Genomic DNA, 89249 nt, shown 5'->3' with positions numbered 1-89249 from the left:
GTCACGCCGCCCTTTCTCATGTCCTCGAACACGGAGCGCTCGAACTTCGAGATGTTCAGTCCGTCGATGATGATGCTGTCGTTGTGGAGGGTGCTCATCTGGGTGTGCTCCGCGTTGCCGGGTAGAGGGGAAAGACGAAGGTCTGACGCGCTTTGGAGCGCCTGATCGATTCCTTCGTCGTTGCGTCTATTCTTGACTTTCGCCCTGCCGGTCAATTTACGAATTCAGACGTGTTCTTTGCCTTTTCCGACATGCACGTCTGTTTTCGACAAGTGGCGAATTCGGATTGGGTGTAGCGCATGTATTCGTTCTTTCTGCTGCACTGCATCGGAACGATCGTGCGCTCAGGCAGTGCGCGGCTCGCGACACATGGCCCCGCCCTAGTGCGTACCCGCAGCAAAGCATGCACGGTGGCTTCCATGGCTCAGGGTTTAGCCTGATGGCATGGTAGTTGCACTCGAAACCAAAATTGAAGAAGTGGTAAAGCGCCGCGATTGACGGCGTCAAACATCAGATTCCAAGGAATCAGTTCTCACATGTCCTCCGATCGCACGGCGTCGCTGTCGCACTTCGCGTTCATGCCGCTTCCCAACTTCACGATGATCGCGTTCACGAATGCGGTTGAAGTCCTGCGCATGGCGAACTACCTGACAGGGCAGCCGCTCTATCGATGGTCGATCGTGAGTCCGGACGGCGGGCCCGTCACGGCGAGCAACGGGCTCTCCGTCGATACCGGTCCGGTGGACTGCGTGGGACAGCCCGACATCGTGTTCGTGGTCGGCGGCATCGACGTGCAGCGCTCGACGACGCCCGCGCATCTGTCGGCCTTGCGCCGCTTCGCACGCACGGGCAGCGTGCTCGGCTCGCTTTGCACCGGCACCTATGCCCTGGCGCGCGCGGGACTGCTCGCCGGCTATGCGTGCGCGATCCACTGGGAGAACATGTCGGCGCTCAAGGAAGAGTTTCCCGACACGCGCTTTCTCAAGGAGCTGTTCGTGATCGACCGCGATCGCGTGACGTGCACGGGCGGCGTCGCGCCGCTCGACATGATGCTGAATCTGATCGCCGCGCGCGTCGGCACGGCGCGGGTCACGCAGATTGCCGAGCAGTTCATCGTCGAGCATGTGCGGGATACGAGCGCACAGCAACGCATGCCTCTGGTGGCGCGTCTCGGGTCGGCGAACAAGTCGCTCTTCGAAGTCATCTCGCTGATGGAGAACAACATCGAGGAGCCGTTGTCGCGCGAAGAACTGGCGCGGCTCGCGGGCATGTCGCAACGGCAATTGCAGCGGCTATTCCGCGAGCACCTCGGCATGACGCCGACGCATTACTACCTGACCTTGCGTCTGCGGCGCGCGCGCGAGCTGCTGCTGCAGACCGACATGTCCATCATGCATATTACGATGGCGTGCGGCTTCCAGTCGGCGTGTCATTTCTCGAAAAGCTATCGCGATGCGTTCGGCACGGCGCCGACGCGCGAACGGCGCAAACAGGTGCCGTCGTTGTCTTCCGTCCCTGCGATGGTGGCCTGAGCCGCTCAGATCCTCAGGTGAAGGCGCGTTTCGCAGACTTCGCATCCGCCGACACGTTCCGTGCGGAACACGCCATCCAGCGCAAAGCCGAGTGCCTTATAAAAGCGCAGGCCGTGCGCGTTTTCTTCCAGCGCCCAGAGCGTCATTTCCCGATAGCCTTCGCTCGCCGCGGCGTTGATGGCCTCGTCGATCAACATCCTGCCTGCGCCCTTGCGCCAATGCGCCGGATCGACGTAGATGGCTTCGATTTCGGCGTCCGTGCTGCCTTTGTCGTGGTCGCGCGACGGTCCCCATGCGATCCAGCCCAGCAGGATGTCGTTGCGTTGCGCAAGCATCACACGTGGCGTGCCGCGTGCGATCAAGGCGGTCCATAGCGCGCGACGCTTCGCGATGGAGAGGGAATCGAGAAATTCGGCGGGAAACATCGAACGATAAGCGGCCTGCCAGGCCTTGACGTGGATGCGCGCGATCTCGGCGGCGTCATCGGGGCGCGCGAGGCGGACGGAAAGCGCGGTGCGGAGATAATCGGCCTTCATGCGTCAAGTATGACGCCGATTTTTGTTCGCAGGATGGCGTTTTTGGCTTGATTTCCGCTAGTTCAGGGGAATACGCCGTAGGTCTTGTGAAGGACGCGGCGCGCGTGATGAATGCGACCGCAACGAAGCTGCGCCTGTGCAAGTCTTCGCGCACGCCGCGCGATGCCGCCTCGACCCAGATGAACCAGCCACGCACGGCGCGCAAGCCGTGGAGCAAGACGTGATTAAAGCTTGCCGTGCCGGTGCGGATTGCTTCAAGCTGCCAAGACCCGTTCGCGGCGCAACCACGCGCCGGACTTGAAAGAATACGGCGGAATCCCGCGTGCGCTTTTTTACGGAAGCGTTAAACTCCGTCGCACGGCGATTTCTTGCGCGCAAAAGCCCCTCTCCGGGGCAATGCTAATAGACCAACAAACACGGCCAACTGCCCCCGCAGCAAAACAACCTCCGGGGGCGCTACCCTCAAGCCGCCTTCAACAACCCATGCGGATCGATGACGAATTTCCGCGGCGCACCGCCATCAAACTTGCGATAACCGTCCGGCGCTTCATCGAGCGACACGACCGTCACATTGACGATATCCGCAATCGGCAACCGGTCCCACAGAATCGCCTGCATCAGATTGCGGTTGTACTTCATGACCGGCGTCTGCCCGGTATGGAACGAGTGCGACTTCGCCCAGCCGAGGCCGAAGCGGATGCTCAGGCTGCCTTTCCTCGCGGCGGCGTCTACGGCGCCGGGATCGTCGGTCACGTAGAGACCCGGAATGCCGATTGCGCCCGCCGCCTTCGTGATCTCCATCAGCGAATTGAGCACCGTCGCGGGCGCTTCGTGGCCGCTGTCGCTGCCGTGGCCATGCGCCTCGAAGCCCACGCAATCCACCGCGCAGTCCACTTCCGGCTTGCCCAGAATCTGCTCGATCTGCTCGCCGAGCGTCGCGTCGTTCGACAGGTTGATCGTCTCGAAGCCCATCGCACGCGCGTGCGCAAGACGCTCCTCGTTAATGTCGCCGACGATCGTGCACGCCGCACCCAGCAGGCGCGCCGATGCCGCCGCCGCCATGCCGACCGGGCCCGCGCCCGCGATATACACCGTCGAGCCCGGCCCGACGCCCGCCATCACCGCGCCGTGATAACCCGTCGGAAGAATGTCGGAGAGGCAGGTGAGGTCGCGGATCTTCGACATCGCCTGGGCCTTGTCCGGAAAGTTCAGCAGATTGAAGTCCGCGTACGGAACCATCACGTATTCCGCCTGGCCGCCGATCCACCCGCCCATATCGACATAGCCGTACGCGCCGCCCGCGCGCGACGGATTCACGTTCAGGCACACGCCCGTGTGCTGCGCCTTGCAGGTCGGGCAACGGCCGCAAGCGACATTGAAGGGCACCGACACGAGATCGCCGACCGCGAGCGTCTCCACATCGCGCCCCACTTCGATGACTTCGCCCGTGATCTCGTGGCCGAGCACGAGACCGACCTGCGCAGTCGTCCGGCCGCGCACCATGTGCTGGTCCGAACCGCAAATATTGGTGCTGACTACTTTCAGAATGACGCCGTGGCCGATGTCGCGGCCGCGTGGATCCACCATTTTCGGATAGTCGATGGATTGCACCTCGACCTTGCCCTGCCCCAGATAAACGACGCCGCGATTGCTGCTCATTGATCGTCTCCATGATTCGTGGACGGCACGCGCGACGAGTCCGCCGCACTCCTTTGGCTCATCGTTGCCTCATCGCGCCCGTGAAACGAGGGTAGCGCTCTCGCGAAGCCGCGACTGTCACTCAATGCGACGCGCGTTTGACTGAAACCGACATCGCGCCCCGAAATCCTTTCGACCCGGTTTTTATTGATTGACCGTTCAAAATAAAAAACCTAGTATCGGCGCAACTCGTCTGCTACAGAACCGCCATGCCCAAGCTCGGAATGCGCGAGATCCGCCGCGCACAACTCATCGACGCCACGTTGCACACCATCGACCAGTCGGGGCTCGCGGGCGCGACGCTCGCCTCGGTCGCGCAGCGCGCGAGTACGTCGACGGGAATCGTCAGTCACTACTTCGGCGACAAGGATGGCCTGCTCGAAGCCACGATGCGTCATGTGCTGCGCTCGCTGTGGCAGGGCACGTCACGCCGCCGCAAGGCCGCGAAGCCCGATCCGCGCTCGAAGCTGCGCGCGGTCGTCGCCGCGAATTTCGACGTCGAACAGGTGAACGGGCCGGTCATGAAGACGTGGCTCGCCTTCTGGTCGGAGAGCATGCACAAGCCGGAGCTGCGGCGGCTGCAACGCGTGAACACCCGGCGTCTGAATTCGAATCTGTGCGCGGATTTCGCGCGAGCATTGCCGAAGCCGGCCGCGCGCCGTGCCGCGAGCGGCCTCGCCGCGCTGATCGACGGCCTGTGGCTGCGCGGCGCGCTCGCGGGCGAACCGTTCGATACGAAGGGCGCGCTGCGGCTCGCCTACGACTACATCGACCTCGTGCTGGAAGCGCGCGGTTGAGTCCATCACTTTTGAAGGAGCGCGACATGTCCGCATTCGGAGAGCAACGGCTTTATATCGGCGGCGAATACGTCGATGCGACGAGCGGCGAAACCTTCGACACGCTCGATCCCGCGACCGGCGAAACGCTCGCGCGCGTGCAGCAGGCGTCGCAGGCGGATATCGATCGCGCGGTGCGCTCGGCGAGTGAGGGCCAGCGCGAATGGGCCGCGATGACCGCGATGCAGCGCTCGCGCATCCTGCGCCGCGCGGTCGACCTGCTTCGCGCGCGCAACGACGAGCTCGCCGCGATCGAAACGCGCGATACCGGCAAGCCGATCGCCGAGACGCGCACGGTCGATATCGTCACGGGCGCGGATGTCATCGAGTATTACGCGGGGCTTGCGACGGCCATCGAAGGCGAGCAGATTCCGCTGCGCGAATCGTCGTTCGTCTATACGCGGCGCGAACCGCTCGGCGTGTGCGCGGGCATCGGCGCGTGGAATTACCCGATTCAGATCGCGTGCTGGAAGTCCGCGCCCGCGCTCGCCGCGGGCAACGCGATGATCTTCAAGCCGAGCGAAGTCACGCCGCTGACCGCGTTGAAGCTTGCCGAAATCTATACCGAAGCGGGCGTGCCCGCGGGCGTCTTCAACGTCGTGCAGGGCGATGGCCGGGTCGGTGCGATGCTCGCCGAACATGCCGGCATCGACAAGATTTCGTTCACGGGCGGCGTCGAAACGGGAAAGAAGGTGATGGCCCACGCGGGCGGCTCGACGCTCAAGGAAGTGACGATGGAACTGGGCGGCAAGTCGCCGCTCATCGTCTTCGACGATGCCAACCTCGAACGCGCCGCCGATATCGCGATGAGCGCGAACTTCTTCAGCTCGGGACAGGTGTGCACGAACGGCACGCGCGTGTTCGTGGCGCGCGGTGTCATGGATGAATTCGAAGCGCTGGTTCTGGCGCGCGTGAAGCGCATTCGCATCGGCGCACCCGATGATCCGGATACCAACTTCGGGCCGCTCGTGAGCGCAGCGCAATTGCGGAAGGTGCTCGGCTTCATCGAGAGCGGCAAGCGCGAAGGCGCGCGGCTCGTCGCGGGCGGTTCGCGCATGACCGATGGCATCTTCGCTTCCGGCCAGTATGTCGAGCCGACCGTCTTCGCCGATTGTCGCGACGACATGCGCATCGTGCGCGAGGAAATCTTCGGACCCGTGATGAGCATTCTCGCGTTCGATGACGAAAGCGAAGTCATCGCGCGCGCCAACGATACGGATTACGGTCTTGCGGCCGGTGTCGTGACGGAGAACCTGTCGCGCGCGCATCGCGTGATTCATCGGCTTCAGGCGGGCATTTGCTGGATCAATACGTGGGGTGAATCGCCGGCGGAAATGCCCGTGGGCGGCTACAAGCAATCGGGCATCGGGCGAGAGAACGGCATCGTCACGCTGCATGCCTATACGCGCATCAAGTCCGTGCAGGTCGAGCTCGGCCCCTATCAGCCCGTGTTTTAAGGAGTATTTGCGATGAGCGCGAAAGAATACGACTACATCATCGTCGGCGCGGGATCGGCGGGCAACGTGCTCGCGTCGCGCCTCACCGAAGACGAGGACGTGAGCGTGCTGCTGCTCGAAGCGGGCGGGCCGGACTATCGCTTCGACTTTCGCACGCAGATGCCCGCGGCGCTGGCATATCCGCTTCAGGGGCGGCGCTATAACTGGGCGTATGAAACCGAGCCCGAGCCGCATATGAACAACCGCCGCATGGAATGTGGGCGCGGCAAGGGGCTGGGCGGATCGTCGCTCATCAATGGCATGTGCTATATCCGCGGCAATGCGCTCGATTACGATAACTGGGCCGCGCAGCCGGGGCTCGATGACTGGAGCTATCTCGACTGCCTGCCGTATTTTCGGAAGGCGGAGACACGCGATATCGGTCCGAATGCGTATCACGGCGGCGATGGCCCCGTGCATGTGACGACGAGCAAGCCCGGCAACAATCCGCTTTTCGCCGCGATGGTCGAGGCCGGCGTGCAGGCGGGTTATCCGCGCACCGAGGATCTGAACGGTTATCAGCAAGAAGGTTTCGGCCCGATGGATCGCACTGTGACTGCGAACGGACGGCGTGCGAGCACGGCGCGCGGGTATCTGGATCGCGCGAAGCATCGCGCGAATCTCACGATCGTTACGCATGCAACCACCGACCGCGTGGTGTTCGCGGGCAAGCGTGCAATCGGCGTCGCGTATCTGCACGGCGGGCAGCGTGTCACGGCGCATGTGCGGCGCGAGGTGCTCGTGTGCAGCGGCGCGATTGCTTCGCCGCAATTGCTGCAACGCTCGGGCGTGGGGCGGCCGGCGTGGCTCAGGGAGCTGGAGATTCCCGTGGTGCACGATCTGCCGGGTGTCGGTGAGAACTTGCAGGATCACCTGGAGATGTACATGCAATACGAATGCAAGGAGCCTGTCTCCTTGTATCCGGCGTTGCAGTGGTGGAATCAGCCGGCGATCGGCCTCGAGTGGATGCTGAACGGCACGGGCATCGGCGCGAGCAATCAGTTCGAAGCGGGCGGGTTCATCCGCACACGCGACGACGACCCGTGGCCGAACATTCAGTATCACTTCTTGCCGGTGGCGATCAACTACAACGGATCGAATCCGATCAAGATGCACGGATTTCAGGCGCACGTCGGATCGATGCGCTCGCCGAGCCGCGGGCGCGTGAAGCTCAAGTCACGCGATCCGCATGCGCATCCGGGCATTCTTTTCAACTACATGGCCGATCCGCTCGACTGGCGCGAGTTCCGCGATGCGATTCGCATCACGCGGGAGATCATGCGTCAGCCTGCGCTCGCGCGGTATCGGGGGCGCGAGCTTCATCCTTCCGATGACCTGAAAAGCGATGCGGAACTCGATGCCTTCGTGAGAGCGAAGGCGGAGACGGCTTATCACCCTTCCTGTTCGTGCAAGATGGGCTACGACGATATGGCTGTCGTCGATGGGGAGGGACGCGTGCATGGGATGGAAGGATTGCGCGTCTTGGATGCGTCGATCATGCCGCAGATCACGACCGGGAATCTCAATGCGCCGACGATCATGTTGGCGGAGAAGATCGCGGATCGGATTCGGGGAAGGGAGGCGTTGGGGCGCGTGGCGACGCCTTATTTTGTGGCGGGGGGGAAGCGGGCGCGGGGGGAGGTGGGGGATGTTTCCGCATACGCGGAGGAATCTCGCTCTTGAGCGGGTCGGTCATGTCAACCTGGCTCTATCTCCGCACACGCGGAGGAACCTTTTCTGCGATCAAAGCCTCGGCATCGTCCTCAGGTCTATCTCCGCACACGCGGAGGAACCGTCTCGTCCGTGGCAGAGAAAGACGGTATCACGGGTCTATCTCCGCACACGCGGAGGAACCCGGCGCGACCCACGCACGCGTGACGCCCGGCACGGTCTATCTCCGCACACGCGGAGGAACCGCAATGTTGAGCGCGGTTAGGCGTTCGTAGAGCGGTCTATCTCCGCACACGCGGAGGAACCGGTGAAAAAGCCTCTCCCCTTCCGCTCCTCTGGGGTCTATCTCCGCACACGCGGAGGAACCCGCAGACGCAAGTTTTTGCCGGTCTGACGCAGAGGTCTATCTCCGCACACGCGGAGGAACCTGGGGGCTGATGACCGCGCTGGCCACGGTCCTGGGTCTATCTCCGCACACGCGGAGGAACCCGCGCCATCTCTCCACGCGCGCAAGTGCCTTTGGGTCTATCTCCGCACACGCGGAGGAACCTCTACCTCATAACCCCATGACCAGAAACGCAAAATCCCCCTTCTGATCCAATCTCAAACGCCGAATTTTCAAAGAACAATACGCGCACCTACGCCATCAACCGCCGCACGACATACATCCCATCGACATCGACAAGCTCTCGCGGCGGCGCACCGAGATGCGCGATCCCGATACCACCGACCGCATCCAGATCCCGCCAAACCATCACCACACTGCCTCGCGGCTCGTGTCCGTGCCAATCGGCAAGCACTGACCAGGTCCGTTCGCGCACGCCCTTGTTCATGCGCGGCGCGACATACACCCCCGCCGAGACATCCAGCATCACCGAGGCAAGAAATCCGCGAAACCGGTCCGCCACATCACGCGTCACTACCACGACCAGCGCCATCGTTCTCCTCCAGCTTCTCGTCCAGACGCAGCACTTGCTTCACGCGATCGATCATCGCGGGAATGACCGCCTTTTTGCGAAACACCCGCGCCGCCTCGCGCCGCACCAGACGGTCGATCGTCTGATCGTTTCGCCCGGCTTCCTTTACGGCGGCGAACGCTATCGAAAGCGTGATGTCATCGCGAAAAAGATCGGCGATATCGAGCACGAACGCTTGCCCCGAATCCTCGTGGATGAATCCGAGCTGCGGTATCGCAGCCAGCGCCTGCACAGCGATGGCGGCCGCCGCCTGCACCGCCGTCGCTGCATGATTGATCGCCTGATTCGGCAGATCGGTGGCTTCGGGATTCGCACGGTCATAACGACGCCCGTCCCAGTCGATGCCGAACTGCTGCGCCCGCAGCCGATAGATCGTCTTCACGCGCGCGCCTTCGATGCCGCGAAGCGTGTCGAGATCGCGATGCGGCAGCACTTCGCCCAGACGCAGCGCATACATGTGCCGCGCGACGCTCAAGCGCCGTCGCGGGCTGCCCCACAGTTCCGCTTGCCGGCGCGCGACGCTCGAACGGTCCGGCATCAACGGCGGCGCGGTGTAGGTACGCACTCCGTCGACGCCCACCGCCGCGAGCAGCGTCCCATGACGGGCGAGCAGACGCAGTGCGTCGTGCGTCACGCTGCTGCCCGGGCCGAGCAGAATCATCGACACCGACTGATGCGGAATCTGATCGACATATTTCCCGCTCGAAAAATGCAGGCATCCGTCGATCACGTTCAACTCACCGCGCTCGAGCCACACGAGACCGTGACGATCCACATGCGGAACGCGCGAAGTGTCGAGTCCGAGGCGACCCTTCAGCACGGGCGTGTTGCGCGACTCATGCCGATATCGACGCCGGCTTGAGCAGCAACATGCCGAACCCGAACGCACGATGACGCCCGACGCCGCGCATGAGCAGGCTTGCGAACGCGTCCGTATCCTCGACGCGAACGTGCCCGCTGAACGTGGCATCCGGACCGACGATGGTGTGCGGCTTGCGGCCTCCGTACCCCTGCTCGCTCGACTGTGTCCGGCGCAAGACCGGCGTGAGCTGAAAGCGCGTCATGCGCGCTTCGACCAGCTTCGCGGCGCGACTGGTCTCGAATTGCTCGGCGAGCCACTGTGCATAGACGGCCTCGCGCGGCAGGGGCTGCTGGTCCTCCATGCGCGCTTCGTCTTCGCGATACGCATCGCGCTCGCTCGCGTGCTTGCGATCATTCTCTACGTAACTGTTACGGCGCGTGGGCCGCACGCGGACCTCGAAACCCAGCACGCGGCCCGCGTCCCAGCGATGCGGAAACGCACGCACGCACAGGCCGGGACTTCGCGGCCCTGCGTCGAGACCCAGTGCGTCGGCGAGATCGGGCGCCGCGCACATCGCGGCCGCCTCGTGCGGTTGTTCAGCCTCGCTTTGCGTGTAGGCCAGCAGTCCCGCGCGCGCATCGCGATAGTAAAAAGGCTTCGGCGCGCGCTCACCGAACACGAGATGGAGCGCCGCATGCAATGCATAGCCGAGATCGCCGCCCGCCGGCAACCAGCCTTGCCGCGAGGCCCACAGCACGAGCTTGCGCGAATCGGGTTGGCAGTGCATCAAGTTGAAGACGGTCATACGGATCGTTCCGCCAAGTTCGATGAATTCGCTGCAGGCGTCACCCGTGTTGGGCCGCTCCCTTCGAGCACGCGCCGCCAGCCGCCGTGAACGCCAGTCTTCCAGTTGCGTTCGTCGCATACGTCCTGCCATCGCGACTGACGCGGCGTGCCCTCGCCTTCGGGCAATTGAACGCGGAACTCGGGCACGTCCGGCGCAGCGGTCTGTTGCAGCGCGTCGAGTATGTCGTCGGCATCGATGATGTCGATGAACACGCGCGTCATCGGCAGACAAGGCTTGCGGCCGATGAAAAGCGGACGCTTCGGCCGATCGAGCGCGGCCGCGATGTCATCGAGCGTCGGTTTCTCGTCCGCCGGTTCGAGCCGCATGGCGATGAGCGCGTCGAGATCCGCGTGATACTCGCGATGACGCAAATGCGGGCCCTCGTACGAGTCGCCCTGACGCGTCTCGGGCTCACGACGCGTCGTCCATGCCTCGTCGCGCTTGCCGAGCTGCGCTGTCTGAAAATCGACGAGCCGCGTGCCGCCGTCATCGAGCCGCGTGCCCATCACGATGCGCGCCTGCAACCGGTCGTGCGAAGCGAAGTCGCCGCGATCGTAACCGAGCGCATTGGCGATCAGGCCCGTCACCATCGACAGCGCGGGAAAGTCGCGGATCACGCCGTTGCTGTCGATCGTTTCGCCGCCGAACGACACGAGCGGTGCGCGCAAGCGCATCAGCAGATGTCGGGACATGTCACGCGCCCTCGACGATGCGGTTCTGAACCCACTTGCCGAGTTGATCGAGTGAGAGGCGTTGGGCCTTCGGCATCGGCGTCTCGTCATCGAGCGCGAGATACCGGCGATCGAGCGGCGCCCCATATGCCGCGTCGTGCTTGTCGATTTCCCGCGCGAGTTGCCTGATTGCGTGCTCGCGGATATTCGCGCCCTTCAGCTTCAGCGCCGTTTCGAAAGCGCCCGCGAGACTGCGCGGCTGCCAGTCACCCGTTTCGACGAGCATCAGGCTCGCGTGACCGAATGGCGCTGTCGAACCGCGCTTCGCGCCGGGACTGACGGTCGCGATCAGATGCAGCAGGTTGTTGACGACCCGTCCTGCCAGTTCGCGCCGCTCGGGATGCGCCGAAAAGCACTCCGCCATGCCGATACCTTCGAGATTCGCCACCAGTTGAGGCACATCCACGACGACATAACCATAGTAGAGACCGGACGCGAGTTCCGTGTCGAAGAGGCCTGCTGAGCCGCGTTCGCCGGTTTCGCGCAAGAGGTCGTCGACGACGGTGAAATAGTCGTTCTCCACCTGCGCTTCGTGCACGGTGAACGCGTGCGCGACATACACTGCGGCATCGCGCGACGCGAGGATATCCGACGTGACCATGCGACCGAAGAGCGCCGACTCGAGACCGCTGCCGTGCTTGAGCGCTTCGATGTTCGCCTTCTCCTCCTTGAGGAAGCCGGCGACCGCTGATGTCAAGGCCGCCTCCTCCTGGCATTCTCGCGCCAGCGTCGCGCAACGCTGCACGAGATAGTCGATTTCCGCCTTGCCGAGCAGAACGGCCTGCCCGGTTTCCAACGCATCCTTTCCCTTGAGCTTCTTTCCGCCCTTGTCGAGCAAGCCTGCATCGCGCAAGGCCTCGGCCGCGGTTTGAGCAAGGGCCTCGGGCACGTTCTGCCTGATCAGTTCGTCGCGGATCATCGTGAGCGTGATGCGCGAACGGACGGCCATCGGCACGCCGAGCGTCGCCAGCGAGTGGTGATCGTCGGCCGTGCGCCAGTGCCGTTTGAGACATTGCGATGAAATACGCGTGCGGATGGCATCGCCCATCGGAAGGCGTTTCGCGAGGCCGGAATCGTCACGGTTGAGAAGCGCGGCGGAGTAGCTTTGCAGCGTGTGAATCTGGATGAAGCGCGGGTGAGTCATGTTCGGTCCTTCGGTTGCTGATTGAGTAGGCGTTTGTCTGCGTGGCGGCGGTCACGGCTTCTTTGCGCCTTCGGGGCTGGCGCTGGCATGGTCATGGACGAACCGGATGCGCAGCGCTTCCGCCCAACGCTTTCCCTTGGAATGTTCCGCGCTTTCGTTCAGGACGAAGGTGCCCAGTTCGGCCCAGTTCGGCTCGACATTCCTGCTTTGCATCATGCGAAGAGCACGCTGCAGCAGTGGGAAAAACGCATCGCCACGCGCGTTGAAAAGCCGGGTGACGCGCGCATCTGACACGCCTGCGCGCCTCAACTGGAATCCGAATCGTGCGTTCGCCTTGCTCTCGCCATCCTTCGGCATGTGATGACCCGTCAGCGCGATGCCGTTCACGATCACGGCCCATCGCTTCCAGCCCTCGACGCTCAATTGTTCGCAATCCACTTTCGCACGCTGCAAAGCGCGCGTGAGGGCCGCAATCTGTTGCACCGTCAGCGACTCCGCATCCGGGTTGAGACGCTTGAGCGCGACATGGTCCGCCTTCAGCGCGCCTTCGCCTTGTCTTCCGGCTTCGATGAAACGGGCGAGCGTTTGTGCCTGATTGCTCGAGACGCGCCATGTTTGCGGCGCGACGCCTTCAATTTGAGTCATCTGAATCCCCTTCGAACGATTCGGATTGCGCGGCTTTACGCGCTTCATCGCGGTCTTTCAACACGCGAGCGATTCGATTCGGCGCTTTCTCTGAACGCAAGAAACCGTGAAAACGCGAAAGCGCCGCGCCTCGAGCGCGATAGACGCGTTCCGCGCTGCGCGGTCCCGCGACGAATGCTTGCTCCAGCACTGCGGCGGCGCGATCGACGATCGCAAGGAGCCATTGGTCGTGCTCACCGTCCCGGTCGTCGGCTTCGATCTCCTTGCCGAGATCGTCGAAGAATCGCTGGTCTTCGCCTTGCTCGAACGCGCTCGCAAACTTGCCCGCTTTGTTCTTGATCTCGTCGCTCACGTTCTGAGCGTCGTTGCCCAGGAGCGCACACAACGCGCCCCAAAGCGTCTTGCGGACATCGCTGATTGCCGTGATGCGCTCTTGTGCCACCTTGGCGACCTCATCGCTGCTTTGCCGCAGCATCAAGTCGCGCATCTTCGTCGTAATCGGAATGCGTCTTTCGTGATATCCCTCGGTCTTTCCCTTACCGCGCGCGATAGCTTGAGCGAGGATGACGAGGCCTTCTTTTGCATCGTCTTCCTGCACATTTTGCGTGATGGTCGGCTTGTATTCACTCGAGAACGCAAGCGCGCTCGCGAGTTTGTAATCGAAGCCTCTCGCCGTGATCGACAGCGCCTTGCCCTCGGCGGCCTCGATCGGCGTCCAGGCATCGCCCGTCTTGCCGCACCGTTCCTTCGCGGCGATGCGCGTGGTCTTGCTGGTCGTGGCGATGGCGGCGAACGTTTCGCCGTGCGCCTGAATACGCACGCGCCGGCACACTTCGATATAGAAGGGATCGAGTTGGTCGAAGGAAAGGCTGCTCGCGCCGTCCCAAGGCTGAAGCCACACGAGCGCGATGCCGTCTTTTTCCTTCAACTCGAACATCTCCACAATCTGGTTGCGATTGCGAAGCAGAAGCCGGACGTCACGCGCCCAGCGCTTCCCCCAGCGGCCGATCGGCACCACACCGAACGCCGGACGACTGGCGAAGCCGCCGTTCATGCGCGAAATGCCATAGTTGCCCGCACCAAGAAAGCCATCTTGTGTCTGCAGGCTGACGAGCGCGTAGATCCAGTCCTCGGCTTGTGCATGAGCCATGCGTTGGGCCTTGAGGTCGTGATTCTTCGATGTCACCAGCATGTCGAGCGCGTCGGGCGTTGCAAGGCACTTCTTCCACGTGCGCGATGCCCCACGCTCACACGGCGCCTGCAAGAAGGCTGGGCGATCGTCCGGTGCGACGAGCGAGAACGCCGCGCCGTCGCTATCGTCGGGCGTCAGGTGCAAGCAATGCCGTGCGCCATTCGCCGGCGGTTTCGAAGGGCGTATCGCGCTTCGCCGCATGAAGCGCGATCGCCGCAAGCTGCACGAGAAACGCATGCCACGGATGACGCTGATGCGGACGCAGCGCGGGAAAATCGCTCACCTCGTCATTGTTGAACGCGATCAGCAGTTCCGGCAGCGTCGCGTACCGTTCCTGTCGATTGCTGGTCCGGTAGCGGATCAGCGCTTGATCGAGCAAGCTGAATTGGATGTGCATGAATGGGCTCTAAACTTTGCGCGCGCCGATCTTCTCGATACCGAACCGGGTGTACGAATAGCGAGCGGCGCCCAAGGCAAATTCGAAACCTCCGTCGTGACGGACGATCGAATCCGGCTTCGCGTCTGCGTCGAGCCGGGGTGACAGCATGTGATGACGGATGGCGATCTGGCGCACCTCCGCGCCGAACGGCCCCGGCTCAGGCGGTTCGAACTCGACGAGACGGTCGGCCGCGCCAAGACGCGTGGCGATGTGCTCGTCGCCGTCAGGGAACCCGGCTTCATCGAAACGCGCGTCGTAGGAAAGCACATTGAGTCGCGCGGTTATTCGCTTGGCGCTCGTGCCGCCTTCGAGCTGTTGCGCAAGTTGCTCCCACGATGCGCCGAGTTCTTTTTGTATCGAATGCAGGCAATCGGGATGTGTCGCGCGCTCCACGAGGCTGCGGTTTTCGCGCGGAATCACGCGGCTCGGCTGCTCGCAGATCAGACGTCGCGTCGCTTCGATCATGCGCAAGTCGGGATAGACGCCGCCGCCGTCTTTCAGCGGGCCGAGGCCATTGCGCGGCACCTGAAGGCACGCTTCGAAGGAACCGCTCGCCGGTATGAGCACCCAAGCGCGCGCTTCTTCGAAACCCTTCGGCCGGCGATCCTCGCCTTTGCGTTCGTGCCGATGCAAGCGGCCGATGCGCTGCAACAGCACGTCCATCGGACAGATATCTGTAATGAGCATGTCCGCGTCGATATCGAGGCTTTGCTCGAGCGTCTGCGTGCCAACGACGATGCACGCCTGCATTGCCTCGCGCACCTTGCCGACGCGCTTTTCGACGCGCGCATCGAGACACGGCCTGTCCTGCCGGCTGAAGCGGCTGTGATGCAGCGTCGGGACGCCCTCGAGATCGAACAGCCATGCGCGATCGCCGGATGCGTCGACCAACGCTTCCACCGCCTTTTGTGTCGCGATTGCGGCCGGTACGGTGTTGCGGACGATCAATACGCGCGCGCCTTGCTTCGCGGCATCGAATGCGAGTTGGGCGATGCGCTCGTGATCGTCGATTGCGTCGAGTGTTTGCCAGTGGACCGTCTTCGATCTTCCGGAGCCGGGCAATCCTCGAACGGTTCCACCGTCCGTGAGCGCGGGGTACGGCGATCGCACGGCTTCTTCGATATCTGGCACAGCGACTTCCCCGCCCCCGCTCGCGATGCGCTGAAACCGCGCGCGCTGACCTGAACCGAGCGTGGCGGACAAAAGCAGCGCATGGCCGCCCGTGGCGACATGCGCCTTGAGGAGTTGCTCCAGCACTTGCGACATGTAGGCGTCGGACGCGTGCACTTCGTCGACGACGAGCAAGGACCGGCAAAGCGCCGCATGACGCAGATGCGCATGACGCACTTGCAGCGCCGCGAGCAACGCCTGATCGATCGTGCCGACGGCGATCGTCGCCGCGAGAAACCGCTTCGGCGACTCGGCGGCCCAGCGCTGGTGCGCCGTCGCATCGTCGGGATGATCGGCCCACAAGACCTGAAAGTCCGGCAAGGCGAATTTTTCATTGCCATCCGCGCTTTCGTAGCCCGGCAGGGCACGCACGACGACCGGCGCGTTCTTCGGCCAGAGACGCGCGACGAACTTGCGCACGCGCTCATAAACCTGAGCGGCGGCCACGCGCGTAGGCAGCGCGAAATACAGCGAATCGACCTTGCCGGCCTCGAAGAGCTTCGCGAAGCGCCACAGCGCGGCTTCGGTCTTGCCGCTACCGGTTTCCGATTCGAGGATGAGAAGCGGGCCGAGTTCTTCCTCTCCGAGCGCGCTTTGAACCGGGCGTGGCGCATCGACTTCGAAAGCGGACTGGAAAGAGAATCCTTCGCGAATCAGCTGCGCGCGCAGCGCCGAGGTTTCGAGTCCGATAGATGCAATCGCCTTCGATGCCCGATCGAGCGCGTCTTTCAGCGCGCGCGCGGAGCCTGGCGTGCCGTACTCGAAGAAGCGCAGATCGGAACCGAGCCAGTCGGCCAATTGCACGAGGCCCGCGAACAGATGAACGAACGCGGGCGTGGACGGGAGCGGCTCGCCGCCCGAGTCGAATGCCAGTGGAAAGTGCTGACGCAAGGCAGCGCCGATTTCCTTCAGCGCGATGGCAGGACTGTAGAGATCGCGACCGGCGGCATCGCGCACGGGCCGCCATATCAGCGGATCGATTCCCGATGGATCCTTGAGGGGACGACCGTGGTGGCCCAGGCTCGCCAGCAGAAGTTCATACACACCGCCGCCCCATGTCGATATCGCTTCGATGGGCAGTTCTGAAAGCGGTGCTCCACCGCAGTGGAACGCGTGGAGCGCCTCCACGCCGTGTCCTGCTTTCTGCGGCCATTCGCGCGGCGCGGGGCCTTTCCATCGTTTCGCCTGAAAGCCGCTATTGGCCTTTCCGAAGTCGTGCAGATAGGCAAGTGCTGTGAGCCGCTCGACATCCTGCTCGCTCAATGACCGACCGGCGCTGACGCTCAAGGCGTCGCGAATGCGCCCGCAATGCGCGATCGCCATGAAGCACGCCGCCACATCCAGCATGTGATCGCAAAGCGGATGGAAGAGCGAGTGCTCGTCTCCGTCTCTCGGCCGCTTGCCCCACGCGACGAAAGTATCGCTCTTGTTTGTCTCTGTTCGCATGCGCTCTCTGATCACGTGCGGTTGCCTCTATGTCACGCAGTGATCGTTTTTTGTTTTGGATGACTATCTTTTTACTTTTCGAGCGTAGGTAATTCCATACGAATCCGCCTAAATCGTGCGTGCGATCTGCATGCTGCATACGGCGGGGTCCTGCATGAGCGTGGCGCGGCAGTTCAGCGTTTCTATGTTTGACAGCCAGCGGGCCACTCGCCATACTCTCGGCCGGCTGGCCTGTTCGGAACATCGAATCGGTCGTTTGTTCTTTTAAATCATGAAAGTAAGTGGGAGAGGTTCCTCCGCGTGTGCGGAGATAGACCCTCACCGAGCCAGACTGAATGAGCGATACGACAGGTTCCTCCGCGTGTGCGGAGATAGACCTTTCCGACGCGTTGCCGAGAAAGCTCTTGTCCGGGTTCCTCCGCGTGTGCGGAGATAGACCGCAGAAGCATTGCTTGCTGACCTGCTCGGCGTAGGTTCCTCCGCGTGTGCGGAGATAGACCGCACAGGACCGCGTCATGGCGGCGGCATTCCAGGGTTCCTCCGCGTGTGCGGAGATAGACCCGACCGAGTTATCCACAGCCGCCACTTGCTTCAGGTTCCTCCGCGTGTGCGGAGATAGACCCGGGATCTCCGGTCACAGGTCTGGGAAGAGGTGGGTTCCTCCGCGTGTGCGGAGATAGACCCGTGGCGCCGCGCGGCACCGGAACCGTCGGCGGGGTTCCTCCGCGTGTGCGGAGATAGACCCTGGGGGGGCGGCTCTCCGCTGTGGCTTGGCTTGGTTCCTCCGCGTGTGCGGAGATAGACCCAGCGGTTTGTTGAGGCTCGACTGTTCCGGCGAGGTTCCTCCGCGTGTGCGGAGATAGACCCTGGAAAGGCGATATCGGCAGTCTGGACGAACTGGTTCCTCCGCATGTGCGGAGATAGACCCTCGGCATCCTTCGCGCACGCGCGGTAGAGGATGGTTCCTCCGCGTGTGCGGAGATAGACCATGCCCGCGTCGCGCTGCATTCTGGTGTGGTCGGGTTCCTCCGCGTGTGCGGAGATAGACCCGGAAGCAGCAGCCATATAGGCCGGCGTCATCGGTTCCTCCGCGTGTGCGGAGATAGACCCTCACCGCGGCGCTGGCGGATCGACTTGAGCATGGTTCCTCCGCGTGTGCGGAGATAGACCGTGAGGGAACGAGCACCGCACGTTCTTCGCCAGGGTTCCTCCGCGTGTGCGGAGATAGACCCGTGTCCAGCGTCATGTCCGCATAAGTGTTGTCGGTTCCTCCGCGTGTGCGGAGATAGACCCGTGGGATGGGTGGACATGGACATCATCACGCCGGTTCCTCCGCGTGTGCGGAGATAGACCCGGGCATTGGGCCGACCTCGAGTATCCGGTCGGGGTTCCTCCGCGTGTGCGGAGATAGACCCGGAAGGCAGCGTGAGCGTCTCTCTCGTCGCCCGGTTCCTCCGCGTGTGCGGAGATAGACCCCGGTGAGCGCACGCTCAACGAGCTCGACCTCGGGTTCCTCCGCGTGTGCGGAGAGAGACCTTGCTTCGCGATCTTTAGGGCCCCAGACAAATCGGTTCCTCCGCGTGTGCGGAGATAGACCGTCGATTCAGAACGGCACGAAGCTCTACACCCAGGTTCCTCCGCGTGTGCGGAGATAGACCCTTTTGCACTTTTTATTTTGTCACGTGCTCGACGGTTCCTCCGCGTGTGCGGAGATAGACCCGGACCTTGCGGGAATTTGCGCAGGAAATCGTCGGTTCCTCCGCGTGTGCGGAGATAGACCTTTTCCATGCCCGTGTTTTCGGCGGTCGCTACAGGTTCCTCCGCGTGTGCGGAGATAGACCCAGGTACTCGATCGGGTCAGCAGTCGCGTTGCTGGTTCCTCCGCGTGTGCGGAGATAGACCCGGCATATCAGTTAATCCCTTGCCATGCCCACGGGTTCCTCCGCGTGTGCGGAGATAGACCGTTGTCGCGAAAGGCGCAGAAGGCATTCTGCAGGGTTCCTCCGCGTGTGCGGAGATAGACCTTGGCCGAAGAACCGTGCACGCTCGACTACGACGGTTCCTCCGCGTGTGCGGAGATAGACCCGTAAGCTCCTTCTGATCCCATTCAGATTCCTTGGTTCCTCCGCGTGTGCGGAGATAGACCCATCCAGAACAGCATCACGAAACGCGTGCTCGAGGTTCCTCCGCGTGTGCGGAGATAGACCCTCACGCCCGAGACGCCCGCATCGCCCGACTTTGGTTCCTCCGCGTGTGCGGAGATAGACCCGCGGGCACGCGACGGTAATTCCGCTTCGAACAGGTTCCTCCGCGTGTGCGGAGACAGACCCGTGGACGGGAGTATCTCGGCCCTCTGTATCGCGGTTCCTCCGCGTGTGCGGAGATAGACCCTGAGGGCGAGTCCGGAGCGCTTAATGTGGTTCGGTTCCTCCGCGTGTGCGGAGATAGACCCGAGTTGCGGTCGCATCACACCCTTCGCATCGGGGTTCCTCCGCGTGTGCGGAGATAGACCCGGTTATGACGTGCTTGTGGGCGGCGGCCGCTTGGTTCCTCCGCGTGTGCGGAGATAGACCCGTCTACAAGGTTCCGAGCGGCCGATCGGCTGAGGTTCCTCCGCGTGTGCGGAGATAGACCCTATCCAGTCGCACCTCACCAGCACATCGCTGAGGTTCCTCCACGCGTGCGTAGATACACCGTTAATGCCGCCGCTCGCCAGCCTGAAGTCCGGAGGGTTCCTCCGCGTGCGCCGAGACACACCGCAACTTGCAACACCCAAATCCCATCACGCCCCCTCACCCTCAAAACGCCCCCGCGCCGCCGCCACAACGCGCATCACCGCCTCCGCACTCAATCGCGCCGCAATCCCCTTCACGTACTCATGATGCCGCGCCTCCAGCGGCGCATCGAGAAACTGCGCGTGCAGATATCGGATCAACGCGATCCTCCGATGCTTCAACGCAATGCTCCGCTCAAGCAACGCAAGCGCCGCGTCCGCATCACGCTTCTGGAACGTGCGCGCGGAAAGCCGCGCGGCGGCATCGCGCGACGCGTTCATCGCACGAACGTATGTTGCGCGCCGACGTTCATCCGCCACGCATCGAAATCCGCGCGCCGCCAGTCGAGTTCGAGACCGAGGCGCTTCGTGCCTTCCCGGATCTTCGGCTTGTGCAGCGAGAGCGTGAGCGCATCCAGCGCGGGCCATTGCTCGAACGACAGCGCCGCGATCTCCACCGCGAGCGTCTCGAGCAAGCGCGTATGCGTCTTCGTCTCGAGAAACGCGCTCACGCGATTGCACCACGCCTCGTAGTCGATCAACCCATCGTCCGATTCATGCGGCATCCCGCGATAGCACAGGCTCGCATCGATGCACACGGGTTGCGGCCCCTCATGCTCATGCTCGTACAGGCCGACGCGCGTCTTCACGATCAGTTCATCGACGACAACGCGCCAGCCCCGTCCACCTGCTTCGAGCGGCTCGAACGGCTTCATGAGAGCAGCGGCTCGGCGGCATCGAGCATGATCTTCACGAAGTAGTCCGCGAAGCTGCGGCGCACGATGATCTCGAAGCGATCGCCGCCCAGCGGCACGAGCGTCACTGAAGCCTTGAAATAATGGCTCTGCGCGCACTGTCCTTCGCCGAAGATCTTCGGATGCAGATCGAGCGGGCAGCCGCGCGAAAGCACTTCACGCGTCTTCGGGCCATCGATCTCGAGCACCGTATAACCGCTGCCGATATCCACCGCCGCCGAGAACTGGCCGACGAACGCCTCGCGCAGTTTCGCTTCGAGCGGTGCGGTGCGCGATGCGTCGTGCGCGGTATCCGAATGCACGAGCCATTCATCCGGGCCGAGCCACAGCATCGTGTAGCCGTTGGCGCGCGCAATGGTGTTCGCCTTCTCGGGCGGCACACAGCCGATCACGTTCTGCACCGCCCTGACGAAGGCCGGATCGCGCGTATCGCCGCGCACGTTCACGAGTTCGAGAAACGGCCGCTCGGTCAGGCGAAACTTCTTCGGCGAGCCGCTCTGATGCGCTTTCATCAACGCATCGGCGCCGACGAGCGGGGACTCCTGCCACACACCTTGCCCGCTCATGGCACGATCGACGACCGTGGCGGAAGCTTTGATTTCATTCAACATGCTGACGTGCTCCTTCGCTGTCGTAGAACACCGAACTGGTGATTTTCGCGTTGATCCGCTTGCCGTTCGCGAGCGGAATCATGACCGATTCGCCGATCTTTTCGAGGCCGCCCTTCACCACGGCCAATGCAATCGAGCGCTTCAAAATAGGGCTGTAATAGCTCGACGTGACGTGACCGAGCATCGGCGCGGTATCGCCGTGGAACGGACCCGCGACGATCTGCGCGCCCTCGGGCAGCACGAACGAAGGATCATCGGTCAGGAGGCCGACGAACTGCTTGCGCCCGGGCTTCGCCGTATCCGATCGCGTCAGCGAACGCTTGCCGATGAAGTCCTTCGACTTCGCGACCAACCCGCCCATGCCGAGGTCGTACGGCGTCATCGAACCGTCCGTATCCTGTCCGACGATGATGTAGCCCTTTTCCGCGCGCAGCACGTGCATCGTTTCCGTGCCGTACGGCGTGATGTCGAATTCCGCGCCCGCAAGCATGAGCGCTTCCCACACCGCGCGTCCGACGTTCGCCGGCACGTTCACCTCATAAGCGAGCTCGCCCGAGAAGCTGATGCGCATCACGCGCGCCGATGCGCCCGCGACCGTGCCATCGCGATAGCTCATGAACGGGAACGCCGCGTTCGCGAAGTCGATGTCGTGACACACCTTCTGCAGCACCTTGCGGCTGTTCGGGCCGACGACCGCGAACGTTGCCCAGTGATCCGTCACCGATGCGAGACGCACGCGCATGTCGGGCCATTCTGTCTGCAGCCAGCGTTCGAGCCACGTCAGCACGCGCGCCGCACCGCCGGTGGTCGTCGTCATCATGTAGTGCTGTTCGCCGAGGCGCACCGTGACGCCGTCGTCGAAGATCATGCCGTTCTCGTCGAGCATCAGGCCATAGCGGCATTTGCCGACTTCGAGCTTGCTCCATGGATTCGTGTACATCCAGTTCAGCAGCTTCGCGGAGTCCGGGCCCTGAATGTCGATCTTGCCGAGCGTCGATGCATCGAGAATGCCGACGCTCTGACGCACCGCGAGCGATTCACGCGCGACCGCCGCGTGCATGTCCTCGCCGGCCTTCGGGTAATACCAGGGACGCTTCCAGTTGCCGACATCCTCGAACATCGCGCCGTTCTCGACGTGCCATTCGTGAATCGCGGTCTTGCGTACCGGATCGAGAAACTCGCCGAGCTCGCGGCCCGCGAACGTGCCGAACGTGACAGGCGTGTAGTTCGGGCGGAAGGTCGTCGTGCCGGTCTCGGGAATCGTCTTGCCGAGCGCCTGCGCGAGAATTGCCATGCCGTTGATGTTGCCGAGCTTGCCCTGGTCGGTGCCGAAGCCCATCGCCGTATAGCGCTTCACGTGCTCGACGGATTCGAAGCCTTCGCGTGCCGCCAGATAGATGTCCGCCGCGGACACATCGTTCTGGAAATCGACGAACTGCTTGGGACCGCGCGTCGCCATGTCCCGGTTCCCGACGATCCACAGCGGCATCATCGGCGCTTCGACGATTTCAGCGACCTGCACGGCATTCGGCTTCACGACGATATGACCCGCCGCACGCGCCGCTTCCACGCCCGCATCGCCGCCGAGACGGATGCCGCGCGCCAGCGAGAACTCGCCCGCGCATGCGCCGACGCTGCTTTCCAGTTGCATCGCCTTGCCCGGAACGAAGCACGCCTTCTCGTCGTGCCAGTGCGCCTTGCCGCCCGATTGCGCGAAGAGGTGCAGCACCGGGCTCCAGCCGCCCGACATCGCGACGAGATCGCATTGCAGTTCCGTCTGCTTCTGGCCGATCTCACCCTTCGCATACGAAGCCACTTCCACCGACGCGACACGCAGCTTGCCGCGCGCCACGGTGATCACCGCGTTGTTCATCACGCGCACGCCATAGCGACGCGCCGCCGCGGGCAACGTGCCTTTCGATTCGGCCGGACGCGGATCGACGACGGTCACGTCGGCGCCTGCGGTCTTCAGATCGAGCGCGCATTGATACGCGTCGTCGTTGTTCGTGAAGACGACGGCGCGACGGCCGGGCAGCACCGCATAGCGATGCAGATACGTCGACACCGCCGATGCGAGCATCACACCGGGCAGATCGTTATTGCCGAAGACGATCGGACGCTCGTGCGCGCCGGTCGCGAGCACCACGCGTTTCGCACGCACTTTCCACATCAGTTCACGCGTGCCCTTGCGCCGCGACACGGGCAAATGCTCCGTCAGGCGCTGCGTGATCGTGACGAGGTTGTGATCCTGATAGCCGAACGCCGTGCTGCGCGAAAGAACCTTCACGTCAGGCATTTTGCGCAGTTCGGCTTCGATCTTCTGCACCCATTGCATTGCGGGCTTGCCATCGATCTCCGCGCGGCATGACAGCAGCGAGCCGCCGAGTTCGCGCTGATCGTCGACCAGAATCACGCGCGCGCCCGACATGCCGGCCGCATGCGCCGCCGCAAGACCCGAAGGGCCGCCGCCGACCACGAGCACATCGCAGTGCGCGAAGCACTTGTCGTAGCGATCGGCGTCGAGATGCTTCGGCGCTTCGCCGAGGCCCGCCGCGTCGCGGATCACTTCTTCGTACTTCGGCCAGAGCTTGCGCGGCCACATGAACGTCTTGTAGTAGAAGCCCGCGGGAATAAAGCGCGCGATCTTCTGATTGACCGCCATGCGATCGTTCTCGATGCTCGGCTTCGCGTTCACGCTCGCCGCGACGAGACCCTGATACAGCTCGACTTCCGTCGCACGGGCATTCGGCACCGTGTACGCGCCGGTTTCGAGTTGCACGACTGCATTCGGTTCTTCCACGCCCGCGGTGACGATCCCGCGCGGACGGTGGTATTTCCAGCTGCGCGCAATGAAGCGCTCGCCGTTCGCGAGCAGCGCGGATGCGAGCGTATCGCCTTCATAGCCCTGATACGTCTTGCCGTTGAACGTGAAGGTGACGGGGATCGCGCGATTGATGCGGCCGCCTACGCCGAGTCGGTCTTTCTGGCTCATTTCGACGTGCCTCCGTTGTCTTGCATCACAGCCAGCGGACGGTCGAACGTCTCGTAGCCCTGGATTTCATAACTCACCGTGTCGCGCTGCGCCTTGAACCAGCGGCGGCAGCCTTGCGCGTGCATCCATTGCTCGCGATGCACGCCGCGCGGATTCTTGCGCATGAAGAGGTAGTCGCCCCATTCGCGGTCGGTGAGCTTTTCCGTGTCGAGCGGACGTGCAATATCCGCTTCGCCGCCGCACGAGAATTCGGTTTCGGCGCGCGGCCCGCACCAGGGGCATTCGATCAGCAACATGTTTCTTTTCCTCGATGCGGTTAGTGAGCCACGGCAGCCGCGCCGTGTTCGTCGATGAGATGACCGGTATAGAAGCGATCCAGCGAGAACGGCGCGTTCAACGCATGCGGCTCGTCCTTCGCGATCGTGTGCGCGTAGGCCCAGCCCGAGCCCGGCGTCGCCTTGAAGCCGCCCGTGCCCCAGCCGCAGTTGAAGTAGAGCCCCTTCACGTCGGTCTTGGAGATGATCGGGCACGCATCCGGCGAGACATCGACGATGCCGCCCCACTGGCGATTCATGCGCACGCGCGAGAACACCGGGAACATTTCGACGATCGCTTCCAGCGTGCCTTCGATGATGTGGAAGCTGCCGCGCTGACCGAAGCCCGTGTACTGATCAACGCCCGCGCCGATCACGAGATCGCCCTTGTCGGACTGGCTGATGTACGCGTGCACCGCGTTGGACATCACGACCGTGTTCACGACCGGCTTGATCGGCTCCGACACGAGCGCCTGCAGCGGATGGCTTTCGAGCGGCAGACGCACGCCGGCCATGTCCGCGAGCGTCGTCGTGTTGCCCGCCGCGACGATCGCGACCTTCTTCGCCTTGATGAAGCCCTTGGTCGTATCGACGCCCGTCACCTGATTGCCGTCACGGCGAATGCCCACCACCTGGCAGTTCTGGATGATGTCGACGCCCGCCTGGTCCGCGCCGCGCGCGAAGCCCCACGCGACCGCATCGTGACGCGCGACGCCGCCGCGACGCTGAATCGACGCGCCCAGCACCGGATAGCGGCTGTTGAGATTGATCGTCGGCTCGATTTCCTTGATCTGCTGCGGCGTGAGGAACTCGGCATCGACGCCATTCAGGCGGTTCGCGTTCACGCGGCGCTCGGTGTCGCGCACGTCCTGCAGCGTGTGCGCGAGATTCATCACGCCGCGCTGCGAGAACATCACGTTGTAGTTGAGGTCTTGCGAGAGGCCTTCCCACAGCTTCATCGCTTTCTCATACAGCGCAGCCGATTCGTCCCACAGATAGTTCGAGCGCACGATGGTCGTGTTGCGCGCGGTATTGCCGCCGCCGATCCATCCCTTCTCGAGAATCGCGACGTTCGTGATGCCGTGCTCTTTCGCGAGGTAATACGCGGTCGCGAGACCATGACCGCCGCCGCCGACGATCACGACGTCGTACTCGCGCTTCGGCTCGGGACTTCGCCACTGGCGTTCCCAGTTCTCGTGATACGACATGCCGTTGCGCAGCAGGCTGAATATCGAGTAGCGGCTCATGGGTGTTTCCTATGGTGCAGGGTTTATGCGTTTGGGCAATTCAGCATTCGATGACGTTGACGGCGAGGCCACCGCGCGACGTCTCCTTGTATTTCGTCTTCATATCGGCGCCGGTCTCACGCATCGTCTTGATGACCGAATCGAGCGACACGTAGTGCTTGCCGTCGCCCTTCATCGCCATGCGCGCGGCGTTGATCGCCTTGATCGCGCCCATCGCGTTGCGCTCGATGCACGGAATCTGCACCAGCCCGCCGACCGGATCGCAGGTCATGCCGAGGTTATGTTCCATGCCGATTTCCGCGGCGTTCTCCACTTGCGCGGGCGTGCCGCCCATCACGGCGGCGAGCGCGGCCGCGGCCATCGAGCACGCGACGCCGACTTCGCCCTGACAGCCGACTTCCGCGCCGGAGATCGAAGCCGTCTCCTTGTAGATGATGCCGATGGCGGCCGCGGTGAGCAGGAAGCGCACGATGCCTTCGTCGTTCGAGCCGTGCATGAACTTCACGTAGTAGTGCAGCACGGCGGGAATCACGCCGGCCGCGCCATTGGTCGGCGCGGTAACGACGCGGCCGCCCGATGCGTTTTCCTCGTTGACGGCCATCGCGTAGAGATTGACCCAGTCGAGCATCGACAGGGGATCGCGCAGCGACTCTTCGGAACGCGAGCGCAACGAGGCGCTCAGATCGGCTGCGCGGCGCTTCACATGCATCGGACCGGGCAACTCGCCGCGCTCCTTGCAGCCGCGCTCGACGCACGCGGCCATCACGCGCCACACGGCGAGCAGGCCTTCGCGCACTTCGGCTTCGGTGCGGTTCGCGCACTCGTTGTGCATCGTCACTTCGGCGATGGACAGACCCGTCTCCTCGCAGACGCGCATCAGGTCGTCGCCGGTGCGAAACGGATGCGGCACCGTGTTGCCGACGCGCAGACCGTTCACGCGATCGCCTTCGCGATTCACGACGAAGCCGCCGCCGACCGAGAAATACTCCTTCTCGACGAGCAACTGGCCGTTCTCGTCGAACGCCTGAAAGCGCATGCCGTTCGGATGCACGATGCTCGACCCCGGCGCGCCCGGCATCAGCTTGCGATAGAAGCCGATATGCTCGCGTTCCTCGAACACGACCTCATGCTTGCCGAGCAGCTTCAGGCGCTTGGTCGCGCGGATCTCGGCAAGGCGCGGCGCGATCACGTCGGGATCGATGAGATCGGGCAGATTGCCTTCGAGGCCGAGCAGCACGGCCTTGTCGGTGCCGTGGCCCTTGCCGGTCGCACCGAGCGAGCCGAACAGTTCGGCGCGCACGCGGGTCACGAAGGCGAGCAGATTGGCGTCCTCGACATGCGATGCGAAACGGCACGCCGCGATCATCGGCCCGACGGTATGCGAGCTGGACGGTCCGATGCCGATCTTGAACAGATCGAAGACGCTGACGTTCATGGTTGTCCCTGAGTTTTGGCGTGGCGCACGATGCGCGACCGTGGTTTCGGTATGGCGTTCATTGCACCAAACCCTGAAAGGACTCGATAGAACAAAAGCGCCATCGAAATGGGACCGCGGCGTCAGGGCTTCAAACGCCGTAAGGCGGTGGCGTTTTTACGATGGTTTCCGGCGCATTCGCGGCTCCGTGACACTCACCAATGCCAATTGCGATAACAGAGCATTTCGCACGCGGCGCGTTTTTGCGCATCTTCGTTGCACTTTCCACATTTTTGAGACTGGTCCGAAGCGACGCGCGAACAGGCGTCGGTATATTCCCTAGGTTCTCAGACGAGCCGCGCCAAGAGGCTTCGGTTCACGTTCCGCCCTTCTCCCGCTTCTCCGGTTTGCATCGATGGAATCTCACGCCTTACCCGATCAGTTCTTCAAATCCTGGACTCTCGCTTTTGTCATCGGCGTCCTTGTCGTCGGCACGCTCCAGGCCCTCGACCTTCTCGCGGTGGATCGCGTGCTCACGCGCGAGGCGCCCGTCTGGGCAGCGCTGATGCTGCTCAGCTCAATCGATCCCGTGCTGCGCTATTTCGGCGTGTTGAAGGCCGAAATCGAGCAGCGCTGGGGCGATTACACGATCGCGAGCGTGCTCGGCCGCTCGATCGGCGCGCTCGTCGGTAGCGCCTTCGCCTGGGCGTTCGCCGTGCTCGGCGGCTGAAGCGCTTCCTGTTTCATCCGTTTCGAATCACGCGGCCGCCGTCACGCGACGCCGGCCGCGTTTGCATTTCTGACGCGCCCCCGAGGCTCGCAGCCGAGTGTTATGCTCGCTGGATAACGTCCAGCCGCATGTCTCCCGCATGAACGCCGCAGAGCAGCTTCCGCCGTCATCCGTCGACGGTCAGTCGAAATCGCGCATCCGCTTCGGCATCATCCTGTTGCCGAACTTCACGCTGACCGCGTTCGCCGGTTTCGTCGACCTGTTGCGCCTCTCCGCCGACGAAGGCGATTTCAGCCGTCCGGTACGCTGCTCGTGGAGCGTGATCGGCGAGACGCTCGCGCCGGTGCGCGCGAGCTGCGGCATTCAGATCACGCCGTGGGAAACCTACGATCAGGCCGAGCCGTTCGATTACGTCGTCGTGGTCGGCGGCCTGCTGCATTCCGGCCCGGCCACCAGCGAGGCGACGCTGCAGTTCATCCGCCGCGCGGCCTCGGCGAACGCGACGATGGTCGGCATGTGCACGGGCGTGTTTTCGCTGATGCGCGCGGGCGTGCTCGAAGGGCATCGCATCTGCGTGAGCTGGTTTCATTACTGGGACTTCATCGAGCGGTTCCCGCACGCCGACGAGAAAGCGCTCGTCGCAGACCGCCTCTTCGTGATCGACAGAAGGCGCATTACGTGTTCGGGCGGGCGCGCCTCGATCGATGTCGCCGCCGCCATTCTCCTGCGTCATTTCGAAACGGCCACGGTGCAAAAGGCGCTGCGCATCCTGCTCGTCGATGACATGCAGAAGGGCAACGCGCCGCAGCCGCATCCGCCGGGTCTCGCGCCCGCGACGCATCCGAAGGTGAAACGTGCGATCCTGCTGATGGAGCAGCACGTCGGGCGCTCGCTCACGCTCGATGAACTCGCGCACAAGCTCGATCTGTCGACGCGGCAACTCGAACGCCTGTTCAAGGCGGAAACCGGCAAGGCGCCGCAGGCGTACGCGAAGCAGGTGCGGCTGCGCACCGCCGCGTGGCTGCTGACGAGCTCGGACAAGACGGTGGCGGATATCGCGTCGAGTTGCGGCTTCTCCGATGCATCGCATCTCGGCCGCGAGTTCCGCAAGCAATTCGGCCTGCCGCCGATGATGTATCGCGAGCAGGGCGGCGCGCAGGATGCGCAGGAAGCCGCTCAGGCAATGGACTACGACGAGACTTTCCCGGGCCGCGCCCAGGCGATCTAGCAGCATCTGTTCACGTTTTCCGCGGCTCATCAATCCAAGGAGGAACGGCATGGAGACTCACGGATATTCGCAGGAAGAATGGAAGGTGCGTTGCGAACTGGCGGCGCTTTATCGCGTGATCGGGCACTTCCGCTGGACCGACATGATCTTCACGCACATCAGCGCGCGCGTGCCGGGAGCGGACCATCACTTCCTGATCAACCGCTATGGCGTGCTGTTCGACGAAATGCGCGCATCGGATCTGGTGCGCATCGACAGCGAAGGCCGTCCGGTCGAAGCAGGCGCGAGCGACGATCCGGGGCGCTATCGCGTGAATCCGGCGGGCTTCACGATTCACTCCGCCGTTCATATGGCGCGTCCCGATGTGCTGTGCGTCGTGCACACGCATACGGCGGCGGGCGCGGCGGTGTCGGCGCAGAAGCAGGGGCTGTTGCCGATCAGCCAGCATGCGCTGAAGTACTACGGGCACATCGCGTATCACGATTACGAAGGGATCGCGCTGGATCTCGCGGAGCGGGATCGGCTCGTCAACGATCTCGGATCGCACAACGCGATGATCCTGAAAAATCACGGCTTGCTGACCTGCGGGAAGTCGATTCCGGAGGCGTTTCAGGAGATGTATTTCCTTGAAAGAGCCTGCGAGATTCAGATTCGCGCGCTGGCGGGCAATGCGGAACTGAATCTGCCGTCGCAGAAGGTTTGCGAGGTGACGGCCGAGCAATATCGGCGGGACGAGTCCGACGGAATCATGGCGCTGCAATGGGAGGCGGCGCTGAGGATGATCGAAGGCGCGAAGCCCGATTACCGGAGTTGACGCGCCCTCTTCAGCCCTCTTCGGCCCTCTTCGGCCCTCTTCGCATCACTGCATTCAGTTGCCGGCGACGTAAGCCTTAACCGCCGGCAACCCGTCCTTCCCGTCGAACGTCTTCACGCCCGCAAGCCATTTGTCGAGCACCGCCGGGTTCGCCTTGAGCCACTCGCGCGCCGCCTTGTTGGCATCGGTCTTGTTCATGATCGGCAGCATCACGTGGTTCTCGATGTCCGTCGTGAACTGCAGGTTCGATACGAGCTTCGCGACGTTCGGGCAACGCGCGTCGTAGTCCGTCGGCGTGACGGTCAACACCTTCGCTTCGCCGTAGTTGGGACCGAACACATCGTCGCCGCCGGAGAGATAGTCGATCTTCATCTGCACGTTCATCGGATGCGGCTCCCAGCCGAGGAACACGATCGGCTTCTTCTCGCGGATCGCGCGATTCACTTCTACGAGCATGCCCGCCTCGCTCGATTCCACGAGCTTGAACTTGCCGAGCCCGTACATATTGTTGTCGATCATCTTCTTGATGAGCGCATTGCCATCGTTGCCCGGCTCGATGCCGTAGATCTTGCCGTCCAGCTTGTCGTAATTCTTCGCGATGTCGTTGAAGTTCTTGATGCCGGCCTGATACGCATAATCGGGCACGGCGAGCGTGTACTTCGCGCCCGTCAGGTTCGGCGTCGGCAGAACCTTCACCTGATTCGCTTTCCTGAACGAGTCGATCATCGGGTCCATCGTCGGCGACCAGTAGCCGAGGAACACGTCGATCTGCTTGCTCTTCACGCCCGCGAACGTGATCGGCACGGAGGCGATCGTCTTTGTCGGGTTATAGCCCAGCCCCTGGAGAACCGTCGATGCAAGTCCGGTCGTCGCGGCGATATCCGTCCAGCCGACATCGGCGAAGTGCACGTTTCGGCACGCGGCGGGCTCGGCGGCGTTCGCCGCATACGCACCCGACAGCATCGCCGCAACCATCGACGCGATCCACAAGCGTTTCATGTATCTCTCTCCCAGTTTTTTCAAGGCACGACGCGGCCCGCGCGCGCGACTTCGCAAAGCCCGCGCGGGCCGAAGAAAAACAGACCAGAAAGACGTCAGGCCGACAAGCGGCGCTCCACGCTCGGCGCGTGCCCGAACTGCGCGCGATACGCCTTGCTGAAGTGACAAGGCGAATGGAATCCGCAGATGCTCGTCACGCGCGCGATCGATGCATCCGTGTTGCGCAACAGCTCGCGTGCGCGGCGCAAACGCAGCGTCAGGTAGTAATGCGTCGGCGATACGTTGAGGAACATCTTGAACATGCGCTGCAAATGCCGTTGCGACAGATGCACGAGGCGCGCAAGCTCTTCGAGCGACAGCGGCTCCTCGATGTTCGCCTCCATCAGCCGCACCACTTCGACAAGCTCGGCACGCGAAAAACCGACGCGCGCATCGACGGGAATGTGCTGATAGTCCGTCGATCCGCGTATGCGCTCGACAATGAACTGCTCCGACACCTGCGCCGCGTGCGCCTGCCCGAGCCGCATGCCGACGAGATTGAGCATCAGATCGAGCGGCGCGGTGCCTCCCGTGCACGTCAGGCGATCGCGATCGATCACGAAGAGCTCGTCGGCGAATCGCACATGCGGGAAGCGCTTGTTGACCGGCGACATGTCTTCCCAGTGCAGCGTGCAGCGATAACCGTCGAGCAGCTTCGCCGCGAGCAGCGCGTACGGCCCGGTGCAGATGCCGCCGAGCGGAATGCCCGCTTCATGCGCGCGCCGCAGCAGCTCGATCACCTTGTCATCGACATAGTCGGCGACGTGCCAGCCCGCGCACACGATCAGCACGTCGGGCATGCCCGCCTCGTCGAGCGTCACCGTCGGCTTCACAGTGATGCCGTTGCTCGCGCGCGCCGGCTCGCCCTCCGGCGTGATGATCGACCAGCGGTAGTGCTGCTCACGGCCGACGTAGTTGGCCATGCGCAGCACCTCGACCGCGCTCGTGAACGCGATCATCGAAAAGTTCGGCAGCGTGAGAAAGCCGAAGTGCGCGAGATTGGACAACGGTGAATCGGTAACCGCCGGGACGATCGCGTCGCGCTTCATGGCTCGTGCCTTTGCCTTTATCAGCTCTGTTGCGTCGCCGGTTCGCGGCGCACTTTCATCACGCTCTTGAGACCGGAGAGCAGCGGGGCGCGCGCCATGCCCGGCGAACGGCCGAAGCTCTCGGTGATGCGGTCGAGAATGATCGCGAGCAAGACCACCGACAGGCCGCTTTCGAAGCCGAGGCCGATATCCAGACGCTGAATCGATGCGAGCACGTCGTTGCCGAGACCGCCCGCGCCGACCATCGACGCGATGATGACCATCGACAACGCCATCATGATCGTCTGGTTCACGCCGGTCATGATCGAAGGCAGCGCGTTCGGAATCTGCACCTTGTAGAGCAGTTGCCACGGCGTGCAGCCGAACGCCTGACCCGCTTCCACGATCTCGCGATTCACCTGCTTGATGCCGAGCGCGGTAAGACGCACAGCCGGCGGCATCGCGAAGATGACGGTGGCCAGAATGCCCGGCACGCGCCCGAGGCCGAACAGCATCGCGGCCGGAATCAGATAGACGAAGGCGGGCATCGTCTGCATCAGATCAAGGACCGGGCGCACGGCCATTTCGACGTACTTGCTCTTCGAGGTCCAGATGCCGAGCGGAATGCCGAGCAACAGGCTGATGAACGTGGACGACAACGTGAGGCCCAGCGTGATGACCATCTGATCCCAGAAGTTGGTCGCGTAGATCAGCAACAGCGACGCCAGCACGAACGCCGCGAATCGCCAGCCGACACGCCACAAGCCGATGCCGACGAAGATCGCCATCAACAGCCACATCGGAACGGCCTGCAGGCCGTGTTCGATCGCCGCGGCAAACGTTTCGATGACCTTGCCGATGGCGTCGAAGGTTTTCGCGTCGTGATCGAGGAGATAGTGGACGCCGTGGTCCACCCAACTGCCAAGCGGAATGATTTCAGACATGGGAACCTCGATGGTGCGTAAGAATCTTCAGGACATTGGCCTTGTTGATCGAACCGCAATACGAACCGTCGGCTTCGACGACCGGCAGCGGCGCGGGGCTGGCGACGACGCGATTGACGACGTCATCGAGCGCCATGCTGCGCTGGACGCATTCGATGGGATTGATCTGCGACGCGGCATTGCCGTTCGCATCGCGCCCGACGAAGCCGCGGATGCGGCGTTGCGCATCGAGCACGAACGCGTAGTCGGCGCTGCCGTTGAGCGTCGCCGCGACGCTCGAGGCGTCGATCTGCGGCGCGTGCTTCATCAGCGGCACGGCGTCCGTCTGCATCAGATCGCCCGCGGTCAGATAGCGACTCGTGTCGATGCCTTCGAAGAACGCTTCCACGTAGTCGTCGGCCGGATTCGTGATGATTTCCTGCGGCGTGCCGATCTGCACCACGCGGCCGCCTTCCATGATCGCGATGCGCGTGCCGATGCGCATCGCCTCTTCCAGATCGTGCGACACGAAGAGAATCGTGCGGCGCTGCTCGCGTTGCAAATCGAGCAGCACGTTCTGCATTTCCTTGCGCTTGAGCGGATCGAGTGCCGAGAACGCTTCGTCCATGATCATCAGCGAAGGATTCACCGCAAGCGCGCGCGCGAGGCCGACGCGCTGCTGCATCCCGCCCGATAGTTGCGCAGGCAACTTCTGCGCGAAGGGCGCGAGGCCGACCTGCTCGAGCACGGTCATCGCGCGTGCCTCGCGCTCCTTCTTGCCGACGCCCGCGACCTCGAGGCCGAATGCGGCGTTGGAAAGAACAGTGCGCTGCGGCATGAGCGCGAAGGACTGGAACACCATGCTCATGTCCTTGCGGCGCAGGGCCGTGAGTTCCGAGCGCGGCACCGAGGCCACGTCGCGGCCGTCGATCAGCACCTTGCCGGCCGTCGGTTCGACCAGCCGGTTGATGAGCCGGATCAGCGTGGATTTGCCCGAGCCGGACAGGCCCATGAGCACGAAAATCTCGCCTTCCCTGACATCGAAGGAGACGTTATGGACGCCGACGATCTGGCCGGTGCGCTTGAAGACTTCTTCCTTCGTCGCGCCACCGGCCAGCATGTCCAGCGCCTGTTTGGGACTGTTGCCGAAAACCTTACACAGTCCTTCGACTACTACCTTGGGGGAATTCATCGAATATCTCCTGGCGTGGGCGGACGCGCGTCCGCGCTGTGCATACATAGTTGCCAGAAAAAAGTCGCATCAGCCGACTATTTGCGACAACCACATGTGGAAATACGACACCGGAATAAGGGCGGAAGTGCAAAGTGACGAGCGAAGCCTTGCTGGACAAGGGTTTGCGGGGTACGAAGAGAACGATCTTGCGATTTTCGGCGTGTCGCGCAAATACAAGTCGCCATGTCGTTTTGCGATACAGGCGGGTCGCGAAGCCTGTGTCGGCAGGACGAAAGGGAAGAAAACGAGGGTGACGCGCGAGGCGTGGAAGAAAGATGCGTCCGGCAGAAAGGCCGAAGCGGGGGAACTACGCTAGAAAAACTACAAATTGATGAAGACTGGCGGGCGGGTCGTACGGCGTTTGCCGTCGTGTGTTGCTTGTATTGTGTTTCCCGCGCCGCCCTCAGCGACGCATTACAGACGGATGCCGAAAGCCGTGCCGCGTGCCTTGCGCTGACGCTCGGACTCACGGAAACGTGCTTGATACGAATAGTCTTTATCCATCGGCAGGTGTGCGGACTCGAACATCGAAGCGAATTTTTGCAGCAGGGCGAAGAGGTAGCTCATGACTGACTCCGGTTTGGTGATAGAGGGTTTTCCCTTAGAGAGAATTATAGGGTTAGCCCTGACCTTTTTCTAGTGCAATGCAACATTTCTCGGAAAGAAATCCTGTAGTTTTTCTACAGCCTTACCGTTTTGAGTTGCGCAGAAAAGAGGGACGGGCCGGAGAAGTCCAAAAGACGAACCTCGAGCGCCGCGGCGAGCGAGGACGCGACGTGCCGCCGCAAGGGGCGGTGTCGCAGGAAAGTGACAGCGGGGATCAGTGCGCCGAAGAAATCGCGCGATGGTGCGCGCGATGCGCGTGCTTTTTCGGCGCTGAATCAGGCTGCGCGGCGCGGACCGGCTGCAGCGGCGAGGCGTCGCCGGAATCGCGCGCGCTGTCGGGTGCGCCGTGCAGGCTGACGGTCGCGGAATCGGTATCGAAGAGCGAGGCGAGCGTCGCCTGCTGGTTGAGCATCAACTGCTCGGTGCGGTCCTGCTGCAGTTTGCCGTCGCGGCTCATGCGCAGCAGCAGCGACGTCTGTGCTATGCCGGTCGCCACCGTGACGAGCATCACGCAGACGATGATCGTCAGCATCGTCTTCATGCGGCGCGCGTGGGCTATGGCCGACGTGCGCTGCTCGGCGAGCACCGCGTAGAGCGCGTCGACGGTGTCCGCGAACGCCGTCGCGCGGGCGCGGTCGAGCTCGGGCGCGGCATGGCGGACGTTCGACTTCGCGAGCGGCTCGGCGGCGTTGCGTTCCCCGCGCTCACTGCGATCGCTCGCGATCAGCGCCGAAGCGAGCGCGGCCGGCGACGGCGGTACGCCCTCCGGCGCGACACAAGTGCTAATGCCCGCCGATCGCGTCGCGGCAGCGGCGATCGCGCCGGTCTTTGCGGCCGTCTTGCTCGCGTCCGGTTCCGGCGCCTCGACGTGGGGCAAATCTTCCTGAAACAGGCTGCGCACCGGCGCCACCGCCGCCACCGCCGCCACCGCCGCCACCGCCGCCACGCTCTCCCGCGCCGCGCGTTTTGCGGCAGCGGAATCAGGCGCAACGCCGCCCGGCGACGCCGTCCCGCCGTTGCATTGCACCGCCGCCAGAAATACGTCCGGCAGTTCGAAACCCTCGAAAGTGCCCTGGCGGATATCGGTGTTCATTGCCTGGAGATGCGCACGTTCGGCGTCTTCGGCGAACAGGTCGAGCGTTTCGCCGCCGCGCGCACCATCGCTCAACTGTGCGAGACGCTGCGCCGAGCGCGCGGCGCGGGCAAGTTTCCTTTCGGTGTCGGTTATGGCTTGCGTGACCTGCAATTCATGCGCTGGCGCGCCGCGCCGGCGGCGGGATGAGGCGGCTGGATCGCCCCGGAGCGCGTCGGAATCTCTCTTTACTGCGGAATCTGGCATAGGTTCGAAAGGCGGCGGCATCTATGGCCGGCGCGCAAGGCACACCGGCGTTTCGGCGATAATTTCCGAGAGGCCGCATTGTCGCATGGCCGCGTGCGCAAACCAGCATCCTCGCGGCGATTTCAGGTCGTATCGTCCTCGCGAAACTCGCGCACGCCGTCGAGGTGCCGCAAACGCTCGCAAATCGCCCGATATTCCATCGCCGATGCGCGCGACAGCTCCACCCGCACCTCGTCCAGATCCGGCGAATCGTCGCTCTGCTGCACGACGAACTGTTTCACGCGCACGCTGCCGGGCCCGAGCGCCTCGTGCAGACCGTGAAACGAGAGCGAGCCGCGATCGACGAGCATCGTCAGTTGCCGGCGCTGTTTCACGCTGATGAAGCGGCGCTCGAGCGGCTTGATCCCCGCCAGAATGATCAGGATGATCGCCGTCGCCGCGATCGACGCCGTGTAGAGCCCGCCGCCGACCGCAAGCCCGATCGCCGCGACCGACCAGAGGCTCGCGGCCGTCGTCAGCCCGCGCACGATTTCCCCGCGCAGCAGAATCGAGCCCGCGCCGAGAAAGCCGATGCCCGAGACGACCTGCGCCGCGACCCGCGACGGATCGAGCACGACGTGGTCGTACTTCAATGCATCCGCGAAGCCGTAGGCGGACACGATCATGATGAGCGCCGAACCCACGCACACGAGCATGTGCGTCCGCAGGCCGGCCGCCCATGAGAGCCGCTCACGCTCGAAGCCGATCACGCTGCCGAGCGCCGCGGCCATCACGAGCCGCGACACCAGTTCCATATTTCCCAACACGTTTCGTCCTCCTCGCGGTAATGGGTCCAAAGACGCGGCGCTCCATGCAGCTTTTGCTATTCTTTTGAGTTGCGTGTGCCTCGCACGGCTGCGCGCCCCTCGAAACAATAAGAGTGTTCTTATGCAGGATCAGCAATCAAACGCTTCGTCGCGCATGCAATCGACGAGCCCGGAATCCGCCGCCCAGTTGCGCGCGCATTACACGAACATCGTGCTGCCGGTGTGGCGCGGGCCCGGATTCAACGCGGCGCTCGGCCTGGCGTATGAAGCCGTCGCGCCGGGCGACCATGCGCCGCTGCCGCCGAAGCGCTATCGGGCGATGGCCTGCGCACGCCAGCTATTCGTGTTCTCGGCAGCGGGCGATCTCGCGCACGCCGCGACGCTCTTCGAATCGCTACGGCACTATTTTCATGACAAGCGCAACGGCGGATGGTTCTACAGCGTGGATGCAAGCGGCGCGCCGCTCGAGCGCCAAAAGGATTTGTACACGCATGCGTTCGTCGTTTTCGCGTGCGCGCATTACGCGAAGAAAAGCGGCTCGGCCGACGCTTTGGCGCTGCTCGATGAAACGTCGCGGCTCATCGAGGCGCGCTTTTCGAGCCACGGCGATCTCCTGAACGCGGTGCTGGCCGAGGATTTCGGCGCCACGATCGAAACGCCGTTGCAAAACCCGCTGATGCATCTCGCCGAAGCGTGGCTCGCCGCACGCGATGCAACCGGCGATGCCGCCTACGACCGGCGTCTCGGGCTGCTCGCGCGCTCCGTCGCGGACGCCTTCGTGCACGCGCCGAGCGGCTCGATTGCCGAATTGCCGATGGGCACGGCGGGCAACCGGCTGGAGCCGGGACATCAGTTCGAGTGGTACTTCCTCGCGCTGGGAAGCGGGCATCCCGCGTTCGAGGCGGCAGGGCTCAACGAAGGGCTCGTTCGCGCGTTCGATTTCGCGCAGCAGCGCGGCGTGGACAAGGAAACGGGCGGCGTGTATGCCGCCATCGACGAAGCGGGCCATGTGATCGACGGCACGCAGCGCATCTGGGCGCAGACGGAGTATCTGCGCGCGCTGGCCACGCGCGGCGAAGCCGTCGGTGCGCAAATCGAGCGCTTTCGCGCGCGCTTTCTGCATGAAACCGGCTGGGTCGAATGCCGCTCGGCGCAAGGCGAGATCAGCCGCGCCGAAATGCCGTCGACGACGCCGTATCACCTCGCGACGTCGTACGCGGCGCTGCCGGTCTGACCCGGCCCTGACTCAGGCGAGCTGGAACACCGACACAGCCGCCTTCAACTGCCGCGTCTGCTCGTGCAGCGACGACGCGGCAGCCGCGGCCTGTTCGACGAGCGCCGCGTTCTGCTGGGTCATTTCGTCCATCTGCGTGACGGCCTGATTGACCTGCTCGATGCCCACGCTCTGCTCGAGCGAAGAGGCGCTGATCTCCGCCATCATCTGCGTGACGCGAGAAATCGACGCCGATACTTCGTGCATCGCCTGGCCCGCGCGCTCGACGAGCACGGAGCCGTCGCTCACCTGCGCGACCGACTCGCCGATCAGTTCCTTGATCTCCTTCGCCGATTGCGCCGAGCGCTGCGCGAGCCCGCGCACTTCGCCCGCCACGACCGCGAAGCCGCGCCCCTGCTCGCCAGCGCGCGCGGCCTCGACAGCCGCATTCAGCGCGAGAATGTTGGTCTGGAACGCAATGCCGTCGATGACCGAAATGATCTCCGCGATCTTGTCCGAACTCGACGCGATGCCGCGCATCTTCTCGACGACATCGTCCACGACGCTCGAACCGCGCGAGGTCGCGTCGAGCGCTTCGCCCGCGAGGGTGTTCGCCTCGCGCGCGTGCTCGGCATTCTGACGCACCGTCGCGGTCAGTTCTTCCATGCTCGATGCGGTTTCTTCGAGCGAGGCCGCCTGATTCTCCGTGCGCGCGGACAGATCCGCGTTGCCGCTCGCGATTTCATCGGCGCCGAGATTGATCGAATCGGATGTCGCGCGCACGGTCTTCACGGTGCTCGCGACGCTTGCCTGCATGGTCGCGAGTCCCGCGAACAGACGGCCGATCTCGTTCGTGCCGCGATCTTCGATGCGCTCATCCAGACGCCCGTTCGCGATGCGCTCGAAATGCCTGCCGGCTTCCTCCAGCGGCTGAATCACGCCACGGCGCAGCGCGACGTGCACGAGTGCGATCCCGGCGACGAGCGCCGCGAGAATCACGATGCCCACCGCGCGGAACCACGCGTAACGCGTGTCGATCGACGCGAGATAGCCGCGGCCCGCTTCATCGCCGAAATTGACGAAGTTCTGCTGTTCCGCGAGATAGCGGTCCTGGAAACCTTGCGTCGGCTGATCGAGGAACGCCTGGAGATTGCCGGCGTCGAGATACTGCACGAGCTCGCTCAAAGCCTTCGAATACTCGGCGTATTTCGCCTGCAACGCGGTCGTGCGCGCCGCGTTCTCCTCGCCGGTCTTCGGCGCGTTCAGGAACGCCGCGAACGACTTGTCCGCCGCCGCGATCTGCTCGCGCGCGTGCTGAACGATCTCGGTCGGCTCGGTGCCGCCGCGCACCATGCGCGTTCCCGCGCGCGAAAGGTTGATGCGCGCGTCCATCAGATGCTGGGTGGTCTTGTTGACCGCGTTCACCTGCTTGAGAGCGATATCGGACAGGCTGCCGACGTCGTCATGCGTGCGCGAGAGGGACCAGAAACCGAGCCCTTCGGTCACCAGTTGAAAAAGACAGAACACCACCAGAACTGCGAGCAAACCCGATGAAACCTTGATCTTTCCGAACATCACTTGCACCCACACTTTCCGAAATTAGGCCCGCCGACGCGGGGACAGTGCGGGTTTACGGCATTCGCGCCGGAAAGCTTGAATCGTTTGCCAAAAGGCTGATCTACGCGAATGCAGGCTTCGCGCCGCTTTCGCGACTGCATCGGCGGGACGCGTCTGCGAGCCGAAACGCACCATTGCACAATTTTTGCCTGACTTCCTTGCAGTGCGCGCGAACGCTTCCTATTGTCTTTGCAGGACGGCACCGAACCCACCCAAGGAGTGTCCGAATGGCCGAAATAGTCGATATCGCGCGCGGTGCGCTGAATGCGCAACCGTTCAGCGCCTTGCTCGGAACCAAGCTGATGCAGGTCGATTCAGCGAGTCTCACGCTGTGCCTGACGATCAGGGACGAGCTCAGGCAACAACACGGCTTCGTGCACGGAGGGGTGGTCAGTTATCTCGTCGACAACGCACTGACCTTCGCGGGCGCGCTGCGGCTCGGGCCGAAGGTCGTCACCGGCGAATACAAGATCAACTATCTGCGGCCGGCCGTCTCCGGCACGCTGATGGCGCGTGCCCGCGTCGTCCATGCCGGGATGACGCAGGCCACCTGCCAGTGCGACGTGTTCGTCACCGATGGCGGCGCCGAGCGGCTCGTCGCGGTCGCGCAGGGCACGATCACGCGCATCGGCGAAAGCGTCTCCGCCGAGCCGGTTTATCACGCCTGAACCTTCAATCTCAATCTCCGTCCTTCAAAGCAAAAAACCTCGCCGCGGCGAGGTTTTTTGTTGGCTGCGCGTGCGCGTCACTGCGCCGCGACGGTCTTCTGCGTCTGCTCGCCGAGGCCCTGAATGCCCAGACGCATCGTCTGGCCGGCCTTCAGATACACCGCTTCCGGCTTCACGCCCATGCCGACGCCCGGCGGCGTGCCCGTCGAAATGACATCGCCCGGCTGCAGGCTCATCACCTTCGACAGATACGCGACGAGTTGCGCGACCGTGAAGACCATTGTCTTCGTGTTGCCGTTCTGATAGCGCTTGCCGTCGACCTCGAGCCACAGATCGAGCTTCTGCGGATCGGCGACTTCGTCCTTCGTGACGAGCCACGGGCCGATCGGGCCGAATGTGTCGAAGCCCTTGCCCTTGTCCCACTGCGTGCCGTGCTCGAGTTGCCATTCGCGCTCGGAGACGTCGTTGATGACGCAGTAGCCCGCGACGTAATCGAGCGCGTTCGCTTCGTCGACGTACTTCGCTTCCTTGCCGATCACCACGCCCAGCTCGACTTCCCAGTCGGTCTTGACCGAGTTGCGCGGAATTTCCACGTCGTCGTTCGGACCGCTGATCGCGCTCGTCCACTTGTTGAAGATGACCGGCTCGGTCGGCACGGGCAGATTCGATTCGGCGGCGTGATCCGCATAGTTGAGCCCGATGCACACGAACTTGCCGATGCGCCCGACACACGGCCCGATGCGCGGATTGCCGTCGACTGCGGGCAGCGACGCGATATCGGCCGCGCGCAGTTTCGCCAGGCCCGCTTCGGTCAGCGTCGCGCCGGCGATGTCATCGACGACCTTCGACAGGTCGCGAATCTTGCCCTCGGCGTCCAGCAAACCCGGTTTTTCCTGACCCTTGGGGCCGTAACGAAGCAGTTTCATCTGGTTTGATCCTTCTGGTTCGGAAAAAGAATGAGGGGCCGGTCAGTTCGACCAGCCGCCATCGATGACATGAATCTGGCCCGTCGTGAACGACGATTCGTCCGATCCAAGATAAAGCGCAAGTGCCGCGATTTCTTCGGCACGGCCGACGCGCCCCATCGGCTGGCGCGCGACGAACGCCGCATGGACCTGATCGACGCTCGCGCCCTGCGCCTTCGCCTGCTCCGCGATGCGGTCCTTCAGCGACGGCGATTCCACCGTGCCGGGACAGATCGCATTGCAGCGGATGCCACGCGTGACGAAATCGGCGGCGACGGACTTCGTCAGCCCGATCACGGCCGCCTTCGACGCACCATACACGAAGCGGTTGGGCACGCCCTTCACGCTCGACGCCGCCGACGACATGTTGATGATCGAGCCGCCGCCCTTTTCCAGCATCTTCGGCAGGAACGCGCGAATCGTCCGATACATCGCCCTGGCGTTCAGGTCGAAGGCGAAGTCCCAGTCTTCCTCGCTCGCTTCGAGAATCGATCCAGCGTGCACGTAGCCCGCGCAGTTGAAAAGCACGTCGATCGCGCCGATTTCATCGGCCAGCGCGTTGATCGCCTGCGGGTCGCGCACGTCGAGCGTGCGCACGTCGAAAGGCTTTCCTTCGAGCGATCCCGTGCGGATATCCGTGGCGATCACGCGCGCGCCCTCTGCCGCGAAAAGCTCGGCCGTCGCGAGCCCGATGCCTTGTCCCGCCGCCGTGATCAGCGCCGTCTTGCCTGCCAGTCTTTGTACCATCCACTACTCCAGTCGAAAGTGTTTTTGAGACATGCCGGGTATATCAGCCGTTTCAGAGACGGTAGAACGCGCGAGCGTTCGCGCCGAAAATCGCGGCTTGCTCGGCTTTTTCGAGATGTGACGTGAGGTTTTGGGCCGTGCTGTGCCATGCAGTGTAACTGCCATTCATGTCGAGCACGGGCCAGTCGCTGCCCCACATCAGGCGCTCGGGACCGAAATGCCGGAGAAGATGTGCGACGTAGGGCTTCAATGTTTCGTCGGTCCAGTTTTCGCCGGATTCGGTCGCCAGGCCCGAGAGCTTGCAATGAAGTCTTTGCCGCAACGCGGCGAGTTGCGCGATGCCGTCGGCCCAGGGTTGCCAGCCGGATGCGAGACCATCGCGGATCGGCGGTTTGGCGCCGTGATCGACCACGATGCGCAAGGTCGGATATCGCTCCACGAATTCGATCAACGAGGGCACATGCCGCGCGAAGATCAACGCATCGAAGGCCAGATCGAGGTCGATGAGACGGCCGATCGCGTCCTCGCGCGGCGCGTGTGCGATCCACGTATCGTCGGGCAAGTCCTGCAGCATCGGGCGCACGCCCTTGAACTTCGGCTCTTGCGCGAATTCGTCGATGAACTTCGCTGCATCGGGCGAATCGAGCGGAACCCAGCCGACGACGCCCGCGATCGACTCTTCATTGCGCGCGAGTTCGAGCAAATAGCGCGTTTCGTCGAGCGTCGGCGCGGCCTGAACGACGACCGTTCGTTGAACGCCGACCGACTCGCGAAGCGGCGCGAGATCGTCCGGACCGAATACGCGATAGAGCGGCTTCATGTCCGGCGTGAGCCATCCGTAGTCACCGCGCGATGGATCCCAGTAATGCTGATGTGCGTCGACATTCATCGCGGCACCGGCGCGTTCGCGTGCAGCAGACCTTCGGCGCGCAACGCGTCCCATAGCGCGGACGGAACCGGCGTCGCGAACGATGCCGCGTTTTCGCGCACTTCATCCGGCGTGCGCGCCCCCATCAGCACCGTGGCGACGACTTTATGCGCATAAGGAAACTGGATGGCCGCGGTCGCCAGCGCAACGCCATGCGCACGGCATACGCGCTCCAGCTTGCCGACACGCTCGACAATGTCCTTGGGCGCATCGCCGTAATTGAACTTGAGATCGCCGTGCGCGTTGGCATCGAGACCGCGCGCGAGAATGCCCGAATTGAACGCGCCACCGAGCAGGATGCTCACGCCGCGTTTTTCGCACTCGGGCAGAAGATCGTCGAGCGTGTTTTGTTCAAGCAGCGTGTAGCGGCCCGCGAGCAATGCGCAGTCGATATCGAATTCGGCCATCGCTTCCATTACCGCCGCGCCTTCGTTCACGCCGAGGCCTACGGCTTTCACGCCGCGCGACTGCTTCAACTCTTCGAGCGCGCGAAAACCGCCTTCATCGGTAAGCTGCTTCCAGTAATGCGCGTTCTTCTCGCCATGCGTAACGCGGCCGATGTCGTGAATCAGCACGATGTCGATATCGACCATGCCGAGCCGCATCTGGCTGTCTTCGAACGAGCGGACGATGCCGTCGTAGGTGTAGTCGTAGATCGCTTCGAAGGGCAGCGGCGCGGCCCAGCCTTCGCTGCCGTCGTAGGCTGTCGTGCGCGGGACGAAGCGCCGGCCGACCTTGGTCGAGAGGACGAAGTCGCCGCGTGGATAACGCCGCAAGGCATCGCCCAGACGATGCTCCGCCTTCGTGTGACCGTAGTGCGGCGCGGTATCGAAGCAGCGGATGCCTGCTTCCCAGGCGGCATCGACGGTCGCGCGCGCCTCGTCTTCCGTCAGTTCGTGATACAGCCCGCCGAGCGGCGCGGTGCCGAGCGACAGCGCCGTGACTTCCAGCGCCGTGCGGCCGATTTTGCGCCGGCGCGAAACGGCCTGCGTGTCTCCTGTCATGTGCGACCCCCAGTCGATACGTTCAGTTTGAAACGCTCTCCACGGCGCGAGGCACCACAGTAACGCGTCCCGCGCCGCCGGGCAAACACGCGGGTCCGACCGGTTCGAAGGATTTGTAAGTCAGGATGAATTCCTGATGCCCGAGCGCTTCCGACTTCGACGCCGCACCCGCCGCGACCGCGACAGTGACATCGACGATTTCGCGCCCCACTTCGTCGAGCGTCGCGCGGCCTTCGAGGATGCGGCCGGCATCGACATCCATGTCGCCGGACAGGTTGCGATACGTCGACGGATTCGCGCAGACCTTGATGACCGGCGATATCGCCGAGCCGACCACCGAGCCGCGCCCGGTCGTGAAGAGGATGACGTGACAACCGCACGCGATCAGCTCGCCGATCTCCGCGTTGTCGCTGATATTGGGAAAGCCGAAGCGCGGTTCGCCATCGGGGACGACATCGAGCAGATAGAGCCCGCTCGTCGGCGGCACATCGCCCGGCTTGATGATGCCGACGATCGGCGACGCGCCGCTCTTCGAATACGCGCCGAGCGATTTCTCTTCCTGCGTCGTCAGCCCGCCGTCCGCGTTGCCGACGGAGAACGAGCCGTGACCCATCGTCGTGTAATAGCGCGCGGCCTTCTGCACGCAATCCACGATGGCGTCGCCGAGTTCGGGCCGCGCCGCCCGCCGCTTCATATGGAATTCGCAGCCGACGAGCTCGCCCGTTTCCTCGAAGACGCACGACGCGCCCGCGTCAATGAACGCATCGAATGCGCGGCCCACCGCAGGATTCGCCGTGATGCCGCTCGTGCCGTCCGAACCGCCGCATATCGTGCCGACGATCAGTTCGTCGAGCGCCATCGGCACCTTCCGTTGCGCCGCGAGCGTCGCACGCGCCTCGCGCACCCAGTCGAGCCCGTTCTGGATCGTGCTGCGCGTGCCGCCTTTTTCCTGGATCGTCAGCACGGCGGCGGGGCGGCCGCTCGCGCGCACGACATCGGCGAGATAGTGCTTGTTCATGCTCTCGCAACCGAGCGACACGAACAGCACTGCGCCGACGTTCGGGTGCGTGCAGATGCGCTCCAGCATCTTTTCGGCGTAGCTGTTCGGGTAGCAGCCCGGAAAGCCGATCAGATGCACGGGCGACCCGGCCTGCGGGTCGAAGGAATCGAAGTCATCGAACGATGGACGGAAGTGCGCGACGATCTCACGCGCGACGTGATGCGCGCACTCGACGAGATACGCCACCGCGACGACATTGCGGATGCCCTTCCTGCCATCCGCGCGCAGATAGCCTTGCAGTGCTGGACTGTTCATGAGTGTTCTTTAGTGCTGTACGTAGGCGTGCCCGGCATCGTGCGTGTACGTCGGGATGTAGTCGCTTTCCAGATTGTGCGTATGCAGATGCTCGCCGCATGCGACATCCGCATTCACATGACCGATGATCGCGCCGTAGCGCAGTACCTTCTCGTCCTTCGACAGCGCCCGCCGCGCGACCTTGTGCGCAAGCTCGATGGTCGTCGCGAGCGTGACGGACTCGCCTTCGATCATCAACGTTTCGCCTGCGGGCAAGCGCGCGGCGGCGATCAGGCAGTTGTCTTCCGGGCTCAGCAGGATGAGGCGCGGGTCGGTTGTCTTTTGCATCGTTCGATATCTCAAGTTTGCGTGTCGCCACCCGCGATTCGCGCCACCATCAGCGAGCCGAGAATGATCGCGCCGTAGATCGCCTGAATCCAGAACGAAGGAACTTGCGCAAGTGTCAGGAGGTTTTGCACGACGCCCAACAGCAAAACGCCTGACAGCGCGCCGAGCATCGTGCCCTTGCCGCCATCGAGCGAGATGCCGCCGATCACCGCCGCGGCGAATACCGTGAAGATCATGCCGTTGCCCTGATTCGCATTGATCGCGCCGACATAGCCCGTGACGACCAGACCGCCGATCGATGCGAGCACACTGCCCAGAATGAACACGCCCCACGTGATGCGCTCGACACGAATGCCCGCCGCACGCGCCGCTTCCGGATTGCCGCCGATGGCATACAGCGCGCGCCCGAGCCGGTGATAGCGCAGCATGAACGCGGCCGCCGCGAACGCCGCCGCCGCGAGCCACACGGAAATCGGCAGGCCGAGCACGAGCGTCGTTGCGAGCGTGAAGAACGACGGCGGCATGTCGAAGAGCGTGCCGCCCTTCGTCGCGCCGACGAGCATCCCGCGCAGCACGATCAGCATCGCAAGGGTGACGATGAACGCGTTCAGGCGCAGCCGCACGACCAGAAAGCCGTTGACGAAGCCGATCAGCGCGCCCACGACCACGATCGCCGCGAGACCCGCCGCAACCGGCCACTCGAGACCGAAGCCCGCCGACGCCGCGGGCATCACGAGCATCGCGCCGACGGCGGGCGCGATGCCGACCGTCGACTCGAGCGATAAATCGAACTTGCCCGTCAGCACGATCAGCGATTCGGCGAGCACGACGAGCGCGAGCGCTGCCGACGCGCCGAGGATGCTGATCAGATTCGCCTGCGTCAGAAAGCTCGGGCTGACGAACGCGCCGATCGCGAGCAGCAACGCGAGCGCGGGCAGCAGCGCGAGATCGCGGAACCGCGCGAGCTCGATGCGCGGGCGCTGGCGTTGCATCGGCACGCCGGCCATCGCGGGACTGGAAACGTCATGCTTCATGGAGACTCACTCCTTCGACGGATGCGATGAGTTCATGGTCCTGCCATCCGGCAGGAAATTCGGCCGCGATCGCGCCACGGAACATCACGAGGACGCGGTCGCAGGTGCGCAGGTCGTCGAGTTCGCCGGAGACGACGAGCACCGCCTTGCCTTCCTCGCGCACGCGTTCGACGACGCCGAGCAGCGCTTCCTTCGATTTCACGTCGACGCCCGCGGTCGGATCGATGAGCACGAGCACGTCCGGATCGGTCGCGAGCGCGCGCGCCATCACCACCTTTTGCTGATTGCCCCCGGACAGGCCGGACACGACATGCTCCGGCCCTTGCGTCTTGATACCGAGCGCCGCGATCATGCGGCGCCCGAACGCGTTCTTCTTCGCCGGCGACGCGATGCCGAAGCGCCCGAGCGTGCGCGCGATCGTCATCGACGCGTTCTCCGCGACGGACTGGGTGAGCACGAGACCCTCGCGATGCCGGTCCTTCGGCACGCAGCCGACGCCGTTCGCCAATGCATCGGGCACGTCGCCGGGCGTGAGCGCGCGGCCGTCGACCGCAATCGTGCCGCTGCGCTGCGCCTTCAATCCGGCGATGGCTTCCGCAACGCTCGTGCGACCGCTCGTCGTCGCGCCCGTCAGTCCGATGACTTCGCCGCGTCGCACGTCGAAGCTGACGTCGTCGTAGTCATCTCCGCACAGGCGGGACACGGCAAGCGCGATCGATGCGTCCGCGGGCAAAGGCGCGCGCGCCGCCGCATCGGCGACGGCGAGACCGCCTTGTTCGCCCGTCATCGCTTCGATCAGCTTGTCGCGCGGCAGCGCCGAAACCGGTGCGCTGACGATATGCCGCGCATCGCGCAATACGGTCACCGCCTGACAGATTTCGTACACCTCCTGCAAGTGATGGGAAATGAACAGGAAAGTGACACCTTCTGTCTGCAACTCTTCGATACGCCTGAAGAGACGCTTGATCTCGTCGCCGTCCAGTTGTGCAGTCGGCTCGTCGAGGATGATGAAGCGCGCGCCATACGACAGCGCCCGCGCGATCTCGACCAGTTGCCGCGCCTCGACGGTCAGGTCGCCTGCGCGCGCGTCTTCGCGCACGTCGATCTTCCAGTGATCGAGCAATGCGCGCGCGTCGCGACGCATCGTGCGCCAGTCGATCACGCCGCCGCGCCGATGCTGGCGATTGATGAACAGGTTCTCGGCGACCGACAAGTCGCGAATGATCGTCGAATGCTGGTAGACGCACGCGACGCGCTCGCGCCATCCGTCGCGGTCCGCAAGGGGCGGCGCAGGCTCGCCGCCGAAGCGGATCTCGCCGGCGTCGGGACGGCGCAGGCCTGTGATCATCGAGACGAGCGTCGACTTGCCCGCGCCGTTGCGCCCGACGAGCGCATGCGACTCGCCGGGCAAAACGCGCATGGTGACGTCCGACAGCGCCGCCGTCGAACCGTAACGCTTGGTCAGCCCAAGCGCTTCCACCACGGGCGCGCTCATTTGATGCTGTTGCCCCAGAGGGACTTGTCGTCGACGTTGGCTTTCGTCACGAGCGGCGCGGGCAACTGATCTTCCAGAATGCCGGGCGCGCGCTGGACGATCGTGCTGCCGTGATCCGTCGGGCCGGGCTTGAAGGTCTGTCCGGCGAGTGCCGCCTTGATATAGAAGAGGCCGTACTTCGCGTACAGATCGGCGGGCTGCGAGATGGTCGCGTCGATTTCGCCGCGGCGGATCGCATCGTATTCCTGCGGGATGCCGTCGTTGCTCACGATCACAATGTGTTTCGGATCGCCCGCCTTGACGAGCAGTTGCTTGCGGCGCAGCGTCTGGAGCGTCGGCGACAGATAGACGCCGCCTGCCTGCATGTAGATCGCCTTCACGTCGGGATTCGCAGTCAGCAGGCTGTCGAGCGCGGTCGCGGCGGCGTCGCCTTTCCATGCTGCCGGAATCTCCAGAAGACTCAGCGACGGATATTTCTTGAGGCACTCGCGAAATGCCTCGGACCGGTCGCGGCCGTTCACCGATGCCAGATCACCCATGATCTGCACGACCTTGCCCGACTTCACGTGCTCGCCGATGTACTCGCACGACTTCGTGCCGTACGCGCGGTTGTCGGCGCGCACGACCATCGCGACCTTGCCCTGGGTCGGCGCAACGTCCACCGCGACGACCGGCACGCTCTTCGCAGACGACGCATCGAGCGCCCGGCTGATCGCCGCCGAATCCAGCGGTCCGACGACAATGCCCTTCGCGCCGAGATTCAGCAGGCTGTTCATGTCGGTGATCTGCTGCGCGGGGTCGCCGTTCGAATTGACGGGCGCGAGGATGTCTAGGCCCATTTCTTTCGCATATTTCGGCAGGTAGTTGTTGTACGACTGCCAGAACGGCGATGTCAGCAGCGGCAGGCCGAGGCCGACCTTGCCGCTCTCGGTGGCGTGCGCGAGGCCGATGGTGCCCGCCGCCGCAATGGCGACGGCGAGTGTCTTCGTGATTCTCATGCGTCTGTCTCCTGATTTGTGCGGTTCTTCGTGACTGCTACGTGGGGCTTCGGAAACTGCCGGTGCATCTATTCATCAGTGAACGTATTATTCATATACGCACAAATTGAAGTCAAGGACGATGCGCGGCGAAACCGGTCGGTAATTTCCCTAGCCGGTATTCGCCGACTGACAGAAGGCTTAAACTCGGCGCGAATTCATGAACCGACCCAGACTGCCCATGGACGTGGAAGACAACGACGCCGACCGCTATCGCGCGCCCGCTCTCGACAAGGGGCTCGATATCCTCGAATTGCTTTCGGAGCAGAAGTCGGGACTGACGCGTGCGGAAATCACGAAAATGCTCGGGCGCAACGCGAGCGAGATGTATCGGATGCTGGAGCGGCTCGTCGCGCGGCAGTACGTCGTGCGCTCGCCCGAAGGCGATCGCTATTCGCTGAGCCTCAAGCTCTATGCGCTCGCGCATCGGCATCCGCCGATGAACCGCCTGATCGCCGAAGCGTTGCCGGTGATGCAGCGATTCGCCGACTCGGCCGAGCAGTCGGTGCATCTCGCCGTCTACGATCGCGGCAATCTGCTCGTCATCGCGCAAGTGGATGGACCCGGCACCTGGGGCATTTCGGTGCGGCTCGGCTCGCGCGTCGGTTTGATCGACACCGGCTCGGGCCGCGTGATGCTCGCTTTTCAGACCGAGGAGCAGCGCGAGCACATGCTTGCGGAGCACACCAAGGTCAAAGGCGAGCTCGCGCTGGATCGCGCGGTGCTCGACGCCGATTACCGGCGGATTTGCGAACTCGGCTACTCGAAGAAGGACAGTCAGCAGACCTTCGGCGTGACGGACGTGACGTTTCCGCTGCTCGGGCCATCCGGCCAGGCGATCGCCGCCCTCACCTGCCCGTATATGCGACGTATCGACGAATACGTGGCGCCGTCGATCGAAGACGTCACGGCATTGTTGAAAGACGCCGCGGCATCGCTTTCGATGATGCACGACTGACTGGCGCGCTCGACGCGTTAGAATGGCGGCCCTCTCAAAAAGCCGGCGCGCCGCGATCGCGTGCGGCCGTGTTCAATTCAACGCATTCCCGATGGCGAAACTCCTCTCCGACACCGAATTCCTCCGATTCACCGAGCTTCAGCAAAAGCAGGCGAACTTCACGATCACGTCCGACGAAGCCGATGAGCTCCGCGAAATCGTCGCCCGTGCGCAGAAAACGCGCGACGATCGCGCGGCCGCGATGCAGGCGATAGAAACGTATATCGCGCAGTTCGACATCACGCCCGACGAGCTTTTCCCGGCCGAGCAGATCGGCGATGCGGCGCGCACCTTCGGCCTGATTCCCGCCGCAAAGAAGGAGCGCACGCTGCCACCCCAGCTGACGCACAACGGCAAGCCATATCAGTGGACGTCACGCGCGCTGCCCGAGGACATCCGCGTGCCGCTTTTCGACGCGTTCACATCGGGCCAATCGGTCAAGCCGTTCATCGCGACATTGAAGGACACGTCGCGTTGCGCATTGACAATCGCGCGACTCGAAAAGGAAACGGGAAGTACGTACGCCGAAGCATTGCTCGACGAGCTTTCGCTGTCGCGGGCCCAGATCGACGAAGCGCTCGCGAAACTGGCGGCCTAATCGGCGCGCGGCTGTGCTGGCGTATCGCACAGCCGCATCCTGAAGCCGACGACGGTCGGATCGTCGGTCTTCGTCAGCTCGAAGCCGCTATTGCGCGCGAGTGCGATCATGCCGGCGTTCTCGCGCAAGGCTTCGCCGACCAGCCAGCGCGTGCCGCGCTGTTTCACGTAGTCGATGATGCGCGACAGCAGCAGCGATCCCAATCCCTTCCCCTTCATATCCGAGCGTGCGGCGACGGCGAACTCGGCGGTCTCGTTGTCGGGATCGGCGATCGCGCGCGCGACGCCGAGCGTCTCGCCTGTCCCTTCGCCGTTCGCCCGCGTGACGATCAACGCCATCTCGCGGTCATAGTCAATCTGCGTCATGCGCGCGAGTTGCGAGTGATCGAAGCTGCGGACAGCGCCGAAGAAACGCAGACGCAAATCTTCGGCGGTATTGGCGGCGACGAAGGCCGCGTGCGCTTCTTCGTCTTCGGGGCGAATCGGCCGCACGGTGACGCGCATGCCGCGCCAGTCGAGCGTCTCTTCGAGGCAGCGCGGATACGGCACGATTGCAAGCGGCTTGCGATGCGCGCCAAGCGTGAGTTGCGGTTCGTGAACCGCGACCGAATCGCGCGTCACGCGCAAGGTGAGCCGCAGCGCGACGACTTCCTCGATATAACAAACGAGTTGCGACAACGCGGTCAGCGCATTGAGCAGCGTTTCGGCAGGGAGTTCGCGCGAGCGCGGCGAGCGCATGACGAGATCGCGTGCGAGCACGGGGTTGAGCGGCGGCAACGCGAACTCGTGAAGCGCGTCGGCAAGTCCAAGTGCGCCTTCGGCCTTGAACTCGAACACGGGACCGAACACGCGATGGTTGAGAAGCCGCGCCTGAATTTCGACGGCATCGCTCGTGAGCGAGTCGGGCGGCCCTGGCTTCACCGTAATGCCGAAGCGAGCGAACACGCGCGCCGCCCGCTCGCCATTCAGTTCGGTGATGCCGTTTTCGAGCGCGCTGCGGATTTCGCATTGCGCGGCATCGATATCTTCTGGGATATCGGCGGGGAGGCCGTCGGGCGTTTGCATCAACAACTCGCGGCCTTGCCGGAAATTGACAAGGCGCGCGAAGCCGCGAGCGAGCCGATGCGGCGTCGTGTGGACCGGAATGCCGTTCGCGTGCAGTTCGTCGCGCGTGGCCGAATCGACGCAGCCGAAAAAGCAGGCCAGCAATCCGCGATAGGCGTGACGCCGCTCGGCGATCAATGTGCGCGCGACGTCCGCGACGGGCGCGCTATGCGTCGGCGCATGCACGACGAACACGGTGCCGGTTTCGCGATGCGACGCGAGCGCCTCGAGCGCGGCGCCGAAATCGGCGGGCGTGGCATCGTCGCCCAGGAGAAGCGGGTTGCCCGCACGGGCGCGAGGCAGTGCGGCGGCCACGGCATCGCGGGCGGCGGCCGGCCAATGAGCGAGGTCATCGCCCGCGGCGCCGAACGCGTCCTGCGCGAGGGTAGCGACGCCGCGGTCGCTCGTGATGACGGTCGCGACATCGCTCGCCGCCACGCGTCCAATGCCGAGCGTTTCGATTTCGTCGAGCAGATCGTCGAGTGAATCGACGCGGACGAGTCCCGCGCGACGGAAGGCCGCCCCGTAAAGACGATCGAACGGATCGTCACGGCCGTTGCGAAGCACGAGCACGGGCTTATTTCGCGCGGCGGCGCGCGCGGCGGACATGAATTTGCGCGCCGACCGGACAGTTTCTATCGCGAGCAGGATTGCACGCGTCGATGCATCGCTCGCGAGGTAATCGAGGATGTCGCCGGAATCGACATCGGCTTCATCGCCAAGCGCGACGATGCGCGAGAAGCCGAGCCCACGTGCGCGCGCCCAGCCCAGCACGCCGTTTGTCAACGCGTTCGATCCGGAAACCCACGCAACGCCACCGGATTTCACACTGCATGCGGGCGCGCCGAGACACGCGCCGATCGCAGGCGTGACTACACCGAGACTTCCAGGCCCGATGATCCGCACGAGGAAAGGCCGCGCGGCTGCAAGGGTTCGACCGGTCCATTCATCCGCCTCGGCGGCGGACGATTGATGCTTGTCTTGCAATGACGACGAACCGCCACGTTGCTTTGCTTCGCCGACGATTACGACGGCCTTCGTTCCTCGTCGGCCCAGGCGCTCGACGAGCCCCGGCCATGTGTGCGGTCGAGTGCACAGCACGGCGACGTTCGGCGCTTCGGGCAACGCATCGACGTCCGCATACACGGTTTCGCCATCGAGCGACTTGTGCTTCGGGTTGACCGGCCACAGTGAACCTTTGAATCCGGCGCATTGGATACGCGCCCATACCATCTCGCCGACGCTCCCTGCACGCGACGAGGCCCCCACGATAGCGATCGACTTCGGCGCGAAAAGAATATCCAGATTGCGAACGGTCATGGCGGCTCCGGCACGAGCGGCAGTTGTGACAGCGCTTAGGATAGGCGATTTTGTTTTGGGGAGGATGACTGAGATCGAACGTCGCCGGGGCGGACTTTATGCGCATAAAGTCCGATGACCGTCTCACCGACTTGGCCGCGTCGGACCGGTCCCGCGCGCCGTACTTTATGCGCATAAACCTCGGCCGAATGGCTAACCGACCCGCTTTGTTGCTGTTTATCACTGGAAAAAAAACTACGCCAATGTAAAATTCAACGAACTTCAAAATCCGGAGCGAAATGTGGCGGCGGAAATCATAGCGATCACGCAGCAGAAGGGTGGCGTCGGCAAGAGCACGATTGCGATGCATCTCGGTGCGGCCTTTCACGAAAAAAAGAAGCGTGTGCTGGTGGTCGACGCGGATGGTCAGAACACCTTGGTACATTGGTCGAGCGCCGCATCGGACGGCGCAAGCGGAATTCCGTTTCCGGTCGTCAATCTCTCCGAAGCGGGAGGACAGATCCACCGCGAGATCAAGAAGTTCGTCAACGACTACGACATCATCGTCGTGGATTGCCCACCGTCGATCACCGAGAAAGTGTCCGGCGTCGTGCTGCTCGCGGCGAGCGTCGCCGTGATTCCGACTTCGTCGTCGCCTGCGGATTATTGGTCAAGCGTCGGTCTGGTTAAGCTCGTCCAACAAGCACAGGTGATGAACGAAGATCTGCGCGCTGTCTTCCTGCTCAACAAGACGGAAGAGAAGCGCATGCTCACACGCGAACTCAAAGTCGCGCTCGAAGAGCTCGGCTTTCCTTTGCTTAAAACCCAAATCCCCACGCGCGAGTGCTACAAGCAGGCGATGGCACTCGGTGTGACCGTCCTTCAAATGAGCGATCGCGGGTCGCGTCTCGCGGCAGCGGAGATCCGCGCCGTGGCGGACGAGATCCTCGCCATGCTGTCCTGACTTTATGCGCATAAAGGACCCTGAATGAAACCGTCTCAGTTTGCAAAGGGCTTCAAGGCTCGCCCCGATTCGACAAGCAGTGAGAAGCGCACGGCGCTCGATCGTCTCAATGCAATCGATGGCATCGTCGACATTCAGCACGTGGGGCAGGCTGCCGCGAATGGCCGATCGAGCGCTTTCGTCGCCGATGATCCCGCCGACGTGAATACCGGACCGGAGTCCGATGAATATCGCGCGTGGCGGCGCGCTAACCGTTATACGACGGGCCAAGTGATCGAACTGCCGCTCAAGTCAATCAAACCCAGTCCGTTCAATCCGCGCCATTTCTATCTCAAGACCTCGATTGCGGAATTGGCCGTCAATCTCGCGAAGCAGGGGCAACAGCAGGCGATTCACGTCATCCCTGACTACGAAAGCCCGGGAACGTTTTTCGTCAGCGATGGCGGTCGCCGCGTACGGGCGCTCAAAGAGGCGAACAAGGAAACGGTCAAGGCGGTGGTCGTCGACCTGCCGATTGGCATTCAGAGCTACAAGCTGGGTTACGACCTCAACGTTCAACGCGACTCACAAACCGTGTTCGACAACGCCGTAGTCTGGCGGCGCTTCCTCGACGAGCAGCACTTCCAGAGTCAGCGCGAACTGGCCGACCATCTCGGTCTGGATGAATCGACAATCGCCGTGGCGCTATCCATCGCGAAGCTTCCCGAGAACGTCATGCACGAGATGGTCGCGCGGCCGGACCGGTTCGGCTCGAACATGGCTTATCAGATCGCCCGCTATCATGCGGCGCGCGGCAGCGACGCGACGTTGCGGCTCATCAACAAGATCACGTCGGACGATCTGAGCACCCGCCAGGTCGCCGATATCGTCAAAGGTCGTGCGAGCGCTCAAGAAACACCGAAGACACCGAGCCGTCAGCGCTATGCGCAGCGTCTCGAGATCAAGCTGGATGGCGTCGCAGTCGGCGATCTGAAGTCATACGGTGAAGATCGTCTTGAACTGCGTTTGCGGGGCTTGTCGCGGGACAAGCGCGATGCGTTGCTGCATCAGATCGAGCTCATGCTTCAGCCTTCCGACGCCGAAAAGTAACGCAGTGAATGGCCGCGGAACTGATTCTTCGGCGGCCGTTCTTGTCTCACGATTCATTCTGAAAGTATTGCAGCGGCGCCTGCGGCATCACTGTGCATGCGAAGCGGTCAGCGCGACTGACTCAGCGTAAATGCCAACAAGTCGCCATCCGTAGGCTCGCCCCATGTCTTTCGAGCCAACCAGTCGAAGAAGGATGTCTCCGCGAGCTTGGAATCCAGTCCGCGCTTGCGCCAATCGTCGCGCATATGCGTGCCCAGCCCCGGAAGCACATCCTCCTCGAAAGACTGGCGCGCGATCTCCCGTTCTTCCTCACCTTGCTCGTCGTACAGCACGCGCGCTTCCTTGCGGCGGTAGGCCGAAAACTCGCTCAGCAAGCGGGCCTTGAGATCGTCGGCGGCAGAAGCGGTCGCTGGCGTGCGCACCGCCGTACCGCTCGTTGCGGGGGGCAGTGCCTCTACAGGCGGCGCATAGCCCTTCTTGAGCGCGTCCTTAAAAAGAGCCGCTGCGCTGCGAACCGGCGGTAGGGTTGTGCTGCGCATGCGCTGCTCCGTCATCTGGAGCGCCGCGCGGATGCGGTTTTCCTCGCTGTCTGCGTAAAGTGTCTGCGCGTCTTTCAATGGAATGCCAATCTTTACCATCCGATCAACGAGCGTACTGTCGAACACGTTCGGATGTTCGTCGAGCGCCAGCATCGGCTGCTTGCGCTCGGTGACGCGGAACTGAATTTCAGCGACCCGCCGCCCTTCACGATGTTCGACCAACTCGACGAAGATGTTGGTTACCGCATTCACCTCGGCAATCGCGGGGCGCAGATAATCGCGCTTGAAGTATTTGTATTCGCGCTTGGCTTCGTCGCCGGCTTCGGTGTCGGGCGTACCGGAAAGGATCGGCCGCCACCACTCCCACGTTTCGCGCATCGTCAGATGACTGGGATTGGTCAAGTAGCGAGCACAGATTTCGTAGAGTGCAAGGCCAGCGCTGCTGCGCAGTTGGCTTTGGAACTGCAGGCTTAGTCGCGCATACTGGACGGGATCCAGCAGCTTCTTTTTGATTTTGGGCGCGAAAGAGAATTCGACCCATACGCGACGTGTTGTCGGATCTTCGAGAATTTCCGCATCGGCGATCAGCGTCGAAATGCCCCATTTCCGACCGGGCTTCTGGCTCGACGTGCCGGTACTCCACTCGACCTGCACCGACACCATGCGACGCAAATGCTCTTTGACAAGTGCGGTATCGTTCGAGTCGAACGCAGAGTTCGCGACGATATCCGATAACAGCGCGCGATACGTGTCGCCAGCGTCGTCAGCCTGCTGAGCGACTGCGAGGAGCACATTGAAGAGCTTTCGGGTGAGCAGCGTGATCTTGCCGCTCTTCGGTTGAATCGCAATAGCCTCGACCGCCTTGCGCAATTCCGCCGAGCTCGGGCTGACTACGTCGGTCTTCTTTGCGCGCTTGGTGGCCATGAGATGGTCAGGATCGATATTGCGAGCAAGGATACCCATCGGGGTGAACCGCGTCTATAGGGGCGACTTCACCATAGAGGGGTGAGGTTGGTCCGAATCATTCGACTCACTGCGGTGCGCTCCTGTAAACGCTCACCGCTCACCAATCGGGTTCATCTCATATAAGCACTGCCCGCACGGGTAAACGAAATGCGGGGATTTCTGGAAGTGCCCGCAACGTCCGAACGCAGGTCCCGAAAACACTCACCTGCGATTTTTTTGGCGCATTATGAGGTGTGGTACGCGAGAGACATTCCGGCACTTGAACATGAACTAGCACGCGATTGTGACGGTTGAGGTGCAAATCCAGCGCTAACGCTCTTCACTCTGCGTCCAGCCCAGCAAGACGTCCCGAAAACTCTCACCTTCGAGTCGGGTGGACCGGACGTTATATGTACGCCGAGGCCCTATCCCGGCGTCCGCACAACGGAATAACCTCCCGTAAATGCTCACCGACTGAGTCTTGAAGCGCGCGCAAGAACCAAAAAGCACGGCCTCGGGCTCCTGCAAAGGCTCACCTTTGCGAGTCGCCGTCGGAAAAACGCGCCTTTTTGGGCACCTATCTCGCTTTCACTGCGTGGCTATGCGGACACCGGCTCCCGCAAAGCCTCACCTTTTGACGCTGTGCTACAGAAAACTAGCGGTACCAGCCGCTCCCGAATTTGCTCACCATCCCTCATCACAACCACGCGGGCCTCGGCCTATCTATCTGATTTCACGGGAGTTCCGACATCAGGACGAAGCGGCGGCGCTCGCTCTCCATCCAACTCGACAAAGTGACATCCCGGATTTCCTCACCATAAACTGGGTACTTTTCCTACAGAACGTTCGCCAGTACTACGCTGTCTCTTCCCGAAAATGCTCACCTTACATCGTCGAGCCTGAAAGTTTCGGTCGCGAGGGGCAGTCTTGCGGCTCAACACCCCCGGCCGCCAGTCCATTACTCCCGAAAAAGCTCACTCTTCGATCAAAACTACACCAGGGAGCAGCGCAATGTTGCACATTCGCCCGAAAAGACTCACCTTCGTTCCCGAACCTTTCCTGTAAACGCTCACCTGTCGGGAATTATTACTTCATACATGTAGTTAACACCCCATCTAGCCGCCTCCCGAGAATCCTCACCTTTCCCCAATTGCTGGGCATGAGAGGATTCACGTATAGCAACGCCGACAGGGTATTAGTCTCCCGAATGCGCTCACCTAGATGTTTACCACGCTCCCTGAATCCCCTCACGATCCCTCCCGCAGGTGCTCACTGACTGTCCCGAAGCCCGTCACCGATCCCTCCCGAATAGCTTCACCATAGTTCCCGTACAATCTCACCCGATCAACCGCAAAGCCTTATGGGATAAGGCTTTACCGCGGCGTTAACAGGGTTAACAAGGTTCAAGGGTGTTTACTTCTAATACTCTCAAGCGCCACTGAGTCTCTTTCGCTAGCTGCGATACAAAACGCGTGAAACATCGCCCGGAAAACGCATATATCGTAAATCCCTTGCTAAATCATAGGCTTGTAGCCACAATCTCAGGATGTTTCACGAATAACCTCGACGACGCCGGCTCGAATGCTTAAAACGGCAGGAAGCGGTCTGACAGGGACATTGGTGCAGATCAACAAACCATTTTCATAACGTTCAACACGTAAAACGTTATGATCGTTATGTTGAACGGCTTATTCTCGGACATGAATCAGCACACCCGCGACATCTTGCGTCAGGAAATCGAAGCGATGCGTACCGCAGGCGCCCGACGGCAAGATCTTTCTCAGCACGCGTGCAAGCGGCTTTTCTTCGACCTCGGCATACGACCTTCAGTCACCACCGTCCGCGAACTCACACAGACGGGCAGCGCGAGCGACATTCCCAAAGATATCGAAGCCTTTTGGGCGGGCCTGCGCACGGCGCTGCGCGTGCGCATCGACGCCGGCGCGATGCCGGAGGTGTTGCAGCAACGCGCAGGCGAACTGCTGGCGGCGCTCTATGACGAGGCTCAAAAACTCGCACTCGCAGCTCTCGACGACGACAAAGCTCGTCTCAACGCGGCCGTCCAGGCCGCGCAGGCGCAGGTTCGGGATGCCAACATTCGTCGCGAGGCGATCGAGCAGGCCCATCAGCGTGCGGAGGCACGCGCCGAAGCCAACGCTGCACAGATCGCCGCCCTGGAAGCCGAACTGAAGGCGCTGCGCAATGAGGGATCGGGCGCTCAGGCCGGTCTACGCGAGGTCATCGCGCGTTGGGAAAAGGAAAACGAGACCCTGGCGGCGCGCCTGCAGCAGGAGCAAGAGTCGGCTGCGCGGCTTCGCGACCGGGTCGACGAACTGCAAGCCGAATTGCGCCAGAACACCGAGCACTACGCCCAGCAGATCAAGGACGCAATCAAGGAAGCTGAACGACGCGTTCACCCGATGCTGGTCGAGCTCGACTCCTTGCGCGGCATGGCAGCTACTTATCAGGCAGGCGCGCGCGAAGCAGGCCAGAAGGAATTTGATTTCATTCAACAACTTAGCGCTGCAAGAAGTCGCGCGGATCGGCTCGAATCGCAAGTGCGGGCGCAGTCCGACGAAATCGATGCGCTCGTTCGAGAGCGCGACGCTCAGCGTGTCCAGTCCGGGGCCAGCGCTGAAGTCGGTGCGTTGATTGCGTCGCTGGCGGCCGAGGGTCGCCTGAGTTCCGTCGAAATCGCCAGACTGGGTACGCAAGTGGATGCGCACGTCGTGGCGCCCCCCGCCTGTCCGGCGTGCGAAACGGGCGAACCGGAACTTCAGCGCCACGAAGACGAATACGAACTCTCCTGCCCGAACTGCGAGCGGACATCGGGTGCAGCGTCATCCAAGCTCGCGGCTGTCGACGGCTTTATCCGCTCGGCGCGTGTCAGCGCATCGTGAGAGCCGTCTCGCGGGCGTATCGGGTCAAAGGTGAGGGTTTTCGGGATCGTCGACGGCTGTGTGTAAATCCCCGCCGGGCGTTCCGCTAACGCGCGCCTGAGCGAGATCCCGCTCCCGTATTTGCTCACCCATCCAATCCTGCCATGCACGGAGCAGCCGATGCACGGAGATCGTCTGCTGAAATCCGAGCCATTGCCCGACGCGTTCGGGGTCCGTTCCGTCTTCGAAGTGTTCCGCCGCGTACGTGTTGCGCAGCGTCTGCGGACTCGCTCGCGCGACGCGTGATGCGGCGATGCCGGACGCGGCCACGACAGCGTCGATCGCGCGCAGCATAGTCGCCTTGTGCATGTGGCGGCCGGACGACGCGGCCGGAAACAGCAGCTCGCCCGCTAGATCTGCCGTCTTGCGCTCGCTGATCCAGTTGTCGAGCAATTCGACCGCGAACGGCGCAAGCCGCGCTTGCCGGATCAACAGCGGGTTCGACGCATCGACGGTGATATACGGCGCGCCCGCCGCGTAGCAGTCGACGGTCAATTGCGCCGCTTCGCCCGTTTTCACGCCTCCGCCCAGAAACACGGCGACCAGCGCCCGGTCGCGTCGCTCGCGCCAGCGCTGCCCGGCCGGCATCGCGCCCATAGGCGAAAACAGATGCGCGACGAGCAGCGCCCGCTCGTCGTGAGTGAGAAACCCGGTCGGCTCGTTGTCGCGCGCTTTGCGCCATGCCGCGTTGCCGTCCTGAGCGATGAATCGCGCCGGATTCGTCGCCGCCGATTCCACCTCGCGCACATGATCCAGCACGCGCTCGATCAGCCTCAGATAGCGCATGCGTTGCGGACGTCGGATGTCCAGCTGCGCGACGAACTGCTCGATCACGGGACGTTGCACCGTATGCAGCGTCGCGCGCTTCGCGGCCAGCCACTCGAGAAAGTTGCCCCACTGCGCGCGATACACATCCGCCGATGACGCCCGGAACGACTGCTGGGCGAGCCATGCATCGAAAGCGGCGTGCGGATCGGCCTGCCAGTCGGCGCGCTGTTGGTCAAAAAGATCGGGAGTGTTCGGCATAGTGTTCGGAAGGCGCGTTGCGCACTGTGTTGCACTGCGCACAGGGTCGGGCTTCACGCGCGGAACGTCAAGCAGAGGTGTTCGCAAAAGTGTCGAACACTGTCTTGCCGCCGGTGCGTTTGGTCACTACTGTCGTCGATACGGCTTCCTTCCGCCCGCAAGCACAAGAGCAAAATGGAGTGAGTGATGCCCCAGCTATCCTGGCGGCAACGCCGTGCAACGGGACGCGCCGCGCGCGAGCGCACGCCGCGAAGCGCACAAGAGGCGATTGGCGACATCGACCGCGATCCGATCGAGCTCTTGCGGATAAGCAGCGAAGGCCGCGTGCGTGCGCTGATCCCTTTGCGCTACGGCCGCATGCTGGTTTCGCCGTTCACCTTCTATCGCGGGAGCGCCATTTTGCAGGCGCATGATTTGGCCACCACGCCGGACAGCGGCATCGCGATTCAAATTTGCGGCGACTGTCATTTGTCCAATTTCGGCGGCTTCGCGACGCCGGAGCGCGCGCTCATCTTCGATCTCAACGACTTCGACGAAACCGCGCCCGGACCCTGGGAATGGGATCTGAAACGGCTCGTTGCGAGCTTCACGATCGCCGGTCGGCATCTCGGCCACGGAGATCTTGCCGCCGACGAGTTCGCTTTTCGCGCCGCGCGCAGCTATCAGACGCATCTGCGCGAGTACGCCGAAATGAGCGTGCTCGATCTCTGGTACGAGCGCATCACTTTCGATCGCATGCACGACACGCTGCAGAGCGAGGACGCGCGGCGGCGCATCAAGCGCGGCATCGACCGGGCGTCGCGCCGCACGCACGAGACGATGCTGCCGAAGCTCGCGGAACGGACCTGCGACGCCTGGCGCATTCGCGATGCGCCGCCTGCCGTATTCCACATTCAGGGCAAGAGCACGCTGATCGACAAAAACGATGGCTGGATGACGCTGAAAGGCAGGCGCGACGAGATTTTCGAGGCGCTCATGCTGAAGTACGTGGCCACGCTGACGCCGGAGCGGGCGAGGCTGCTGTCGCAATTCGCGCTGCAGGACGTCGCGTTCAAGGTGGTAGGCGTGGGCAGTGTCGGCACGCGTTGCTTCGTCCTGTTGCTAACCGACCACCACGACAAACCGCTTTTTTTGCAGATGAAGGAAGCATCGACGTCGGTTGTCGCGAGATACGCGAAGCACGCGAGAGACGTGGACCATTCCGGGCACGATGGACAGCGCGTCGTTCATGGTCAACGTCTGATGCAGGCGGCCACGGACCCGTTCCTCGGCTGGGCGACAGGGCCGCTCGGACGTACGCTGTACATCCGTCAGTTGCGCGACATGAAAATTTCCGCCGAACTCGAAAACCTGAGCGACGACGCCTTTCGCGAATACGCCGCGCTTTGCGGCTGGGCACTTGCCCGCGCGCACGCGAAGGCAGGCGGACGCGCGCCGGACATTTCGGGCTATCTCGGCAACAGCGATCGCATGGCCGAAGTGCTGGTGCGTTACGGGCGGAGCTACGCGGATCAGGTGGAGAAGGATTACGAGGTGTTTCGTGCCGCGTGTCGGAACGGCAAGCTCGAAGCGCGTTCCGATGCGGACATGTCGGCCGACTTTGCGCCTTGAAGCTATTCGATGCCGGGTGAGATGGAACCGGGGACGTCGGCATCGCCGCGTCCCCGGGTGCCACGTCAGTGCGCGCCGATGACCGCCCGCGGTTGCCCTTGTCGGGCTGCGCGCTCGTAAGCGTCTACGGCGAAAGCGAAAACGGCGGGCAACGCGTCGGACGATGCAACATCGACTACGTCGTCCGTCTCAGGGAAATGAAAGTCGTCGGGACGCGCAAACAGTTCACGCAATGCGGCTTCGTGCCGTCCGGCAAACCCGAGGTCCGCGACGGCCTCGGCCTCGATTGCGTGCAATAGCCGCCAGGTCAACGGCACGCCTTTGTCGATGTAACGCCCTGCGATCTGACGCGTGATGCGCTCCAGGTCGCGCACGGCGCGGGCAAACTGCCGCCTGCTCAGGTTCTCGCCATTCGACTCCATGATTCACCCCTTTTCCCAACCGGTCTCATTATACTGTATAAACATACAGTACTTGTTGCAATGAAAATAGCGTCGCGCTACTCGACCCGGGTGTATGTGCGATTCCGCCTACGTGCGATTCAGACATTCGCTGCTATGCGTGCCGGCCGTCGAAGCGCATCGTGGAACCATGCTTGGGAAATCTTCCGAGCTGAACGCGCAGACGCTACTGCGTGCGTTCGACGGCACCGCGCGGCCAACACCGCTGCAAACCACGGGAGAACTGAGATGAATAAGGATCAAGTCGAAGGCGTCGGCAAGCAGGTCAAGGGCAAGATCAATGAGGGCGTCGGGAAGGTAACTGGCGACACGGCTCAGGAAGCCAAGGGCGATCTGCAACAGGCTGCGGGCAAGGTCCAGAAAGGCGTGGGCGATGCGCGCGAAGATCTGAAGGACACTGTGAAGAAGAACCCGTAAGACGGGCGTTTCGGCGCCGCGACGTTGGCGCCGTTTCCGGCGGGACGTGCTCCGATGCGCGTCCCGTTTTTCATTGCGGGTGAACTATTGTCGCGGGCTTTGTGCGCATAAAGTTGCCGCGGACGCGTCAGCCGTGAATCACCACGAGCAGCGCCTTGGCTTCCGCGCGTCCGACGTTGCGGACCGCATGCGCTTCGTCCGCCGCGTAGCGCGCCGTTTCTCCCGCTTTGAGCCGACGCGTCGAACCCGACGCATCCACTTCGATCGTCCCGTTTAGCACCGTCACGTGCTCACGCGTCCCCGGTTCATGCGCGTTCGACGTGAGCGCGGCGCCCGATTGCAGTGTGAGTTCATACCATTCGAATTTGCCCGCTAGTTCTATCGGTCCCCACACACGCAACTGATAACCACCGTTATCGCCGGTCAACGTCGGTATTTCGTGCGGCCCGGCAACGCGGATTGCTTCGACCGGCCTCTGCTGCGCGAACAATTGATCCAGACTGATGCCGAGCGCGTTGGTCAGTCGCCAGGCGACCGCAATCGTCGGATTCGCCTTGTCGCGCTCGATTTCCGACAGCATCGACTTCGACACGCCGGCCGCCCGCGATAAATCGTCGAGCGTCAGCTTCCGTTCATTGCGCAAGCGTTGAATGATCTCTCCGACGCGCGGTGGCGTCGCACCGGCCCCCGCGAGGTCGCCTGTTTTTCCTTCCGAAACCGTGCTTGCCATGAATCGATCAATCCCTTAAAGTGTTCGGCATATCGAAAATAAGTTCGAAATATCGAACGTGTCCGATGCGATGAATGCACTATAACAGGGCTAAGGGCCGCTCGCGCGCACTGCGCGGCCGGACACCACGATCAGGCCAAACAAAGGATTGCGATGAAAGACCGATATCTCTCCCATCTGCGTTCGACACTCGACGAAATTCGCTCTGCAGGCTTCTATAAAACGGAGCGCGTAATCGCAAGCCCGCAGTCATCAGATATCCGGCTCGCGAACGGAAGCGGCGTGCTGAACTTCTGCGCCAACAACTACCTCGGTCTTGCGGACGATCGCCGCCTCATCGAGGCCGCGAAGGCTGGTCTCGACGCCGACGGTTTCGGCATGGCGTCCGTACGGTTCATCTGCGGCACGCAGACCGTGCACAAGGAACTCGAGCAGGCGATCGCGCAATTTCTTGGCACCGACGACGCAATTCTTTATTCCAGTTGCTTCGACGCGAACGGCGGCCTTTTCGAGACGCTGCTGACAGAGGAAGACGCCATCATTAGCGACGAGCTCAATCACGCCAGCATCATCGACGGCGTGCGGCTTTCGAAGGCGCGGCGTCTGCGCTACAAGAACAACGACCTCGCGGATCTCGAGGCGCGCCTCCAGGAAGCCGACGCCGCCGGCGCACGCTTCAAACTGATTGCGACCGACGGCGTCTTCTCGATGGACGGCATCATCGCGAACCTTGCCGGGATCTGCGATCTCGCCGACCGTTACGGCGCGCTTGTGATGGTCGACGACTCGCACGCCGTGGGCTTCATCGGCGAAGGCGGACGCGGAACGCCGGAGCACTGCGGCGTACTGGATCGCGTGGACATCATCACCGGAACGCTCGGCAAGGCGCTCGGCGGCGCATCAGGCGGCTATGTCGCCGCGCACAAGGAGGTCACCGACCTGCTGCGTCAGCGTAGTCGGCCGTATCTGTTCTCTAACTCGTTGGCGCCGAGTATCGCGGCGGCATCGCTGAAGGTGCTCGAACTGCTCGACAGCGCTGAAGGCGCGACATTGCGCCGGCGTGTCCGCGAGAACGGCGCGCACTTCCGCCGCGCGATGTCCTCGCTCGGCTTCGACCTTGTCCCCGGCGAACATCCGATCATCCCGGTCATGCTCGGCGACGCGCAACTCGCCTCGAAGATGGCCGATGCGTTGCTCGAAGAAGGCGTCTATGTAATCGGCTTCTCCTACCCCGTCGTACCCAAGGGACGCGCGCGCATCCGCACGCAGATGAGTGCGGCGCATACGCCCGAACAGATCGATCGCGCAGTCGATGCGTTCGCGCGCGTCGGCCGCTCGCTCGGCGTCATCCGCTGAGCAGCACCGCGGACTTTATGCGCATAAACCACGAGGAACGGGCCACGAGCCCTCGACCTTCGAAGAAGCACCACGAAGACCACACGTCAGGAACAAACGCAATGAAAGCCCTCGCCAAACTCGAACGCGCACCCGGCCTCACGTTGACGCGCGTGAAGCGGCCCGAAGTCGGCCACAACGACGTTCTCATCCGGATCCGCAAGACAGCGATTTGCGGCACCGACATCCACATCTGGAAGTGGGACGATTGGGCACAGAAGACAATTCCTGTGCCGATGCATGTCGGGCACGAGTACGTCGGCGAAATCGTGGAGATGGGTCAGGAAGTGCGCGGATTCGCCATCGGCGATCGCGTGTCCGGTGAAGGCCATATCACCTGCGGCTTCTGCCGCAACTGTCGCGCGGGCCGTCGTCACTTGTGCCGCAACACGGTCGGCGTTGGCGTGAACCGCGAAGGCGCGTTCGCGGAATATCTCGTGATTCCTGCGTTCAACGCATTCAAGATTCCGCCCGATATCTCCGACGATCTCGCCGCCATCTTCGATCCGTTCGGCAACGCGACGCACACTGCGCTTTCCTTCAATCTCGTCGGCGAAGACGTACTGATTACCGGCGCCGGGCCGATTGGCGTGATGGCCGCCGCGATCGCGCGGCATGTGGGCGCCCGCAACGTCGTCATCACCGATGTCAACGACTATCGCCTCGAACTCGCCCGCAAGATGGGCGCGACGCGCGCGGTCAATGTTGCGAACGAAAACCTGCGTGACGTGATGAGCGAACTCGGCATGACCGAAGGCTTCGACGTCGGTCTGGAAATGTCGGGTGTGCCGAGCGCATTCACGGCGATGCTCGAATCGATGAATCACGGCGGCAAGGTCGCGCTGCTCGGCATTCCGCCGGCACAGACCGCGATCGACTGGAATCAGGTGATCTTCAAGGGACTCGAAATCAAGGGCATTTACGGACGCGAGATGTTCGAGACCTGGTACAAGATGGTCGCGATGCTGCAAAGCGGCCTCGATTTATCGCCGATCCTCACACACACCTTTGCCGTCGACGACTATCAGCAGGCGTTCGACACGATGCTCTCCGGGAACAGCGGCAAGGTCGTGCTCGACTGGACCGCAGCTTGAACGCTGCTCGTCATTGGCTTGTCATTGAGCAGAAACAGCCGGCGCTTTCGAAAATTCGGCCTGAATGGCGACGTGCACATCGTCGCCGACGGCTGGATACCACGTCGTCAATCCGAACTTCGCGCGGCTGAAATGTCCATCGGCTGAAAAGCCCAGCGTTTCCTGCTTCGTAAGCGGATTGACCGCATGCCCGTTGAAGGTCACGTTCAGCGTAACGGGCTTCGTCGTGCCGCGTATCGTCAGGTCGCCCGTCAATACACCTTTGTCGTCGCCCGTGCGCTGAAAAGCCGTGCTGACGAAAACGATGCTCGGATACCGCTCGACATCGAACATGTCCGGCCCTTTCAACATGCGGTCGAGTAGCGGCACGTTGGTGTTGACGCTCGACGCGTCGATGGTCGCACGCACCGAGCTTCGCGACATGCCGTCCGCATTCCAGTCGAGTTGCGCGGTTGTCCTGTCGAATCGGATGACGAAGCGCGAGTAGTGAAAATGATCGACGTCGAAGCTTACGTTCCAGTGATGCGGATCGAGCTGATAACGTCCCGGCGGCACGCTCGATTCGCTCGACGACACATGATGCGTAACGACCTGCAGCGGCGTGCACGCCGTCAGCGCGGCCGCCGCCAGAAAAGGAACGAGACACTTATAAACGTTCATCGCGCTTTGCCTCGGATACACGTACAAGAAAATTTCGACAAGTTTCGCCGAGATCATGAAAGCGTGCGCAAGCCGTCACGCGCTTTTCGTCAGCACACACAAAAATGCGGCGATCAGGTAGAGTTCGCCTCGACCTCCATCTCAAAAAAGGCGCCATCGCCTGCGCGCGACGGCGGAGAACCCATGCGCACATGGCTGTCCCGTTTCCGAACCTTCCGCGCGCACGTGTTGACGGCCGTCGCCGTCGCCGCGTCGGCCTGGACACCAGCCGCGCACGCGAGCTGGTGTGGAGACGGCCTCTGGATCGACGCGATGGTCGCTTCGCATCACTTTCATCCGGACAAGGATTTCGAGCAGTTCAATCCCGGCATCGGCGCGGAATGCTGGGTCGCGCCGCAATGGGCGGTAACGGGCGGCTACTTCCGCAATTCGCTGTCGAAGCCATCGTTCTATGGCGGCGGCGTCTGGGGCCCGGACTTTCTTCACTGGAACTACATCAGGCTCGCCGTGATGGCCGGCCTCATCTCCGGCTACGACTACGGCAGTTATGGCATCGGGCATAACCATATGGTCGGGCCCGTGGCCGCGCCGCTCATCATGCTCGAATACAAGCACGTCGGCGCGAATATCATTCTGATTCCGCCGATACCGTCGAGCGATCTCCCATTCACGCTGGGCTTCATGCTCAGAATGAAATTCTAGGGAATCCTCAGCGAGACAATAAAGTGTCGACTTTTCGGAAACCTCATTAGAACGCCAATATTGTGGCGATGTTTCACTTCTCTTTTGAAATGGCCGTCTGGCGCGTTGTCACGACGGGCGCGCAGGTCCTTGCAAAAAAACCGGGGGGAACCAAGATCCGACAAAAAGCTGCTTCGTCGTCTGAACATGTCAGTAGGTGCCCAAAATGAAAGTATCGACTTTCCGCGCTCATGCGGGACTCGCGGTTGGTCATAAGACTCTCGAGCTCGATTGGGCGGCAAGCGCTGCTTCTCGAATTGCTTCGGCAGCACGCGCCGGGTTGCCCCGCTGGTGCCCTACCGAGGCGTGATAAGCGCGGCGAGCGTCGCCGGCCGTGCGGTCATAATCTTCGATGATAGTTTGAGCTTCACCTGAGGAACTCGGCCATTCCGTTCGAAAGCCGCTTGGCTCGACGGTCATGATCTTGATGCCTAATGGTTCGACCTCTTTGCGGAGCGTGTCCGACAGTCCCTCCACGGCAAACTTGCTGGCACAGTAGTAACCGACGCCCGTAAACCCGACCATTCCGCCGATCGAAGTCAGGTTGACGATCATTCCGCTGCGGCGCGCGCGCATCCCGGGCAACACAGCATGAATCATATTTGCAGTGCCGAAGAAATTTACCTCGAGCAGTCGCCGCGCGTCGGATTCCGCGGTTTCTTCCACCGCTCCGAAAAAGCCGATACCCGCATTGTTGATCAGAACATCGATCCGGGCGAAATGTGCTTCTGCGGCTTCGACCACTTTCCGGCACTGCTCCCGATCTGTGACATCCAAGGGTAGAACAATCGCATCCCCCTTCCATTGCAATTCGGCGATCGTTTCCGACTTGCGGGCGGTAGCGACGATCTTATCGCCGCTATTGAGAAGATGTTCAGCGATAAAGCGCCCGAAACCAGTCGAGCAGCCGGTCACGAGCCATACTTTTGACGTTTCGTTTCTCATGGTTCCTGTTCCTTGAGACAAATGCGATTGCAAAAGAGCGCATCTGGTAGTCGCAGGGCGCAACAGCCTATGGCTGTTGCAGCACCAAAGAAATGAACTAGCCGGTGGTAAGCACCAGCGCCTCCTTCAGTACCGGAGGCTTTCGCCAGGACTCAGTCCGCGAAGTCGGTGGCTTCGGAAGAGCCCCTCCACGCGTCGAGATCCTGAGCGACTGCTTTGGCCTTGACTGCTGCGAGGTCGTTGGCGATCCTGCCGGCGAACAGATGCAAGGGCGGTGTCTCGACACTGGCTGCCTGGATGATCAGCAGTGCCAGCTTGTCTGGGTCTCCCGCCTGATGGCCGTGCAGCGTGTCCAGGTGCAGGTCGAGCGACGCCTTCGCCTCCGAATAATCGTCGATCTGCCGCTTTGCCACTGCCAGCGCCCCGTTCGACAGGAAGTCGGTGCGGACCGGGCCCGGATACACCACCGTAGCGCGAATGCCGAGTTCAGCAACTTCGGCGGCCAGCGACTCCGTCAAACCCGCCAGCGCGAACTTGCTCGAAACGTAGCTGCCCCAGCCGGCATATCCGCCCTGGTAGCCAACAATCGACGAGATGTTGATGATGTGTCCGCTGCGCTGCCTGCGCAGATGCGGCAGCGCATGGCGCAGTACAGCCGCTGGGGCAAAGAAGTTAACTTCGAAATTCTGACGAAGCTCACCTTCGGACAGTGCCTCGACCGTTCCTTGCTGAGCATATCCGGCGTTATTCACGACCACATCGATGGCGCCAAATGTCTGCACGGACTTCTCGATTGCCTGTCGGATGCTCTGTTCGCTGGTAAGGTCCACTTCGAGCGGAAGGAAGTGGTCGGATGCCTGACCGAACGCTTCCGTCAGCGAAGCTGCGGTGCGCGAGGTCGCGGCCACGCGGTGGCCTTGCTCAAGCAGATGACGGACGAGCTTCTGGCCGACGCCTTTCGATGCACCAGTGATAAACCAGGTACGGGATGCTGATTTCATGATGAAAGTCCTCGAGTAGAAAAGTCGGGTGTGCAATGTCTTTACGGGAGTGCGACGCTCATGCCGCCATCGGCCATCACTACGGCGCCAACCATGAAGCTGGCCTTTTCCGAGGCCAGGAAAGCAATCACCTCTGCAATTTCCTTCGGGTGGGCCGCGCGGCGGATCGGCGCCTTTTTGCCGTGCTCGGCGAGGAATGCCTGACCGTCAGCGTGGATGTGATTGGTGATGTTGGTGATGACGTCGCCCGACCCGACCGCGTTGACGCGAATGCCATGGTCGATGGCTTCCAGCGACAAGGCGCGCGTCAATTGCGCCAGCGCGCCCTTCGAGGCCGCATAGGCTGCGATCGTCGGGAATGCCTGATAGCACGCGTACGAACCCACGTTGACGATGGCGCCGGTCTTTGCCGGCACCATCACGCGCATGGCTTCGCGTGAGAACAGAAACGCACCTGTGGCATTGACTGACTGGATGCTGTTCCAGTCTTCAAGCGACATTTCGACGACGGGCTTGTTGATGATGATCGCGGCATTGTTGACGAGGATGTCGAGCTTGCCGAATCTGTCCACCGCAGCTGCGACAGCCTGCACCGCGCTTTCCTCGCGGGCCACGTCGGCGATGAGGGGCACGATGCCGGGGCGGGCAAGCGCCTCGACATTGGCGCTGCGCCCCACCGCGATTACGTCTGCACCCTGGGCATGGAGCAGTTCCGTAGTCGCCAGGCCAATGCCGCTGGCCGCGCCGGTAACGATAGCGACTTTGCCCGCGAACGTTCCGGTTTCTCGATTGCGTGATGTCATGATGGTTTCCTTGATGGTTGGCCAGATCGGTTGAGTGATAGGTGCCCAACTTTCAGAACGGGCTTGCGGTAGGCCGCACGACTATTTCGCTGACGTCGACATCCGCCGGCTGCTCTACGGCGTAGGCGATGGCGCGAGCGATGGCGTCAGGTGCGATGGCAATGCGGCGGAACTCCTGCATGGCCGACCGTGCGGTGTCGTCGGAAATCGAATCGGCCAGTTCGGACTCCACGACGCCCGGGCAGATCACCGTCACGCGGACCTTGTCGGTCTCCTGACGCAGCCCGTCGGAAATGGCGCGCACGGCAAACTTGGTGGCGCAGTAGACGGCTGCGGTCGGCGTTACGGATAGCCCACCGATCGACGAGATATTGATGATCTGGCCTTGGCCCTGCTGCTCCATGGCCGGCAGGACCGCCGCAATGCCGTGCAGTACGCCACGGATGTTCACGTCAATCATCCGGTTCCACTCGGTTACCTTCAGCGCGTTCAACGGCGACAAGGGCATCACCGGCATTGTTGACAAGCACGTCAATGCGGCCAAACGTATCGAGCGCAAAGCGGGCGAAGGCCGCGACGTCCTCGGATGAGGTGACGTCGAGTTCGCGGTAGCGGACGATGCCGCCGGCTGACTGCAGCGACTCCGTCAGCTCGACGAGCCGGTCGGTGCGGCGCGCGCCGATGACAAGCCGATGGCCTTGCGCCGCGAGCAAACGGGCGGCGCCTTCGCCAATGCCGCTGCTTGCGCCGGTGATCAGAATAACTTTGGACTCGGTGGATGAGATTGCCATCTTGCATACTCCTATTGTTGGTTCGAAATTGGCCGCGCCTGTCACTGATAGCGCGGAGGACGACCTTGCCGGAGCTCGGCCTGTTGAACCGCTATGTGTTCATCGGCCGGTGAATGAATGGTAGGAAAGACGGCATCGCAGGCGAATACATGGAGCGATGCCATCGTTGCCTAATCCTATTGATTCGGTTGGCGCATACAGCGGAGGTGAATAAAATGCTGTCTGTCGAAACTTCGGGAGAGCGTGGTGCGAAACAATCGCAATCCGGTTTCCATCCGGATGGTCCGGCTACTGGAGAAACTTGCACCCAGCGAGGGTTACACCCAGTCGGCGCTCGATACCGTGCGGCTGATGCGATCTGATCGCCCGCTCGGGCGCACGCCCGTTTTGTACGAGCCGAGCATCGTGATCGTTTGCCAGGGGCGCAAGCTTGGATTCCTTGGCAACGAGGTGTACGTCTACGATGCGCAGCACTATCTCGTGCTGTCCGTCCCCCTACCGTTCTCGACGGAAACGCAGGCCTCGCCGGACGAGCCAATGCTTGCGGTATCAATCCGGCTGGACCTGCTCGAACTGAGCGAGCTCATCGCGCACATCGGTGCGGCTAGGCAGCATCCCGAAGCGGCGCCAGCAGGCATCGTCTCCACACCGCTGGACGACAAGCTCGCGGGCGCGACAATACGGTTGCTGGAAGCGTTGACTGAGCCGCTCGATGCACAGGTACTGGGGCCGGCGATCGTGCGCGAAATCTGCTATCGCGTACTCACTGGCGAGCAGGGTGCGGCAATGCGTGCGGCGCTGGCACATCACGGCCGCTTCGGACGAGTGGCGCGGGCACTCAAGCGGATCCACACCGAATATGCGGAGCCGCTCAACGTCGCGCGTCTTGCCGAGGAAGCGGGCATGAGCGTTCCCGCGTTTCACGCTAATTTCCGTACGGTGACCCAGACATCGCCGATCCAGTACATCAAGTCCACCCGCCTTCATCAGGCGCGCCTCATGATGATCCGTGATGGTGTGACTGCGGCGGCGGCAGCCGGACGCGTTGGGTACGAAAGCGCGTCTCAGTTCAGCCGGGAGTTCAAGCGCCTGTTTGGCCGGACACCGGTCGAAGAGGTGCGGGACATGCGCGAATCATTTACGCTCTCGCCGGCGGTCCGCTTCGGGACCTGAGCTTCGATAAGCGCCCATATCGAGTATCACCTTCCCGCGCACGTGGCCGCTCATGCTCCGTGCAAGAGCATGGCTTGCCTTTGGAAAAGGGAAGACCGAATCGATGTGCGTGCCCAATTGGCCTGAGCCATGGAGGGCGGCTAACGTTGTAAGCAGCGCTTCATCGGCGCGCGTGGCGAAGTTTTTGCCGGTGGCACCGACATGGTTGCCAAGGACTGGGTCCGGCTTGCTGACGGTAGACGCTAGTGTTCCTCCCGGCTTCAGCACGGACCACGATCGGGCCTGCGTATCGCCACCCACCAGGTCCAGCACCACATCAAATTTCGATGTGCGCGCCGCAAAATGTTCTCGGTTGTAGTCGATCACGTCCGTGGCGCCGAGGCTTTGCACCTAGTCCCGATTGCCGGCCGACGCGGTGGCGCTCACGTGGGCGCCCGCCAGTCTCGCAAGTTGCACAGCGACGCTGCCCACACCACCTGCTGCGGCATGAATCAGAACTGTCTGACCGGCCTGCAACGCGCCATACTCGTGCAGCGCCTGCCAGGCCGTTGAGCGACGCAGCGGGAACCGCAGCCGCCTCGAGGAAACCAAGGGACGCCGGTTTGCGCGCAAGCCGGGCAGCGTCGACAACAGCGCGCGTGGCGAAGGCACCGACGATGCCGATAAACCCCATCACCTCGTCGCCTGGTGCCAGCGTGGTGACGTTGCGTCCTACCGCGATGACGGTGCCCGCAACATCGACGCCGGGCGTGAACGGTAACCGCAGCGGTATGAACGGCGATCGAAATATTCGCGCAGGTGCGCGATCCGGCCATTACGGGCGGTGAGGAAGACGACGTACTACTGCCGGTCGACGTTTCATTGGGCAGACACGTGGTCGTCTTGCTATCTGTATCTCATTGCCATGCGAGGAGGGGCACTTGCGGTGCGACGGCGATTCCACTCACTCACTCACGTGATGTCCAGTCCATTCTCGTTATATAAGGTTCCGGTGCGCATTCTCTTGTGTCGCTGGTGAACGTGACAAGTCGCTCGAGGCCATGATCGAGCATGAGCAGTACGGGCATCTCCGACTACTCAATGACTTCCGCAACTATCTTGCGATCCAGCGGGACATGTCGCGCCGCGAGTTGGTGGGGCGTTCGCTGAGTGACGCGGGCTACACCGGCAAGAATGTCGCCGGCAGGGCGCACGTCAGCGTCAAAAGCGGTGCGACCGTGACCAACGGTCAGATGGTCGCGATGAGCATGCCGGGCTACCTAGACGCGAAGAGCGGCCCGCGTCCCGCCTACGCATGCTTCGTCATTAACGCGGGGCCGGTGCAGGCGCTCACCGACATGCTCGAAATCTTCGACGACGAGGCGAAGATACTCGGCATCGTTTACGCGCGTTATTGAGCTGGCGTCATTGCGGCGGCACCGGAATCATCCACGGAAACACATACGCCTGCAGCATCGCAATCACGCCGATCACCGCCGCGCCCGCGATCGAATGGAAGAACACGGTCCGGAAGATCGGCCCGAGCGCAAAAGCGCGTTCCTTGGGATCGTCGTAGCACGCGGCGCATGCGACCATGATCGATTGCGCATCGATCATCTTGCCCATCACGCCGCCCGTCGAATTCGTCGCGACGATCAGGATTGGATTCAGGTTGAGCTGTTGCGCGGTGATGCGCTGCAAACTGCCGAAGAGCGCGTTCGACGCCGTGTCCGAACCGGTCAGGAACACGCCGAGCCAACCGAGGAACGCCGCGAAGAACGGGTAGAACACGCCCGCGCCCGTGAAAGCGAGTCCGAGCACCGCGTCGGTGCCCGAGTAGCGCGTAAGAAAGCCGAGGCCCAGCACCTGCGCGATCACCAGCACGGGAATCTTCATGCGGCGCATGGTCTGCATGAAGGCGTCCTTCCATTGCACGGCGGACAGACGCAGCACGAAGCCCGACAGCATGGCCGCGACGAACACGCCGGTGCCCGCCGCCGATAGCCAGTTGATCGTGAAGCGGGCCGCTTCCGCTTTGGCGTTGACGGGCGCGACCGGCGGCATCCGATGCACGAGGTTGTGCAGCGCGGGCATGTCCCAGACGGGCAAGGACAGCGTGCCTTTGAAGGGCGAGCCGAGGAGCGTCGTCGAGAAGGTGACACCGGCGAACAGGCTGTTGAGGAATTTCTTGAATTCGGGCACGCCCCACAGCGCGCAACACGCGATCAGAATCACCCAGGGCATCCACGCATACACGGTTTCGCCGACAGAGTATTTGTACTTCCACTCCGACTTGTCGGTCGCGACCGTGGCCGTGCTCTTGCCCTGCCGCGCGAGCGCCTCGCGCTCGGACCTGAGCAGAAAGCGCGTCTTCGGATGCCAGACGAAGCGCAGGAACAGCGCCGTGCAGATCACCGAAAACACGCCCGACACCACATCGGTCATCAGATGGAGCGCGTGACTTCCGGACGCGTAAAACTGCATCAGCGCGAACGATCCGCCCGCGCACAGCATCGCCGGCCAGACTTCGAAGACTTCCTTCCAGGATCCGCCCTCCATCTTCACGAAGGTCGCGACGAGCCAGAACGGCACGAGCAGCGATACGAACGGCAACTGGTGGCCGGCCATCGCGGAGAGCGTGACCTGATCGAGCTCGCTCACGGCGGCGAGCGTGACGATCGGCGTGCCGATCGCGCCCCACGCGACCGGCGCCGTATTCGCGAGCAGGTTGAGCACGGCGGACTGAAACGGCCTGAAGCCGAGCCCGACCATCACCGCGCCGGCGATCGCCACGGGCGTGCCGAATCCGGACGTGCCTTCGATGATCGCGCCGAACGAAAACGCAATCAGCACGCATTGCAGCCTGCGGTCGAACGAGATATGGACGATCGATTCCTTGACGATCTCGAACTTGCCGGTGACGACGCTCATCGTGTAAAGGAACATCGCGGCCAGCACGATCCAGATGATGCCGAGAAAACCGGACAGCGAGCCGAGCGCGAACGCCGACACCGCCGAGGCCACCGGCATCCGGAACACCAGACAGGAGACGATGAACGCGGCGATCACGCCGAACAACGCCGCGTAAGGCGCTGAAATGCCGAGATGGACGTTGCCCTGCGAATCGCGATGGCGATGCAGCGCGATGAAGTAGAGCAGCGTCAGAATGGGGATGGCCGCGACGATCGTCGAAAGGAATACGTTGCCCAACGGGTTGTAGGTCTGCTGGTACATGTCGTTTCCTTTTTCGGTCTTAGGATTCGAACGCTGCCCGCAGTCCAGACGAGACTTCACGCCGGCGGGAAGTGCGAGCACCCGGGCAACAACCTGTTCCTTACAGATTTACTACCGATTCTTTGAGGTATAGCGGGGGGAAGGGTCGAATGCAAGTTTTGCGGCGGCCCGCGGGGAGGCTCGACGAAAACTTCCGAAGGCCGCAGTGGTGCCGTAGGGTCCACCCTCACTCAACGGGAGGGAGGTTCGCAGGTTTGCTAGAGCGCCTGTCAGCATGGGGAACGATTGATAAGGGACGTCGCGGTGCCGTCACCGGACAGCAGAAGGGCCGCATCTGGATGCCGCCCCCGAAACAGGCTCAGAGCTTGCTATCTATTCCAACACGGGAGGTCTTCATGTTCAAACTCTTCGGTCTTTTGACCCTTGCCGTAGCGTTCTCCGGATGCGTTGCCGCTCCGCCGTACGGCTACAGCGAGCCCGTATATGGACCCGGCTACTACGCGCCGGGCCCCAGCATCGGCGTTGGCATTGGCGGTGGCAGCTTTGGATCGGGAGTGGGCGTCGGCGTAGGCGTCGGGTTCTGAGCTGGACGCATTCCTGATACCAATGGCTCCTCAGTCGCGGGACATCGAGCAGCTTCCTGAATACCGTGCCTCTCTCGCGCTTCGGGCCGTTTATGGCCTGCCTGCAACGGGCAGCGATAGAAGTCACGCTTGTCAATATCGGATTCTGAGCGGCTCCGGATGATCACGGGTAATGACGAGCTTCGCGGCTGCGGGGTACCCCGCGATCGTCAAAGGGCTCGGATATTGGTTGCATACGGGCGGACCGGTGCCCCCGAAGCTGGAGCGGACGGTCAAGGGCACCGCCGGACCTGCGGAGGCGAAGTACACCGTGACCTCGCCACCCCGTCTGACCGGAATCGCGAACCGGGGTCCCCACGCGGACAGGATGACGGGATCGCCGCTGCAATCCGTCGACGTGAATTGGCCGGACGAAACAGCGAGCCATTGGAAATCGGTCGCGGAGAAGTGGAAGCTCGCGTCCTGGATCCGCGTGATGGGCACGACGGTGGTCGCGTCCCCGGCCGTGAACGCGACACCGTTTTGACCGCTGAAACTTGCGAGATTGCCGATCACGCGTCCGTTCGCATCGAAGACTCTTAGGAGGCGATGTTTCGCGTGATGCGCAGAATCGTCCGCAAGCGGCGCGATCGTATAGAGCGCGAACAGTGCTCCAGCCAGGAAGCGTTTCATATCGGCCTCCATGAGGACCGCACTCCGACCGCATCAGAAGACGATGCGCAACGGTTCGGGATGACGCTGAGTCAGCGGATACGTGCTTCTGACCGCCCAATACAGCGAGCCTTGGTCGTACGGCGTCGGGCTGCATGAGGTCGCGCCGGAACCATCCGTCTGCCTCAACGACCACACATGCACATTGCCGGAATACCCCTCGACGGCGGTATAAACCGTCACGTCGACACCGTCTCTGACCGCGATGGACGGCGTTGGACTGGCCGATAAGGGAACCAACACGCTTCCGCTGCAGTCGGCCGACGCGTACCCGACGGACGGATAGCCGACCCATTCGTACTCCGATGCCGAGTACTGGGACGGACCGATGCGCTTGTGATCGACGATGACGAACACGGGCTCGCCGTCTATCGCGATATACACGCCGACGACGCCCGCGAAAAACGCCAGCGGTCCGACCGCGCGCCCTTGCGCGTCGTACACCATTGGCAGGCGCGCTTCGTCGCGCGCATCGCGTCCCCGGTCAACGCGCCCGCCTGCGGCACTCAGACTAGCGCACAAGATGAGCAGCATAACGAGGAATCGTCCCACGACGCGTCTCCGTCTATCGCAGCTGGTCAATAGCCGATCGTCAGCGGCTCGGGATAATGGGCCGTCAGCGGATAACTCGTCTCCGCGGTGAACGCGGGCACGGGCGCGGTCGAAGGCGGCATGTGACCGATGACCGGAGGCGGCTTGCACGTCGTTCCGTCGGACACCGCGACGATCTGCGCCGGCGACGAGACGGTATCGCCCGCGATCAGGAGCGTGACCTCGGCGCCATTTCTCATCGCGATGGAAGGACGCGGGCCGCTCCAAGGAGAGATGATCGGCGAACCGCTGCAGTCGGTGGTCGAATACTGGAACGGGCCGAACGTCTTCCACTGGAATCTCGACGAATCGGTGTCGTTGACATCGATGCGCAGCCATGTCACGGCGGCGAAGACGATCGCGCCGTCTACATCGAGATAAACGCCGTCACCGCTGCGATCCGACGCGAGCCGTCCGACAAGTTTGCCGTTCGCATCAAACACCTTGAGGACGCGCTGATTGTCGCGTCGTTGACGCTCGCGAGCGTCGTCCGCATCCGCATGTAGCGACATCGCGCTCATGAATAACCCGACCATGAGAAGGAGCAAGCGCCGCATGAGCGTCTCCTCTGACCGATGCCGTCCGCACGGCTTGCGGCCCGGATCTGTCTGCTCAATCAGGATAGGCTCGCGATGCCTTCATTTCAAGGACGATGCATGCCCACGCCGGGTTGTCGACGCCCAGAAGCAATGGACATCAATACCTGGATCGTCGAAAATCGCAGCACGTGCATCGACGGTCTGACCGAGCCTGGACAATGTAAGTTGCCCAAGAAAGGAGCGCATCATGCCCGCCCTATCCCTTTCGAGCGGTACAGTAGTCAACGAGATTGCGGAACGCATCTATCGCATCTCCACTCCAGTCGAAATCCCCGGCGGTGGAGGATTCTCGTTCAACCAGTATCTAATCGACGACGACGAACCCCTGCTATTTCACACCGGCCTGCGCAGGATGTTTCCCGTCGTCCGTGAAGCAGTCGAGCGCATAGTACCAATCGATCGACTGCGCTATATCGGTTTCTCCCATTTCGAGGCCGACGAATGCGGCGCACTCAACGAGTTTCTCGCGGTCGCGCCGCGTGCGGAGCCACTGTGCGGCCAAGTCGCGGCCATGGTTTCAGTTAGCGATTATGCCGACCGGCCGCCACGCGCGCTCAGTGATGACGAGACGATCTCGCTCGGGCAGCACAGCGTGCGGTGGCTTGATACGCCGCATCTACCGCACGCGTGGGAATGCGGATTTCTCATGGAGACTGCGTCGGCAACGCTGCTCTGTGGGGACTTGTTTACCCAAGGCGGTTCGCATCCCCCGCCACTTACCGAGGGTGACATCCTCGAACCCAGCGAAACGTTCCGTCAAAAGATGGATTACTTCTCACACACCAGGTACGCCCGCCAAATGCTAGAACGCCTTGCTGCATTGCAGCCGACAACGCTGGCCTGCATGCACGGCAGCGCTTGGCATGGCGATGGTGCGGCCTTGTTGCGCGCGCTCGCTGACAGCGTCGAACGCGCCTGACTAAAGTGCGGCGCAGAAGAGCGAGAGACAGCAAGCGGCCAATTTTTCCAGCCTGTCGAATACTCGGGGGTTCAACGTGACGGTTGCGCGAAGGGGTTGATTAGCTGCACCTTCTTTCGGTCTTCTACTCGCTCGAGCAGTTGCACCTTGCCCCAATCGGCGCACAGTGCTTCCAGTTCCCGCACTACGTTTGATTCCAGTGCCTGCAATCCCGCGTCGCCCTGGAAGTTCGATTTGAATGCGTGGAGGAGGCGGTGCTGAAGAAGGCGTGTCACGTCCTCAATTCGTCCGGGCGCGTTCGAGTCAGCGAACAAGACCGTCTCGGGCGAGAACGGGTCGTAGTAAATCAAGTTTGGATACTCGGCGTTCACCGCAACCTTGGGCTCATCACTGACTAGCAATGAGCCGAGCAGTTGGACAGAGCCTTTCATGCCCTTGGGCGTTTTGAAAACCCATAGGCGCTTCGGCAACCGCTCCTTGAGTTCAGCTATCTTCGCGCTGTTGGAGCCGAAGTAGCCGACCTGACCGTTCTTCAAGTCCGGCTCGAACTTCTGCCAATAGTAAAAGATATCCATTTCCCGCCTGTCCGCCTTTGTCGGTTAGTCATTTGCGACGACGTAATGGTACCAACAGCGTACTCCGAGTTCGGGAGATGATTACAGAGTCCTCGCGTATACCCGCACTGGGGGTGAGAGGCCGTGTCCGGCGATTCAGAGGGTTGGTCCTCGCTCCGACGGCCATCGCCTGGTGTTTCCACGTTGCCAACAGAAGCTTTGTGATGTGTCGCAATCCATCACACACTTCGCTGCCGCGACCTGACGGAGTGAAAAAGAGGATTCCAGATTTGCCATTTGTAAACAGTAAGTTGGGCCCGTTCGTAGTGACAGGATTGAGCTTGGCACAGAACGTGTCTATAGCTAAGCGAGCGCAGATGCGAGCCGCTCAATCACAATCCCGTTCCTTACCCCACATTACTTTTAGGGTGAATCGAAATGAGCACGCTGACTATTGTTGACCTTCGCCAGGAAAAGGAACTGTCTCGTACCGAGATGGCCCGTGTCGTAGGTGGGCATGATGTGGAGAAAGAAAAAGCACTTGTTGAAGCCTACCGTGTTATCCACGACATAAACACACTGGAAAATACGCCCGACCCAGCCCCTGCCCACGTTGGCATGAAGCTGTGATTATCGACCCTTGAGAAAGGGCATGGGTTGTCCTCAAGGGAATGCGTGCCGCGTGGCGTAGCAGCTGCACCGATACGTCACGCGGCGCTTGCACGCGAAGTTGCACAGCTAAGACATAAAACCGGCAAATTCAGGAACCGATGGCTTTCGTGGCTACTCCTCGAACGGGTTGCGGGGGTCTTTTGTTTCGGTACTAAGGTTGTACTCGGCACGCACAGCTTTAAGCACGCCCTCGATGTCGCGCTCGAAGCCGACTGCGTTCCCGAAATTGCTCATGTTCCAATTGCAGCCTGTTTTGTCGGTCTCTTGTAACTGGGGCCGCGGCACACGAATCTTCACTCCATCCTCGACGACTTCTTGCAGTCGATGAATTCGACGGTCGACCTCTTGCTGGAGCCGCGAAGCATTAAGCGTCTTGCGTATCACCCGAGTCTCCTTTTCGAGAATCTGAGCCAGTCTGGCTCATTCGCGGTGTTCCGCGACCTATGATCGACATGCGACTTGCCTGCACAGAACGCTCGATTGGCGCGACAAGGAGCGTGACCAAATTAAGCGCTCTCAGCGCGCGGGTTCGTCCGGTGCATCGTTATGCTGCAAGTTGATGCTCGTAGCAAGGCTGTCTCTATCATCCGATATTGCATACATTGCTTCTGCCTGCGGCCTCGACCTCCGGTGAGGGCTCATCCGTGATTGCGGCAAAAGAAAGTAAGTCGCGTTCTCCAGGCGAGCGCCAGCGCGACCTTCTCGTACTTCGCTTTCTTGATGTTTTCGAAAAAGACATCAACGAGCATCACTGCATGTGTGTAACCGAAGCACTTCACATCATAGTTCACAGGTTTGCCGGCGATTCGGCACTGGTATCGCAGTGGCTTTACCACGTACTTGCCATTCTCCATCACAAGGACTGGCGCATACCCCGTCTGAAGCCGAAAACATCGTCGCTGACTACAACCTCAGCCGAACTCATGAGCTATCCGAATGGTCGTTTCGCGCGTAGGTGTGGGCTCGTTACGGGCCGCCAGCGGCCCGGCACCGCGAAGGGCGTAATGTGCGTAACGCCGGAGACGAGACCGGCAATGTGAATGTCATTATCTGGCCGTCGCTCCTTGAGAAGCAAAGAAGGGAAGCACGCCGCCCGGCTCGGCCGCTCTCCGGAACGCGGCTTGCTTAAGCCTCAAGTGCACATCACACCTGGAGGCACCCATGGCAGGCGACACCGCATACAAGCCCGGCGAAATCGTGAAGGTCAGCGGCATCTACTCGGTCGTACACGAGGACGGCAAGAATACGTTTGAAGTGACCTGTGTGGAGGGAGAGCACTTCCCGCCGACGCGAAGTGGGAAGGGAGCGCATTTCGAACTAAAGTACGCCGCGACGCATGCTCACAAACACGACGAGTTGAAGGGCACGGAGGCGCGCAACTGACATGGGGAACTGGCCATGGCGCATGCCGACAATGGAGACAATCAGCTGCGCCGTGGTTTCGTGCGTCGTACCTAGCGTTGCATTAACGCAATTCAGGCCCGTAACGAGACGGGCGTCTGTTTATCCTGGAGCTGGCTTCAATGTCCGAACACGTCTATAAACTTCTTGAGGTGACCGGTTCGTCCGCGATTTCATCCGACGACGCGGTGCAGGCCGCGCTTGAGAAAGCGTCTGCTACAGTGCACAACCTTGAATGGTTCAACATTCAGGAGGTTCGAGGTCATATTGAAGGCGGAAAAATCCTTCACTGGCAGGTGACGCTCAAGGCAGGCTTCCGCATCGAAGACTGATTGGCTATGTGGAGCAGCCGGGAGTGAAACAAGACGGTGGCGAAGCCGAGGCCATCTTGCGAGTCGCGAATGCAGCGCGAGAGGTGCTATCGGCGGCGGAGGCATTGGAAGAACATGCCAAGGCCAAGAGCAACGAAGGCGCCCGGGCTTTGCACCTGGCGCGCCTCACCGCTGCTGTTGATGACCTTCAATCGGCGCGCGATGCGCTGGACGAGCTTCTCGCCAAGAAGTTACGCTGACTTTGTCCGCAACGCTCGTCACTTTGCGACTTATGTTGTGCCGCGCTCGAGTCTCCGCGCAAAACCGCTTACGGCAGACGCTTGATCGCTGCTGCCAAAGATTGTCTGGCCGACCAGAAGTCCTTCCACGGGTCGCTCGCCTGGAAGCTCAGATATTCACGTGCCGTCTGGACATTCCACTGAGCGCCGGTCTTGAGGTCGGAAAGCTGCTCCCAAGCGACCGGCATCGAGACGCCCATTCCAGGTCGAGCCCGAGCGGAGAATGCCGAAGCGGTTGTTTGTCCTTTCCCGTTGCGCAGATAGTCGACATAGATTTTGCCGACTCGATTAGATGGTCCAGACACCGCCGAAAAGCGTTCAGGGATAGTCTTGGCAAGATGCCGAACGAACGATTGCGAGAAAGCCTTCACCTTCGCGTAGTCCAATCGCGGAGCCAGCGGCACGACGACATGCAACCCTTTGCCGCCGCTTGTCTTGAGCCAGGCCTGGATACCTAACTCGGACAGCAGTGTCCGAACCAGCATTGCCGCCTCCTGGACGTGATTCCATTTCACCGCCTCACCGGGGTCCAAGTCGAAGATGACTCTGTCAGGCGCGTCAAGCCGACGGACCACCGAGTTCCATGTATGGAATTCGATGGTGTTCATCTGAGCCGCGCTCAGCAACGCGTCCGCCGTATCGACCGTCAATAATGGCGGATGCTTTGGCCACAAATCGCGACTGTGAGCAGTCAGGCCAGGCATCGCGGTGCGCTCGGCGTGTTTCTGAAAGAAAAGGTTACCAGCGACACCGTCCGGCGCGCGAACGAGCGCGACAGGCCGATCTTTGATGTGAGGTAGCATCCGCTCCGCAACGCTCGCGTAATACCGAACAAGGTCTGCCTTCGTGACTGACGCCGACGAATCGATAACGCGCTCGGGATGGGTAATCTTGAGTTGCGGGGGCGGCTCGGGAGCTTGCGTCTTTCCACCCTCACGGACGACGGTGCGAGCAGTTTTGTCCAGGCGTAACCCGATAAAGGATGCTTGCCTTACCACACCTTCCGCCGTCCAGGCTGCAAACTCCACCTCTGCAACCAAAGTTGGTTGAACCCACCTCTCGCTGCCGGCTGCACGCTTGGACCATCGTCCGGGCTTCTTGACAGGCGTGTCGAACGGCGTCTTGTCAACCTCGAGAGGCGCGAGGCGGTGCCAAAGGTCTCGTGCGGTTTTGGAATCCCATCCGGTGCCGACACTTCCGGCGTCATGGAGCTTGTCGCCAACGTAATAGCCGAGCAACAAGCTGCCGACTTCCCCATCGTTGCCGCCACGTGCGGTCATGCCGCAAACAACGAACTCCTGTCTCAAGCGTGTCTTCGCTTTGAGCCACGTTTGCGTCCGGCCCGACTCATAAAGCGCATCTCGCCTTTTGAGAATCAGGCCCTCCAGGCCCAGTCCTGCAGCAGCCTGAAAAACCTGTGCGGCCGGTGCGTCGAAATTTTGACTGAACAACAGGTGTTCGCCCGAGTCCTCTAGAAGCTGTGCGAGTCGTGCTCGCCTTGCCCAGAGCGGCACTTTCCTGAGGTCGTCCCCGTCGATATACATCAGGTCAAAAAGGAAGAAGACAATTTCCTGATTCTTGGCGCCGTCAATGGCATCCTGAAGTGCCGAGAAGCTGGGAATGCCGTCCTTGAGCACGACAATCTCGCCGTCAATCCAGGCGCTTGAAAGCGGGAGTTCCAATAGCTCGGCGGCGAGCGTCGCAAACTTTGCCGTCCAGTCGTGGCCGTTTCGCGTGAACAATTTCACGCGCTTCTTATCAATTCGGGCGAGGAGGCGATAGCCGTCCAGTTTCGTTTCGGTTATCCAATCGCCGACCGCAGGCAGCGACTCAGCAAGCGTGGCCAGTTGTGGCTCCAGCTTTGCAGGCAGCGGCGCTCGTATTGCGGCCGACAGGTCAATCCGGAATTCGGCTGCGCGCGAGCGTCGCGCCGCCCTTGGCTCACGTTCTTCAATGAGCCCAAGCGGCTTCGCGGTGACGCTGTCAGGAAGCGCCTTTATCACATCGTACTCAGCGAGCGGGCGAGCCCACTCGTCGCGCTTTTTGAAGAGCATCCACTGGTCTTGCTTGTCGCCGGCCTTCGAAATGCGCACCAGCTCCCATAGGCCGGCGAGCTTCTCACCGTGCAGCCGAAAGACCAGCTTGCCCGCTTCCATTCCTTTAGCGGCGTCGCCCACCGGCTCCCACGTTCCGCGGTCCCACACAATGACAGTGCCGGCACCGTATTGCTTTGGAGGGATGGTGCCCTCGAAGGCAGCGTAATCGACGGGATGGTCCTCTACATGCACCGCCATCTGCTTTTTCCCGGGGTCGTAGCATGGACCTTTGGGTACCGCCCACGACAACAGCACGCCATTGAACTCGAGTCGAAAGTCGTAGTGCAGACGGCTCGCCCAGTGCTTCTGGATAACGAATCTGAGGCTACCAGTACCGACGGTCGTGTCACTGGTCGGTGCTGCCGGCTCGGGCGTGACGTTGAAGTCCCGCTTTTTCCGGTAGCGGGCCAGCGGGGGCGAGTTCGTGTCACGGGTAGGAACCATGATGGCGGTCCATAAGCAGAGCGGTGACCAAGCGCAGCTTGCCACCTCGAGCAAACTTTCAAACCAGCCGACGAAGCAAGCGACATGCCGTTCCGTTGCATGACGCCGGAAGCCGGAATGGCCTTCATCGCGGTTGCTGCCGTGCGGCGGCACACCTGGTGCTATCCTGTTTGCACGCCCTGGCGGCCGTGGGCGACGATTTCATCCTTTTCGTCCGGCGAAAGGCTAACAGCCGGCCAGGAGAAGCTCATGGTTGCTCGCTCCATTGCATCGCTTTCTCTGTCCTTTGGACTGGTCTCTATTCCCGTTCGACTGTACTCCGCCACAGAGAGCTCGTCCGACATTCGATTCAACCTGCTGGCCCCCGACGGCTCACGTGTGAAACAGCAGTATGTCTCGGAATCCACTGGGCAGGTCGTCGAGCGGGCTTCCATGCAGAAGGGTTACCAGTTTGAGAAGGACCGCTATGTCGTCTTCACCGGCGACGAATTGAAGGCGCTGGAGGAAGGCGCGAGTCATGTCGTCGAGATAGTCTCATTCGTTCCGGAAAAGTCAGTCGATCCCGTGTTTTACGACAAAGCGTATTTCATTGCGCCCGATAAACGCGGCGGGAAGCCATACAGCCTCTTGCAGCAGGCGCTCGCCGAGACCGGCAGATGTGCCTTGGCAAAATGGTCGTACAAAGGCAAGACGCGAATCGTCCAGGTTCGTCCAACGCCGGACGGCATGGTTTTTCAGCAGTTGCTGTTCGCAGACGAAGTCCGGTCTCTGAAGGACTTGAATATCGAACATGTCGCAGTTTCCGATTCCGAATTGAAGCTCGCGGTGCAAATCATCGAGCAGGGCGCAGAGGACAACTACGACGCTTCGGCCTACGAGGATGAAGAGAAAAAGCGCGTCCTGGCAGCTATCGACCGCAAGATTGAAGGCAAACAAATCGTAGCGCCCGAGGCTGGCGAAGCTGCACCGACTGGCGAAGTGATTGACTTGATGGAAGCGTTGCGCGCGAGTCTCGCCAAGAGCGGCGAGAAGACAAAGCCCACAGAAAAGCGGAAGACTGCGTCGAAAGCTGTTGAAGAACCGGTGGTTCCAAAAACACGCAAACCTGCCGCACGAGCGCCGAAGGTTGCCGCCGAAACTCCGGCGAAGGCGCGCGCACGCAAGTGAGCAAACGCGACGTATCGCACTACGTCTCACTCGCCAAGCTTCAATCGATGCTTGGCGTCTCGCGCGGCATCGTCGATGGACTCATCGAGTTAGGTCTCGTGACGCCTACCCGGGGACCTCGTAACGCCTTGCGCTTCACGTTCCAAGATGTCGTCCTTTTGCGCACGGCATTGCAGTTGCGGACGGCGAAGACCACGCCGCGTAAGCTGCGAGAGGCGCTCGCCCGACTCAAGCGCGACCTTCCTGACGAGCTTCCATTGTCCGGCATCCGCATCGCTGCCGAGGGAGACGCGATTGTCGTCAAGACGGGACCGTCGCGCTGGGACGCGGTAACGGGTCAGATGCTGCTCGACTTCGAAGTGGCCAGGGTCGGAGGCGATGTCGTGCTCTTTGACGCGACGCCAGAGCGCAAAAACACTGCGGCTGCCCAGGCACAGGAACGATATGAATTGGCTGAACAGTTGCTGGCGGCTGACCCGCGCGCTGCCGAGCGGAACTACAGGCGCGCCATCGAGCTGTCTCCCGAGCCCTTTTACGCTGCGTACGTCGACCTCGGCGCCTTATTGTGCGAGGACGAACATCAATGCGGTGAGGCGCTGCGCGTGTTCGACCAGGCGCTAGAGCATTTCCCGGACGATGCCGTGCTGCATTTCAACCGAGCGGTGGCGCTCGACACGATGGGGCGGCTCGATGAGGCAAGGAGGAGCTATGAACAGTGCCTCGCCATCGACCCGAATTACGCAGACGCTCACCACAACCTTGCCATCGTTCTCGACAAGCGCGGTGACCGGCGCGGCTTGATTCGCCACCTGAACGCTTACCGCAAGCTGAGTAATTGAATCCGGCAAGACGCTCCACATAGCCCTCTACCGCGGGCAAGGATGAGGGTCGAACGGTGTCTTAGCTTCAGGTGTCGCCCTTTGCTTTCGAAGCCCGGGAGGTAGACGAACCTGCGTGGCCCAAATTTTGAAAGACAGAATCCAGACTGAATCGGCATGAGACATTCGAGGCGTGTCACAGCGAACGCGCCGCATGTTGAAGGCATTCGAGCAACACCGTCGCGGCGGGCGTCAACGGACTGTCCCGCCGCGTCACGACGCGCACCGACACCGCGGGCAACGCATCGGCGATCGGAAAAACGGCGAGTCCTTCGCTGACCCACGGGTGTTCCAGCAACGCGGCGGGCATTGCGGCCAGCGCATCCGATCCGCGCAACAAGCCATGCGCGATGATGAAGCTCGGACACTCGATCACGCGCCTCGGCACCGCCAGACCGCGCTCGGCATACGAATCGAGCAGCGCCTGCGTCGAGCTTTCCGGCGACGGATTCAGGAGCCACTCCGCATCCGAGAGTTCCGCCAGCGACGTGCAGTGCCGCAACGGATGATCCGCCCGCCCGACGATCGCCGAGCGGCTCTCATACAGTTCGATGTGGTCGAACTCCGGCGCGAGATGCTCGGGCACGACCACCGCGACGACGAAGTCGAGCGAGCCGTCGCGCAAACGCGGCATCGCGACACCCGGAAAACCCTCGATGAAACTCACGCGCGCGTTCGGCATCTGTCGCCGGAACGCGCGATACGCCTGCGGCAGTATCGATAGCGCAGCCGTGGGCGTGACGGCCGCGCTCACACTTCCCGCACCCGCGCCTTTCATTTGCGTGATGTCGTCTTCGGCGCGGCGCATCTCGCTCACGATGAGATGCGCCCGCACGCGCAACTGCTGCCCGAATGCGGTCAACTGCACGCCGCGCGCGGTGCGTAGAACCAGCGGCACGCCGAGATCCTGTTCCAGCTCCTTGATTGCCTTCGTAAGCGCCGCCTGTGACAGATGAAGGCTGCGCGCGGCTGCACGGATGCTGCCTTGCTCGGCGGTCGTCAGAAACGCGCGCAACTGATGAATCTTCATGCTCATGAGCGACATCCTAGGGTTAGCACCGACAACCGATGGTATTCACGCAATAAATTTACCGTCTTTTGGTTTGCTTTTCGGCTTTATATGCTTGGGTTCACGTTGAATCCGCATCGAGCAAGGAGTGTCACATGCTGTCAGTCGAGCCCGTCATCCCCGGCATTGCCGCCATCGCAGCGCAATTCGTCGAAGTACGCCGGCGCATCCACGCGCATCCCGAGCTTGCGTACGAAGAAACGCAAACGAGCGATCTCGTGGCGGGACTGCTCACTCAATGGGGCTACGCCGTGCATCGCGGGCTCGGCAAGACGGGCGTCGTCGGCGTGTTGAAGGAGGGCGCGGGCAGCAAGCGCATCGGCCTGCGCGCGGACATGGATGCCTTGCCCATCGAAGAAGCGACCGGCCTGCCGTACGCCAGCAAGCACGCGCGAACGATGCACGCATGCGGCCACGACGGCCATACCGCGATGCTCCTGTGCGCGGCGCGCTATCTTGCCGAGAGCCGCCAGTTTTCCGGCACGCTGATCGTCATCTTCCAGCCCGCCGAGGAAGGCGAGGCGGGCGCGCGCGCGATGATCGAAGACGGCCTCTTCGAAAAGTTTCCGTGCGATGCCGTGTTCGGCCTGCACAACATGCCCGGCCTGCCCGCGGGCGACATGTTCTTCACGCCGGGCCCGGGCATGGCTTCGTCCGACCGCGTGAACATCACCGTGCGCGGCGTCGGCGGTCATGGCGCGATGCCGCATGTCGCATGCGATCCGATGCCGGCCGTCGCGTCGATCATGCTGGGCCTGAACAGCATCGTCGCGCGCGAAGTGGATGCGCAGAAGCCTGCCGTCGTCACCGTCGGCAGCGTGCAGGCAGGCGAGGCGTGCAACGTGATTCCCGAGACCGCGCTGATGAAGCTCTCGGTGCGCGCGCTCGACGCGGGCGTGCGCAAGCAGCTCCAGGAACGCATCACGGCGCTCGCAAATGCGCAGGCGCTTGCATTCGGCTGCACGGCGCAGATCGATTACGAACTCGGCTATCCGGTGCTCGTGAATCACGAAGAGCCGACCGCCTTCGCCACCGATGTCGCGACGAAGATGCTCG

Annotated in this window: 85 protein-coding genes, 3 pseudogenes and 2 CRISPR repeat arrays (1 of these 90 running past the window's edge); of the genes and pseudogenes, 31 read left to right on the top strand and 57 right to left on the bottom strand. The window is 62.4% G+C overall.

What is annotated here, in order from left to right; translation table 11 throughout:
• Positions 1–98 (bottom strand): annotated as a pseudogene (locus NCS58_RS21650) (peptidase M19); the annotation flags it as partial.
• Between the two features lie 438 nt (positions 99–536).
• Here NCS58_RS21650 and NCS58_RS21645 point away from each other — a divergent pair.
• The gene (locus NCS58_RS21645) at positions 537–1532 is read left to right on the top strand and encodes a GlxA family transcriptional regulator (protein ID WP_061120473.1); all 996 of its coding nucleotides are present in this window, start codon (positions 537–539) and stop codon (positions 1530–1532) included.
• 5 nt (positions 1533–1537) lie between these two features.
• Here the strand turns inward: NCS58_RS21645 and NCS58_RS21640 are convergent, their stop codons facing one another.
• Entirely contained in the window at positions 1538–2068 is a 531-nt protein-coding gene (locus NCS58_RS21640) for a GNAT family N-acetyltransferase (protein WP_250477548.1), read from the bottom strand.
• Between the two features lie 462 nt (positions 2069–2530).
• Complete coding sequence (gene fdhA, locus NCS58_RS21635) at positions 2531–3727, bottom strand: formaldehyde dehydrogenase, glutathione-independent (RefSeq protein ID WP_250477547.1); 1197 nt, start codon at positions 3725–3727, stop codon at positions 2531–2533.
• 248 nt (positions 3728–3975) lie between these two features.
• Here fdhA and betI point away from each other — a divergent pair, with 248 nt between their 5' ends.
• From betI to betA, 3 genes are read left to right on the top strand one after another with little or no spacing between them, the layout of a single operon-like run.
• Entirely contained in the window at positions 3976–4563 is a 588-nt protein-coding gene (gene betI / locus NCS58_RS21630) for a transcriptional regulator BetI (RefSeq protein ID WP_061120470.1), read from the top strand.
• Positions 4564–4589: 26 nt separating this feature from the next.
• Positions 4590–6059: a betaine-aldehyde dehydrogenase gene (gene betB / locus NCS58_RS21625; protein ID WP_061120469.1), complete on the top strand. Its 1470-nt coding sequence runs from the start codon at positions 4590–4592 to the stop codon at positions 6057–6059.
• A 12-nt stretch (positions 6060–6071) separates the two neighbouring features.
• Positions 6072–7781 (top strand): choline dehydrogenase, encoded by a 1710-nt coding sequence (gene betA / locus NCS58_RS21620; RefSeq protein ID WP_409219300.1) that lies wholly within the window; start codon positions 6072–6074, stop codon positions 7779–7781.
• Positions 7782–7803: 22 nt separating this feature from the next.
• Positions 7804–8319: direct repeats of the CRISPR family, unit length 28 nt; unit sequence GGTCTATCTCCGCACACGCGGAGGAACC.
• Between the two features lie 88 nt (positions 8320–8407).
• On the opposite strand, the gene cas2e is transcribed toward betA, so the two are convergent.
• The 16 genes from cas2e to NCS58_RS21540 all read right to left on the bottom strand — a co-directional run bounded on the left by cas2e (position 8408) and on the right by NCS58_RS21540 (position 27289).
• Positions 8408–8707 (bottom strand): type I-E CRISPR-associated endoribonuclease Cas2e, encoded by a 300-nt coding sequence (gene cas2e / locus NCS58_RS21615; protein ID WP_061120468.1) that lies wholly within the window; start codon positions 8705–8707, stop codon positions 8408–8410.
• A complete protein-coding gene (gene cas1e / locus NCS58_RS21610) occupies positions 8679–9566 on the bottom strand; it encodes a type I-E CRISPR-associated endonuclease Cas1e (RefSeq protein ID WP_061120467.1) in 888 nt (295 codons plus the stop codon). The genes cas2e and cas1e overlap by 29 nt, the downstream gene beginning before the upstream one ends.
• A gap of 16 nt (positions 9567–9582) precedes the next feature.
• Positions 9583–10353 (bottom strand): type I-E CRISPR-associated protein Cas6/Cse3/CasE, encoded by a 771-nt coding sequence (cas6e, locus tag NCS58_RS21605; RefSeq protein ID WP_250538876.1) that lies wholly within the window; start codon positions 10351–10353, stop codon positions 9583–9585.
• Complete coding sequence (cas5e, locus tag NCS58_RS21600; protein ID WP_250477546.1) at positions 10350–11087, bottom strand: type I-E CRISPR-associated protein Cas5/CasD; 738 nt, start codon at positions 11085–11087, stop codon at positions 10350–10352. The genes cas6e and cas5e overlap by 4 nt, the downstream gene beginning before the upstream one ends.
• A gap of 1 nt (position 11088) precedes the next feature.
• The gene (gene cas7e / locus NCS58_RS21595) at positions 11089–12270 is read right to left on the bottom strand and encodes a type I-E CRISPR-associated protein Cas7/Cse4/CasC (protein ID WP_061120464.1); all 1182 of its coding nucleotides are present in this window, start codon (positions 12268–12270) and stop codon (positions 11089–11091) included.
• A gap of 51 nt (positions 12271–12321) precedes the next feature.
• On the bottom strand, positions 12322–12915 hold the full coding sequence (gene casB / locus NCS58_RS21590) for a type I-E CRISPR-associated protein Cse2/CasB (RefSeq protein WP_061120463.1): 594 nt from the start codon (positions 12913–12915) through the stop codon (positions 12322–12324).
• Positions 12902–14251, bottom strand: coding sequence for a type I-E CRISPR-associated protein Cse1/CasA (locus NCS58_RS21585; RefSeq protein WP_250477545.1), 1350 nt, complete (start codon positions 14249–14251; stop codon positions 12902–12904). The genes casB and NCS58_RS21585 overlap by 14 nt, the downstream gene beginning before the upstream one ends.
• The gene (locus tag NCS58_RS21580) at positions 14229–14504 is read right to left on the bottom strand and encodes a hypothetical protein (RefSeq protein ID WP_250477544.1); all 276 of its coding nucleotides are present in this window, start codon (positions 14502–14504) and stop codon (positions 14229–14231) included. The genes NCS58_RS21585 and NCS58_RS21580 overlap by 23 nt, the downstream gene beginning before the upstream one ends.
• A 9-nt stretch (positions 14505–14513) precedes the next feature.
• A complete protein-coding gene (locus NCS58_RS21575; protein ID WP_061120461.1) occupies positions 14514–17162 on the bottom strand; it encodes a CRISPR-associated helicase/endonuclease Cas3 in 2649 nt (882 codons plus the stop codon).
• Between the two features lie 289 nt (positions 17163–17451).
• Positions 17452–19920: a CRISPR direct-repeat array (repeat unit 28 nt; unit sequence GGTTCCTCCGCGTGTGCGGAGATAGACC).
• A gap of 24 nt (positions 19921–19944) precedes the next feature.
• A complete protein-coding gene (locus tag NCS58_RS21570) occupies positions 19945–20217 on the bottom strand; it encodes a hypothetical protein (protein WP_061120460.1) in 273 nt (90 codons plus the stop codon).
• Positions 20214–20651 carry a dihydroneopterin aldolase gene (locus tag NCS58_RS21565; RefSeq protein ID WP_061120459.1) on the bottom strand — a complete coding sequence of 146 codons (438 nt, stop codon included), beginning with the start codon at positions 20649–20651 and terminating at the stop codon, positions 20214–20216. The genes NCS58_RS21570 and NCS58_RS21565 overlap by 4 nt, the downstream gene beginning before the upstream one ends.
• A complete protein-coding gene (locus NCS58_RS21560) occupies positions 20648–21301 on the bottom strand; it encodes a sarcosine oxidase subunit gamma (RefSeq protein WP_061120458.1) in 654 nt (217 codons plus the stop codon). Before NCS58_RS21560 ends, NCS58_RS21565 begins: the two co-directional genes overlap by 4 nt.
• Positions 21291–24293 carry a sarcosine oxidase subunit alpha family protein gene (locus tag NCS58_RS21555; RefSeq protein WP_061120457.1) on the bottom strand — a complete coding sequence of 1001 codons (3003 nt, stop codon included), beginning with the start codon at positions 24291–24293 and terminating at the stop codon, positions 21291–21293. Before NCS58_RS21555 ends, NCS58_RS21560 begins: the two co-directional genes overlap by 11 nt.
• Positions 24290–24589: a sarcosine oxidase subunit delta gene (locus tag NCS58_RS21550; protein ID WP_061120456.1), complete on the bottom strand. Its 300-nt coding sequence runs from the start codon at positions 24587–24589 to the stop codon at positions 24290–24292. Before NCS58_RS21550 ends, NCS58_RS21555 begins: the two co-directional genes overlap by 4 nt.
• A gap of 20 nt (positions 24590–24609) precedes the next feature.
• Entirely contained in the window at positions 24610–25854 is a 1245-nt protein-coding gene (locus NCS58_RS21545) for a sarcosine oxidase subunit beta family protein (protein WP_061120455.1), read from the bottom strand.
• Positions 25855–25894: 40 nt separating this feature from the next.
• On the bottom strand, positions 25895–27289 hold the full coding sequence (locus NCS58_RS21540) for an L-serine ammonia-lyase (protein ID WP_061120454.1): 1395 nt from the start codon (positions 27287–27289) through the stop codon (positions 25895–25897).
• A gap of 394 nt (positions 27290–27683) precedes the next feature.
• On the opposite strand from NCS58_RS21540, the gene NCS58_RS21535 reads away from it, so the two are divergent.
• The 3 genes from NCS58_RS21535 (at position 27684) to NCS58_RS21525 (ending at position 30040) form a co-directional block, all read left to right on the top strand.
• A complete protein-coding gene (locus NCS58_RS21535) occupies positions 27684–27998 on the top strand; it encodes a hypothetical protein (protein WP_061120453.1) in 315 nt (104 codons plus the stop codon).
• A gap of 139 nt (positions 27999–28137) precedes the next feature.
• Positions 28138–29226: a GlxA family transcriptional regulator gene (locus tag NCS58_RS21530; protein WP_250477543.1), complete on the top strand. Its 1089-nt coding sequence runs from the start codon at positions 28138–28140 to the stop codon at positions 29224–29226.
• Positions 29227–29275: 49 nt separating this feature from the next.
• Positions 29276–30040, top strand: coding sequence for a class II aldolase/adducin family protein (locus tag NCS58_RS21525; protein ID WP_061120451.1), 765 nt, complete (start codon positions 29276–29278; stop codon positions 30038–30040).
• A 54-nt stretch (positions 30041–30094) separates the two neighbouring features.
• Here NCS58_RS21525 and NCS58_RS21520 read toward each other — a convergent pair whose 3' ends face one another.
• From NCS58_RS21520 to NCS58_RS21505, 4 genes are all read right to left on the bottom strand, one after another.
• Positions 30095–31039 carry a choline ABC transporter substrate-binding protein gene (locus tag NCS58_RS21520; RefSeq protein WP_061120450.1) on the bottom strand — a complete coding sequence of 315 codons (945 nt, stop codon included), beginning with the start codon at positions 31037–31039 and terminating at the stop codon, positions 30095–30097.
• 95 nt (positions 31040–31134) lie between these two features.
• Positions 31135–32127, bottom strand: a complete 993-nt coding sequence (locus tag NCS58_RS21515) for a GlxA family transcriptional regulator (RefSeq protein WP_035502687.1) — start codon at positions 32125–32127, stop codon at positions 31135–31137.
• Between the two features lie 20 nt (positions 32128–32147).
• The gene (gene choW / locus NCS58_RS21510) at positions 32148–33050 is read right to left on the bottom strand and encodes a choline ABC transporter permease subunit (protein WP_061120449.1); all 903 of its coding nucleotides are present in this window, start codon (positions 33048–33050) and stop codon (positions 32148–32150) included.
• On the bottom strand, positions 33043–34221 hold the full coding sequence (locus NCS58_RS21505; protein ID WP_061120448.1) for a glycine betaine/L-proline ABC transporter ATP-binding protein: 1179 nt from the start codon (positions 34219–34221) through the stop codon (positions 33043–33045). The genes choW and NCS58_RS21505 overlap by 8 nt, the downstream gene beginning before the upstream one ends.
• Between NCS58_RS21505 and NCS58_RS21500 the strand changes: the two genes are divergently transcribed.
• Positions 34208–34579: a hypothetical protein gene (locus NCS58_RS21500; RefSeq protein WP_143756390.1), complete on the top strand. Its 372-nt coding sequence runs from the start codon at positions 34208–34210 to the stop codon at positions 34577–34579. The two genes, NCS58_RS21505 and NCS58_RS21500, sit on opposite strands and share 14 nt — an antisense overlap.
• Before the next feature lie 98 nt (positions 34580–34677).
• On the opposite strand, the gene NCS58_RS21495 is transcribed toward NCS58_RS21500, so the two are convergent.
• Positions 34678–34830, bottom strand: a complete 153-nt coding sequence (locus NCS58_RS21495; protein ID WP_167357790.1) for a hypothetical protein — start codon at positions 34828–34830, stop codon at positions 34678–34680.
• Positions 34831–35083: 253 nt separating this feature from the next.
• Complete coding sequence (locus tag NCS58_RS21490) at positions 35084–35962, bottom strand: hypothetical protein (protein ID WP_250538875.1); 879 nt, start codon at positions 35960–35962, stop codon at positions 35084–35086.
• A 9-nt stretch (positions 35963–35971) separates the two neighbouring features.
• Here NCS58_RS21490 and NCS58_RS21485 point away from each other — a divergent pair, with 9 nt between their 5' ends.
• Positions 35972–36151, top strand: coding sequence for a hypothetical protein (locus NCS58_RS21485; protein ID WP_250477541.1), 180 nt, complete (start codon positions 35972–35974; stop codon positions 36149–36151).
• Positions 36152–36330: 179 nt separating this feature from the next.
• Here the strand turns inward: NCS58_RS21485 and NCS58_RS21480 are convergent, their stop codons facing one another.
• Positions 36331–37014 (bottom strand): MgtC/SapB family protein, encoded by a 684-nt coding sequence (locus NCS58_RS21480; RefSeq protein ID WP_061120445.1) that lies wholly within the window; start codon positions 37012–37014, stop codon positions 36331–36333.
• A gap of 154 nt (positions 37015–37168) precedes the next feature.
• Between NCS58_RS21480 and NCS58_RS21475 the strand changes: the two genes are divergently transcribed.
• Positions 37169–38248 carry an AGE family epimerase/isomerase gene (locus NCS58_RS21475; RefSeq protein WP_061120482.1) on the top strand — a complete coding sequence of 360 codons (1080 nt, stop codon included), beginning with the start codon at positions 37169–37171 and terminating at the stop codon, positions 38246–38248.
• Positions 38249–38260: 12 nt separating this feature from the next.
• Here NCS58_RS21475 and NCS58_RS21470 read toward each other — a convergent pair whose 3' ends face one another.
• Entirely contained in the window at positions 38261–39802 is a 1542-nt protein-coding gene (locus tag NCS58_RS21470; protein ID WP_250477552.1) for a methyl-accepting chemotaxis protein, read from the bottom strand.
• 269 nt (positions 39803–40071) lie between these two features.
• Here NCS58_RS21470 and NCS58_RS21465 point away from each other — a divergent pair, with 269 nt between their 5' ends.
• Positions 40072–40512, top strand: a complete 441-nt coding sequence (locus NCS58_RS21465) for a PaaI family thioesterase (protein WP_061120443.1) — start codon at positions 40072–40074, stop codon at positions 40510–40512.
• A gap of 77 nt (positions 40513–40589) precedes the next feature.
• Here the strand turns inward: NCS58_RS21465 and NCS58_RS21460 are convergent, their stop codons facing one another.
• From NCS58_RS21460 to NCS58_RS21420, 9 genes are read right to left on the bottom strand one after another with little or no spacing between them, the layout of a single operon-like run.
• Entirely contained in the window at positions 40590–41438 is an 849-nt protein-coding gene (locus NCS58_RS21460; protein WP_061120442.1) for an ureidoglycolate lyase, read from the bottom strand.
• A gap of 42 nt (positions 41439–41480) precedes the next feature.
• The gene (locus tag NCS58_RS21455; RefSeq protein ID WP_061120441.1) at positions 41481–42224 is read right to left on the bottom strand and encodes an SDR family oxidoreductase; all 744 of its coding nucleotides are present in this window, start codon (positions 42222–42224) and stop codon (positions 41481–41483) included.
• 52 nt (positions 42225–42276) lie between these two features.
• Positions 42277–43113, bottom strand: a complete 837-nt coding sequence (locus tag NCS58_RS21450) for an amidohydrolase (RefSeq protein WP_250477540.1) — start codon at positions 43111–43113, stop codon at positions 42277–42279.
• On the bottom strand, positions 43110–44156 hold the full coding sequence (locus tag NCS58_RS21445; RefSeq protein ID WP_250477539.1) for an aldo/keto reductase: 1047 nt from the start codon (positions 44154–44156) through the stop codon (positions 43110–43112). Before NCS58_RS21445 ends, NCS58_RS21450 begins: the two co-directional genes overlap by 4 nt.
• A 22-nt stretch (positions 44157–44178) precedes the next feature.
• Entirely contained in the window at positions 44179–45471 is a 1293-nt protein-coding gene (locus NCS58_RS21440) for a UxaA family hydrolase (protein ID WP_061120438.1), read from the bottom strand.
• A gap of 9 nt (positions 45472–45480) precedes the next feature.
• Positions 45481–45798, bottom strand: coding sequence for a UxaA family hydrolase (locus tag NCS58_RS21435; protein WP_061120437.1), 318 nt, complete (start codon positions 45796–45798; stop codon positions 45481–45483).
• Positions 45799–45809: 11 nt separating this feature from the next.
• Positions 45810–46832 (bottom strand): ABC transporter permease, encoded by a 1023-nt coding sequence (locus NCS58_RS21430; RefSeq protein WP_250477538.1) that lies wholly within the window; start codon positions 46830–46832, stop codon positions 45810–45812.
• Complete coding sequence (locus NCS58_RS21425; protein WP_061120436.1) at positions 46822–48327, bottom strand: sugar ABC transporter ATP-binding protein; 1506 nt, start codon at positions 48325–48327, stop codon at positions 46822–46824. Before NCS58_RS21425 ends, NCS58_RS21430 begins: the two co-directional genes overlap by 11 nt.
• A complete protein-coding gene (locus NCS58_RS21420) occupies positions 48324–49325 on the bottom strand; it encodes a sugar ABC transporter substrate-binding protein (RefSeq protein WP_061120435.1) in 1002 nt (333 codons plus the stop codon). The genes NCS58_RS21425 and NCS58_RS21420 overlap by 4 nt, the downstream gene beginning before the upstream one ends.
• 220 nt (positions 49326–49545) lie before the next feature.
• Between NCS58_RS21420 and NCS58_RS21415 the strand changes: the two genes are divergently transcribed.
• Together NCS58_RS21415 and NCS58_RS21410 are read left to right on the top strand one after the other, a co-directional pair.
• Entirely contained in the window at positions 49546–50322 is a 777-nt protein-coding gene (locus NCS58_RS21415) for an IclR family transcriptional regulator (RefSeq protein ID WP_061120434.1), read from the top strand.
• A gap of 91 nt (positions 50323–50413) precedes the next feature.
• Complete coding sequence (locus tag NCS58_RS21410; RefSeq protein ID WP_061120433.1) at positions 50414–50959, top strand: hypothetical protein; 546 nt, start codon at positions 50414–50416, stop codon at positions 50957–50959.
• Here NCS58_RS21410 and NCS58_RS21405 read toward each other — a convergent pair.
• Positions 50956–53382, bottom strand: a complete 2427-nt coding sequence (locus tag NCS58_RS21405; protein ID WP_061120432.1) for a GNAT family N-acetyltransferase — start codon at positions 53380–53382, stop codon at positions 50956–50958. The two genes, NCS58_RS21410 and NCS58_RS21405, sit on opposite strands and share 4 nt — an antisense overlap.
• Positions 53383–53662: 280 nt before the next feature.
• Between NCS58_RS21405 and parA the strand changes: the two genes are divergently transcribed.
• Both parA and NCS58_RS21395 read left to right on the top strand, forming a co-directional pair.
• Positions 53663–54325, top strand: a complete 663-nt coding sequence (parA, locus tag NCS58_RS21400; protein WP_250477536.1) for a ParA family partition ATPase — start codon at positions 53663–53665, stop codon at positions 54323–54325.
• A gap of 24 nt (positions 54326–54349) precedes the next feature.
• Positions 54350–55414: a ParB/RepB/Spo0J family partition protein gene (locus tag NCS58_RS21395; protein ID WP_061120430.1), complete on the top strand. Its 1065-nt coding sequence runs from the start codon at positions 54350–54352 to the stop codon at positions 55412–55414.
• Positions 55415–55521: 107 nt separating this feature from the next.
• Here the strand turns inward: NCS58_RS21395 and NCS58_RS21390 are convergent, their stop codons facing one another.
• A complete protein-coding gene (locus tag NCS58_RS21390) occupies positions 55522–56877 on the bottom strand; it encodes a replication initiation protein (RefSeq protein WP_250538874.1) in 1356 nt (451 codons plus the stop codon).
• Between the two features lie 1721 nt (positions 56878–58598).
• On the opposite strand from NCS58_RS21390, the gene NCS58_RS21385 reads away from it, so the two are divergent.
• Positions 58599–59798: a DNA-binding protein gene (locus NCS58_RS21385; protein WP_061120481.1), complete on the top strand. Its 1200-nt coding sequence runs from the start codon at positions 58599–58601 to the stop codon at positions 59796–59798.
• Positions 59799–59822: 24 nt separating this feature from the next.
• Here NCS58_RS21385 and NCS58_RS21380 read toward each other — a convergent pair whose 3' ends face one another.
• Positions 59823–60863: a tyrosine-type recombinase/integrase gene (locus NCS58_RS21380; RefSeq protein ID WP_061120428.1), complete on the bottom strand. Its 1041-nt coding sequence runs from the start codon at positions 60861–60863 to the stop codon at positions 59823–59825.
• Between the two features lie 186 nt (positions 60864–61049).
• Here NCS58_RS21380 and NCS58_RS21375 point away from each other — a divergent pair, with 186 nt between their 5' ends.
• A complete protein-coding gene (locus tag NCS58_RS21375) occupies positions 61050–62474 on the top strand; it encodes a DUF2252 domain-containing protein (RefSeq protein WP_061120427.1) in 1425 nt (474 codons plus the stop codon).
• 65 nt (positions 62475–62539) lie between these two features.
• Here NCS58_RS21375 and NCS58_RS21370 read toward each other — a convergent pair whose 3' ends face one another.
• Positions 62540–62896: a DUF2471 family protein gene (locus NCS58_RS21370; protein ID WP_086961411.1), complete on the bottom strand. Its 357-nt coding sequence runs from the start codon at positions 62894–62896 to the stop codon at positions 62540–62542.
• A 267-nt stretch (positions 62897–63163) separates the two neighbouring features.
• Here NCS58_RS21370 and NCS58_RS21365 point away from each other — a divergent pair, with 267 nt between their 5' ends.
• Positions 63164–63352 carry a CsbD family protein gene (locus NCS58_RS21365; RefSeq protein ID WP_061120425.1) on the top strand — a complete coding sequence of 63 codons (189 nt, stop codon included), beginning with the start codon at positions 63164–63166 and terminating at the stop codon, positions 63350–63352.
• A gap of 127 nt (positions 63353–63479) precedes the next feature.
• On the opposite strand, the gene NCS58_RS21360 is transcribed toward NCS58_RS21365, so the two are convergent.
• Entirely contained in the window at positions 63480–64082 is a 603-nt protein-coding gene (locus tag NCS58_RS21360; protein WP_061120424.1) for a helix-turn-helix domain-containing protein, read from the bottom strand.
• 153 nt (positions 64083–64235) lie between these two features.
• Between NCS58_RS21360 and NCS58_RS21355 the strand changes: the two genes are divergently transcribed.
• Positions 64236–65438 (top strand): glycine C-acetyltransferase, encoded by a 1203-nt coding sequence (locus NCS58_RS21355; RefSeq protein ID WP_061120423.1) that lies wholly within the window; start codon positions 64236–64238, stop codon positions 65436–65438.
• Between the two features lie 101 nt (positions 65439–65539).
• Positions 65540–66571 carry an L-threonine 3-dehydrogenase gene (gene tdh / locus NCS58_RS21350; RefSeq protein ID WP_061120422.1) on the top strand — a complete coding sequence of 344 codons (1032 nt, stop codon included), beginning with the start codon at positions 65540–65542 and terminating at the stop codon, positions 66569–66571.
• Between the two features lie 21 nt (positions 66572–66592).
• Here the strand turns inward: tdh and NCS58_RS21345 are convergent, their stop codons facing one another.
• A complete protein-coding gene (locus NCS58_RS21345) occupies positions 66593–67231 on the bottom strand; it encodes a YceI family protein (RefSeq protein WP_061120480.1) in 639 nt (212 codons plus the stop codon).
• A 183-nt stretch (positions 67232–67414) separates the two neighbouring features.
• Between NCS58_RS21345 and NCS58_RS21340 the strand changes: the two genes are divergently transcribed.
• Positions 67415–67933, top strand: coding sequence for a hypothetical protein (locus NCS58_RS21340; RefSeq protein ID WP_061120421.1), 519 nt, complete (start codon positions 67415–67417; stop codon positions 67931–67933).
• A gap of 249 nt (positions 67934–68182) precedes the next feature.
• Here NCS58_RS21340 and NCS58_RS21335 read toward each other — a convergent pair whose 3' ends face one another.
• The 4 genes and pseudogenes from NCS58_RS21335 to NCS58_RS21320 all read right to left on the bottom strand — a co-directional run bounded on the left by NCS58_RS21335 (position 68183) and on the right by NCS58_RS21320 (position 71512).
• Positions 68183–68917: an oxidoreductase gene (locus NCS58_RS21335; protein ID WP_086961408.1), complete on the bottom strand. Its 735-nt coding sequence runs from the start codon at positions 68915–68917 to the stop codon at positions 68183–68185.
• Between the two features lie 152 nt (positions 68918–69069).
• On the bottom strand, positions 69070–69918 hold the full coding sequence (locus NCS58_RS21330) for an SDR family oxidoreductase (protein WP_061120420.1): 849 nt from the start codon (positions 69916–69918) through the stop codon (positions 69070–69072).
• 41 nt (positions 69919–69959) lie between these two features.
• Positions 69960–70721: an SDR family NAD(P)-dependent oxidoreductase gene (locus NCS58_RS21325; RefSeq protein WP_061120419.1), complete on the bottom strand. Its 762-nt coding sequence runs from the start codon at positions 70719–70721 to the stop codon at positions 69960–69962.
• A 52-nt stretch (positions 70722–70773) separates the two neighbouring features.
• A pseudogene (locus tag NCS58_RS21320) lies at positions 70774–71512 on the bottom strand (SDR family oxidoreductase).
• Between the two features lie 279 nt (positions 71513–71791).
• Between NCS58_RS21320 and NCS58_RS21315 the strand changes: the two are divergent.
• Positions 71792–72685, top strand: a complete 894-nt coding sequence (locus tag NCS58_RS21315; RefSeq protein ID WP_061120418.1) for an AraC family transcriptional regulator — start codon at positions 71792–71794, stop codon at positions 72683–72685.
• Here the strand turns inward: NCS58_RS21315 and NCS58_RS21310 are convergent.
• A complete protein-coding gene (locus NCS58_RS21310; RefSeq protein ID WP_250477534.1) occupies positions 72647–73051 on the bottom strand; it encodes a zinc-binding dehydrogenase in 405 nt (134 codons plus the stop codon). The two genes, NCS58_RS21315 and NCS58_RS21310, sit on opposite strands and share 39 nt — an antisense overlap.
• Positions 73002–73406: a hypothetical protein gene (locus NCS58_RS21305; RefSeq protein WP_250538877.1), complete on the bottom strand. Its 405-nt coding sequence runs from the start codon at positions 73404–73406 to the stop codon at positions 73002–73004. Before NCS58_RS21305 ends, NCS58_RS21310 begins: the two co-directional genes overlap by 50 nt.
• Positions 73407–73725: 319 nt before the next feature.
• On the opposite strand from NCS58_RS21305, the gene NCS58_RS21300 reads away from it, so the two are divergent.
• Positions 73726–74082 carry a hypothetical protein gene (locus NCS58_RS21300; RefSeq protein WP_061120417.1) on the top strand — a complete coding sequence of 119 codons (357 nt, stop codon included), beginning with the start codon at positions 73726–73728 and terminating at the stop codon, positions 74080–74082.
• Positions 74083–74089: 7 nt separating this feature from the next.
• Here the strand turns inward: NCS58_RS21300 and NCS58_RS21295 are convergent, their stop codons facing one another.
• The 4 genes from NCS58_RS21295 to NCS58_RS21275 form a co-directional block, all read right to left on the bottom strand.
• Complete coding sequence (locus tag NCS58_RS21295) at positions 74090–75898, bottom strand: L-lactate permease (protein ID WP_061120416.1); 1809 nt, start codon at positions 75896–75898, stop codon at positions 74090–74092.
• A 716-nt stretch (positions 75899–76614) separates the two neighbouring features.
• Positions 76615–77154, bottom strand: coding sequence for a hypothetical protein (locus NCS58_RS21285; RefSeq protein ID WP_061120477.1), 540 nt, complete (start codon positions 77152–77154; stop codon positions 76615–76617).
• 33 nt (positions 77155–77187) lie between these two features.
• Entirely contained in the window at positions 77188–77727 is a 540-nt protein-coding gene (locus NCS58_RS21280) for a hypothetical protein (RefSeq protein ID WP_250477532.1), read from the bottom strand.
• 44 nt (positions 77728–77771) lie between these two features.
• The gene (locus NCS58_RS21275; RefSeq protein WP_061120414.1) at positions 77772–78341 is read right to left on the bottom strand and encodes a hypothetical protein; all 570 of its coding nucleotides are present in this window, start codon (positions 78339–78341) and stop codon (positions 77772–77774) included.
• Positions 78342–78570: 229 nt separating this feature from the next.
• Between NCS58_RS21275 and NCS58_RS21270 the strand changes: the two genes are divergently transcribed.
• A complete protein-coding gene (locus NCS58_RS21270; RefSeq protein ID WP_061120413.1) occupies positions 78571–79302 on the top strand; it encodes a hypothetical protein in 732 nt (243 codons plus the stop codon).
• Positions 79303–79373: 71 nt separating this feature from the next.
• On the opposite strand, the gene NCS58_RS21265 is transcribed toward NCS58_RS21270, so the two are convergent.
• Entirely contained in the window at positions 79374–79877 is a 504-nt protein-coding gene (locus tag NCS58_RS21265) for a hypothetical protein (protein WP_061120412.1), read from the bottom strand.
• A 417-nt stretch (positions 79878–80294) separates the two neighbouring features.
• Between NCS58_RS21265 and NCS58_RS21260 the strand changes: the two genes are divergently transcribed.
• Positions 80295–80486, top strand: coding sequence for a hypothetical protein (locus NCS58_RS21260; RefSeq protein ID WP_061120411.1), 192 nt, complete (start codon positions 80295–80297; stop codon positions 80484–80486).
• Positions 80487–80639: 153 nt separating this feature from the next.
• On the opposite strand, the gene NCS58_RS21255 is transcribed toward NCS58_RS21260, so the two are convergent.
• Both NCS58_RS21255 and NCS58_RS21250 read right to left on the bottom strand, forming a co-directional pair.
• On the bottom strand, positions 80640–80912 hold the full coding sequence (locus tag NCS58_RS21255; RefSeq protein ID WP_061120410.1) for a hypothetical protein: 273 nt from the start codon (positions 80910–80912) through the stop codon (positions 80640–80642).
• 226 nt (positions 80913–81138) lie between these two features.
• Positions 81139–81400 (bottom strand): annotated as a pseudogene (locus tag NCS58_RS21250) (hypothetical protein); the annotation flags it as partial.
• 289 nt (positions 81401–81689) lie between these two features.
• Here NCS58_RS21250 and NCS58_RS21245 point away from each other — a divergent pair.
• From NCS58_RS21245 to NCS58_RS21235, 3 genes are all read left to right on the top strand, one after another.
• Positions 81690–81911, top strand: coding sequence for a hypothetical protein (locus NCS58_RS21245; protein WP_061120408.1), 222 nt, complete (start codon positions 81690–81692; stop codon positions 81909–81911).
• A gap of 140 nt (positions 81912–82051) precedes the next feature.
• Complete coding sequence (locus NCS58_RS21240; protein ID WP_061120407.1) at positions 82052–82261, top strand: dodecin; 210 nt, start codon at positions 82052–82054, stop codon at positions 82259–82261.
• A 23-nt stretch (positions 82262–82284) separates the two neighbouring features.
• Positions 82285–82500, top strand: a complete 216-nt coding sequence (locus NCS58_RS21235; protein ID WP_143756389.1) for a hypothetical protein — start codon at positions 82285–82287, stop codon at positions 82498–82500.
• A 68-nt stretch (positions 82501–82568) separates the two neighbouring features.
• Here NCS58_RS21235 and ligD read toward each other — a convergent pair whose 3' ends face one another.
• The gene (ligD, locus tag NCS58_RS21230; protein WP_250477531.1) at positions 82569–85079 is read right to left on the bottom strand and encodes a DNA ligase D; all 2511 of its coding nucleotides are present in this window, start codon (positions 85077–85079) and stop codon (positions 82569–82571) included.
• A gap of 249 nt (positions 85080–85328) precedes the next feature.
• On the opposite strand from ligD, the gene NCS58_RS21225 reads away from it, so the two are divergent.
• A complete protein-coding gene (locus tag NCS58_RS21225; RefSeq protein ID WP_061120475.1) occupies positions 85329–86246 on the top strand; it encodes a Ku protein in 918 nt (305 codons plus the stop codon).
• Positions 86243–87085 (top strand): tetratricopeptide repeat protein, encoded by an 843-nt coding sequence (locus tag NCS58_RS21220; RefSeq protein ID WP_061120405.1) that lies wholly within the window; start codon positions 86243–86245, stop codon positions 87083–87085. The genes NCS58_RS21225 and NCS58_RS21220 overlap by 4 nt, the downstream gene beginning before the upstream one ends.
• Positions 87086–87260: 175 nt before the next feature.
• Here the strand turns inward: NCS58_RS21220 and NCS58_RS21215 are convergent, their stop codons facing one another.
• Entirely contained in the window at positions 87261–88154 is an 894-nt protein-coding gene (locus NCS58_RS21215; RefSeq protein ID WP_061120474.1) for a LysR substrate-binding domain-containing protein, read from the bottom strand.
• 134 nt (positions 88155–88288) lie between these two features.
• On the opposite strand from NCS58_RS21215, the gene NCS58_RS21210 reads away from it, so the two are divergent.
• Positions 88289–89249, top strand: partial view of a M20 aminoacylase family protein gene (locus NCS58_RS21210; protein WP_061120404.1) — the 5' portion only. It continues 221 nt past the right edge of the window; 961 of the gene's 1182 nt are visible here — the first part of the coding sequence; it begins with the start codon at positions 88289–88291; the stop codon falls past the right edge of the window.

Source organism: Caballeronia sp. INML3B (genome assembly GCF_023631305.1).
In the GTDB taxonomy this organism is placed as follows: domain Bacteria; phylum Pseudomonadota; class Gammaproteobacteria; order Burkholderiales; family Burkholderiaceae; genus Caballeronia; species Caballeronia turbans.
The sequence above is the reverse complement of the archived record's forward strand: the minus strand, read 5'-3'. Positions and strand labels throughout refer to the sequence as shown.

Excerpts from the sequence above, each read along its gene's own strand:
- NCS58_RS21645 (WP_061120473.1), top strand. The coding sequence starts at position 537 with ATGTCCTCCGATCGCACGGCGTCGCTGTCGCACTTCGCGTTCATGCCG.
- NCS58_RS21640 (WP_250477548.1), bottom strand. The coding sequence starts at position 2,068 with ATGAAGGCCGATTATCTCCGCACCGCGCTTTCCGTCCGCCTCGCGCGC.
- fdhA (WP_250477547.1), bottom strand. The coding sequence starts at position 3,727 with ATGAGCAGCAATCGCGGCGTCGTTTATCTGGGGCAGGGCAAGGTCGAG.
- betI (WP_061120470.1), top strand. The coding sequence starts at position 3,976 with ATGCCCAAGCTCGGAATGCGCGAGATCCGCCGCGCACAACTCATCGAC.
- betB (WP_061120469.1), top strand. The coding sequence starts at position 4,590 with ATGTCCGCATTCGGAGAGCAACGGCTTTATATCGGCGGCGAATACGTC.
- betA (WP_409219300.1), top strand. The coding sequence starts at position 6,072 with ATGAGCGCGAAAGAATACGACTACATCATCGTCGGCGCGGGATCGGCG.
- cas2e (WP_061120468.1), bottom strand. The coding sequence starts at position 8,707 with ATGGCGCTGGTCGTGGTAGTGACGCGTGATGTGGCGGACCGGTTTCGC.
- cas6e (WP_250538876.1), bottom strand. The coding sequence starts at position 10,353 with ATGACCGTCTTCAACTTGATGCACTGCCAACCCGATTCGCGCAAGCTC.
- cas5e (WP_250477546.1), bottom strand. The coding sequence starts at position 11,087 with ATGTCCCGACATCTGCTGATGCGCTTGCGCGCACCGCTCGTGTCGTTC.
- cas7e (WP_061120464.1), bottom strand. The coding sequence starts at position 12,270 with ATGACTCACCCGCGCTTCATCCAGATTCACACGCTGCAAAGCTACTCC.
- casB (WP_061120463.1), bottom strand. The coding sequence starts at position 12,915 with ATGACTCAAATTGAAGGCGTCGCGCCGCAAACATGGCGCGTCTCGAGC.
- NCS58_RS21580 (WP_250477544.1), bottom strand. The coding sequence starts at position 14,504 with ATGCACATCCAATTCAGCTTGCTCGATCAAGCGCTGATCCGCTACCGG.
- NCS58_RS21575 (WP_061120461.1), bottom strand. The coding sequence starts at position 17,162 with ATGCGAACAGAGACAAACAAGAGCGATACTTTCGTCGCGTGGGGCAAG.
- NCS58_RS21570 (WP_061120460.1), bottom strand. The coding sequence starts at position 20,217 with ATGAACGCGTCGCGCGATGCCGCCGCGCGGCTTTCCGCGCGCACGTTC.
- NCS58_RS21565 (WP_061120459.1), bottom strand. The coding sequence starts at position 20,651 with ATGAAGCCGTTCGAGCCGCTCGAAGCAGGTGGACGGGGCTGGCGCGTT.
- NCS58_RS21560 (WP_061120458.1), bottom strand. The coding sequence starts at position 21,301 with ATGTTGAATGAAATCAAAGCTTCCGCCACGGTCGTCGATCGTGCCATG.
- NCS58_RS21555 (WP_061120457.1), bottom strand. The coding sequence starts at position 24,293 with ATGAGCCAGAAAGACCGACTCGGCGTAGGCGGCCGCATCAATCGCGCG.
- NCS58_RS21550 (WP_061120456.1), bottom strand. The coding sequence starts at position 24,589 with ATGTTGCTGATCGAATGCCCCTGGTGCGGGCCGCGCGCCGAAACCGAA.
- NCS58_RS21545 (WP_061120455.1), bottom strand. The coding sequence starts at position 25,854 with ATGAGCCGCTACTCGATATTCAGCCTGCTGCGCAACGGCATGTCGTAT.
- NCS58_RS21540 (WP_061120454.1), bottom strand. The coding sequence starts at position 27,289 with ATGAACGTCAGCGTCTTCGATCTGTTCAAGATCGGCATCGGACCGTCC.
- NCS58_RS21535 (WP_061120453.1), top strand. The coding sequence starts at position 27,684 with ATGGAATCTCACGCCTTACCCGATCAGTTCTTCAAATCCTGGACTCTC.
- NCS58_RS21530 (WP_250477543.1), top strand. The coding sequence starts at position 28,138 with ATGAACGCCGCAGAGCAGCTTCCGCCGTCATCCGTCGACGGTCAGTCG.
- NCS58_RS21525 (WP_061120451.1), top strand. The coding sequence starts at position 29,276 with ATGGAGACTCACGGATATTCGCAGGAAGAATGGAAGGTGCGTTGCGAA.
- NCS58_RS21520 (WP_061120450.1), bottom strand. The coding sequence starts at position 31,039 with ATGAAACGCTTGTGGATCGCGTCGATGGTTGCGGCGATGCTGTCGGGT.
- NCS58_RS21515 (WP_035502687.1), bottom strand. The coding sequence starts at position 32,127 with ATGAAGCGCGACGCGATCGTCCCGGCGGTTACCGATTCACCGTTGTCC.
- choW (WP_061120449.1), bottom strand. The coding sequence starts at position 33,050 with ATGTCTGAAATCATTCCGCTTGGCAGTTGGGTGGACCACGGCGTCCAC.
- NCS58_RS21505 (WP_061120448.1), bottom strand. The coding sequence starts at position 34,221 with ATGAATTCCCCCAAGGTAGTAGTCGAAGGACTGTGTAAGGTTTTCGGC.
- NCS58_RS21495 (WP_167357790.1), bottom strand. The coding sequence starts at position 34,830 with ATGAGCTACCTCTTCGCCCTGCTGCAAAAATTCGCTTCGATGTTCGAG.
- NCS58_RS21490 (WP_250538875.1), bottom strand. The coding sequence starts at position 35,962 with ATGAACACCGATATCCGCCAGGGCACTTTCGAGGGTTTCGAACTGCCG.
- NCS58_RS21485 (WP_250477541.1), top strand. The coding sequence starts at position 35,972 with ATGCGCACGTTCGGCGTCTTCGGCGAACAGGTCGAGCGTTTCGCCGCC.
- NCS58_RS21475 (WP_061120482.1), top strand. The coding sequence starts at position 37,169 with ATGCAATCGACGAGCCCGGAATCCGCCGCCCAGTTGCGCGCGCATTAC.
- NCS58_RS21470 (WP_250477552.1), bottom strand. The coding sequence starts at position 39,802 with ATGTTCGGAAAGATCAAGGTTTCATCGGGTTTGCTCGCAGTTCTGGTG.
- NCS58_RS21465 (WP_061120443.1), top strand. The coding sequence starts at position 40,072 with ATGGCCGAAATAGTCGATATCGCGCGCGGTGCGCTGAATGCGCAACCG.
- NCS58_RS21460 (WP_061120442.1), bottom strand. The coding sequence starts at position 41,438 with ATGAAACTGCTTCGTTACGGCCCCAAGGGTCAGGAAAAACCGGGTTTG.
- NCS58_RS21455 (WP_061120441.1), bottom strand. The coding sequence starts at position 42,224 with ATGGTACAAAGACTGGCAGGCAAGACGGCGCTGATCACGGCGGCGGGA.
- NCS58_RS21450 (WP_250477540.1), bottom strand. The coding sequence starts at position 43,113 with ATGAATGTCGACGCACATCAGCATTACTGGGATCCATCGCGCGGTGAC.
- NCS58_RS21445 (WP_250477539.1), bottom strand. The coding sequence starts at position 44,156 with ATGACAGGAGACACGCAGGCCGTTTCGCGCCGGCGCAAAATCGGCCGC.
- NCS58_RS21440 (WP_061120438.1), bottom strand. The coding sequence starts at position 45,471 with ATGAACAGTCCAGCACTGCAAGGCTATCTGCGCGCGGATGGCAGGAAG.
- NCS58_RS21435 (WP_061120437.1), bottom strand. The coding sequence starts at position 45,798 with ATGCAAAAGACAACCGACCCGCGCCTCATCCTGCTGAGCCCGGAAGAC.
- NCS58_RS21430 (WP_250477538.1), bottom strand. The coding sequence starts at position 46,832 with ATGAAGCATGACGTTTCCAGTCCCGCGATGGCCGGCGTGCCGATGCAA.
- NCS58_RS21425 (WP_061120436.1), bottom strand. The coding sequence starts at position 48,327 with ATGAGCGCGCCCGTGGTGGAAGCGCTTGGGCTGACCAAGCGTTACGGT.
- NCS58_RS21420 (WP_061120435.1), bottom strand. The coding sequence starts at position 49,325 with ATGAGAATCACGAAGACACTCGCCGTCGCCATTGCGGCGGCGGGCACC.
- NCS58_RS21415 (WP_061120434.1), top strand. The coding sequence starts at position 49,546 with ATGGACGTGGAAGACAACGACGCCGACCGCTATCGCGCGCCCGCTCTC.
- NCS58_RS21410 (WP_061120433.1), top strand. The coding sequence starts at position 50,414 with ATGGCGAAACTCCTCTCCGACACCGAATTCCTCCGATTCACCGAGCTT.
- NCS58_RS21405 (WP_061120432.1), bottom strand. The coding sequence starts at position 53,382 with ATGACCGTTCGCAATCTGGATATTCTTTTCGCGCCGAAGTCGATCGCT.
- NCS58_RS21395 (WP_061120430.1), top strand. The coding sequence starts at position 54,350 with ATGAAACCGTCTCAGTTTGCAAAGGGCTTCAAGGCTCGCCCCGATTCG.
- NCS58_RS21390 (WP_250538874.1), bottom strand. The coding sequence starts at position 56,877 with ATGGCCACCAAGCGCGCAAAGAAGACCGACGTAGTCAGCCCGAGCTCG.
- NCS58_RS21385 (WP_061120481.1), top strand. The coding sequence starts at position 58,599 with ATGAATCAGCACACCCGCGACATCTTGCGTCAGGAAATCGAAGCGATG.
- NCS58_RS21380 (WP_061120428.1), bottom strand. The coding sequence starts at position 60,863 with ATGCCGAACACTCCCGATCTTTTTGACCAACAGCGCGCCGACTGGCAG.
- NCS58_RS21375 (WP_061120427.1), top strand. The coding sequence starts at position 61,050 with ATGCCCCAGCTATCCTGGCGGCAACGCCGTGCAACGGGACGCGCCGCG.
- NCS58_RS21370 (WP_086961411.1), bottom strand. The coding sequence starts at position 62,896 with ATGGAGTCGAATGGCGAGAACCTGAGCAGGCGGCAGTTTGCCCGCGCC.
- NCS58_RS21365 (WP_061120425.1), top strand. The coding sequence starts at position 63,164 with ATGAATAAGGATCAAGTCGAAGGCGTCGGCAAGCAGGTCAAGGGCAAG.
- NCS58_RS21360 (WP_061120424.1), bottom strand. The coding sequence starts at position 64,082 with ATGGCAAGCACGGTTTCGGAAGGAAAAACAGGCGACCTCGCGGGGGCC.
- NCS58_RS21355 (WP_061120423.1), top strand. The coding sequence starts at position 64,236 with ATGAAAGACCGATATCTCTCCCATCTGCGTTCGACACTCGACGAAATT.
- tdh (WP_061120422.1), top strand. The coding sequence starts at position 65,540 with ATGAAAGCCCTCGCCAAACTCGAACGCGCACCCGGCCTCACGTTGACG.
- NCS58_RS21345 (WP_061120480.1), bottom strand. The coding sequence starts at position 67,231 with ATGAACGTTTATAAGTGTCTCGTTCCTTTTCTGGCGGCGGCCGCGCTG.
- NCS58_RS21340 (WP_061120421.1), top strand. The coding sequence starts at position 67,415 with ATGCGCACATGGCTGTCCCGTTTCCGAACCTTCCGCGCGCACGTGTTG.
- NCS58_RS21335 (WP_086961408.1), bottom strand. The coding sequence starts at position 68,917 with ATGAGAAACGAAACGTCAAAAGTATGGCTCGTGACCGGCTGCTCGACT.
- NCS58_RS21330 (WP_061120420.1), bottom strand. The coding sequence starts at position 69,918 with ATGAAATCAGCATCCCGTACCTGGTTTATCACTGGTGCATCGAAAGGC.
- NCS58_RS21325 (WP_061120419.1), bottom strand. The coding sequence starts at position 70,721 with ATGACATCACGCAATCGAGAAACCGGAACGTTCGCGGGCAAAGTCGCT.
- NCS58_RS21315 (WP_061120418.1), top strand. The coding sequence starts at position 71,792 with ATGGTCCGGCTACTGGAGAAACTTGCACCCAGCGAGGGTTACACCCAG.
- NCS58_RS21300 (WP_061120417.1), top strand. The coding sequence starts at position 73,726 with ATGATCGAGCATGAGCAGTACGGGCATCTCCGACTACTCAATGACTTC.
- NCS58_RS21295 (WP_061120416.1), bottom strand. The coding sequence starts at position 75,898 with ATGTACCAGCAGACCTACAACCCGTTGGGCAACGTATTCCTTTCGACG.
- NCS58_RS21285 (WP_061120477.1), bottom strand. The coding sequence starts at position 77,154 with ATGAAACGCTTCCTGGCTGGAGCACTGTTCGCGCTCTATACGATCGCG.
- NCS58_RS21280 (WP_250477532.1), bottom strand. The coding sequence starts at position 77,727 with ATGCTGCTCATCTTGTGCGCTAGTCTGAGTGCCGCAGGCGGGCGCGTT.
- NCS58_RS21275 (WP_061120414.1), bottom strand. The coding sequence starts at position 78,341 with ATGCGGCGCTTGCTCCTTCTCATGGTCGGGTTATTCATGAGCGCGATG.
- NCS58_RS21270 (WP_061120413.1), top strand. The coding sequence starts at position 78,571 with ATGCCCGCCCTATCCCTTTCGAGCGGTACAGTAGTCAACGAGATTGCG.
- NCS58_RS21265 (WP_061120412.1), bottom strand. The coding sequence starts at position 79,877 with ATGGATATCTTTTACTATTGGCAGAAGTTCGAGCCGGACTTGAAGAAC.
- NCS58_RS21260 (WP_061120411.1), top strand. The coding sequence starts at position 80,295 with ATGAGCACGCTGACTATTGTTGACCTTCGCCAGGAAAAGGAACTGTCT.
- NCS58_RS21245 (WP_061120408.1), top strand. The coding sequence starts at position 81,690 with ATGGCAGGCGACACCGCATACAAGCCCGGCGAAATCGTGAAGGTCAGC.
- NCS58_RS21240 (WP_061120407.1), top strand. The coding sequence starts at position 82,052 with ATGTCCGAACACGTCTATAAACTTCTTGAGGTGACCGGTTCGTCCGCG.
- ligD (WP_250477531.1), bottom strand. The coding sequence starts at position 85,079 with ATGGTTCCTACCCGTGACACGAACTCGCCCCCGCTGGCCCGCTACCGG.
- NCS58_RS21225 (WP_061120475.1), top strand. The coding sequence starts at position 85,329 with ATGGTTGCTCGCTCCATTGCATCGCTTTCTCTGTCCTTTGGACTGGTC.
- NCS58_RS21215 (WP_061120474.1), bottom strand. The coding sequence starts at position 88,154 with ATGAAGATTCATCAGTTGCGCGCGTTTCTGACGACCGCCGAGCAAGGC.